Below are 100,094 nucleotides of genomic sequence, written 5' to 3'. Positions count from 1 at the left end.
GCTCCCCTCGGGAGCCGCGCGGCCGCAGTCGTTTTAGCGTTCGGCGATCAGTTCTCGGCGGCCAGCTGACCACAGGCCGCGGCGATCTCCTGGCCGCGGGTGTCGCGGACCGTGCACGAGACGCCCTGCGCGATGACGCGGCGCACGAACTCGCGCTCGACGTCCTTCGGCGCGGCGTCCCACTCGCTACCCGGCGTCGGGTTCAGCGGGATCAGGTTCACGTGCACCAGCGAGCCCAGCGCCTTGTGCAGCTTCTTGCCGAGCATGTCTGCCCGCCACGGCTGGTCGTTGACGTCCTTGATCAGCGCGTACTCGATCGACACCCGGCGACCGGTCTTGTCGGCGTAGTAGCGGGCGGCGTCGAGCACCTCGGCGACCGACCACCGGTTGTTGACCGGCACCAGGGTGTCGCGCAGTTCGTCGTCGGGGGTGTGCAGCGACACCGCGAGCGTGACGGACAGCCCCTCGTCGGCGAGCTTGCGGATCGCCGGCGCGAGGCCGACCGTCGAGACGGTGACCGAACGCTGCGACAGGCCCAGACCCTCGGGCGCCGGGGAGGTGATCCGACGTACCGCCGCGACCACCCGCTTGTAGTTCGCCAGCGGCTCACCCATGCCCATGAAGACCACGTTGGAGAGTCGGCCCTCGCCACCCGCGACCTCGCCGTCCCGCATCGCGGCGGCCGCGGAGCGGACCTGGTCCACGATCTCGGCGGTCGACAGGTTCCGGGTCAGGCCCGCTTGGCCGGTGGCGCAGAACGGGCACGCCATGCCGCAGCCGGCCTGGCTGGAGATGCACAGCGTCGCGCGGTCCGGGTAGCGCATCAGCACGCTCTCGAGCAGCGTGCCGTCGTTCGCCTTCCACAGCGTCTTGCGGGTGGTGCCGTCGTCGCAGGCGACGTGCTTGACCGGGGTGAGCAGCGTCGGGAACAGCGCGTCGCCGACCTTCTCACGCACCGACGCGGGCAGGTCCGTCATCTTGGCCGCGTCCGCCTCCAGCCGGCCGTAGTACTGCCTGGCCAGCTGATCGGCCCGGAACCCGGGCAGGCCGAGCTCCTGGACGGCCGCGCGCCTGCCCTCGGAGTCGAGGTCGGCGAGGTGCGTCGGCGGCATGCCGCGACGCGGGGCGTTGAACACGAGCGGGACTGAAACGGCCATAGTGTCCCCCAGTGTCCCATCGAAGGGCCGTGACGGGCGAATGTGAGCGCGCAATCACACCCTCTGCGCGTGCCGATCGCGCCACGGGCACCCCGCGGTCGTGCGTCCGCGCACATTACTTACGCAAACTAGCTCGGTGTGTCCGGCCCGAGGACGATGGAAACCGTCGTCCCGATCACCGGAGGAGTTGCTGTGACCATTCACGCGGAGCGTCGCGGGGTTGCCACCCCACCCGATCTCGCCCGGTCCTGGCTGCTGGTGCCCGCAACCAAGCCGGAGAGCTTCACCCCGCCCGCCGAATCCGGGGTGGACGCCGTCATCCTCGACCTCGAGGACGCGGTGTCCCCGGCCGCCAAGCCCGCAGCGCGTGCCCGAGTGGCCGACTGGCTCGGCAGCGGCGCCAGGGCCTGGGTCCGCGTCAACGACGCCACCACGCCGTACTGGGCCGACGACCTCGCCGCGCTCGCGGCGGCGCCGGGTCTGACCGGGGTGATGCTCGCCAAGACCGAGAGCCGCAGCCAGCTGGACGCGACCGCGGCCCGGCTGCCCGAGGGCACCCCGATCCTCGCGCTCATCGAGTCGGCGATCGGCCTGGAGTCCGCCCCCGAGATCGCCAGGGCGGACGGAGCCTTCCGGCTCGCGTTCGGCAGCGGCGACTTCCGCCGCGACACCGGGATGAGCGACGATCCGATGGCCATGGCGTACCCGCGGGCCCGCCTCGTCGTCGCCAGCCGCGCCGCCGGGCTCCCCGGCCCGATCGACGGACCGACCCTCAGCACGAACGAGACCGTCCTGCAGCGCGATTCGGATCTGACCGCGTCGATGGGGCTGACCGGCAAGCTCTGCATGCACCCCGACCAGGCCGTCGCGGTCAATCGGGCACTGAGCCCCACCCCGGACGACGTCGCCGGGGCCCGGACCGTGATCGCCGAGCTCGGCGAGAACGGCGAACGGGTCCGCGACGGGAGCGACCTGCCGCGCCTGGCCAAGGCGAAGAAGGTTACGGAGCTCGCCCGGTCGTTCGGCCTGGACTGACGCCGGATCGTCTCAGTACAGCAGCCCGGCGGGCGCACGCCTGGTGTGGATCCGGTACCCGACCTCGAGCGCGAGGCCGGGGGTCTGCTCGTAGGCACGCTGGGCGATCTTGCCGCTGAACTCGATCCCGAGCACGGCGCGCAGGTCCTCTCGGCTGTCGAACTCCCACCGGGTCCGCACCCGCGAGAGCTCGAAACCCTGGGCGTCGAAGAACGCCTCCACGGCCGCCGGGTCGTAGTGCGGCAGGTCGGCGCGCATCCACGCGCCATACCCGCCGACCGTCGCGTCGAGGTCGACGACCGCCAGCACCCCGCCGGGACGCAGCACCCGCATCGACTCGAGGATTCCCGGCCCGCACCCGGCCCCGAAGAAGTACGCGGTGCGCGCGTGCACGAGGTCGACGCTGTCGTCGGGCAGCGGGATCCGCTCGGCCGACCCGGCGAGCACCTCGACCGCCGACCCTGTCGCGCGCATCCGGTCGCGGGCCCGCGCGACGAGCGGCGGGTGCGGTTCGACCCCGATCACGCTGCGGGCGTCGCGCGCGAACAGCGGCAGGTGGAACCCGGTACCGCAGCCCACGTCCAGCACATCGCGCCCGGACCAGTCGGCGACCGCGCGCAGGGTGTCGAAGATCGCTCCGTCGACGTCCTGCGCGCGGTTCTCGGCCTCGTAGATCTCCGGCCAGTGCCAGATGTTCGGGCTCGGGATCGGCCCGGTGCCGCGGCGTTGACGGGTCATGACCTACAGCAGCGCGGTCAGCACCAGCCAGGTCACGAACGCCGACGGCAGCAGCGAGTCGAGCCGGTCCATGATGCCGCCGTGACCGGGCAGCAGGGTGCCCATGTCCTTGATCTCGAGGTCGCGTTTGACCTGCGACTCGACCAGGTCCCCGAGCGTGGCGACCACCACCAGCAGGATGCCGAGCGGCACACCCTTCCACCACGCCGCGTCGAGCAGCAGGGTGACGGTGAGCACCGAGCCGATCACGCAGAACAGCAGCGAGCCGGCCAGGCCCTCCCACGACTTCTTCGGACTGATGGCGGGCGCCATCGGATGCTTGCCGAACAGCACCCCGGCCGCGTACCCGCCGACGTCGGAACAGACCACGCCGATCATCAGCACGAACACCCGGTCGGCGCCCTTGTCCTGCAGCACCATCAGGGTCGCGAACGACGCCAGCAGCGGAATCCAGGCGGCGACGAACACGGTGATCGCCACGTCGCGCAGGTAGTTCTGCGGCGTCGCGTCGAGCCCCTGCTCGACCAGCCGCCACACCAGACACACCAGTACTGTGCCCGCGAACCCGGCGAGCACACCGGTCGTGCCGTACGGCCAGCCGAGCCAGATGATTGCCTGGCCGCCGAGGATCAGCGGGATCCGCGGTACCAGGATGCCGGACTCGCGCAGGCGCTTGGCGACCTCCCAGGTCGCCACCGCCATCGCGGCCGCGACGATCACGAACCAGAATCGCGACGCGAAGATCAGCGTGACGATGAGGAGGACGCCGAGGCCGCCGCCGACCCCGATCGCGGCGGGCAGGTTGCGCCCGGCCTTCGAGGTCGCTGCGGTGGCCGTTGCCGCCGGCGGCGAACCGTCGGGCGCTGAGCCTTCGGTAGGCACCGCCTATACCTCCAGCAATTCGGCTTCCTTGTGCTTGACCAACTCGTCGATGTGCGCGACGTACTTGGCCGTGGTCTTGTCGAGCTCCTTCTCAGCCCGGCCGACCTCGTCCTCACCCGCCTCGCCGTCCTTCTGGATCCGGGACAGCTCGTCCATCGCCTTGCGTCGCACGTTGCGGATCGAGACCTTCGCGTCCTCGCCCTTGCCCTTCGCCTGCTTGACGAACTCGCGGCGACGCTCCTCGGTGAGCTGCGGCACCGAGATGCGGATGATGCTGCCGTCGTTGCTGGGGTTGAGCCCGAGGTCCGAGTTGCGGATCGCGGTCTCGATCGGCCCGAGCTGAGCGGCCTCGTACGGCTTGATGATCACCATGCGCGCCTCGGGCACGTTGATGCTCGCGAGCTGGGTGATCGGGGTGACCGAGCCGTAGTACTCGATGTGGATCCGGTTGAACATGCCCGGGTTCGCCCGGCCCGTGCGGATGCCGCCGAGGTCCTCCTTGGCCACCGCGACGGCCTTCTCCATCTTCTCCTCGGCGTCGAAGAGAGCTTCATCGATCACGGTGTTCCTCCAGGCTCGGCGGGTGCGGTGTGTGGTTCATGACTTGACGAGTGTTCCAATTTTCTCACCGGCCACCGCGCGCGCGATGTTCCCCTCGGTGAGCAGGTTGAACACCATCATCGGCATCTGGTTGTCCATGCACAGGCTGAACGCCGTCGCGTCGGCAACCTGCAGGCCCTGCTCGATGACCTCGCGGTGGCTGATCTCGGTGTACATCGTCGCGGCGGGATCCACGCGGGGATCGGCGCTGTAGACACCGTCGACGGCCTTGGCCATCAGGACCACCTCGGCGCCGATCTCGAGGGCGCGCTGCGCGGCGGTCGTGTCGGTCGAGAAGTACGGCATACCCATGCCGGCACCGAAGATGACCACGCGCCCCTTCTCGAGGTGACGGACGGCGCGCAGCGGCAGGTACGGCTCCGCGACCTGGCCCATGGTGATCGCGGTCTGCACGCGGGTGTCGATGCCTTCCTTCTCCAGGAAGTCTTGCAACGCAAGGCAGTTCATGACGGTGCCGAGCATGCCCATGTAGTCGGAGCGGGCCCGGTCCATGCCGCGCTGCTGCAACTCGGCCCCGCGGAAGAAGTTGCCGCCACCGATCACCACGGCGACCTGCACACCGGTCTCGACGACCTTCGCGATCTGGCGCGCTACGGTCTGCACCACGTCGGGGTCCAGACCGACCTCGCCGCCACCGAACATCTCGCCACCGAGCTTGAGCAGGACGCGCTTGAAGCCGTCTCGTCGCGGTGCGGAATCAGTTGGGGCGGGTTCGGTCATGGCTCTCCTGTTCTCCGGCGGGCCGCGGTGGGCGCCTGCGGCCAGCATGAATCGGCCACCGTGGACCCGTTCGGTCACAGATGACGTCTCCATCCTGCCTTATCCGGCCCCGGGAATGGTGGTCGGGGCCGTAGGCTGCGCGCGGCGCGCCACACTGCCGCGTCGCGACGACGGGAGAGACATGATCCTCGACAGGTTCCTCGTGACCGATCAGGTGGCCGTGGTGACCGGCGCAGGCCGAGGGGTGGGCGCGGCGTCCGCGGTCGCGCTGGCCGAGGCCGGGGCGGATGTGCTGATCGCCGCGCGCAGCCAGGACCAGCTCGAACAGGTCGCGGAGCGGGTACGGGCGACCGGCAGGCGGGCACACGTGGTGGTCGCGGACCTGTCCGATCTCGACGCCGTCGCGGGCCTCGCCGACACCGCCCGCCAGGTCTTCGGCCGGCTCGACATCGTGGTCAACAACGTCGGCGGCGCGATGCCCACTCCCCTGCTGCAGACGAAGCCGAGGCAGCTCGAGGACGCCTTCCACTTCAACGTCTCCACCGCACACGTATTGGTGCGGGCCGCGGTGCCGCACATCCTCGAGACCGCGGGCGCCGGGGCGATCGTCAACGTGTCCTCGGTGGTCGGCCGGGTCGGCGGCCGCGGCTACGCCGCCTACGGCACCGCCAAGGCGGCGGTCGCGCACTACACACGCCTGGCCGCGGCCGACCTGTCTCCGCGGATCCGGGTCAACTGCGTCTCCCTCGGGTCGGTGCTGACCTCGGCGCTCGAGGTGGTCGCCCAGAACGAGACGATCAAGACCACGATGGAGAACGCGACTCCGCTGCACCGGATCGGGGACCCGGAGGACGCGTCCGCGGCGGTGCTGTACCTGTGCTCGCCCGCCGGGTCGTACCTGACCGGCAAGGTGCTCGAGGTGGACGGCGGCCTGCAGACCCCGAACCTCGACTTCGGCCTGCCCGACCTGTGAAACTGCGAGCGGCCCCGCCACCACGAAGGTGACGGGGCCGCTCACGTTACGACTGCCTGCGACTAGCTGGCGCCGACCTCGAACCGCGCGAAGCGGGTGATGGTCACGCCGGCCTCGTCGAGAAGAGCCTTGACGGACTTCTTCGAGTCGGTGACGGAGGACTGCTCGGTCAGCACGACGTCCTTGAAGAAGCCGTTGACGCGACCCTCGACGATCTTGGGGAGCGCGGCCTCGGGCTTGCCCTCCTCCTTGGCCGTCTCCTCGGCGACGCGACGCTCGCCGTCGACGATGTCCGCGGGGACCTCGTCGCGGGTGACGTACTTCGCCTTGAGCGCGGCGACCTGCATGGCGGCGCCGCGGGCGGCCTCCGCAGCAGCGTCACCCTCGCCCGTGTACTCGACCAGCACGCCGACGGCCGGCGGCAGGTCGGCACTGCGCTTGTGCAGGTAGGTCGCGACCGGGCCCTCGAAGGCGACGACGCGACGCAGCTCGAGCTTCTCGCCGATCTTCGCGGAGAGGGCTGCGACGAGCTCCTCCACGGTCTGATCGCCCGCCGAGGCGGCCTTGAGCGACTCGAGGTCGGTGGCCTTGGCCGCGGCGGCCGCGGTGACGACCTTGTCGGCGAGCTCCTGGAACTCGGCGTTCTTCGCGACGAAGTCGGTCTCGCAGTTGAGCTCGACCATGACGCCGTCCTTGGCCACGACCAGGCCCTCGGCCGTGGTGCGCTCGGCGCGCTTGCCCACGTCCTTGGCACCCTTGATGCGCAGCAGCTCGACAGCCTTGTCGAAGTCGCCATCGGTCTCGGCGAGCGCGTTCTTGCAGTCCATCATTCCGGAGCCGGTGAGCTCACGGAGCCGCTTCACGTCAGCGGCGGTGTAGTTCGCCATCGGGGGCGAGCCTCCTCGTAATTGTGGAGCCGGGTATGTCTGTCTGAGCGAAACGGCCCTGACCGTGACGGTCAGGGCCGAGTCGACTAGGCCTGCGGGGCCTCGGGCGCGGCGTCGGCGGCCGGGGCAGCCTCGGCGGCCTCGGCGTCGGCGGCGGGGGCGGCCTGCGAGAGCAGTTCCTGCTCCCACTCGGCGAGCGGCTCGGCGCCGGCCTCGGGCTTCGCGTCACCCTCGGAGCCGCGGCCCGCGCGGGCCTGCAGGCCCTCGGCGACGGCGGAGGCGACAACCTTGGTCAGCAGCGCGGCCGAACGGATCGCGTCGTCGTTGCCCGGGATCGGGTAGTCGACGAGGTCGGGATCGCAGTTGGTGTCCAGGATCGCGATGACCGGGATGTTCAGCTTGCGAGCCTCGGAGACCGCGAGGTGCTCCTTGTTGGTGTCGACGACCCAGATGGCCGACGGAACCTTGCCCATGTCCCGGATACCACCGAGGGTGCGGTCCAGCTTGGTCATCTCACGCGTGAGCATGAGGATTTCCTTCTTGGTGCGACCCTCGAAGCCACCGGTCTGCTCCATGGCCTCGAGATCCTTGAGGCGCAGCAGACGCTTGTGGACGGTGGAGAAGTTGGTGAGCATGCCGCCGAGCCAGCGCTGGTTCACGTACGGCATGCCGACGCGGGTGGCCTCTTCGGCGATGGACTCCTGCGCCTGCTTCTTGGTGCCGACGAAGAGCACGGTGCCGCCGTGGGCGACGGTCTCCTTGACGAACTCGTACGCCTTGTCGATGTACGTCAGGGTCTGCTGCAGGTCGATGATGTAGATGCCGTTGCGGTCCGTGAGGATGAAACGCTTCATCTTCGGGTTCCAGCGACGGGTCTGATGCCCGAAGTGGGTACCACTGTCGAGCATCTGCTTCATGGTGACGACAGCCATGGCTGTGTACCTCTTTCATTGCCGGTTGACGCAGGCGGTCGGGTGACCCCTGCCCTGGCGCCCGCCAGCCCTCGGACCTGCACGGATGCAGGACCAGCCGAAGGCCGAGTGTTCTTGCGCGGACGCGCGAAGTCGGACTGCGCGAACACAGACCGCGTGTCGAGTGTACGGGTTGGGACTGGCAGGTCATAACCGGTGGTCGGGCGCCTGTGGATGGCGCTCCGGTCCGTCCACAGATCGCGGCACCGGGGTTCCCTGGCCAGCGCGCCTGCCGGAGCGTGGAGGAATGCGACTACCGGCCGTCCTCGGGTTGACCGCCCTGGTGCTGGCCTTGGCGGCACCCGGCGTCGCCGCGCCCGCCACCGGGTTCGACTGGCCGCTGCGTCCGCGCCCGGCGATCGGGCGGCCGTTCGACCGACCCGAACACGACTGGCTGCCCGGCCACCGCGGCGTGGACCTCCTCGGCGGCGACGGTCAGCCGGTACACGCCGCGGGCGACGGTCTCGTCGTCTTCGCGGGAACGGTCGCGGGCAAACCGGTCGTCTCGGTCGACCATGCCGGCGGCCTGCGCACCACCTACGAGCCGGTGCTGGCGTCGGTCCGCCCCGGGCAGCGAGTCCGGCGCGGCAGCGTCCTCGGCACCCTCGAACCGGGGCACCCGGACTGCCCCGCCGCGTGCCTGCACTGGGGCGTGCGCCGCGGTCGCGAGTACCTCGACCCGCTCGGCCTGGTCCGGCCGACGCCGGTGCGACTCAAACCCCTGCACCCGGGGGCACCGCACGGGTCGCGGTGATCAGGCGCGCGGGTGGGCCTGGTCGTGCACCGCCCGCAGCCGAGCGACCGAGACATGCGTGTAGAGCTGGGTGGTCGCGAGGCTGGTGTGGCCGAGCAGTTCCTGCACCACCCGCAGGTCGGCGCCGCCCTCGAGCAGGTGGGTGGCGGCGGAGTGCCGCAGCCCGTGCGGCGCCAGGCTCGGCGCACCCGGCACCGCATCGAGCACCTCGTGCACCACCGACCGGGCCTGCCGCTGGTCGAGCCGCCTGCCCCGCTTGCCCAGCAGTAGCGCCGCCCCCGACTCCGCGGTCACCAGGGTGGGGCGGCCGGAGCGCAGCCACGCGTCGAGCGCCTCGGCGGCCGGACCGCCGAACGGGACGCTGCGCTCCTTGTTGCCCTTGCCCAGCACCCGCAGCACCCGGCGGTCGTGGTCGACGTCGGCGAGGTCGAGACCGCACAGCTCGCCGACGCGAATCCCGGTCGCGTACAACAACTCCACGATCAACCGGTCCCGCACGGCGACCGGTTCGAGCTGGGCGGCACCGGATTCGGCGGCGGCCATCGCCTCGGCGGCCTGTCCCTGGCGCAGCACCGCGGGCAGCGCGCGGTGCGACTTCGGCGAGGCGAGCCGGATGCCGGGGTCCCGGCCGATCCTGCGGGTACGGGCCAGCCAGGCGGTGAAGGTCCGCGCGGCCGCGGTCCGCCGGGCCAAGGTGCTGCGCGCCACCCCCGCCGCGGCCTGGGCGGCCAGCCAGGCCCGCATCGCGCGCAGGTCCAGGTCGTCGAGCCCGGCGTCGGGGGTGCCGGCCGCCAGGTGCCCGAGCAGTGACCGGGCGTCGGCGATGTAGGCGCGCACGGTGTGTTCGGAACGGCCGCGTTCGAGCCGCAGGTGCTCGGCGTACGCGTCCAGTTGCTCCGCGAGCCGACGGGGCAACTCGTCGTGCGCCGCTGCCGCCGGGTCCGATGCCATGGGACGAAGATTGTCCCCGGAACTGGAATAAATCAAGCATCCGCGCCGCTGGGTCCCCATGTGACCCGAGCTGTTTCGATTCCCATGCTGTTGGCCCTCGCGCTGCTCTCCGCGATCGCCCCACTCGCCACCGACATGTATCTGCCCGGGCTACCGGCACTCGGCGACGACCTGGGGACCACCACCTCGACGGTCCAGCTGACGCTGACAACCTTCATGGCCGGGCTCGGGATCGGCCAGCTGACGATCGGCCCCCTCTCCGACGGCTGGGGCCGGCGCAGGCTGCTGCTGGGCGGCACGGTCGCGTTCGCGGTCAGCGGCGTCCTGTGCGCGCTCGCCCCGTCGGCGGAGGTGCTGATCGCCGCGCGGCTGCTGCAGGGACTGAGCGGCGGGGCCGCGATCGTGCTGGCGCGCGCGGTGATCGCCGACCGCGCCAAGGGTGACGTCGCCGCGAAGCTGTTCTCGATCATGATGATCATCGGCGGCGTCGCCCCGGTGGTTGCCCCGCTGCTCGGCGGCGCGTTGCTCGGCCCGATCGGCTGGCGCGGCATCTTCTGGGTGCTCACCGGCGCCGGGGTGCTGATGGTCGTCGGCGTGGCGACGCTGATCCCGGAGACCCTGCCGACCGAACGACGGCACGGCGGCGGGCTGACCGCTCTGGCCCGCAACATGCGCTATGTGGTCGGCAACCGGAGCTACCTGGGGTACGCGCTGACCTTCATGTTCGGCTTCGGCGCGCTGTTCTCGTACATCTCCGCCTCGCCCTTCGTCGTGCAGGACGTGCTCGGCTTCACGCCGGGCCAGTTCTCGATCGTGTTCGGGGTGAACTCGATGGGGATCGTCGGCGGCAGCATCGTCAACACCAGACTGATCGGCCGCTTCCACGCCCGGCAGCTACTGACTTTCGGCGTGCTGATGTTGCTGACCGCCGGAACGCTCCTGACGCTCGAGGTGACGGTCGGCGGTGCGCACCGCTGGGTGGTGCTGCCGCTGCTGTTCCTGGTCACCACCGCGATCGGCTTCGTCATGGGCAACGCCACCGGGCTCGGACAGTCGGAGGTTCCGCAGGCGGCCGGCACCGGGTCGGCGCTGATGGGCGCGGGCCAGTTCGGCCTGGCCGCCCTGGTCTCGCCGTTGGTCGGCGGTTCGGCGACGGGAATGGCGACGAGCATCCTGGTGTGCGCGGCGGTCGCGACGACGGCCCTGTTGACACTGACGCGCCCGGCGACGAGCCCACGAGAAGCCACCCCGGAGCCCGCGACCGTCTAGCCAGCACCGGGTCTGGGTGCTTGAGTGGATGACAGGGGCGGATCCCGTGTGAGGAGCCTTGTCATGGCCAAGCCGTTCAGAGGTGTCGTCAACCTGGATATTCGTGACTCGATCCCCGATTGGGGTCCGTACGAGCAGCCGAAGGCACCGCCGGGATCGCCGAACGTGCTGTACATCGTGCTCGACGACGTGGGATTCGGGGCACTCGGCTGTTACGGCGGCCCCATCGACACCCCGAACATCGACAGGATCGCGGCGAACGGTCTGCGTTACGGCCAGTGGCACACCACCGCGCTGTGTTCCCCGACCCGGTCCTGTCTGCTGACGGGCCGCAATCACACCTCCAACGGCATGGCCTGTATCAGCGAGGCGGCAATAGGGTTCCCCGGCGCGAACGGACACATACCGCCGGAGTGCGCCACTCTCGCCGAGATCCTGGTCGAGCGAGGGTTCAGCACCGCGATGGTCGGCAAGTGGCACCTGTGCGCCGCCGACGAGATGAATCTGGCGTCCACCAAGGCGAACTGGCCTGTCGGCCGAGGTTTCGAGCGTTTCTACGGCTTCCTCGGGGCCGAGACGAACCAGTGGTACCCGGACTTGGTGCACGACAACCACCCGGTCGAGCAGCCGGCCACGCCGGATCAGGGTTACCACTTCGGCGTCGACATCACCGACCGGGCCATCGAGTACATCGACGACGTCAAGGCGATTGCACCGGATCGGCCGGTGTTCCTGTACTACGCGCCGGGCTGCGCGCATGCGCCCCATCACGTGCCGCGCGAGTGGGCCGATCGCTACCGGGGCAGGTTCGACGAGGGCTACGAGGCGATGCGCGAGCGGACCCTGGCCCGACAGAAGGAGATGGGCCTCGTCCCGCAGGGCGCCGAACTGCCGCCGCTCAACCCGATCGGCACCCCCGAGAACCGCACCGGACCCGAGGGGCAGCCGTTCCCGCCGCTGGACTTCACCCGACCCTGGGACACCCTGTCCGACAACGAGAAACGGCTCTTCGCCCGGATGGCCGAGGTGTACGCGGGATTCCTGTCGCACTGCGACGACCAGATCGGCCGCCTCCTGGCCTACCTCGAGGACATCGACCAGCTCGACAACACCATCGTCGTCCTGGTCTCCGACAACGGTGCCAGCGGCGAGGGCGGTCCCAACGGCTCGGTGAACGAGAACAAACTCTTCAACGGGGTCGCCGACGATCTGGCGGAGAACATGGCCATGATCGACGAGCTGGGCGGCACGCGGACCTACAACCACTATCCGAACGGGTGGGCGATGGCGTTCAACACCCCGTTCAAGATGTGGAAGCGCTACTCGTTCAACGGCGGAACCTGCGATCCGTGCATCCTGTCCTGGCCGGCCGGAATCGCCGCGCGCGGCGAGACCCGGGACCAGTACCACCACGCCGTCGACATCGTGCCGACGTTGCTGGACTGCCTGGGCGTCGAACTCCCGGACACGGTCAAGGGCTACACGCAGCACCCGATCCAGGGCGTGAGCATGCGCTACAGCTTCGACCACGGCGCCATCCCGACCGCCAAGCACACCCAGTTCTACTCGATGCTCGGCACCCGGGGCATCTGGCACGACGGCTGGAAGGCGGTCACCACCCATCCGGCGATCAGCGGTTGGAGCCACTTCCCCGACGACACCTGGGAGCTCTACCACACCGACACCGATCGCACGGAGCTGCGCGACCTCGCCACCGCCGAACCCGGACGGCTCGCCGAACTGGTCGGACTGTGGTTCCACGAGGCGGGCGCGAACCAGGCCTACCCTCTCGACGACCGCTCCCCGGTCGAGATCCTGACGACCCCGCGCCCGCAACTCGCGCCGCCGCGCAACCGCTACGTCTATCGCCCCGGCCGAGCCGAGGTTCCCGAGACCGTCGCGGTCAGCTTCCGCAACCGGTCGTACTCGATCGGAGCGCTCGTCGACCTGCCCGGCCCCGGTTCGGTCGGTGTGCTCTTCGCGCAGGGCAGCCGGTTCGGCGGCCATGCGCTCTACGTCAAGGACAACCGTCTGCACTACGTCTACAACTTCGTCGGCAGCGAGGAACAACGGATCAGCGCGACCGCGGACCTTCCCGAGGGCGAGAACGTGATCCTGGCCGCTTCCTTCGACAAGGAGGGTGAGGATCCGCCCGGAACGGCCCGCGGCCTGCTCAGCCTGTACTACGGGGACCGGAAGGTCGGCGAGGGCCGAATCCGAACCCAGGCCGGCATGTTCGGGCTTGCAGGCGCAGGCCTCACCGTTGGCAGAAGCGGCGCCGAGGCGATCACCGACGACTACGCCGGCAGCGCCCCGTACGAGTTCACCGGCGGCACGCTGGACCGGGTGGCGGTCGACGTGAGCGGCGAACCCTTCGTCGACCTCGAACGGGAAGCCGCCGCGATGCTCTCCCGCGAGTGACGGCATGGCCACGTCGGATCCGCCTCCGCGACGGAGGGGGCGGAGCCAGCGGCCCGGAGTGAGTGGCAGGGACGACCGGCGCGGTGGGACCGAATTCCGTCGACTACGGACGCCGCGAGCCGCGGCGGTCGCCGGGATCGCCTTCGGGGCGCTCTTCGCGACCAGCATCGTCCTGCTGGGTACCTCGCTACCCGCCGACACGGCCGCCCCGTGGGTTCACGACGACTCCCGAATCGCCGCCGCCCTGACGCTTGCACCGCTCGCCGGGATCGCGTTCCTGTGGTTCCTCGGTGTCCTCCGCGACCGGCTCGGCACCTTCGAGGATCGCTTCTTTGCGACAGTCGCTCTCGGCAGCGGCCTGCTGTTCCTGGCGACGACCTTCACCTCGATGGCACTCGCCGGCGGAATTCTCGCCGTCTCCCGTGACGTGAACCCCGGCCCCGACGAGACCGTAACCTTGGGCCGGATCATGATGCTGCACCTCAACAACGTCTACGGGGTGCGGATGGCGGGCGTGTTCATGATCTCGCTCGGAACGATCTGGTTACGCACCGGACTGATGCCTCGATGGCTGGCTATCGCCACCTACCTGTTCGCGCTGACCCTGCTGGTCGTGGTCAGCTTCAGCTTCTGGGTAACCCTCGTCTTTCCGGTGTGGGCGGTGGTGATCAGCGTGTACGTACTCACCAGCCCGGGGTCCGCGCCGGGAGCCGAGACCGCCTAGCCCCCACTCTCCGATGCGGCGAGGTCGGACTTCCACACCCGGAAGCCCTCCTCGGTACGCCCGCGCCTCCAGTACCCGGAGATCGACGCCCACTCCGCCGTGACCCCGCGCTCCTTGCGAACGTAGCCGCGCAGTCCGTGCATGACGGCGTTCGACTCGCCGTGGATGAACACCTGCGGCTGGCCGGGCAGCCACCGGGCTGCCCGCACCGCGGCGACGATCGGCGCGTTGTCGCCCGCCCGGTCGTCGGCGACCTCGTTGGCGCCGCCGCCGCGATGGATCCAGGTGACCTCGGGATTCGCCGCGCTGCGCAACTGCACCTCGTCGTCCGGACCGGCGACCTCGAGAAACACGAGGGCGACCGCGCCCGCCGGCAGTGCCTCGACTGCGGAAGAGATTGCGGGTAAGGCGGACTCGTCGCCGGCGAGCAGGTGCCAGTCCGCATCGGATCGTGGCGAGTAGGCCCCGCCGGGACCGCGCAGCCGCAGGGTCTCGCCCGGCCGGGCGGTAGCTGCCCACCGAGCTGCGACGCCCTCGTCACCGTGCACCACGAAATCGATGGCGATCTCGCGCGTCGCGTCGTCGACACTGCGGATTGTGTATGTGCGCAGCACCGGCGCGTCGTCGGTACCGAAGAGCAGCTTGACGTAGGCGTCGGCGTACTCGTTGGGGACGAAATCGTCGAATCCGGGATCGCCGAGGTAGACCCGAACCAGGTGCGGAGTCAACAGCTCGGTACGCAGGACGGTCAGGGTGACGATCGGACGAGACATCACGGAACCTCCGTTGTCAGCCTTGCCTCACACTACATCGAGCCGATGGACGTCCACTGGACGGGAGAGCTGACCCCGATCCGCTCCCCGATCGGACCCTGACTGGAATACTCCTGACGCTGTGGTCGTCGACCGCCATTCATCGTCATCGGAGGAAAATGCACCCCGTTCGCCGCGCCTGTTCCGTTTCCCTGCTGGTCGCCGCCGCGGCCACCGCGGTCGTGGGGTGCTCCTCGTCCGCCCAGGCCGACGACTCCGCCGCAGGTGCGCGGAACTGCGTCGACGCCTCACTCCCCAACGCGTCCGCCGAGGAGCTCGTCGACGTGCTCAAGCCTCAACCGTCCGGACAGGGTGGCGCCGACGACACCTACCGTGAGCTGGCCGCGCAGTTCGATCAGGGCCGGGACGCCCAGGTCGCCCGCGTGCGCGAGAGTGCCGTCTTCAAGGCGGTACCGGCGGACGGCGACGCCGCGTTCACGAAGGCGGTGTGCGCGCAGGCCCGCTGGGACGACGTGGTCTCCCCCGACGGCACCGTCCTGGCCTCCGCACGCTCGCAGCGTGGCGCAATCGTCGCGGCCGGTCACAATTACTGCGACACCTACGAGCAGCTGCACACGTCGGCCGCGTCTTCCGGCGCGTGGTCGGACTGGTCCGGCTACGTGGCGATGATGACCAAGGGCGATCCCGAGGCGGCCGAGGCAGGCAGGCAGGTGTACGACGCCGCGCTCGCGAACATCTGCCCGCAGTTCGGCACCTAGTCGAGGCGGCCGGGCGGGCTGGTTCAGGCACGGCGGAACCAGCCCGTCTCGTCCGACCCGACCAGCCCCTCCAGCTCGAGCACCGGCAACGCGCCGCGTACCGCCTCCACCGGCACGCCGGACGCCTCCGAAAGCTGGCGTACACCAACCGATCCCGACGTGGGAAGCGCCTCGTAGACCAGCGCCGCCTTACGGGTGAGTCCGTCGAGCGGCCGCGTGGGACCGTCCTCCTGCTCCCCCGCACGAATCGGCCCCGCCGCGACCGACACGTCGGCAGCCCGCGAGGCCAGTACCGCCTCGCCGTCCCGGATCATCCGGTGACAGCCGACCGACGAGGCCGAGGTCACCGGCCCGGGAACCGCGAGCACCGGCCTGCCGAGCCCGGCGGCCCACACCGCCGTGTTGCGGGCACCGCTGCGGACACCGGCCTCGACCACGAGCACCGCGTCCGACAACCCCGCGACCAGCCGGTTCCTCGCCAGGAACCGATGCCGCGCCGGGGCGGTGCCGGGCGGGTACTCGCTGAGGACCGCACCCTCCCGAGCGATCTCGCGCAGCAGGCGCGTGTGCCCCGCCGGGTACGCGCGATCCACCCCGCAGGCGAGCACCGCGACGGTCGGCACACCCGCGGCCAGCGCCGCCCGATGCGCGGCCCCGTCCACCCCGTACGCGGCGCCGGACACCACGGTCCAGCCCTCTCCGGCGAGGTCGTCGACGAACTGTGTGGTCACGTGCTCGCCGTAGCCGGTCGCCGCGCGGGTCCCGACCACCGCGATCGCGCGCTCGGTCAACTCCGACAGAGATCGACTCCCGAGCACCCACAGCGCCAGCGGCGGCGCGCACTCGCGGTCCCGGCGTTGATCCATCGCGTCGAACGCCAGCAGCTTCCAGGCGGGCCAGTCCTCGTCGTCGGGGGTGAGCAGGCGGCCACCGAGGCGTTCGATCGCGGCGAGGTCGCGTTCGGCGGTGTCCAGGTCGCGGCGGGCGGCGGTGCGCGAGCGCAGCACCTCCGGCAGGTCCGCCTCCCGGACGGCCCGGGCGGCCTCCTCCGGACCGACCGCCCCGACCAGCTCGACCAGTGGCGCGCACGGTCCGAGCGCCGCCTGCGACAGGTAGGCCCAGGCGGCCAGCCGGGGGTTCATTCCCCTCTCCGGTCGCGATACTCGAGCGCGGTGCCGACCTGGTCCTCGCCGGGCCCGGTCAGTCCGGCCAGGTCGGCGAGTGTCCATGCCACGCGGAGCGCTCGGTCGGCCCCGCGGGCGGTGATCTGGCCCTCCCGCAGCGCCCGCTCCAGCGGGGCGAGTGCTGCGCGCGCGAGCCGGAAGCGTTGCCGCAGTACCGGTCCCGGCACCTCGGCGTTGGTGCGCCAGCCGTAGTCGCTCCATCGCTCGACCGCGGTCGCCCGCGCCTGCGCCACCCGGTCCCGGACGGTCGCGGTCGACTCCGCCACCTCGCCGTTGAGTGCGCCGACGGACAGCGCGTGCATCCGCACCCGCAGGTCCACCCGGTCCATCAGCGGTCCCGACAGCTTGCCGAGATATCGGCGCCGGGCGGACGGCGCACAGATACAGTCCACCTCTCGCGGCGGCGCGCACGGGCACGGGTTCGCGGCCAGCACGAGTTGGAAGCGGGCCGGGTAACACGCGACCCCGTCGCGACGGGCGATCCGGACCTCCCCGTCCTCGAGCGGTGTGCGCAGCGCCTCGAGCGCCTTGACCCCCAGTTCCGCGCACTCGTCGAGGAAGAGAACGCCGCGGTGCGCCCTGCTGACCGCGCCGGGCCGAGCCATTCCGGAGCCGCCACCGACCAGCGCACTGATCGAGCAGGAGTGGTGCGGAGCGACGAACGGTGGCTCGGTGATCAGCGGGCGTTCACTGGTCAGCAGGCCGGCGACCGAGTGGATCGCCGTCACCTCCAGCGCCTCCCGCTCGCTCAGCTGTGGCAGCACTCCCGGAAGTCGTTGGGCGAGCATGGTCTTGCCGATCCCGGGCGGGCCGGTGAGCATCAGGTGGTGCGCTCCGGCGGCGGCGACCTCCAGCGCCAGCCTGGCCTCGGCCTGGCCGGCGACCTCGCTCAGGTCCGCCACCACGGGCAACGGGACCTGGTCCATCGGGCCGGGCGCGGTCAGCATCAGTTCCCCGCGGAGCCACTCGATCACCTCCCGCAGGTCGCGGGCGCCGAGGACGTCGATGCCGTCGACCAGACCCGCCTCGGGCAACGCGGCGTAGGGCACCACGACGCACGACCAGCCCGCGTTCTTGGCCGCGAGCACCGCGGGCAGTACTCCGCGGACCGTCCGCAGGCGACCGTCGAGGGCGAGTTCCCCCAGCAGCACCGACTTGTCGAGGTCCCCGATCGGCACCTTGGCGTCCGCCGCCAGTACCGCGCACGCCAGCGCCAGGTCGTAGGCACTGCCGCCCTTGGGCAGCGTCGCGGGCGAGAGCGCCAGGATCACCCGCGAATCCGGCCACTTCTCACCCGAATTGGTCACCGCGGCGCGCACCCGGTCGCGTGACTCCTGCAGCGCGGTGTCCGGCAGCCCGACCAGGTGCACGCCGGGCAGCCCCCGACCGAGGTCCGCCTCGATCTCGACCAGTTGCCCCTCGACCCCGCGTACCGCCACCGAGTGCGCCCGGCCCAGCGTCATCAGAACACCGCCTCGAGATGCACGATCTCCGGCCGTCGGCCCGGTTCGACGACGATGGACACCACGTCGAACCGCACCCGGGTCCAGCCCCGCGACTGCTCGCGAAGCCACAGCCCGGCCAGCCGGCGTATCCGGGACTGCTTGGCGAAGGTGACCGCCTCGGCCGGCGTCCCGTAGCCGCGACCCGAGCGGGTCTTGACCTCCACGAACACCACCGCCTCCCCGTCCCGCGCGATCACGTCCAGTTCGCCGTAGCGGCACCGCCAATTGCGTTCCAGCACGGTCATTCCCCGCCCGACGAGATGCTCGACGGCCAGGTCCTCGCCCCGTGCCCCCAACTCCAGGTTTCGCGCCATGGATCGAGACTGCACCTGCGAACCGTCCCACCCGAGGCCTCAGCTGGGCGTTCGCGGCAGCCTGTGGACCAAAATCGGGGCTGTGGACAACCTCACGACCGCCGTTCACCGACGCGGCGGGAGCCGCACACACCCGCTGTCGAGATCACACGGGCTCCGACAAGCGAGAAGGGGTGTGATGACGCCCACCGGTGTGCACCGGGTCCGCGGACCGAGCACCAGACACCCGACCCGCACCGACTCCCCCTGTCCGACCCGCCGTCTACCCTCGACCGGGTGAGTTCCGAGAAGATGCTGGCGCGGATCGGTGGCCTGCTCCGACAGGCCGAGTCCACCACCAACCCGCACGAGGCGCAGGCGTTCATGGAGGCCGCGCAGCGCATCGCGACCGCGACGTCCATCGACCTCGCCGTGGCCCGCTCGCACACCTCGCAGCGCGAGCGCCGCGCGACGCCGGTCCAGCGCTCGATCCGGATCGGCGAGACCGGCAAGAAGGGCCTGCGCACGTACGTGCACCTGTTCGTCTCGATCGCCGCCGCCAACGACGTGCAGTGCGACGTCGCGCACAATTCCACCCAGGTCTTCGCCTACGGATTCGACACCGACATCGACGCCAGCGAGGCGCTGTACTCGAGCCTGCTGATGCAGATGGTCCGGGCCTCCGACTCGTTCATCCGCTCGGGCGCGCACCGGCCCGTGGCGGGCGTCACCGCCCGGCTCAACTTTCAGCTGGCGTTCGCCGCACGGATCGGCGAGCGGCTGGCCACCGCAAAGCGCGAAGCGGAGGCGGACGCGATCGACGCGGACCGGCCCGGCACCGCGGCGGAGCCCACCGGCACCGCACTCGTGTTGCGCGACAAGCAGATCGAACTGTCCGACTTCTACCGGCAGACCTCACAGGCCCGCGGCACCTGGCGTGGCGCGAAGGCCACGGTTGCGCCGTCGGCCACGGCGCGGCGCGCAGGCGACCGGGCCGGCCGCGACGCGCGCCTGGGGACCTCCCCCGAACTACCCGCCGGCCGCAGACAACTCGCGTGAGCACCCGGGACGGCCAGCGCTCGCGCGTCTACGAGGCGGAGTCGGTCGTGCGTCGGATCTTCGACCGCGCGGACGCGGGCGTCGGCCGCCAGGTCGAGCTGTTCGGTTCCCGGATCACCCTCCCGACCGAGCGCAAGTTCGCCTCCGCCGAGTCGGTGCGGGACTACGCAGACCGGGTGCTCGCGCTGAACTGGGTGCGGGCCCGCTGGCCCGAGGCGGCCAACCCGATCACGGTCCGGGTCCGCGCCGGCACCACCGCCGTGCACTACGAGCCCGACACCGCGACCCTCGCCATCCCCGTGCACCGACGAGACGCCGCATGGGCGCTGCGCGAACTGGTGGTCCTGCACGAGCTTGCACACCACCTCGAACCCGCCGGCGCCGAGCTGGCACCGCACGGTCCGGAGTTCGTCGGGCGCTACCTCACCCTGGTCGAGGAGATCCTCGGCGGCGAGGCCGCGTTCGTGCTGCGCACCACCATGGCCGAGAACGGCGTCCGGTGCGCCTGAGCGTCAGTCGCCGAACGGGCCGTTGTCGGGCAGGCGCAGGTCGGACTTCTCGAGCTCCTCGATGTTCACGTCCTTGAACGTGATCACCCGCACGTGCTTGACGAAGCGGGCCGGGCGGTACATGTCCCACACCCAGGCGTCGGCCATCCGCACCTCGAAGTAGATCTCGCCGTCCGCGTTGTGCGGGACAAGTTCCACCGAATTCGCAAGGTAGAAGCGGCGTTCGGTCTCGACGACGTAGGCGAACTGGCCGACGATGTCCTTGTACTCACGGTAGAGCGAGAGCTCCATCTCCGTTTCGTACTTCTCGAGATCTTCGGCACTCATCGGTTTCGCCGTCCTCCTGCTCTTCGCTGAATCAACACCATCGCTGCACCAGCGTCATCTGTGAACACACATCATCGCGCACCGACCGCCGCGCTGTACATCTCGCCCACCTCAGGCCCGTCGACGAGCGGATCTGCGCGGCCGGCGTCGCGTTGCGCAGCCGCGGCCCGCACGTTCGCGTACGACATCCGGTGCTCACGGCTCGGGCCGAGCGCCGCCATCGCCGCGGTGTGCACGGCCGTGCTGTACCCCTTGTGCCCGGCGAACCCGTAGCCGGGCAGCTGCCGGTCGAGCTCGACCATCGTCCGGTCCCGCGATACCTTCGCCAGCACGCTCGCCGCCGCGATGCACGCGGCGGCCGCGTCACCGCCGATCACCGGGAGCGACGGCGCGGGCAGTCCCGGCACCCGGAACCCGTCCGTGAGAACGTATCCCGGCGCCGAGGAGAGGCCGGCCACCGCCCGCCGCATGCCCTCGATGTTCGCGACGTGCACGCCGAGCGTGTCGACCTCCCACGCCGGGATCTCCACGATGCACCAGGCCCGGGCCAACCGCTGGATGGCGGGGAACAGTTCCTCACGCGCCCGCTCGGTGAGCCGCTTGGAATCGTCGAGTCCTTCCAGCGCCCGGTGCGGTTTCGGCCCGAGCACGCACGCGGCCACCACCAGCGGGCCGGCGCACGCGCCCCGGCCCGCCTCGTCCACCCCGGCGACCGGACCGAGTCCGGTCCGGATCAGTGCAGACTCCATCGTCCGCAGTCCGGCGGCTCTGCGAATGATCGTCCGTGGTGGCCAGGTGCTCACGTTCGTGGTGACGCTCAGTTGCTCTGTGGATTGGGGGACGAGATCGTGCCCCACCGCGACGGCGGCAGGACGATCGCGACGGCCTTACCGATCACGTTGTCGATCGGCACGCTTCCGTTGTACTCGTCCCCGACGTGATAGCGCGAGTCCGCCGAGTTGCTCCGGTTGTCGCCCATCACCCACAGGTTCCCCTCGGGAACGGTGAACGGACCGAAGCACCGTCCGGACTTGGGCATCGTCTCGCAGGTCTGCACGCCGGGGATGAAGGGGAAGTCGTTGACGACGTAGGGCTCCGTGAGCGGCTTGCCGTCGACCAGGATCCGGCCCTGGCTGTCGCAGCACTCGACCTTCTGACCGCCGGTCGCGATGACGCGTTTGACCAGGTCGTTCTCGTCCGGGGGCACCAGGCCGACCAGCGAACCGAACTCCTGCATTCCGCGGACGACGACGTTGGAGGAGCGGGTGGAGTGAAACTCGGTGTTCCAGGAGTCGGGCCCCTTGAAGACCACGACGTCGCCGGGCTCGGGATCCCCGAAGTGATAGCCGATCTTCTCGACCAGGATCCGGTCGCCGGTGCAACCGGCGCAGCCGTGCAGGGTCGGTTCCATCGACTCGGACGGAATCAGGTACACCCGCGCGATGAAGGTCTGGAGCAGAAAGCTCATCAGCAGCGCGACGACTATGAGTATGGGGAGTTCCCGCCAGAACGAGCGGGGTTTCTTCTGGGGCCTCTCCGACTTCGAGTCGGGGCCATCCGCGCCGTCGGCCGGCGTCGTCGATTCCTGCGGGGTATCTACCACCGGATCAGGTTAGCCCGGCCCCGGAACAGATTGACTGTTCCGGGGCCGGGCCGACGCGAAAGCTCAGCGCTTTTCCTTGATCTTGGCCTTCTTGCCACGCAGATCGCGGAGGTAGTACAGCTTGGCGCGACGCACGTCACCGCGGGTAAGGACCTCGATCTCGGCGATGTTCGGGCTGTGCACCGGGAAGGTGCGCTCGACGCCGACGCTGAAGGAGACCTTGCGGACCGTGAAGGTCTCGCGGATGCCGCCGCCCTGGCGACGGATGACGACGCCCTTGAAGACCTGCACGCGCTCCTTCGAGCCCTCGATAACCTTGACGTGCACGTTCAGGGTGTCACCGGGACGGAACTCCGGAATGTCGGTGCGGAGCGACTGGGCGTCCAGGAAGTCCAGTGTGTTCATCGGTTGATCCATCCTTGCGTTTTCGCATGAGCAGAGGACCCGAGCGGCACCGCGTCAGCGGCACTCGGCTGGTTCGTACTCCGATTAGGTAGGTGCGCCCGTGACGGGCAACCCGTCAATTGTGCCAGACGGGCAGGTCCACGGTGAAATCCGGGTCTACGGGAGGGCGTGCTCGTGCTCCGGGACGGGTGGGGCGGCGCGCACGGTCCGCTCGAGCTCGTCCTCCGTGGCCGCCACCGCGTGCTCGACGCTGGGCTTCCCCGCGATCAGGTCCTGCACGTAGATCTTGGCCCGCACGATCGGCCGACGGAACCGTTTCTCCCGTTCGATGGCGCGGCGCATCCGCTTCGGCTTGTTCCCGTAGCGCCACCGCGCCCACGGTGCACCCGGCCGGCTCAGCCGGATGGCCCCGACCAGCAACAACGGGAAGAAGAACATACCGACGAGACCGGTCCAGATCTTGCCCTTCGCGATCACCACGGCCGCGACCAGCAGGCTCAGCAGGGATCCCACGACGAGCACCACCCGCACCCACGGCTCGGGGTTCTCCCGGAAGTCGGACACGTTGACGATGGCGTCCGGTCGGGCGCCGAGCAGCAGCAGTCCGGTCACGGCGAGCGCGACGAACACCGCGTCGACCGATGCGCGGCCCTGCTCCTCCCAGTAGACGTCCTTGAGGTAGAAGATCAGCGCGAACTCGTCGAGGACCAGCGCCGTCCCGACGCCGAAGCAGGCCGCGAGCACCGCACCGGTGATCGGCGAGCCGTCCTCGTAGGTGGCGATCAGCGCCACCCCCGACAACAGCATGGCGACCACCCCGAACACGACGTGGTGCACGTGCTGGCCGCCCGGCGTGACATTGCCCGGCCACCACCGCACCTTCGCGCGGATCATCCGGACGCTGAACCGGATGAAGACGAAGCCGCCGATGAACCCCAGCAGGAAGCACAGCAGCGGCAGTTTGCCGTGCGCGACGATCTCGTCCTGCAGCCAGTTCTTCATCAGTTCGGGCCCGGTCCCCTGACGACGCAGCGGAAGCCGATGTGGCAGGTGGAGGTCTCCTCCGACTCACCCTGACGCGCCGCCGGGCGGTACCGCAGGCAGTAGTTCGGCGCGCACAGGTGGGAGCCGCCCTTGATCACCCGACGCGCGTACGGTTCCCCGTCCACCCTGGTCGCGGCGTCCACCCGCGGATTGCGCGGGATGCAGCACGAGTCGGCGGGGGCGACGTTCTTGCCGGACCGGCCGTGGTCGGATGTGTGGAAGTCGGTCGTCCACTCCCACACGTTGCCGGCCATGTCGACGAGTCCGTACCCGTTGGGCCGGAACGATCCGATCGGCGAGGTGCCGACGAAGCCGTCCTCGGCGAGGTTCTGCCACGGGAACTGCCCCTGCCAGGTGTTGGCCTGATGCCTGCCGCCGGGTGTGAAGTCGTCTCCCCACGTGTACGTCTTGCGGTCGAGCCCCCCGCGCGCGGCGAACTCCCACTCGGCCTCTGTCGCCAACTCCTTGCCCGCCCAGGCCGCGTAGGCCTGCGCGTCGGCGTACGCCACGTGGGTGACCGGATGTCGTTCGCGCCCACCGACATTGCTGCCGGGCCCCTCCGGGTGACGCCAGTCCGCGCCCGGCACCCAGGACCACCACCGGTGGTAGTCGTCGAGGGACACCGGTCCGGGGGGTGGGGTGAACACCAGCGATCCGGGGACCAGCAGCTCCGGGTCCGCGTCCGGGTAGTCGGCGGCATCCGGGGCCGTCTCGGCGACGGTGATGTGGCCGGTGTCCTTCACGAACCGCCGAAACTCGGCGACGGTCACCTGGTGGGTGTCCATCCAGAATCCGTCGACCTGCACCTGATGGACCGGGCGTTCCTCCGGGTAGAAGTCCTCGGAGCCCATCCAGAAGGTTCCGCCGGGGATCCACGCCATCCCCTTCGTCGAAGGGTTGCTCGGCTTTGTCGTGATCGCGACGGTCTGCGGCACCATGTCACGAGCATGTCATCCCGACCGAGGACTCCGCACGCCGACGAATCACCCGTTTCGGGTGGGTCTACGAGGCGCACGAGCTGACAGCATCGGCGGATGGGAACAGCCATCGGTGACATCCTTCCGCTCGCGCTCGGCGTCGCGATCAGTCCGATCCCGATCATCGCCGCGATCCTCATGCTGCTGACACCGAAGGCCGGCAGCACCGCGACCAGCTTCACGGCAGGCTGGGTACTGGGAATCGCGGGCGGCTACGCGGTGCTCGTCGTGGTCGCGAGCGTCGTCGGGCTCGGCACGAGTTCCGGGGGAAGTGCCACCTCCGCGACGATCAAGATCGTGCTGGGCGTGCTGCTCCTCCTTCTCGCGGCGAAGCAGTGGAGGAGCCGTCCGGCTCCGGGCGAACGGCCACAGATGCCGGCCTGGCTCGTGGCGATCGACAAGGTCACTCCCGCCAAGGCGTTCGGCCTCGGCGTGCTGCTGTCCGTCGTGAACCCGAAGAACCTGCTGATGATCGTCGGCGCGGCGGTGGCCGTCGCGCAGCTGGGCGTCAGCGGCGCCACCCTGACCGTCGCCGGTGTCGTGTTCACCGTCCTCGCGGCCAGCACGGTCGCGATCCCGGTGATCGCCTACTTCGCAGCCCGCGACCGGGTCACCGGCTGGCTGAACAATCTGAAGACGTGGCTGACCGCCAACAACGCGGCGGTGATGGCGACACTACTTCTGGTGATCGGTGTGGTGATGATCGGCAAGGGCCTCGGCGGGTACTAGGCGCTGCGCGCCCGTGCGGGGTTGACGAGTCCAGGGACCCGTGAACCGCGCACGGGCGGCGGAGCCGCCTACTGGCCGAAGCCGGCCTTGCGGAGCGCGTCGGCCATCGAGCCGCCCGCGGGCTGCCGCTCGGAGCGGCCGCCGCCCTGTCGCTGACCGCCCTGTCCCTGACCGCCCTGTCCCTGACGCTGCCCGCCGCCGCGCTGGCCGCCCCCGCCCTGCCGCGGGCCGCCCGACTGCTGGCCGGACTGCCGCGGTCCCGACTGCTTGGGGGCGCCGGGCTCGTCGTCGAGGCGCAGACTCAGGCCGATGCGCTGCCGCTGCAGGTCGACCTCCATCACCTTCACCTTGACCACGTCACCGGACTTGACCACCTCGCGCGGGTCGCGGACGAAGTTGTGCGACATCGCCGAGACGTGCACGAGCCCGTCCTGGTGCACGCCCACGTCGACGAACGCGCCGAACGCCGCGACGTTGGTGACGACGCCCTCGAGCGTCATGCCCGGCTTCAGGTCGGCGACCTTCTCCACGCCCGAGGCGAACGTCGCGGTCTTGAACTCCGGGCGCGGGTCCCGGCCCGGCTTCTCGAGCTCCGCGATGATGTCGGTCACGGTCGGCAGGCCGAACTGCTCGTCGGCGAAGTCCTGCGCCCGCAGCGACCGCAGCACCGAGGTGTTGCCGATGATCTCCTTGACACCCGACCCGCTGGCCTCCACGATCCGCCGGACCACCGGGTAGGCCTCGGGGTGCACGGCGGAGGCGTCGAGCGGGTCGTCGCCGTCGGTGATCTTGAGGAAGCCGGCGCACTGCTCGAACGCCTTCGGCCCGAGCCGCGCCACGTCGAGGATCCCCCTGCGGTTGCGGAAGGGTCCGTTGCTGTCCCGGTGCGCGACGATCGACTCGGCGAGCGAGCCGGTGATGCCCGAGACCCGCGAGAGCAGCGGCACCGAGGCCGTGTTGACGTCGACGCCGACCGCGTTCACCGCGTCCTCGACGACGGCCGACAGCGACCGCGCGAGCAGCGTCTCCGACACGTCGTGCTGGTACTGACCGACGCCGATCGACTTCGGGTCGATCTTCACCAGCTCGGCGAGCGGATCCTGCAGACGCCGGGCGATGGACACGGCGCCGCGGATCGACACGTCCAGGTCGGGCAGTTCCGCCGAGGCGTACGCGGACGCCGAGTAGACCGAGGCGCCCGCCTCCGAGACCATCACCTTGGTCAGGCCGGCCTCGGGGAACTTCTTGATCAGGTCCGCCGCCAGCGCATCGGTCTCCCGGGACGCGGTGCCGTTGCCGATCGCGATCAGGTCGACCTTGTGCCTGGCGGCCAGCGCGGCGAGCGTGGCCAGCGACTGGTCCCACTTGTTCGCGGGCTGGTGCGGGTAGATCGTGTCGTGGGCGAGCACCTTGCCCGTGGAGTCGACCACGGCGACCTTGGTGCCGGTGCGGAAGCCCGGGTCCAGGCCCATCGTGGTGCGGGTGCCCGCGGGCGCGGCGAGCAGCAGGTCCTTGAGGTTCATCGCGAACACGTCGACGGCGTCGCGCTCGGCGGCCTGACGCAGCCGCATCCGGGTGTCGATGCCGAGGCTGATCAGCATCTTCGTCTTCCACGCCCAGCGCACGGTGTCGAGCAGCCAGCGGTCGGCCGGCCTGCCCCGATCTGCGACGCCGAAACGCGAGGCGATCCGGCCCTCGTACACGCTGACCTCGCCGACCGGCTGCTCCTCGGTCTCGGGGTCGAGGGAGAGCGAGAGCACCTCCTCCTTCTCGCCGCGGAACATGGCGAGGATGCGGTGGCTGGGCAGCTTGGCGAACGGCTCGGAGAACTCGAAGTAGTCGGAGAACTTGGCGCCGTCGGTCTCCTTGCCCTTGCGGACCGCCGACTTGACCTGGCCGCGGGTCCACATCAGCTCGCGCAGCTCGCCGACCAGGTCCGCGTCCTCGGCGAACTCCTCGACGAGGATGTCGCGGGCGCCGGCGAGCTGCTCGGCGGTGTACTGCGCGGGATCGGTCGTCGGGTCGGCCAGCAGGGTGTCCGCCACCGGCTGGTGCCCGGCCTCACGCGCGATCTGCGCCTTGGTCCGACGCTTCGGCTTGAACGGCAGGTAGATGTCCTCGAGCCGAGCCTTGGTGTCGGCCAACATGATCTGGCCCGCGAGCTCGTCGGTTAGCTTGTCCTGGGAACGGATCGAGTCGAGCACCGCGACGCGACGCTCGTCGAGCTCACGCAGGTAGCGCAGGCGCTCTTCGAGCGTACGCAGCTGGGCGTCGTCGAGGGTGCCGGTGACTTCCTTGCGGTAGCGGGCGATGAACGGGACCGTCGCGCCGCCGTCGAGCAGTTCCACCGCGGCGCGGACCTGCTCCTCCCGGACGTCGAGTTCGGTGGCGATACGTGCGTTGACTGATTTCAGAACGGGTGCGTTCACAGCTGAGGTCACGGCGATCGACCCTACCGCTAGCCTGTGACAGTCGGCGTCGACGATCATGTCGACGCCGGGGGAAGGAATCGAAGTGGTGAAGGGTCGCCGCGCGGAACTGACCGCGCTGTGCCTGGCAGTGGCTGTCGCAGTAGCAGCGGTCGGCGCGCTCGGTGGGTGCGCGGCCGTGACCGCCGACACCGCGACCGGACGACCTTCCGTGGCGGTGCCGACGGACACCCCGCCCGCCACCACCGATCCGCCCGTGCCCATGGACCAGCACACGCTCGACGATCGCCTGGCGCAGGCGGTCTCGGCCGCCGCCGAGCGCAGTTCCGAGATCTCCATCGCACTACTCGATCGCCGCACCGGCCAGTATGCGGGCAGCGCGGACACCGTGCCGGTCACGACCGCCTCGGTGGCGAAGCTGTTCATCGCAGACTCCCTGCTGTACGGCGAATCCAGCACGAGAACCCCACTGTCCCAGGATGACCGGGACCTGATCGAGCGAATGCTGGAGAGTTCCGACGACGACGCCGCGAACGAGTTGTGGAACGAGCACGGCGCCAGCGGCCTGGTGACCGACGTGATCGGGCGCTACCGACTCGCCGCGACGTCCGCGCCGTACGACGACAACTGGTGGAACACCGCGACCACGCCCGCGGACTTGGTCGGCTACTACTCCGGACTCCTCGACGGTCGAGGCGGCCTGGCCCCCGCGCGCCGAGAGGAAATGCTCGGGTACCTCGGTGCTGCGAAGGCGACCGCCGCAGACGGCTACCACCAGCGATTCGGCATCCCCGACGGATTGCCCGGCGAGTCCACCGTCGCAGTCAAGCAGGGCTGGATGTGTTGCATCGCCAACCAGTGGCTGCACCTGTCGACCGGGGTGGTCGGGGCAGGGAACCGCTACGTTCTGGTGGTCGCGTCCCGCGAGGACGTCGACTATCCCGACGGCTGGCCCACCGTCGAGGTGGAAGTCGACGACGACCCGTCCGACGAGCCACGCGACGAGCCTGCCGCTACGGACGAACCCACCGTCGCGAGCACCCCCACCCAGGAGAACACTCCGGTTCCGACCACGACACCGACCACCGTTCCCCGACCACACCACTACGTGCAGGTCCGCCAGTACCCGGACACGACGCTGACCACCGCCGCCGACGATGCCAGCGCCGCCCACGCCCGCGAGACGATGACCGAGGTGGTGCGAATCCTGTTCCCCGAGGGGCGAATCGACTGAGCGAGACCCCGGACGGGCGGACTACTCCGCCGGGCGCTCCGCCTCGGGCAGCAGGTCCGGTCGGCGCTGGGCGGTCCGCTGCAGGGACTGCTCGCGTCGCCAGGCGGCCACCTTGGCGTGGTCGCCCGAGAGCAGCACCGGCGGAACGTCGAGGTCACGCCAACTGACCGGACGGGTGTAACTCGGTCCCTCTAGCAGACCGTCGGAGAACGAATCCTCTTGGTGCGACTGCTGATTGCCGAGCACGCCGGGAAGTAGCCGCACCACGGCCTCGGCCATCACCAGCACCGCGGCCTCGCCGCCGATCAGCACGTAGTCGCCGATGCTGACCTCCTCGACCCGCACCCGCCGCGCGGCGTCGTCGAACACGCGCTGGTCGATGCCCTCGTAGCGGCCGCACGCGAAGACGAGATGCTTCTCTTCCGCCCACCGGTGTGCGGTCTGCTGGGTGAACGGGGTGCCGGCGGGAGTGGGTACCACGAGTAGCGCGTCGTCCGGGCACACCTCGTCGAGGGCCGGACCCCACACCGTCGGCTTCATGACCATGCCGGGACCGCCACCGTACGGCGAGTCGTCGACGGCCTTGTGCACGTCGTGGGTCCAGTCGCGCAGGTCGCGCACACCGACGGAGATCAGGCCCTTGTCGATGGCCTTGCCCAGCAACGCAGTTCGCAGCGGTTCGAGATATTCGGGGAAGATCGTGATGACGTCCAGGCGCACGACTACTCCGGATCCAGTAGACCTTCGGGCGGATCGATCTCGACGTAGCCCTCGGCCACGGAGACGACGGGGACGATTGCGGTGACGAACGGGATCAGGATCTCGCCCGACTCCTGACCTTCCGGGCGCACGGAGAGCAGCTCCCCGGCGGCCGAGTGCAGCACCTCGTTGACGGTGCCGATCGGCGTTCCGTCGGCAAGCCGGACCGCCAGACCCTCGAGTTCGTGGTCGTAGAACGCGTCCGGGTCGTCCGACGGCGGCACGTCCGCGCTGTCGATCACGAAGAGCGTGCCGCGCATGGCGTCGGCGGCGGTGCGGTCGTCGACACCCCGCAGACGCAGCAGAAGCCGCCCGGAATGCTCCCGGGCGGCTTCCACCGTGAAACTGGTGAGAGTGCGCTCGCGAGGCTTGCGACCGTGCAGCACGGAACCAACGGCGAAGCGTTGGTCGGGATCGTCGGTCCGTATCTCTACGGCGAGTTCACCCCTGATGCCGTGCGACTTGGCCACACGCCCGATGACGAGCTCCACGTCGACCGCTACTGGTCCGTGTCGATCACGTCGACGCGGATACCGCGGCCACCGATGCCGGTGACCAGGGTCCGCAGCGCGGTCGCGGTGCGCCCGCCACGCCCGATGACCTTGCCCAGGTCGTCGGGGTGCACGTGCACCTCGACGGTGCGCCCGCGGCGTCCGGTGATCAGCTCCACCCGGACGTCGTCGGGATTGGCGACGATACCGCGAACGAGGTGTTCGACGGCATCGGCGACAACGGCACTCACTTGTCAGCAGCCTCGGAATCCGCGGCGGCCTCGGCGGGGGCCTCGGCGGCCTCCTCGGCGTCGGCCTTCTTGGCGGCCTTCTTCTTCGGGGTGATCGCCTCGGCGACCGGCTCGCTGTCGGCCTGCGCCAGCGCGGCCTGGAAGAGCTCCAGCTTGGACGGCTTGGCTTCCTTGGTCTTCAGGGTGCCCTCGGTGCCCGGCAGGCCCTTGAACTTCTGCCAGTCACCGGTGATCTTGAGCAGGTTCTCGACCGGCTCGGTGGGCTGGGCGCCGACGCCGAGCCAGTACTGCGCGCGCTCCGAGTCGATCTCGATCAGGGAGGGCTCTTCCTTGGGGTGGTACTTGCCGATGGTCTCGATCGCACGGCCGTTGCGGCGGGTGCGAGAGTCGGCGATGACGATGCGGTAGTGCGGGGTGCGGATCTTGCCGAGCCGCATGAGCTTGATCTTGACAGCCATGGTCGAGCCTTTCAGATGGTCACGGCGCAATTCAGCGATACGCACGGAGTGCGTACCCGGTTTTGCGTTGAGGGGTTGTCGTGACCGCCGCGCGGTGCGTAACCGGAGACGGGCGAACAGCGGTCCATTCTGCCAGACGAGCCGCCCGGCCGACGAATCGCCCGACTCGGAGCGGATTGCCCGGCTCCCCGGACGTCGTCCGCCTAAACTCCGGTCAGCCGCAGCCGTCGCACCCGGGGGTCCACGTCGTTGTCGAAGCCAGTGTCCGATCCGAAACCAGTAGCCGGCCCGCCAACGGCGTCCGAGAACAAGGCGGTATCCGAGAAAAGCGCGGTACCCGAGAAAGGCGTGGACTCCGACCAGACCGTCGTGCTCACGCCGGTGCCGACGCCGGCGCCTGCTGCCGTTCCGGTGTCGTATCCGGTGTTCACCGACGGTCCGCCGGCACCGGAGCGGGGCCGCGCCACGGCGCTGGCCGCGGTGGTGCTGGTGCTGGGCCTGACCGGACTGTTGGTCGGATTCGGTCCGTACCTGAGCGTGCACACCTCCGCGGGCGAGGTGAACGTCAGCGGGTTCGTGCTGCCGCAGGGCCTGCTGGTGGTGGTGTGCCTGCTGTTCTCGGCGATGACCGCCGGGTTGTCGACGCTGCCGCGCCTCGGCCAGATTCGCGCGGCGGGCCCGGTCCTGCACGCGATCTCCACTGCCGCCGCGACGGTCGGTGCCCTGCTCGCCCTGTTCCTGCTGATCGTGGTGAGCAACGTGCCGCGACTCGGCGAGGACCTGATCGGCGATTCACGGGACGACCTGACGCTGGTCGTCGGGCTCGGTTGGGCGGGCATCGCGATCCTCGCGCTCGCCGTCGTGCAGGCGCTTGTCGCGTTCGCGGCGCTGGCCTACGACCTGGGGCTGGCGCAGACCCGTCGCGCCCCCGTCCGCGTGGAGTCCGCATGACCGACAGCGCGCCCCCGCCTCCCGCCACTCCCCCTCCCCTCACGCCACCGCCGTACCGGCCGCCGCTGTCGGTGCGCGGCTGGCTGGTGGTCCTGACCTCGGTCGCGGCGGTGGTCGCGCTGCTGGCGGGGGGCGGATACCTGCTGAACCGGACGCTCTCCCAGAACAGTTCGACCGTCGCGGGTAGCGCCGCACCGGACTCCGGCGGCACGGATTTCGGCGGCGGCGCGGACTTCGCGGATCCGAACGACCCAGGCGCCTTCGGCCACGGCGCGACGGTGCCGGTCACCCCCACCGGGGTGACCGGCACGTGCGCGACCTACCCGCCTGCGGTCGACTCGGCCGGGCGACCGCACACCTACGAGGCACCCAATGCCACCGACGGCGACCTCACCACCGCGTGGCGTTGCCAGGGCACCCAGGGTCAGTCACTGTCGATCAGTTTCGTGTGCGCCCAGCAGCTCGCGACCGTCGGCATCGACCCCGGCCACGACAAGACCGACGCGGACGGGTCCGACCGGTTCGCGCAGAACCGCAAGATCACCAAGGTCATCTGGACCTTCGACGACGGCAGCACCGTCGAGCAGCAGCTGAGGCCCGAGCGGGGCATCCAGACCCTCGAGGTCGACAAGACCAGCCGCACGGCAAAGCTGACGGTCGTCTCGACGGTCGACGGTCAGCCGATCACGAATCGGACGGGTGAGCAGTTCGCGCCGTTCAACGACGTCACCTCGGTCAGCGAGGTCCGGTTCACCGCGCGGGGCGGCGACGGGGGCGACGGCTGCGCGAAGTGAGCGGCCGCGTAGGCGGGGACCGCCGTCAGGCGAACCGGCCCCGCGCCGCGACCACCCGACCGCGCAGTACGACGAGGTCCGGTTCGGCGAGCACCTCCGGCCCGGTGCGTGGATCCCGTTCGTAGACAAGCAGATCCGCGGGCGCCCCGGCGTCGAGTCCGGGGTGGCCCAGCCAGGCGCGAGCGTCCCAGCAGGCGGCGCCGAGCGCCGCTGTCGGCCCGAGCCCGACCGCGGCCAGCGCCGCGACCTCGTCCGCGATCCGCCCGTGCCGGATCGACCCGCCCGCGTCGGTGCCCGCGTAGATCGGGATCCCGGCCTCGTGCGCCGCGCCGATCGTCGCGCCGACCCGCGCGTGCAGATCGCGCATGTGCGCGGCGTAGACGGGGAACCGGTCGGCGGAGTCGGCGATCTCCGGGAAGGTCGCGATGTTGATCAGCGTCGGCACCAGCGCGGTACCGCGTTCGACCATCATCTCGATGGTGTCGGCGGTCAGTCCGGTGCCGTGTTCGATGCAGTCGATACCGGCCTCGATCAGTCCGGGCAGCGCGTCCTCGCCGAACACGTGCGCGGTGACCCGGGCGCCGACCCGGTGCGCGGCGTCGATCGCCTCCTTGAGCACCGCGTCGCCCCACAGCGGACGCAGGTCGCCCACCGACCGGTCGATCCAGTCGCCGACGAGCTTGACCCAGCCGTCGCCGCGCAGGGCCTGCTCGGTGACGGCCGCGGGCAGCTGCGACTCGTCCTCGAGGTCGATCGGCAGGCCCCGGATGTACCGCTTCGCCATCGCGATGTGTCGCCCGGCCCGGATGATCCGAGGCAGGTCCGCGCGCTGGTCGAGGGCCCGGGTGTCCACGGGCGAGCCCGCGTCGCGCAGCAGCAGCACCCCGGCGTCGCGTTCGGTCTGCGCCTGGGCGAGCACGCCCGCCTCGTCCTCGTGGCCGCCGCCGTACCGGATGCCGACATGGCAGTGCGCGTCGACGAGTCCGGGCAGGATCCAGCCCGAGTCGCTGACCGTCTCCGCACCGGCGACGGGCTGGGACGAGATCACGCCGTCGTCGATCCAGAGCTCGACGGGCTGCTCGTCGGGCAGCCCGACACCGGCCAGCCGCACCGCCACGACTACTTCTTCGGGAGCTTGAGCTGGGACAGGTCGATGCCCTCGAGGCCCGGCGGCAGCTCGTCGAGGCCCTTGGGCATCTTCGACAGGTCCATGCCGGCGGGCAGACCCGGGAATCCGCCCGGCATTCCGGCGGGCATGCCGGGGAATCCGCCGCGGATCTTCGGCTGGGTCGGGCCCTTGCCGCCCTTCTTGCCCTTCTTGCCCTTCTTGCTGCGCTGACTCGACCGCGCGCCGGGCATGCCCATTCGGCCGGCCATCGCGGCCATCATCTTGCGGGCCTCGAAGAATCGGTCCACCAGCTGGTTGACGTCGGAGACCTTCACGCCCGAGCCGTTCGCGATGCGCAGCCGCCGGGAGGCGTTGATGATCTTGGGGTCCTCGCGTTCGGCGGGGGTCATGCCGCGGATGATCGCCTGCACCCGGTCGAGCTGCTTCTCGTCGACGTTGGCCAACGCGTCCTTCATCTGGCCCGCGCCGGGGAGCATTCCCAGCAGGTTGCCGATCGGACCCATCTTGCGCACGGCCATCATCTGCTCGAGGAAGTCCTCGAGGGTGAGCTGGCCGGAGCCGATCTTGTGCGCGGCGGCCTCGGCCTGCTTCGCGTCGAAGACCTGCTCGGCCTGCTCGATGAGGCTGAGCACGTCGCCCATGCCGAGGATCCGGCTGGCCATCCGGTCCGGGTGGAAGACGTCGAAGTCCTCGAGCTTCTCGCCGGTCGACGCGAACATGATCGGCTGCCCGGTGATCTCGCGGACGCTCAGCGCCGCGCCGCCCCGGGCGTCGCCGTCGAGCTTGGTCAGCACGACACCGTTGAAGCCGACGCCGGACTGGAACGCCTCGGCGGTGTGGACCGCGTCCTGGCCGGTCATCGCGTCGAGGACGAACAGCACCTCGTCGGGCTGCACCGCGTCGCGGATGCCCGAGGCCTGGCCCATCAGTTCCTCGTCGATGCCGAGTCGGCCGGCGGTGTCGACGATCACGACGTCGTGGTGCTTGGCGCGGGCCTCCTCGACACCGCGGCGCGCGACGTCGACCGGGTCGGCCGCCGACACGCCGAGCGCGTTGTCGCCGCCGCCGATCGAGGTGCCCGGGTGCGGGGCGAAGACCGCCGCACCGGCCCGCTCGCCGACGATCTGCAGCTGGCTGACCGCTCCGGGACGCTGCAGGTCGCAGGCCACCAGCAGCGGGGTGTGACCCTGTCCGGCCAGCCACTTGGCGAGCTTGCCCGCGAGGGTCGTCTTACCGGAACCCTGCAGACCGGCCAGCATGATGACGGTCGGCGGGTTCTTCGCGAACTGCAGCCGCCGGGTCTCGCCGCCGAGGATGCCGACGAGTTCCTCGTTGACGATCTTGACGACCTGCTGGGCCGGATTCAGCGCGCCGGACACCTCGGCGCCCTTCGCCCGCTCCTTGATCTTGGCGATGAAGGAGCGGACGACGGGCAGCGCGACGTCGGCCTCGAGCAGCGCGAGCCGGATCTCCCGGCACGTCGCGTCGATGTCGGCACCGGACAACCGGCCCTTGCCACGCAGGTCCTTGAGGGCACCTGTCAACCTGTCGGAAAGGGATTCGAACACCGATCGGGCTCCTGGCTGGTCGAGTTGGCTGGTCTAGTTGCCGCCTGGGGACGTGCAGACTCGGGCCCCAGCCTAGCCGCTGCCGGTGGCGTCTCCGTTCTCACTGTCCTTCTTCGGCGGCGATTGCGGCACCACGGCCAGGATCGCCGCCTCGACGTCCCGCCGCGTCGCCCGCGAATCCGTACCGCCCAGATTCAGTCCGAAGGCGTCGACCACCGACGCACCGAGCGTCGACACTCGCGCCCACTGCACGTCCACGCCCTGTTCCTCGAACGCGGCCGCCAGCCGGCACAGCAGTCCGAGGCGGTCCTCGGCCCGCAGTTCGACCACCGACTGCCCCTCGGCGGCCGCGTCGAACCAGATGATCCGGGGTGGGGCCTGCGCGTACTGCACCGGCACGCCCGCGACGCCCAGTTCGAGCGCCTGCTCGGCCCTGGACTGCTCCTCCTTCTGCTCGAGCATGGCGACCAGGTCGAGTTCACCGGCGATCGCCCGGATCAGCTCTTGCCGGAGGAGTCCCGCCTGCGGCGGAGCACCGAACCGCGGTGACACCGTGAACGAGTTCACCGCCGCACCCTCGTGACTGCCGACCGAGGCGGACAGCACCCGCAGCGAGTGCAGCGCGAGCACGCCCGCCGAGTCCGAAAGCAGTCCCGGGGTGTCCGGCGCGACCACCGTGACGGTGTAGGTGTGCGCCCCCTCCGCCGGTTGCAGCCGCACGTGCACGCCCCCGTCCGCGGCCAGCGCGGCCGCCTCGGCATCGATCCGGTCCGGCTCGGGCAGCCGCTCACCAGCCATCACCAGGCGACAGCGTCGGACCAGTTCACCGAGCAGCGAGGACTTCCAGTCGCCCCACACCCCGGGCCCGGTCGCCAGCGAGTCGGCCTCGGCCAGCGCCGCCAGCAGGTCGAGCAGCACCAGGTCGCCGCCGAGCGCATCGACCACCATCTGCACCGTGGCCGGGTCGTCGAGGTCGCGGCGGGTCGCGGTCGACGGCAGCAGCAGGTGGTGCCGGACGATCGCCGTGAGCAGGGCGACGTCGGACGGCCACATGCCGAGCCGATTGCCGATCTGGGTGGCGAGTTCCGCGCCCACCGCGCTGTGGTCGCCGCCGCGCCCCTTGCCGATGTCGTGCAGCAGCGCACCGAGGACCAACAGGTCCGGTCGCGAGACCCGAGTGGTGAACGCGCTCGCCTGCACGGCCGTCTCCACCAGGTGACGGTCCACGGTCCAGGTGTGTACGGCATCGCGCGGCGGAAGGTCGCGCACCGCACCCCATTCCGGTAGCAGCCGTCCCCACAATCCGGTCCGGTCCAAGGCCTCGACCACCGCGGTGGTGCGACTACCGGAACCGAGCAGCACCAGCAGGTCGCCGAGCGCCTCACTCGGCCACGGTTCGCGAAGTTCCGGCGCACTGTCCGAGAGCCGGCTCAGCGTCGACGCCGAGATCGGCATGCCGGTCTGCGCGGCGGCCGCGGCGACTCGCATGATCAGGCCGGGATCCTTGGTCGGCCTGGCGTCGCGGGCCAGCACGACCTCGCCGGCGTGCTCGACCACCCCCTCGTCGAGCGGCCGGCGGACGGGCATCCGGCGCAGCCGCGAGAGTCCGCGTCGCGGAAGCGAGTTCGCGGCGGTGCGCAGTCCCACATCCACCGAGTAGCTGACCGTCCGCGCCGAGTCGCTGAGCATCCGGGCCAGGTCGAAGCGGTCCCCGATGCGCAGGGCCGCCCCGATCTCGTCTGCGTCCTGGGCGCGCAGCTGGTCCCGGGCACGGCCGGCGACCCGATGCAGCTCGGTACGCACGTCGAGCAGGCGGTCGTGCGCGAAGACCAGTCCGCCACCGGGGGTGTCGGGTCCGAGCCCGGGCAGGGCGTCGGTCAGCTGCGCGATCGCGAGCGCGTCGAGCAGCTGCACGTCCCGCAGCCCGCCGCGGCCGTTCTTGATGTCCGGCTCGGCGCGATGCGCGATCTCGCCGCTGCGCGACCACCGTGCACGGGTCATCTCGATCAGTTCGTCGAAACGCGAACGGATTCCGGTCCGCCACTGCCTGCGCACGCCACCGATGAGCAGGTTGCTCAGCTCCTCGTCGCCCGCGATGTGCCGGGCCTCGAGCAACCCCAGTGCGGCGGTCAGGTCGCTCGATGCCACCTGAATCGCCTGCGGGACCGTCCGAACGCTGTGATCGAGCTTGATGTGCGCGTCCCACAACGGGTACCAGAGCCGGTCCGCGACCTCCGCGACGATCTCGGGTTCGAGGTCGTCGTGCAGCAGGACCAGGTCGAGGTCGGAGTACGGCAGCAGTTCGCGCCGACCGAGCCCGCCCACCGCGACGATCGCGAATCCACTGTCGGGCTTGATCCCGAGTTCGGCCCCCTTGGTGGTCAGCCAGAACTCGTGGAGGTCGACCAGCGCCTGACGCAGTGCGGGCGCGTCGAGCCTGCGCGTGCGGGAACCGCCGTCCAACAACTGTTTCCGGGCCCGGACGAGGTCGTCCGCGGCGACCGCGCCCCGGGACGAGGGCGGCCCCGACCCCGCCGACGATGCGGCGGGATCGGGGCCACCAGATCCGGACCCGTTGGGGTCAGAGCGCATCCGCGCCCCGTTCGCCCGTGCGGACCCGGATGACCGACTCCACCGGGGAGACCCAGACCTTGCCGTCGCCGATCTTCCCCGTGCGCGCGGCCTCGACGATCACCTCGACGACCTTGTCCACGGCCGAGTCGTCCACGACCACCTCGACGCGCACCTTGGGCACGAAGTCCACGGAGTACTCGGCACCGCGGTAGACCTCGGTGTGGCCCTTCTGCCGGCCGTACCCCTGAACCTCGCTGACGGTCATGCCGAGCACCCCTGCCTGCTCGAGGCCGGTCTTGACATCCTCGAGGGTGAACGGCTTGACGATTGCCGTGATCAGCTTCATGTTTCTCATGCCTCCCTGACGGTGACGGTCGCGCGGCTCGGCACCGTGCTCGCTCCGATTGCGACGAAGTCGTATGCGTTCTCAGCGTGCTCCGTGTCGTCCAGTCCCCTGGCCTCGCTCTCTGCACTGGCCCGAAGTCCGATCGTGTACTTCACGATAAGGGCAATGATCGTCGTGGCGACGAGCGAGTACAGCAGAACCGCTCCCGCACCGACCGCCTGACGCCAGAGCTGGTCGAAGCCGCCCCCGTAGAAGAGCCCCTTGACGCCGGCGGGGGCCTCCGTGGTGGCCACCAGTCCGACCAGCAAGGTGCCCACGAGACCGCCGACCAGGTGGACGCCGACCACGTCGAGCGAATCGTCGAAGCCGAAGCGGTACTTGAGGCCGACGGCGAGGGCGCACAGCACGCCTGCGACGACACCGATGACCAGGGCGCCGACCACGTTCACCGACGAGCAGGACGGGGTGATGGCGACCAGGCCCGCGACGATGCCGGACGCGGCGCCGAGGGTGGTGGCGTGACCGTCGCGGATGCGCTCGACCAGCAGCCAGGCCAACATCGCGGCGCAGGTCGCGACCACGGTGGTGACGAAGGTGGCGCCGGCGACGCCGTTGGAACCCACTGCCGAACCCGCGTTGAATCCGAACCAGCCGAACCACAGCAGGGCGGCGCCGAGCATCACGAAGGGCAGGTTGTGCGGCCTGAAGGGAGTGGTCGGCCAACCGCGACGCTTGCCGAGCACGATGGCCAGCACCAGGCCGGCGATACCCGCATTGATGTGGACTGCCGTACCACCGGCGAAGTCGATTGCCTTGAGCTTGTTGGCGATCCAGCCACCGTCGGCGGCGGTGACGCCGTCGAAAGCGAACACCCAGTGCGCGACCGGGAAGTACACGATCGTCGCCCACAGGCCGGCGAAGAGCAGCCAGGGCCCGAAGCGCAGGCGGTCGGCCACCGCACCGGAGATCAGCGCGACCGTGATGATCGCGAACATCGCCTGGAAGGCCACGAACACCGTGGCGGGAATCGTGCCGACGAGCGGAATCGCCACGGCGGCCCCGGTGCTCGCATTGGCGAGGTAGGACCCGCCGAACAGACCCTTGAGCCCGAAGTACTGGAACGGATCGCCGACCAGGTTGCCCTTGTCCTCGCCGAACGCCATCGAGTAGCCGTACAGCACCCAGAGCACCCCGACGACGCCCATCGCGCCGATGCTCATCATGATCATGTTCAGCACGCTCTTCGCACGAACCATGCCGCCGTAGAAGAACGCCAGTCCCGGGGTCATCAGCAACACCAGCGCGGCGCTGATCAGCATCCACGCAGTGTCGCCGGTGTCCGGCACTCCGATAGTGGGAAAGTCCACGTTGAGCTCCTCCTTCTGTCGTCCCGCCGGTGCGGCTGTCGACCTGATGAGAAGGGTGCTCAGCTGGTGTTTCAGCCGTGGCGCTGCGATGTTTCACTCGAGTGAACGCATCCGGGGTCCGTGTTGCTTCTAGGTTTCGTGCCGCGCCGATCGGACCGCCGCCCGACGTGCGGCGACCCGGCGGAGCCCGACCGCCGTGCCGGACCGCGCGTCGCGTCACGCGAGATCTATCGCCGCGTACGGAGTCCGAGCCAGCCCGGCACCGGCCGCGCGGCACCCGGCGAGCAGTACGCATCCGGAACCTGCGCACACGACCCGACGGGCGCGATCCCCGCGTTGATTCCCTGGCCGGCCCAGGTGATTCCGGCGTTCTTGTTCACGATCAGGGCCGAGGATCCACCACCGTCGAGTACGACGGCCCGATCCGAGCCGAGCGCGCGGAACGCGTCCTGCACGTTGCCGATGGTGAATCCGTCCGCCTCGTTGCTCCCGCCCTGGAAGACGTACAGCTCGTCGCGGGCGGTGTTGAAGCCCACCGCCGTGCGGGCGGCTCGGCGGATCGGGTTGTCGACGAACTGGAAGTCCGGTCCCGGGCCGCGGATCTTGAGTCCGCCGAACGCGACGAAGGACCTTCCGCTGTACTCGAGCTGATTGACCAGGTCCTCCGCGGCGCTGTTGCGCGACGCCGACTCCGCGTCCCGGATGTCGAAGTTCGCATCCGTCGGCATGCCCAGGAAACCGTCACCGATGACGAACGTCGAGAGCGGCGACCAGACCTTCCCTGCGCCGTCGCTCAGGCCCTCCTTGCCGACGTAGAAGCGGCTGCCGAGGTCGAAGATGGACGCGGCGCTGTGGGTGTCGGGGTGGGCGTCGTAGTACGCACCGAGCGGGGAGCTGCAGCCGCTCTGCGACCAGTTGGTGCCTGCTCCCTGCGCGCGCACGTCGAAGAAGTTGGCGTTGATCGCAATCGCCGGCGAGCCCATTCGGTGCCACGCATCGACCGGCCCGTACACCTCGGCGTTCTGACGCATGCCGTCTGCGGTGACGGCATTCGGGTTGCCCTCGCAGCGGCCCGACGAGTCGGACAGCAGTTGCGAGACGAGCCCCGAGTGGGAGGCGCGGGCGATCACGATCAGCCGAGCATCGGTCGGCATGTCGTAGGCCTGGCCCGCGGCGGTGATCATGGGGACCGGGAAGTCGCGGCCGAACTGGTAGGCCAGCGGAGCGCCGCCGGCGGCCGCGACGGCGGCGTTCAGCCGGCCCTGCGCGCCGGCGAAGTCGTCGGCCTGCGCGGGAGCCGCGAAGACCGGCGCCAGCACGCCCGCACAGAGCGCTGTCGCTGCGGTGGCGGTGACGATCCTTCGGGTGACTCTCGCGGCGGTAGCGCTGATACGCACGGGCGTCCTCTCGTGTGACCTGGCCCGACTACAACGTTCGATGTGTCATACGTCACGCTCGAACGCGGCAAGTAGACACCGACAGTCACTCCACCGTGACTCAGTGCCTGCGTATCGTTATCGCTTTGTTACTTAATGGGGAACCGTGTGGTCCGGTATCAGCCGAGCAGCGCGTCCACGAACGCTTCCGGCTCGAACGGGGCGAGGTCGTCGGCACCCTCCCCCAGGCCCACCAGCTTCACGGGCACGCCGAGTTCGTGCTGGACCTGGAAGACGATTCCGCCCTTGGCGGTGCCGTCGAGCTTGGTGAGCACGACACCGGTGATGTCGACGACCTCGGCGAACACCCGGGCCTGAACCAGGCCGTTCTGGCCGATCGTCGAGTCGAGCACCAGCAGCACCTCGTCCACCGGGGCCTGCTTCTCGACTACCCGCTTGACCTTGCCCAGTTCGTCCATCAGCCCGGTCTTGGTGTGCAGGCGGCCGGCGGTGTCCACGATGACCACGTCGACGCCGGTCTCGATGCCCTTGCTGACCGAGTCGAAGGCGATCGCGGCCGGGTCGGCGCCCTCCTTGCCCCTCACCACCTCGGCCCCGACGCGTTCGGCCCACGTCTGCAACTGATCCGCCGCGGCCGCACGGAAGGTGTCGGCGGCGCCGAGCAGCACGCGGCGCCCGTCGGCGACGAGCACTCGGGCCAGCTTGCCCGTGCTGGTGGTCTTGCCGGTGCCGTTGACGCCGACGACCAGCAGCACACCGGGGGTGGCGTCGTGCGGCAGCGCCCTGATCGATCGATCCATCTCGGGATGCAGCGCGTCGATGAGTACGGCACGCAGCAGCGCTCGGGCCTGCGCCTCGGTCTTGACGTTGCCGCCCGCGATCTCGGCACGAAGCTTGGTGACGATCTCCTGGGTGACCGCGCTGCCCAGGTCCGCGATCAGCAGCGTGTCCTCGATCTCCTCCCAGGAGTCCTCGTCGAGGTCGCCGCCGCCGAGAAGTCCGAGCAGGGACTTGCCGACCGCCGACTGCGAACGTGAAAGTCGGCCGCGGAGCCGCTCCAGCCGGCCTGCAGTCGGTGCGATTTCCTCGATTGCGGGGGCTACGGGAGCCTCCGGCTCGGCCACCTCCGGCTCGACGACCTCCGGCTCGGCCACCTCCGGCTCGACGACCTCCGGCTCGGCCACCTCCGGCTCGACGACCTCCGGCTCGGCCACCTCCGGCTCGACAACCTCCGGCTCGGCCACCTTCGGTTCCACGATCGGCGGCACGACAATCTTCGGCGCCACCGGCTCCGGCGTCGGCTTGGGCGGCGCGGTGGCCGTCGCACCCTGACTGAAGCTGAAACCGCTCTCGGCCTTGTACCCACCGGAGCGGTCCTTGGCCTCGCCCAACGCTTCCGGCGTCGACTTGTCGGTCGGCGCGAGGCTGATCTGCCGTCGGCGGTACAGCAGCGCCCCGACGACGAGGGCAACGAGAAGAACGGCCACGACGGCCGCGATTGCGATCCAGGCTCCGGTAGTCACCGACCCATACTCTCAGGCCCGGGCGACGAGGGTGCACCGCGGTGAGGTGCGTCTGCGGAACCGGTCAGTCGGAGGAGCCGTCACGCATCGCCGGCGCCGACAGGGCCGGGAACCAGATGTCCGTGAGGACCTCCGCGGCGCGCTCACCCGAGACGTCGATCGTTCCGAGCATCGCCCACCTGGTGAAGAACCGTTCGAGCTGCGTCACCAGAAGCTCGACGCGCAGGCGGGCCTCGTCACGCTCGCTCTCCGGCCAGCGCGCGAGGTAGCCGGTCATCGAGTTCGGGAGGGCGATGATTCCTTCGCGTGCGATAGCTCGGAATTCGGGTTCGAGAGCGGTCGCCTCGTCCCAGGCCTGAAGCATGTCCTTGTACGTCTGGAACCACTCGATGGCGCGGGTGATCCAGTCCGTGAACTCGGCACGCGATCCGGTGTCGAGCACACGGTCGAGGTCTTGGTAGAAGGCCAGCGCGGTCGGCGCCATCCCGTCCTGCGCCAGCGCCAACAGGACGTCCACCTTGCCCGGGAAATGCAGGTAGAACGTCGCCCGACTGCACCCGACCTCGGCGACGATGCCGTCGACCGTCACCGCCGCGTAGCCCCGGGCAGCGAAGAGCCCCCGCGCCGATTCCATGAGCTTGGCACGGGTAGCCCGCTTCTGTTCGTCGCGCAACGTGCCGCGCCGGCCTTTGACCTCACCTGTTGCCATACTCACGTCCCCACCCTGTCCCACGTCCACCGATCGGGCAAATCGACTCGTTACTGAACCAACTTTACGTCATTCACTTGACAGTGCGTCAGTCAACGTGAACTATGGCGCACATCACGTTTCAGGGGTCGTGATGGCGGCAGTCATGTCGCCGTCCGCGCTCTGAACGGACCGGCACACCGCACAGAAAGCGATCGCGAATGAGCTCGAGGAACCTGCCGACCGTCTGCGTCATCGGCGCCGGACCGTCCGGCATCACGACCGCGAAGCGGCTGAAGGACTACGGCATCCCGTTCGACTGCTTCGAGGCCTCCGACGAGGTCGGCGGCAACTGGTACTACAAGAACCCCAACGGGATGTCGGCCTGCTACCAGAGCCTGCACATCGACACCTCCAAGTGGCGCCTGGCGTTCGAGGACTTCCCGGTTCCCGCCGAGTGGCCCGACTTCCCACACCACTCGCAGCTGTTCCAGTACTTCAAGGACTACGTCGCCCACTTCGGCCTGCGGGACAGGATCACCTTCAACACCTCCGTCGAGCACGCCGAGCGGGGAGACGACGGGCTGTGGACCGTCACGTTGTCCACCGGCGAGACGCGCGCCTACGACGCGCTGATCGTGTGCAACGGGCACCACTGGGACCCGCGGACCCCGGACTACCCCGGACAGTTCGACGGCACGCTGATCCACAGTCACGAGTACAACGACCCGTTCGACCCGATCGACATGCGCGGCAAGAACGTCGTGGTGGTCGGGATGGGCAACTCCGGCCTGGACATCGCCTCCGAGCTCTCGCAACGCTTCCTGGCCAAGACGCTGACCGTCTCCGCCCGCCGCGGTGTCTGGGTCCTGCCGAAGTACCTGAAGGGCGTGGCCGGAGACAAGATGTCGATGCCGGCGTGGATGCCCCGCCCGCTGTCCATGGCGCTACAACGGCGCTTCCTGAACAAGAACATCGGCACGATGGAGGGCTACGGCCTCCCCAAGCCCGATCACCTGCCCTTCCAGGCGCACCCGTCCGCGAGCGGCGAGTTCCTCGGCAAAGCGGGCTCGGGCGACATCGCGTTCAAGCCCGCGATCACCGCACTGGAGGGCAAGCAGGTGCGCTTCGCCGACGGCAGCACCCTTGACGTCGACGTGATCGTCTGCGCCACCGGCTACCACATCAGCTTCCCCTTCTTCACCGATCCGAACCTGTTGCCCGACAGCGAGAACCGCTTCCCGTTGTTCAAGCGGATGATGAAGCCCGACATCGACAATCTGTTCTTCATGGGCCTCGCGCAGCCGATGCCGACCCTGGTGAACTTCGCCGAGCAGCAGAGCAAGCTCGTCGCCGCCTACCTTGCGGGCCAGTACCTGCCCCCGGCGCCCAGCGAGATGGGCGCCGTCCTCGCCGCCGACGAGGAGTACTACCTCAAGCCGTACTACAAGTCCCCTCGGCACACCATCCAGTGCGAGTTCGACCCGTACGTGCGCAACCTGAAGAAGGAAATCGTCAGCGGCGGCAAGCGCGCCCAGGCCGCCGGCAACACCCTGCCCGTGCCCGCTCGCGCCCTGCAGAACGCCTGAGGGAGGAGATCCGATGACACTGACACACGGCTTCTGCGCGGAGGGTTTCGAGCCTGTCCGCGAGGCACTCGACCAGCAGCTCGCTTCTGGTGAGGAGCTCGGCGCATCCGTCTGCGTGACCGTGGACGGGCAACCGGTCGTCGACATCTGGGGCGGGCACACCGATCAGGACCGCACCGCGGCCTGGGCCGAGGACACGATCGTCAACGTCTTCTCGATCACCAAGACCATGACCGCGCTGAGCGCGCTGCTGCTCGTCGACCGCGGACTGCTGGACCTTGACGAGAAGGTCGCGCACTACTGGCCCGAGTTCGGCGCGAACGGCAAGGCGGACATCGAGATCCGGCACCTGCTCTCGCACACCTCGGGGGTCTCCGGCTGGGAGCGACCGATCGAACTCGAGGACATCTACGACCACGAGGCCGCCAGCGCGCGGCTCGCGACGCAGGCCCCGTGGTGGGAGCCCGGCACCGCGTCGGGATACCACGCGCTCAACTACGGCCACCTCGTCGGCGAGGTGATCCGGCGGGTCGACGGCCGGACCCTCGGTCGGTTCTTCGCCGAGGAGCTGGCCGGGCCGCTGGACGCCGATTTCCACATCGGTACCGGCCCCGAGCATTTCGGCCGGATCGCCCCGCTCGTTCCGCCGCCGGCCCTCGAGTTCGACATGGCCACGCTGGACCAGGACAGCATCCTGGTCAAGACCCTCACCTGCCCCTTGCTGGACTACGAGCGCACCTCGGACCCGGCGTGGCGGCAGGCCGAGATCGGGGCCGCCAACGGGCACGGCAACGCGCGTTCCATCGCCCGGCTGCAGTCGATCGTCTCCGGCGGCGGCGTGCTGGACGGCAAGACCTGGCTGTCACCGGACACCGTCGAGGCGATCTTCCGTGAGCAGGCGGACGGCCTCGACCTGGGGATCATGACGCCGCTGCGGTTCGGGATCGGATACGGGCTGCCGCACGCCCAGACGGTGCCCACCGTCCCCGACGGCAGGGTGTGCTGGTGGGCCGGTCTCGGCGGGTCGTTCGTCGTCAACGACCTCGACCGAGGAGTCACCTTCGCGTACGCGATGAACAAGATGGCGCCCGGGATCATCGGATCCGACCGCGCCTACGCCTACCTGCACGCCACCAACGAGGCCGTTCGATCGGCGCGAAACGAGGTCTCCCTGTGAGAGCACTACAGCTCACCGATCCGGGCGTCATCGAGATCCGGGACGTCCCCGTACCGGAGATCGGCCCGTCCGACCTGTTGATCCGCGTCGGCGCGGCCGGCATCTGCCACTCAGACCTGCACCTGCTGCACTTCCCGGTGAAGATGCGGGAGGAACCGCTCACCATCGGGCACGAGATCGCCGGCACCGTCGAGGCCGTCGGCAGCGCGGTCGACGGGCGGCAGGTCGGCGAGCGCGGGATCGTCTACCTGTGCTGGTCGTGCGGCGTCTGCCGGGAGTGCGTGAGCGGCAACGAGAACGTCTGCCTGGCCGCGGGCCGGACCGCCATGCCGCCGTGCCCCGGCCTCGGCCCGGACGGCGGCATGGCCGAGTACGTCCGGATCCCCGCCCGCTCGTTCGTCCCCATCGGCGACCTGGACTTCCTGCAGGCGGCCCCGATGGCCGACGCCGCGCTCACCAGCTACCACGCCATTCGAGGTGCCAAGGAACATCTGCGTCCCGGGTCGACGGCCGTGGTGATCGGCGTCGGCGGGCTCGGGCACGTCGCCGTGCAGATCCTGCGCGCGCTCAGCGCGGCCCGGATCGTCGCGGTGGACCTCGGCCAGGACCAGCTGGACCTGGCCGAGCGCTGCGGCGCCGACGTCACCCTCGAATCCGGTCCCGACACCGCACGCCAGATCCTCGAGTTGACCGGCGGCCGCGGCGCGGAGGCGGTGTTCGACTTCGTCGGCGTCGACCCCACCGCCCGGACGGCGGTCGAGTCCGTGGCACCCAACGGCGCGTACCGGATGGTCGGGCTCGGCGGCGGCGTCCCCGGCGTGACGGCCGACCCGGCGGGCGGGCCCGGCTGGCCGTGGGGCGCCTCGGTCCGGAAGTCCTACGGCGGCACCAGAAGTGACCTCGTCGACTCCATCGCCCTGGCCCAGTCCGGGCGACTCACCGTCGAGGTCGACCGGTTCGACCTCGACGACGCCCGAGCGGCGTTCGACCGCCTCGAGGCGGGCAAGATCCGCGGACGAGCGGTGCTGGTTCCGTGACCGGGTACGACACGATCCGAAAGGACATGCAGTGACGAAGTCTGTTGACCCCCAGGCCTACATCGCATCCGTGATGGCCGGACTGACGGGCCCGGGCGGACGCTTCGAGCTCGGCGTCGAGAGCGTGCTCGGGGCCGAGATCCCGGTGATGAAGAACCGCGACCGGGCGCTCGGCGACGTCCTGAGGGCCTCGCTCTCCTACGGTGACCGGGACTACCTGGTCACCGAGGATCGCCGGATGAGCTACGCGGAACACGGGTCCGCCGCCGCCGCGTTCGCGACCGCGCTGCGCGAGCGGTACGGCGTCGGCAAGGGCGACCGCATCGGCATCCTGGCCGCCAACACCCCCGAATGGCTCGTCGCCTTCTGGGCGGCACAGTCACTCGGCGCGATCGCCGTCGGCTTCAATGCCTGGTGGGCGCCGCGTGAGGTCGAGTACGGCATCGACCACACCAAGCCCACCGTCGTGGTCGCCGACGCCAAGCGCGCCGCGCTGCTGGGCGAGCTCGGCGCCGACGTCCCCGTGCTGACGATGGAGGAGGACGTCCCGCGTCTGGTCGCCGAGTTCGCCGGTTCCGACCTGCCGCGCACCGACGTGGACGAGGACGATCCGGCGCTGATCCTCTACACCAGCGGGACCAGCGGCCGACCCAAGGGCGCCGTGCACTCGCACCGAAACGTGCTCGCCACCATCGACTACCACCGGTTCAGCGATGCGCTCGCCGCCGCGTTCACCGGCGGCGACCCGAACTCGGACGCCCCGAGCGACCGGCGTTACCTGCTCACCTCGCCGCTGTTCCACATCGCCAGCCTGCACAACCTGGCCGTGCCCCGGCTGGCCACGGGCGGCGCGGTGGTGATCTACCAGGGCTCGTTCGACGTGGACCGGATGCTCCGACTGGTCGAACGCGAGCGCGTGACCAACTGGGCCGCCGTCCCCACCATGGCGAATCGTCTGCTCGAGCACGAGGACCTGTCGCGTTACGACCTCTCCTCCGTCACCGCGTTCGCGCTGTCGGCGGCGCCGTCGTCGGCGGCGTTCCAGGACCGCCTGCGCGAGAAGGTGCCGTTCGCGCGCAACTCCCTCGTCGACAGCTACGGCCAGACCGAGAGCGCCACCGCGATCTCCGTCGCCACCCCCCTCGATCTGGCGGCGTTCCCCGGCACGCTCGGCCGGCCCATCATCGGGGTCGCGGTGGAGGTCCGGGACCCGTTCGGGGAGAAGGTCCCCGACGGGGTGGAGGGCGAGATCTGCGCGCGCAGCCCCTACGTGATGCTCGGCTACTGGGACAACCCCGAGGCCACCGCCGCGGCGATCACCGAGGACCGCTGGCTGCGCACCGGCGACTTCGGTGTGATCGAGAACGGCATGGTCCGGCTCACCGGGCGACGGTCGGACCTGATCCTGCGCGGTGGCGAGAACGTGTACCCGATGGAGATCGAGCAGTGCCTGGACGAGCACCCCGAGATCCTCGAGTGCGCGGTGATCGGCGTGGACCACCCCGACCTCGGCCAGGAGGTGGCCGCGGTCGTCGTAACGCGGTCGGAGGGCGCCCTGACGGAGGAGGAGCTGCGGGCCTTCGCCGGCGAACGCCTCGCCTACTTCAAGGTCCCGGCTCGATGGCGGATCACCACGGTTCCGTTGCCGCGCAACGCGACCGGCAAGACGATGCGCACCGAGGTCGTGCTCTGATGAACCTCTGCTTGAAAGCCGACAACGTTCGAGAATGGGGTGGACTGCGATGAGCTACGACGTGATCATCAAGAACGGCCGGTGGTTCGACGGCACCGGCGCGAGGTCCGAGACCCGGAACCTCGGCATCCGTGACGGGCGGGTGGCCGCGGTGTCGGTCGAGGCGCTCGACGAGGCGGACTGTCCGCAGGTGGTCGATGCCGCCGGGAAGTGGGTCATCCCGGGCATGGTCGACATCCACACCCACTACGACGTCGAGGTCATCCTGAGCCCGGGCCTGAAAGAGTCGGTGCGGCACGGCGTCACCTCGATCTTCCTGGGGTCGTGCTCGCTGTCGGCGGTCCATGCCGGTCCCTCCGATGCGGGCGACCTGTTCGGCCGGGTCGAGGCCATCCCGCGCAAGCACGTGGTCGACACGCTCGCCGAGTCCCAGACCTGGACCTCGGCGCACGAGTACGTGGAGGCGATCGAGGCGCTGCCGTTGGGCCCGAACGTGGCCTCCTTCATCGGCCATTCGGACATCCGTGCTGCGCAGATGGGGCTGGACCGGGCGACCCGCAAGGACGTCAAGCCCACCCCTGCCGAACTCGACGCGATGGCGGCCAAACTCGAGGAGGCGCTCGACGCGGGCTTCATCGGCATGTCCTCGCAGGAACTGCTGTTCGACAAGCTCGACGGCGAGGTCTGCCGGTCCCGGACCCTGCCGTCGACGTACTCGACGCGGCGCGAACGTCGACGGCTCAGTTCGATCCTGCGACGCCGGGGGCGGGCGTTGCAGGCCGGCCCGGACGTGGGCCGCCCGCAGTCCATGGTCGCGTTGGCGCTGAGCAGCGTGGGACTCTTCCGCCGCCCGTTGAAGGTGAGCCTGCTCTCGGCCGCCGACGTCAAGGCGATACCGGCGGTGGCGCAGGTCTTCCCGGCGATGGCAAAGGCCGTCAACGGGATGCGCGGCGACTTCCGGTGGCAGCACCTGCCCGTGCCCTTCGAGGTGTACTCCGACGGCATCGACCTGCCGGTCTTCGAGGAGTTCGGGTCCGGGGCCGCGGCACTGGACCTGTCCAACCAGCTCGAGGCGCGGAGCGCGCTGCTGGCCGACGAGTCCTACCGCCGGCGATTCCGCAAGGACTACGACAAGAAGTACGGACCGCGGGTCTGGCACCGCGACTTCTTCGACGCCGAGATCGTCGAGTGCCCGGACGAATCGGTGATCGGCAAGACCTTCGGTCAGGTCGGGGTCGACCGGGGTGGGGTGCACCCGGTGGATGCGTTCCTCGACCTCGTCGTCGAGTACGGAACCAAGGTCAGGTGGCGCACCACGATCTCGAACCACCGGCCCGAGGTGCTCAACAAGTTCGCCTCCGATCCCGGTATCCAGCTGGGCTTCTCCGATGCGGGTGCGCACCTGCGCAACATGGCCTTCTACAACTTCGGGCTCCGCCTGCTGCGTCGCGTGCACGACGCCGAGCGAGCGGGGAATCCGTTCATGTCGGTGGAGCAGGCCGTGCACCGGCTCACCGGCGAGCTCGCCGACTGGTACGACCTCGACGCCGGGCACCTGCGCGAGGGTGACCGCGCAGACGTCGTGGTGATCGACCCGGCGCACCTCGACGCCTCACTCGACGCCTACGCCGAGTGCCCGGTGCCCGAGTACGACGGCCTCTCCAGGATGGTGAACCGGAACGACGACGCGGTGTCCGCGGTGTTCGTCGGTGGCGAATGCGTTGTCCGAGAAGGGGAGCCGACGCCCGTACTCGGCACCCGGCGAACAGGACGGTTCCTGCGCGCCGGAGGACACACGACCCGATGACCACAACCATCGACGGAGTGGGACAACCACAGTGTGGGACAAACGAAGTGGAGACGATTCTGTGAGCGATGACAGGTTTTCCGGCCTCACCGCGGTGGTCACCGGCGCGGCATCGGGCATCGGCGAGGCCATCACCGCGCGACTGCTGGCCGAGGGCGCGAACGTCGTCGGCATCGACCTCGCGCGCGACACTCTCGACGGGATGGCGGACGAGTTCGGCCGGTCCTTCCTGCCCGCCCCCGCGGATGTCACCGTTGAGGCGCAGGTCGCGGCCGCAATCGACACGGCCGCCGCAAGGTTCGGCCGGGTGGACCTCGCATTCAACGTCGCGGGCGCCTCCCGGGTCGGGGCGATCGTCGACCTCGACGAGGCCGACTGGAACTTCACGATCGACCTCGTGCAGAAGGGCGTGTTCCTGTGCACCAAGCACGCGGCCCGACACATTCGCGCGTCCGGGCGGGGCGGCGCCATCGTGAACGTGTCGTCGCTCAACGCCCTCGTGCCCATGCCGGCCGGCAGCCCCTATTCGACGGGCAAGGCCGGTGTGGTGATGTTCAGCAAGACGGCCGCAGTCGAGTTGGCGCCCGACCGCATCCGCGTCAACGCGGTGCTGCCCGGCCTGGTCGACACTCCGCTGGTCGCCCCGGTCATGGCCTACGAGCCGGCGCGCGAGATGTTCCTCGAACGCATCCCGGCGGCACGCCCGGCCACACCCGAGGAGATCGCCGGACCGTGCCTGTACCTGGCCAGCGACGACGCGAGCTACATCACCGGCGCGAGCCTGGTCGTGGACGGCGGATGGGAGCTGACCAACTACCCCGACCTGCGCAAGCTCGGGGGGTGAGGGGTCACAGCGGCTGCGCGGCCGGCTCCGCGGTGGCCAGATTCTGCCCGCGCAGCCGCTGTGAGATCACCTGGGTGATGCCGTCGCCGCGCATGCTCACGCCGTAGAGGGCGTCGGCGACCTCCATCGTCGGCTTCTGGTGCGTGATGACGATCAGCTGCGACTTCTCGCGCAACTGCTCGAACAGACCGATCAGGCGACGCAGGTTGGTGTCGTCGAGTGCCGCCTCGACCTCGTCCATCACGTAGAACGGGGACGGTCGCGCGCGGAAGATCGCCACCAGCATCGCCACGGCGGTGAGCGACTTCTCGCCACCGGACAGCAGCGAGAGGCGCTTGACCTTCTTGCCGGGCGGGCGGGCCTCGACCTCGATTCCGGTGGTCAACATGTCGCCGGGGTCGGTGAGCACCAGGCGGCCCTCGCCCCCGGGGAACAGTTTGGCGAACACCCCGACGAACTCGCGCTCGACGTCCGTCCAGGCCTCGGTGAACACCTGCAGGATTCGGGCGTCGACGTCCGCGACGACACCGAGCAGGTCCTTGCGGGCGTTCTTGACGTCTTCGAGTTGGGTGGACAGGAAGTTGTATCGCTCCTCGAGCGCGGCGAACTCCTCGAGCGCGAGCGGATTGACCTTGCCGAGCGTCGCGAGGTCCTTCTCGGCGCGTTTGGCCCGGCGTTCCTGGGTGGCGCGGTCGTAGGGCATCGGGGCGGGCGCGACCACCTGCTCGCCGCGCTCGCGGGCTTCTTCGTACTCGGCCATCTCCAGCGCGGAGGGCGGCAGCGGCACCTCCGGCCCGTACTCGGCGACCAGGTCCTCGAGGCCGATGCCGTGCTGCTCGGAGATGGTCGCCTCGAGCTGCTCGATGCGGGTCGCGGCCTGGGCTCGGGCCACCTCGTCGCGGTGCACGGCGTCGGTCAGTGCGGCGAGGGCGGCGGTGTACTGACGCACCCGCTCCTTGACGGCCTCGAGCTGCTGGGACCGTTCGGTCCGCTGGCGGGTCAGCTCGTCGCGGTGAGCGACGGCCGAGGCGACCACGGTCTCGAGGTGCGCCGCGACGCGCTGTCCGGACTCGGCCACGGCCGCGGCCACCGCGGCCGCGTTCTGCCGGGCCGCCATCGCGCGTTCGGCGCGAGCGCGGGCGTCGCGTTCGGCCTGCGCCGCACGCCGAAGCGAATCCGCCTTTCCGCGAACGGATTCGGCACGTTCCTCCGCGGTGCGCAAGGTCAGCCGCGCCTCGACCTCGACCGCGCGGACCTCGGCGACCGCGGCGGCCGCGGCCTCCCGCTCGCCGCTGCTCGGGTCGCTGTCGGCCGGGTCGCCGTCCGCGGACTGCTCCTGCTGGGCCAGCGCGAGGCGTTCCTCGAGTTCACGCAGCGCCGCGACCGATTCCTCGCGGCCTGCCTCGGCGGTGGCGCGCTGGGCGGCGAGCCGATCCGACTCGGCGTGCGCGGCCCGGGCCACCTGGCCGAGCCGTCCCAACTGCTCGTAGATGGCGGACATCGCGGCGTCGGACTCGTTGAGGGCGGCCAACGCCTGCTCCGCCGTCTCGGCTCGGTCCGCGCGCTCGGCCTCGGCGCCCGCCAACGCGGCGGCCAGTTCTTCGGCGCGACGCTCGGCATCGGCGAGTCCGGCGGTGGAGGTGTCGATGGCGGACTGCACCTCGAGGGTGGAGGGCCTGCGGTCCGAACCGCCGGTCATCCAGCCGGCGCCGGCCAGGTCGCCGTCACGGGTGACCGCACGCAGATGCGGCTGCGCGGCAACGAGTTCCGCGGCGGCATCGAGATCATCGACCACCGCGACGGCGCCGAGCAGGGCGGTCAACGCACCGGCCATGTCGGCAGGGTGGTCGATCAGCTCCAGCGCCCGATACGCCCCCTCGGGCAGCCGGTCGGGGTCGGTGGTTGCGGGCACCGTCGCGGTGCCGCCGATGACGAGCGCCGCACGCCCACCGTCACCGGCCTTGAGCGCGCTCACCGCCGCGCGCGCCGCGTCCACGGAGTGCGCCGCGACGGCGTCGGCGGCGGGTCCGAGGGCCGCAGCGATCGCCACCTCGAAACCCGAACGGATACGCAGCAAACCGGCCAGCGGGCCCACGAGGCCGTCGCCGGTGTGGTGCTCGACGAGCCAGGCGGCACCGTCCTTCTGCTGCAGGCCGATCGAGAGGGCGTCGATGCGGGCGCGCAGCGAGGCAACCTCCTGCCCGGCGGCTCTCTCCGCGTCCTGCAGCTCGCTCACCCGGGCGGTCGCCGACTCGAGCGCGGCGGTGGCACGTTCGTGGTGCGAGTCCAACCCGAGTTCGCCCGCGTCGAGGTCGCCGATCTTCTCCTGGACGGTCTCGAACTCGGACTGCGCGGCGTCACCACGGGCGCGAGCCTCGTCGATGGCCACCGAGAGTCGCGCGACCTCGGAGTCCACGGAATCGGCCCGGCTGCGGAGGGTGTCGACCTGACCCGAGAGGCGGGCGAGGCCCTCGCGGCGGTCCGCGATCGCGCGCACCGCGGCCAGGTGGGCACGCTCGGCGGCGGCGGACGCCTCCTCGTAGTGGGTCAGCTGCTCCTTCGCCGCGTCGAGGGTCGCCCTGGCGATCTCGAGCGCCTCGAGCAGTTCGGCCTCCTCGGCCGCCACCCGCTCGGCCTGCGCCTCGAGCTGGTCGGGATCCTGCCCGCGACCGACGGTGGGCGCGGAGTCGAGGTGCCGGGCACGTTCGGCGGCGATCCGGATGGTCGCGTTGACCCGTTCGGCGAGAGCGGAGAGCTGGAACCAGGTCTGGCCCGCGGCCTCCGCTCCCGGGGTCAGTCGGGCGAGAGCCTGCTCGTGCTGGCCGAGTTCGGTGGATGCGGCCTCGAGTTCGGCCTGCACGTGCTCCTGCTGGGCGCGCGCCATCGCCTCGTCCTGGGCTTGTGAGGCCATCTCGGTACGACGGGTGACGAGGTCGTCGGCGACGAGTCGCAGCCGGGCGTCGCGCAGGTCGGCCTGCACGGTCTGTGCTCGACGCGCCACCTCCGCCTGCCTGGCAAGTGGTTTGAGCTGTCTGCGCAGCTCGGTGGTCAGGTCGGTGAGGCGGGCCAGGTTGGCCTGCATGGCGTCGAGCTTGCGGACCGCTTTTTCCTTGCGCTTGCGGTGCTTGAGGACGCCTGCGGCCTCTTCGATGAACGCCCGCCGGTCCTCGGGGCGGGACTCGAGGATCGCGGCGAGCCGGCCCTGCCCGACGATCACGTGCATCTCACGTCCGATGCCGGAGTCGGACAGCAGTTCCTGCACGTCCATCAACCGGCACGACGAGCCGTTGATCTCGTACTCGCCGGCACCGTCGCGGAACATCCGGCGAGTGATGGAGACCTCGGAGTACTCGATCGGCAGCGCACCGTCGCTGTTGTCGATCGTCAACGTCACCTCGGCTCGGCCGAGCGCGGCCCGGCCGGTGGTACCGGCGAAGATGACGTCCTCCATCTTGCCGCCGCGCAGCGCCTTGGCGCCCTGCTCACCCATCACCCAGGTGAGGGCGTCGAGGATGTTCGACTTCCCGGACCCGTTCGGCCCGACGACACAGGTGATGCCGGGCTCGAATCGCAGAGTCGTCGCGGATGCGAAGGACTTGAAGCCCTTCAGCGTCAGACTCTTGAGATGCATGGCGAAAGACGTTACTGCACCGCACCGACCGAATCGGCCATTGAACCCCCGGGACCGCCCCCCCCGGATTACCCCTGGCCCCCCGGAAGCGGAGCACCCACCGTGAACTTCGCCCCGAACGGATCGGTGACCTCCGCGGTCCGCCCGTACGGCATGTCCGTCGGGTTCAGCGCCGTGCCCCCGTTCGCACGGGCGGCGGCGACGGCCGCATCGGCGTCGGCGACCTGGAACAGCGTGCCCCAGGCCGACGCGGGCGCCGTCGGGTCTCCCAGGATGCCGCCGATCTCGTGCCCGTCGGGTCTGCGCAGGAACGTGAAGTCCATGCCGGGCAGGTCATCGTTTCCGTCCAACGTGAAGTCGAACACCTTGGCGTAGAACTCGCGTGCCGGGCCCGGGTTCGGCGTCACCAGGTCGTTGCGGAGCAGCGTGTTCGGCTCGTTCACCAGTTCACAGCCGACGTGCGCGAACCCCTGCCACAGTCCGAACTGTGCGCCGGACGGGTCCCGCACGATCGCCATCCGTCCCTCGCCCATCACGTCCATCGGCTCCGCCAGCACGATGCCACCCGCGTCGGTGGCCCGCGCAACCGTCTCGTCCACGTCGGCGGTGGCGAGGTAGACGCTCCACCAGAAGTCCGTCGCGCTGGGGTCGGGATTCGGCATCAGGGCGGCGACCTTCTTGCCCCGCAGCAGACACATCGTGTACCGCCCGACCTCCTCGGGGCCGACGTCGAACTCCCACCCGAACACCGAGCCGTAGAACGACATCGCTCGGTCGAGGTCGGGGATGCCCAGGTCAATCCAGGTGGGGGTGCCCAGAGGTTGGTTCGTCGTGACGGCGCTCATCGCTACTCCTGAAATGTCGGGACTCGCTCGTGAACTGTCGACTGCGCTCTCGACGCTAGCCGCCCGCACCGACAAGGACGAGGTGAAGCGCACCTCGCGGGTGCACTAATCTGCCCCGAGTGATCGACGACTCGGCGGGAACCGCCAAAGGACTGCGGACCGGCGCACTGAGCCTGACTTCGAGCGTGGTGATCGGCGTCGCCTCCGCCGGTCCCGCCTACAGCATCGCGGCGACACTGGGTCTCGTCGTCGCGGCCGTGGGCCTGCAGGCGCCGATCGTGGCCCTGCTCGCGTTCGTGCCGATCCTGTTCGCCGCCCTCGGCTACAAGGAACTCAACGCCGCCGATCCGGACTGCGGGACCACCTTCGTCTGGGCGACCCGCGCCTTCGGTCCGGCCTGGGGCTGGATGTCGGGTTGGGCGATCGTGGTGGCGGACGTGCTGGTGATGGCGAGCCTGGCGCAGGTCGCGGGCCAGTACACCTTCCTCATGTTCGGCGCCGAGGGCATCGGGCACGACCCGACCAACGTCTGGGTCCTGACGCTGGGCGTCGTGTTCATGGTGGCCATGACGCTCCTGTGCTTTCGCGGCATCGACATTTCCGCGCGATTCCAGTCCGTCCTGCTCACGGTCGAGTTCGTCGCGCTGGTCCTGTTCGCGGCGGTGGCGCTGGTCCGGGTGTGGCTGGGCAACGCGGGGGCGGGCGCGCTGTCACCGCAGTGGAGTTGGTTCAACCCCCTGGAGATCGGTTCGTTCTCCACGTTCGTCAACGCGATTCTGCTGATGGTGTTCATCTACTGGGGTTGGGACTCGGTGGTCTCGGTCAACGAGGAGACGGTCGACGCCCGGCGCACCCCCGGCCGGTCCGCGGTGATCTCGACCGTGATTCTCGTCGCGCTCTACGTTCTGGTCACCGTCGCCGCCCAGTCCTTCGCGGGCGTCGGAGAGGAGGGCACCGGGCTGGCGAACCCGGAGCACTTCGACGACTTCTTCGCCGCTCTGGGCACCGCGGTGTTCGGTGAGGGTCTGCTCGGGCAGGTGCTGATGCATGTCCTGCTGCTGATGATCCTGACGTCCGCGATCGCGTCCACCCAGACCACGATCCTGCCGACCGCGCGCACGACGTTGTCGATGGGCGTGTTCAAGGCGCTGCCCGACAGTTTCGCCCGGGTGCATCCCCGTTTCCTCACCCCGACCGTGTCCACGCTGGCGATGGGTGCGGTCTCCGCCGTGCTGTACGTCGCCTTCAACTTCGTCTCGGAGGGCGGCCTGGTCTTCGACGCGGTGTCGGCGGTCGGCATCTCGGTGGGGTTCTACTACGGCATGACCGGGCTCGCCTGTGCGTGGCTGTACCGCGACACTCTGCGACGCAGCACACGGGACCTGTTGATGCGCGGGATCTTTCCGCTACTCGGTGGCGCGATGCTGCTGTTCGCCGCCGGCTGGACAGCAGTGACCTCGTTCTCGGGGACGTCGGGCGAAACCAGCCTGGCGATGCCGTTCGCGCCGCATTGGCACGTGGGCGGCGTGTTCATCCTCGGAGTCGGTTCGATGGTGCTCGGCCTGCCCTTGATGTGGTGGTGGCGCAGCCGGGAGCGGGCGTTCTTCGACGGCGCGACCATCGAGCGCGGGTTGCCCCCGAAGACCCTGGTGCAGACGGCCCATACGGCGTAACATAGAACACATGTTCGACTCGACGGACGCGCCGACATCACCTCTGGGACTGCTCGACGCCGTCCCGGGCACCGAGTGGGCAGACGTACTGATCGAGCAACACGCGACGATCGCCCGACATCAGTTTCTCCAAATCGAAGCCGTCACCACCCTGTACCTCGCCCGCTGCGAAGAGGACGCCCGACGCGGCAAGAACGAAGCCGTCCAAGGCGAATTCGCGAACATCGAGGTCGCAGGTATGCTCCACGTCACCGAAGGCACCGCTCTGGCGATGATCGACCTCGGCTGCACCCTGCGTTGGCGCCTACACCGCGTTCGCGCACTGTTCGCCGCCGGGCGAATCGACCTCGCCCAGACCACCGCCATCGCCGACGCCCTCGCCAACGTCCCCGACGACAAACTCGACGAGATCGAACGGCTCCTGGTCGAAGGTGCCGAACGGATGACGGGTCCGAATCTGCGCACCAAGGCGCGGCGCCTGATCGCCCGGCACGATCCCGACGGCGCCCGCCGACGCCGCGAACTCGCCGAAGCCGACCGCGACATCCGTATGCACGCCACCGACGACGGCATGACCCGGGTCGACGGACTTCTGCCCGCCGCCGGAGCCCAAATCCTCGCTATGCGACTACGCCGAATGACCTTCGACGTCTGTTGCCACGACCCGCGAACCTTCGCCCAACGCCGCGCCGACGCACTCGTCGCCCTCGGCGCCGGAGCGACCACCCTCGCGTGTCGCTGCGGGCACGACGACTGCACCGGACGTGTCGACTCCACCGAAAACGCAGAACCCTGTTCGACCGAGATGGCTGCTGAGCACGGCGCGGACGCGAAGAAGGGACCAACTCCGCCATCACTGCCAAAGGCCACCATCACCGTCGGCGTCAACGCCATGACCCTGCTCGGCCTCGACGACCTCCCCGGCTATCTCGCAGGGCACGGCCCGATCGATGCCGAGCTCGCCCGCGATATCGCTACTGACGGAACCTGGCGAAAGGTCCTCACCCTCACCGAAAGCGACCGCGAACTACTCCTCGACGCCCTCGCCGCCACCGATCACGACCCCGACACCGCGTCGCTCATGGGCATGCGCACAGGCACCCCCTCCCCCGGCCACATCCTCGGCATCAGCCGCGCCCTCACGGCGGCAGGCATCACCCCCACCGCCATCCGAGAACGCACCAAGTCACGACGCGAGGCCCTCACCTACCGACCGTCCGCACGTCTCGCCGAGATCATCCGCACCAGGGACGGGACCTGCCGGTTTCCCGGATGCACAGCCCGCGCAAGCAACTGCGACATCGACCACACCGTCCCCTTCGACCACCACAACCCACGACACGGTGGCCCCACCGTCGAACACAACCTCGCCTGTCTCTGCCGCACCCACCACCGGCTCAAGACCGAAGGACGCTGGAAGGTAAGACAACTCGGCGCCGGACTACTCGAGTGGACCGACCCCCACGGCACCACCACCATCACCACACCCGACGGCGCCTTCAGCACAGCCGAGGCGAACCCCACCGACACCCCGTTCGGACCGCTCACCGACGAGGCAACCCTCGATCGCCTCTTCGGACCACACCGCGGCCGTGGCGCCGAGGACGACCTCGAATACCTCCTCGACGCCCACGTACCGAACTGGCGCACCACACGCGACGAGCGACAACCCCGCGCCGTCCACTACACCGGCTCCACCTGTCGAATACCCCAGCCCGCACCGTTCTGAGCAGGGGGTGACCGACGCGTCAGTTCTCTCGCATCCGACGCAACAGGTCCGCCGCCGGCCGTTCTTTCAACCCTGCCGAGTCCTGCAGGACGACGATCGCCGCGCCGTGCGCGCGGTCGAGCATGACAATGCCCGAGAATCCGCCGGTACCACCGGAATGCATGGTGTAGTCCACACCGTCGATCGTCGCGATCGCCCACGCGTAGCCTCGTCGCAGAGTCGGCGTATCCGACCACCGCGGTCGCAACGCGGCCATCCCCGGCGCCTCCTCGCGCAGCAGTGCCCGCGCGTACGAGACCATGTCGCCGACCGTCGACCGCGCACCGCCGCACGGCGCGTATGCCCCGATCGTCCACGGCGCCTGGGCACGACCGTTCTCGTCGACCCCGGTGCTCGCACCGGCCGGCAGGTCGCCACGAGTCAGCGGCACCCACGTCCGCTCCAACCCGAGCGGTTCGAGGACCCGCGCCTTCAGCAGTGTCACGAAGTCGGTGTTCGCGGCCGATGCCAGCGCTTGGCCGAGCAGCGCATACCCGAAGGACGAGTACCGAAATGTGCCCCTGAAGATCAGCGGCGCCAGCCTGGCCTGCGCAAGCAGCTGCTCGCGGTCGAACGGGAACGGATTGCCGCCGTTGAGCTTCCAGTCGATTCCGCCCGCGATCATGTCGGGAGTGGTCGCGAACTCGAGCAATCCCGACCGGTGTCCGGCCAACTCCTCGAGCGTGACGTCGGCCACGGCCGAGCCTTGGACCGGCAGCAACGCGCCGAGTCGCGTGTCGGCACGGACCTCCCCACGATCCAGCGCGACCGCGAGGAGCTCCCCGGTGAACGTCTTGGTGATCGACCCGATCTCGTACTCGCCCGCATCGCGCGACCCCAGGTGCGCACGCGTACTGCCCGACGCGTCCACATACGCGACGTCGACCGAGCGGTCGGCGGCGGGAGAGAGCAACTCCCGTGCGAGCTGCTCGAGCCGCGACTGGCGCTCCTCCACGTCACCGATCGACGCCGTCGCGGTGCCGGCGCCTCCAACCAGCACCGACACCGCCACGAGTGCAGCGGCGGACAAGCCGCGCAGACGACGCGTGACCCGCTCGGACAGTCCAGATCTCAGATGACGCATGTACGTCACGCCTCCCCCATCGGGAACGCCAGGTTCGCAGGTTCCACGCCTCGCCCCCCGGGCAAGACACCACGCGACACAGTCGCTCATATGCACGAATACCGATACCTCCAGGAGGTATCGGTGTTGCCGTGCAGGACGTTACGCCTGCCTCGACACGAGGTGCAGGACCTACAGGATCGCGACCGCCACCACGAGTCCGAGCGCGAGATGGGCGGCGGCGACCACCAACACCTCCGGGGTGAACCTCTCCCGGGCAAGAACCTCACCGATGTCGATGCCGGTCACCAACTCGACGAAGCGGACCGAGAACACCTGTGCGGCAATACCGACCAGGCCGAACACGAAGCTGTAGATCAGGCCCTCGACCAACCTGCCGGACGAGGCGTAGATCGCGAGCACGATGATCAGCGCCATGCTCACCATCCCCGATGCGGTGACGATCGCGGCGTTCGGCCGGCCGGCACGGACCAGGTCCCGGAGCTTGCCGGGGGTGGTCCAGTCGATGGCGAAGAATCCGAGCACCATCAGCGCCAGCCCGAGGATCGCGTACAACACGATCGCCGACACGCCCCGTCCGAGAGTCGACCAGTAGTCGCTACCCAGTGCCACCACTGTTGTGGTCATGTCGGGCTCCGTTTCGTCCGCGTTCGGCGTGACAGTGCTGTCACTGCTTGGGAATTCGATGTGGCACGAAGGCTGCGCCGTCGTCGGTCACCAGGCCGGCGGTCTCCCGGATCCCCAGGCCCGCGGCCTCGTCGCCGACGATCCACGCACCGAGTGCCGGTCGCATGCCGTCGAACTCGGGCAGGGGGTCGAGCAGTTGGTACACGAAGCCCTCCTCGCCGTAGATCCCGCCGGTGCTGGTGTCCATCCCGGCGCCGACGATCGAGACGTTCGCACCCTCACGCCCGAGCTTGGGTTTGCGCACGTACTCGGTGAGCTCATTCGGGTCGTCCAGGTAGGCCGGCAACAGGTTCGGGTGGCCGGGGTACATGCCCCACAACACCGCGAGGATCGCCTTGTTGCTCAGCAGCGTCTTCCACAGCGGCTCGATCCACATCGTCTCGGGCAGCAGTTCGAGTGCCCGCTTGCCGAATTCGTCGTCGAGGACCCATTCCCACGGGTAGAGCTTGAACAGCGATGAGATCGGCGCCTCCTCGAGATCGACGAAGCGATGCAGTTCGCTGTCGAACCCGATCTCCTCGATGGGCAGTGCCACCGTGTCGAGACCTGCCTCCGCCGCACACTCCTGCATGTATGCCACCGTGACGTTGTCCTCGCCGCTGGCGTCGGCACTCGACCACGCGAAATGCAGGTCCGCACTGGGCAACTGCTGACGGATCTCCGTCCACCGCTCGACGAGCCGCTCGTGCAGCGAGTTCCACTGGTCGTCGCCGGGATGCGCATCGGTCAGCCAGTGCCATTGCAGGATCGACGCTTCCAGCAAGGTCGTCGGAGTGTCGGCGTTGTACTCGAGCAGTTTCGCGGGCCGCCGCCCGTCGTAGCGCAGGTCGAACCGCCCGTAGACGTGCGGATCGCCGCGACGCCAGGACTCGGCGATCGGCTCCCAGGTCCACTCGGGCAGGCCGAAGTCCCGGTACCGCTCGGTGAGGATGACCTGCTCGACCGCGTTGAGGCACATCGAGTGCAGCAGTTCGACATCCGCCTCGAGGGCGAGGATCTCGTCCATCTCGAAGGCGTAGTGGACCGACTCGTCCCAGTACGGGCGCTCCGAACCGTCCGCCATGCGCGCTGGACTGCCGTACACCATGCCCTGTGCGGCCACGGTCTCTTGCCACCCCGGCCGAGGGGTGCCCCGAAGTCTGCGCACGTCAGGTCCCGCTGCTGCCGGAGATCTTGCTGCCGAAGCCGCCCCGTTGAATCGTGGTGCCGGACTTGGTCTTGATGGTCGCTCCCTTGGGTGTGACGACGGTGCCGCCGGTCATCTTGGTTCCGACGCCGCCGCCGTGGCCGCCGTAGTAGTAGCGGTACTGCGAGCCCGCGAAGATGAACATGCCTGCGGTGGCGCCGGAGCCGGGAGTGCCCTGCGCACAGTAGGAGTCGTCGACCACGACCTCGGTGTTCGGGTCGATGCAGGTGGCCTCGACGGTGTCCGAGGACAGCACCGAATAGCCGAGTGCAACCAGGCCGACCACTCCTACGACCGCGACGCCACCGATCATGGCCTTGCGACGTTTCCGCTTCTTGGCGGCCTCGTTCGCGGCGGCCTCCGCGGCCAGCCGCTCCTCCTCGGCGCGCTGCTTGCGCGCCTTGTCGCGTGCCCTCGCCTCGCCGACAGTCGGCGGGCGGGGCTTGGTGGTGCCGGGTTCCTGGCGACGGATCCGTCCCGCAGGCGTCGCCGGCTCCGCGGCATCGGGCTCGGCCGGCAACTCGGCGTCCCGAGCCTCGGCATCCCGACTGTCCGACTCCTGCGCGCCCGGGTTGTCCCCCTCGGGTCCCACCGCGTCCTCCCCACCGTGTGACGTCATCGCCCCGAGCCTAGCGTTCGACGAATCCGACGAGTCCGCCCGCCGCGTCCGACCAGCTCTCGACGACGAGATCGACGGACCCCGGGGTCGATCCCGAGCGCAGCAGATCGAGCAGCCGCTCGCAGGACGACCTCGGGCCCTCGGCGATCACCAGGACTCGGCCGTCGGGCCGATTCGTCGCGTGCCCGACCAGACCCAGTTCGAGCGCCCTCGAACGGGTCCACCAGCGGAAGCCCACTCCCTGGACCGCGCCGTGCACCCAGGCGGTGAGCCGAACCCGATGCTCGGTCATCGGGCACCCGTCAGTTCGCCGGCGGGACGAGCTTGTGGACGGTTCCCTCGAAGCTGGTGGCGTACAACGCGGTCGCGTCCCAGCCGGGACCCGCACCGAACCGGACCGACGAGGTCAGCGGAAGACCCGTTGCGATCTCGCACGTGTCGCCGCTCGCGGGATCGACACGAACGACCTTGCCCGCCCCGTTGAGTGCCTCGTAGAGGTTGCCGTCGGCACCCACCGTGAGGTCGTCACCCGCGTTCGCGGGGCCGGCACCGGGCAGCGAGAGGACCCGGACCGGGCCGGTGAGGTCCTTCGCGTCGAGCACGCGGATCTGGGTCGTCTCTTCGAGGGTGTTGCCCACGTAGACGGTCTTTCCGTCCGGGGACGCGAAAATGCCGTTCGCGGAGCCGATGTCGGTGCGGACCGTGACCGGCTCGTGCGGATCGGTCGCGGGGATTCGGACGATGCCGGGCTTGCCGCCGAGCACATTGGTGACCAACAGGTCACCGTTCTCGAGCTTGGCCAGCCCGTTGGGCATGGTCAGCCCGTGCGCCAGGGTCGACCGCTTGCCGCCGTCGAGGTCGACCGACTCGACGGTGCCGTTGGTGCTGCCGTACAGCCCCGCCATCACGTTGTCACCGGTGTTGAACAGCACCCTGCCGCCGTCGACGACGATTCCGCCGGGCGAGTTCACCGAGGAGACGAGGGTTCCCTTGTCCCCGCCAGGGGTGAGGGTCCGGATGGCACCGTCGCCGAGCACCGTGCTCTCCGACAACAGCATCTTGCCGCGACCGTCGAAGCCGAGGTTCTCGAGGGTTCCGAATCCGCTCGCGACCGTGCTCACGGTCCACGGCTTGCATGCTGCCGGCGCGGCCGCCACCGAAGTCGCGGCCGGCGTGGTCGTGGCAGGGGTCGACGTCGGCGGAACGGCCGGCGTGGTCGTGGCCTGAGCGGCCGGCGTGGTCGTGGCCTGAGCGGCCGGCGTGGTCGTGGCCTGAGCGGCCGGCGTGGCCGACACGACCGGGGTCGACGTGGCCGGGGACGATGTCGCCGGAACGGCCGGAACCGGCAGCGGCAGAGACGGAATCTGCGGGAGCTCGGGGCCGGGGGTCGGAAGGGGCTGGGCGCCGGCCAGTGGCGCACCGGCGAACACGCCGGCGACCACCGCGCCGACCATCGCAACGCGGGACAGAGTCATGGCGCCTATTCGATCACGAATCAGTCTCGACTGAAAGGTTCACCACGGTGCCATTTTTCAGCGTCCTGCCCACGGTGCAGACCTTGTCCACAGACTTGACCACCACTGTCAGCAGCCGTTCCTGCGCTTCGGCGTCCAGCTCGCTCAGATCGACCTCGAGCACCTCGTCGAGTCGCGGGTAGATCTCGTTCTCGCGGTCGGCCGCTCCCGAGACCCGCACGGTGGCGTCGTAGTTGTCGCCGAGCCGACGCGAGAGCGGCAGATCGGAGCTCATCCCGGTGCACGCGGCGAGCGCAATCTTGAGGAGCTCGCCCGGCGTGAACACCCCGTCCACGGTCTCCGACCCGATGAGCACCTCGGCGCCTCGCGAGCTGCGTCCGGTGTACCGGCGAGTTCCGGTCCGCTCGACCCACAGCTCGGTTCCGGCGGGAGTGGTATCGGGAGTCTGTTCAGCCATGGCGCAAGTCTGCCATCCCGGTGTGATCCGCTCGCCGCTCGGCCAGCACGATCGGGCCGGTGGGGATAGTTTCGAGAAACAGGGCGCCTCAGCGCTGCGGTCAATCCGGGGAAAGGCCTGACGCATGCTGCACAACGACGTTCCGAGCCAGAACGAACTCGCGACCCTCGCGGCGGTCGAAGGGCGCACCTGCCTGTCGATCTACACCCCGATGGACGCGGCCCTCGACGACCCCGAGGCGAACCGAATCGCCTTCGCCAACCAGGCGAAGTCGGCACTCGAGGCCGTCCAGGACAAGTCCGAGCGCGAAACGTTCGAGGAGGCACTCGGCGACCTGGCCGACGATGACGACTTCTGGCGCTACCAGTCCCGCACCCTGGTGGTACTCGCCGAGGGCGAGCACGTACACGTCCACCGCATACCGAACCGTCTCGAGGCAGTCGAGCGCGTCGGGGACCGTTACTTCCTCAAGCCGCTGCTGCGGGCGGTGACCTTCCCCCAGACCGCGTTCGTGCTCGCTCTCGCCGAGGGGTCGGTGCGACTGGTGGAGATCTCCGCCGAGTACCCGGCCGAGACTGTACGGGTGCCGGACCTGCCGACCAGCGCGGCAGACCACGCCGGCAAGGCCTCGCTCAGCGGCCGGGCACCGAAGGGGCGACTGCAGGGAACCGAAGGCCGCAAGCTGCGCGTGCGACAGTACTGCCGGGCCGCAGACCAGGCGCTACGCCCCGTTCTCACCGGTCGCGACGTCCCACTGATCCTCGCCGCGACCGAGCCCGTTTCGTCGATCTACCGTTCCGTCAACAGCTATCCGGCCTTGCTCGCCGAGGGCCTCGACGGTAATCCCGAGGAGCGCAGCGACGAGGAACTGGCAACCCTCGCCCGGGGCGTGCTGGACCGCCATCACGCCGCAGAACTCGCGCGCACCCGCGAACTGTTCGAAACCCGGCGATCCCAGGGTCGGGCACAGACCGACCTGACGGACATCGGCCGCTCCGCCACCTTCGGACTGGTCGACACTCTCTTCGTCGACGTCGACAGCTTCGTGCCCGGCACGATCGATCCCGAATCCGGGGTGGTCGAACTCACCGGTGACGACACGGGGTTCGGCTACGGCGTCATCGACGAGATGGCCCGCCGGACGCTGTTGCAGGGCGGCCGCATCCTGGCCGTGCGCGCCGAGGACGTCCCCGAGGGTGCGCAGGCCGCCGCGATCCTGCGCTACGCCGGCTGAGCCGGCCCGGTACCGACCACGGACTGCAACGACTCCCGAGGAGGTTCGCATGACCGATCACCACCCCGTCGTCGTCGGTGTCGACGGGTCGGACTCGTCGAAGGCCGCGGTGGCATGGGCCGCCGACGCCGCGGCGGCCCGCAAGTCCACCCTGCATCTGGTCTCCGCTGCGCTGGCACCCGTACCGTTCGCCGGCATGGCGGCGGTCGGGCAGGACTTCTACGACGACCTCGCCGCGGAGAGCCGCAGACTCCTCGAAGAAGCGCGGACCCTGGCGGTCGAACGCGCACCCGACCTCGCGATCGAGGCGACTCTGCATGCTGGACAACCGGTTCCGGTGCTGCTCGACTGGTCCGAACGAGCCGCGATGGTGGTTCTGGGATCGAGCGGGCGCGGCGAGTTCACCGGCGCCGTCCTCGGCTCGGTCGCGGATGCCCTCGCCACCCACGCCTCCTGCCCGGTGGTGGTGACTCGTGGCACGGTCACCGAGCCGGTGGAGGGTCCGGTCGTGGTCGGCGTGGACGGCTCCGCGAACAGCGAACCAGCGATCGCGGCGGCATTCACCGAGGCGTCGCTGCGGGGCACGAAACTGGTCGCGGCCTACGCGGCGAGCGACCTCACAGTGGACCGCTTCCTCGATGTGGTGGACGAACCTACCGCTGCTCTCGACGGTGCGCGGGAGCTGCTCGCCGCGGGGATGGCCGGGTGGCAGGAGCGGTTCCCCGAGGTCGAGGTGGAGCGAGTGGTCGCCAAGGACCGCCCCGTCCGATTGCTGCTGGACCAGGCCGCCACCGCACAGCTGGTCGTGGTCGGCAGTCGTGGACGCGGCGGATTCCGTGGGATGCTGCTCGGATCCACCAGCCGGGCCCTGCTGCACAGCATCGAGTGCCCGCTGATGGTCGTGCGCGACCGCCGCTGAGCCCCGGCCCCGGCTCACTCCTGGAAGCGGTACCCCATCCCCGCCTCGGTGATCAGGTGGCGGGGACGGGACGGGTCGTCCTCGAGTTTCCGCCGCAGCTGCGCCAGGTAGACGCGCAGGTAGTGCGTCTCGGTCGCGTAGGCAGGACCCCACACCTCGCGCAGCAGTTCCTTCTGCCCGACCAGCTTCCCCTTGTTGCGCACCAGCATCTCGAGCATCCCCCACTCGGTCGGTGTCAGGTGCACCTCCCGGTCCCCCTTGGTCACCTTCTTCATCGCCAGGTCGACGGTGAACGAGTCTGTCACCACGACCGGCTCGGCGGCGTCTGCAGCCGCGGAGTTCCGGCGCACCGCCGCGCGGAGCCGCGCGAGGAACTCGTCCATCCCGAACGGTTTGGTCACGTAGTCGTCCGCACCCGCGTCGAGGGCCGCGACCTTGTCCGCGGAGTCGGTGCGCGCCGACAGCACGATGACGGGCGCGGTGGACCACCCCCGCAGGCCGGCCAGCACTTCGATGCCGTCCATGTCCGGCAGACCCAGATCGAGGACGATCACCTCGGGGTGACGCTCGGCCGCCGCCCGCAGTGCGGCGGCGCCGTTCGCCGCCGTGCTCACCTCGTAACCCCGCACGCTCAGGTTGATCCGGAGCGCCCGGAGGATCTGCGGCTCGTCGTCGACCACCAGTACTCGTGTCACACAGTCACCTCGGTCATGCCGTCACCTTCCCGATTCCAGCCAAGTCCACCACCATCGTCAGTCCGCCGCCGGGAGTGTCGGTGGCACTGACCGTTCCACCCATCGCCTCCACGAACCCCCGCACGACCGACAACCCCAGTCCGACACCCGTCGAGTTGTCGCGGTCGCCCAGACGCTGGAAGGAGTCGAAGATCTGGTCCTCCGCGCCCCGCGCCACCCCGGGGCCGGTGTCCGCCACCGTGATCAGCACCCGGTCCCCCACCTCCGCTGCCGCGATGCGGACCGGGGAGTCCGGCGCGTACCTCAACGCGTTGTCCACGAGATTCGCGATCACCCGCTCGAGCAGCCCGCTGTCCGCCGCGACCGCGTGCCCGCCGACGTCGACCTGCACGCGCTCACGTCCCGCCCGGCCGAGAACCGGGGCGCCGACACCCACCCCGACCAGTGCGCGGTGCACCACCTCCTCGAGGTACACGGGGCGCAGGGAGGGCCGCACCACGCCCGCCGCGAGACGCGAGGAGTCGAGGAGGTTGCCGACCAGGTTGGTCAGCTGGTCCGTCGACTCCTCCACCGTCGCAAGCAGTTCCGCGGTGTCCTCCGGGGAGAACTCCACGTCGTCGCTGCGCAGGCTCGACACCGCGGCCTTGACCGCGGCGAGCGGCGTACGCAGGTCGTGACTCACCGCCGAGAGCAGCGAGCGGCGGAGCCGGTCGGCCTCCGCCAGGGCCTGCGCGGCGCTGGCCTCCTCGGCGAGCTGGGCCTGCCGGATCAGCCCCACCGCCTGGTTCGCGACGGCCGCCAGCACCCGACGGTCCCTGGCCCGCAGTTCGCTGCCCCGCAGCGCCAGCGCGTACTCGCCCTCGCCCACCTCGCAGGCGGTGTCGGCCTCCTCGACCGACGCGGGCGGCGCGTCGCCCACCGAGCTCACGACCCCGACACCCCGGTGGATCACGCTGACGGACTGCTGACCGTAGGTCTCGCGGACCTTCTCGAGCAGCGCGGGCAGGTCGGCGCCGCGCAGCACCGAGCCGGCGAACAGTGCCAGCAGCTCGGCCTCCTGCGAGGCCAGGCGCGACTCCCTGGCCCGCTTCGCCGCCGCGTCCACCAGGACGGCGACGGCCACCGCGATCACCAGCAACACCACCGTGGTGATGAAGTTGTCGGGCTCGGCGATCGTGAAACTGTGCAGCGGCGGGGTGAAGAAGTAGTTCAGCAGCAGTCCGGACATCAAGGCGGACAACGCCGCCGGGCCGACACCGCCGAGCAGCGCGACCAACAGCACCACGATGAAGAACAGCGCACTCTCGCCGCCGACGCCGAAGTGGTGGTCGGTCAAACCCATCACCGAGGATGCCACGGCCGGCACCAGCACCGCCGCCACCCAGGCCAGGACCTTGCGCGATCGCGATCCGGGCGGGGACAGCCGGCGCCGGGTGTTCGTCTCGCCGTGGGTCACCATGTGGACGTCGATGCTGCCGGAGCGCTGCACCACGCTCGCACCGATCCCCTCGTCGAAGATCCGCGCCCAGCGCGATCGCCGCGAGGTGCCCAGCACCAGCTGGGTCGCATTCGCCGACCGCGCGAAATCGAGCAGTGTCGCGGGGACGTCGTCGCCGACGACGCTGTGCAGGCTCGCGCCGATGCTCGAGCACAGCGCACGGACCTTGCCCATCTCGGGCGCGGACACCCCGGCCAGGCCGTCGCCGCGCACCACGTGCACGACCATCAGTTCGGCACTGGCCTTCGACGCGATCCGGCTGGCGCGGCGCACCAGCGTCTCCGACTCCGGTCCGCCGGTCACGGCCACGACGACCCGTTCGCGCGCCTCCCAGGTGTCGGTGATCGCGTTCTCGGCCCGGTACTTCGCGAGCGCGGCGTCGACCTGGTCTGCCACCCACAGCAGCGCGATCTCCCGCAGTGCGGTGAGGTTCCCGCGACGGAAGTAGTTGCTCAGCGCGGCGTCCACCTTCTCCGCGGCGTAGATGTTGCCGTGGGAGAGCCTGCGCCGCAGCGCTTCCGGGGTGATGTCGACGAGTTCGACCTGAGTGGCGGCGCGCACGACGGCGTCCGGAACAGTCTCCTGCTGGACGACACCGGTGATCTGGTGGACCACGTCACCGAGGCTCTCGAGATGCTGCACGTTCAGAGTTGTCAGCACGTCGACGCCGGCAACGAGGAGTTCTTCCACGTCCTGCCAACGCTTCTGGTTGCGACTGCCCGGGGTGTTGGTGTGGGCGAGCTCGTCGACGAGCACGAGCGACGGCCTGCGCCGCAGCACCGCGTCAACGTCCAGCTCACCCATCGTGGTGCCGCGGTACTCCACGAGCTTCGGCGGAATCACCTCGAGGTCCCCGAGTTGGGCCGCGGTGCGGGCGCGGCCGTGGGTCTCCACCACGGCCGCGACCACGTCGGTCCCCCGTTCGCGACGCCGGTGTGCCTCACCGAGCATCGCGAACGTCTTGCCGACACCCGGCGCCGCGCCCAGGTAGATCCGAAGTTCTCCGCGCCTGCGCTCGTCGGGGATGTCGGTACCGCTCACCTGGCCATCATCCACCAGTCGACGGGGTGCCGCACGAAGGCGCGGTCAGGCCGAGTGCGAGGTTGAGCTCCTGCACGTTGACGCGCTCCGCGCCGAGAATCCCCAGCTGACGCCCCTCCGTGTGCTCGTCGACCAACTCACGCACCCGTCCCTCGCCGAGACCCGTGACCTCCGCGACCCGGCGCACCTGCAACTGTGCGTACGCGGGGCTGATGTGCGGGTCGATTCCCGAGCCGGACCCGGTGACCGCATCCAGCGGAACCTCGGAAGCAGGCACCCCCTCGCGGGCGGCGATCGTCTCGCGGCGCTGTTGGACGAAACCGGCCAGGAGCTCGCTACTCGGGCCGAGGTTGGTCGGCAGGGCCGTGGCCGGATCGCCGGGGGCGAAGGCGTTCCCCTCGGACACCGAGCCGGTGACCCTGTTGTGGAAGAACGGGTCCGGCGCTCCGGCGGGCACCTGCGGGTCCACGCCGACCCACCGGCTCCCCACGACGCAACCGTTCGCGTCGCGGACCGGCGAGCCCTCTGCGGAACCCGCACTGATCCGGCCGATACCCCACACCGCGGCCGGATACAGCACACCGAGGATCACCGTGAGCGCCAGCAGGACGAGCAGTCCCGCCCAGACCTGCCGCATCAAACCGATAGTGAATCGCATTCGAGCTCACCCAATTCCAGGAACGAGACGGACCACGAGGTCGATCAGCCAGATCCCGACGAACGGGGTGATCACTCCTCCGAGGCCGTAGATCAACAGGTTTCGGCCCAGCAACTGCGACGCGGTCGAGGGCCGGTACCGGACACCCTTGAGCGCCAACGGGATCAGCGCAACGATGACCAGCGCGTTGAACACCACCGCCGAGACGATCGCCGACTGCGGCGTGGCCAGGTGCATGATGTTCAGCGCGTCGAGCTGCGGGTAGATCCCGCTGAACAGCGCCGGCAGGATCGCGAAGTACTTCGCCAGGTCGTTGGCCAGGGAGAAGGTGGTCAGCGCGCCTCGGGTGATCAGCAACTGTTTGCCGATCTCGACCACCTCGATGAGCTTGGTCGGGTCCGAGTCGAGATCCACCATGTTGCCGGCCTCCTTGGCCGCGGAGGTCCCGGTGTTCATCGCGACGCCCACGTCCGCCTGGGCGAGCGCGGGGGCGTCGTTGGTGCCGTCGCCGGTCATCGCGACCAGTCGACCGCCGGCCTGCTCCTTGCGGATCAACGCCAGCTTGTCCTCCGGGGTGGCCTCGGCCATGAAGTCGTCCACCCCGGCCTCGGCGGCGATCGCCTTGGCCGTGAGCGGGTTGTCTCCGGTGACCATCACGGTCCTGATACCCATGGCCCGCAGTTCAGCGAATCGCAAGGCGATGCCCGGCTTGACCACGTCCGAGAGTTGGACCACGCCGAGGACTCGGGTCTCGCCGTCCCGGGACTGCGCGACCACCAGGGGTGTGCCGCCGCCGAGCGCGATCTCGTTGACGGTGTCGGTCACCGCCGGCTCGGCGGTGCCGCCGAGGGACGCGACCCAGCCGAGGACCGCGTCACCCGCACCCTTCCGGATCGCCGCGCCCGACTGATCGAGCCCGCTCATCCGGGTCTGCGCGGTGAACGGCACGAACTCTGCCTCGAGTTCGCCGTCCATGGGGTCCGGGGACAGTCCGAACTCGACGGCACACAGCTCGACGATGCTGCGGCCCTCGGGGGTGCCGTCGGCCAGGCTGGACAGCCGCGCGGCCGCCGCGAGTTCGGCGGCCCCGACGCCCGGCGCCGGGTGCAGTGCGGTCGCACGCCGGTTGCCGAACGTGATGGTGCCCGTCTTGTCCATCAGCAGGGTGTCGATGTCGCCGGCCGCCTCGACCGCGCGTCCGGACATTGCCAGGACGTTGCGCTGCACCAGCCGGTCCATGCCCGCGATACCGATCGCGGAGAGGAGGGCACCGATCGTCGTCGGAATCAGGCACACCAACAGGGCGATCAGCTTCACCGGATCCTGCTCGTGCCCGGCGTACAGCCCCATCGGCCCGATCGCCACCACGGCGAGCACGAAGACGACGGTGAGCGAGGCGAGCAGGATGTTCAGCGCGATCTCGTTGGGCGTCTTCTGCCGTGCCGCGCCCTCGACCAGCGCGATCATCCGGTCGACGAACGAATGCCCCGGCGCGGCGGTGATCTGCACGACGATCCGGTCCGAGAGCACGATGGTGCCGCCGGTGACCGCACAACGGTCGCCGCCGGACTCGCGGACCACCGGCGCGGACTCTCCGGTGATGGCGGACTCGTCCACGGTGGCGATGCCCTCGACCACGTCCCCGTCGCCGGGAATCACCTCGCCGGTCGTCACCACCACACGGTCGCCGACCCTCAATTCGGTCCCGGGCACGGCCTCGGTGGCGCCGCCGGCGAGGAGTCGATGGGCCGTGGTGTCCTGCTTGACCTTTCGCAGGCTCGCGGCCTGTGCCTTGCCACGGCCCTCGGCCACCGACTCGGCGAGGTTGGCGAACAGCACCGTGAACCACAGCCAGGCAGCCACCACCCACGAGAACACGGACGGGTCGACGAAGGCCATCAGCGTCGTCACCACGGATCCGACGAACACGATGAACATCACCGGGTTGCGGGCGAGATGCCGGGGGTCGAGCTTGCGGACGGCCCCCGGCAGCGCAGTGAGCATCTGGCGAGGACTGAAGATTCCGGCCCGGACCGGCGTCGATCCGTGCGGGTCCGCCGGGGACGCCCCGAGAACCTCGGGCAGCTCCTCGACTTTTGTCTGCACACTCATTGCAAAGCCTCCGCAATCGGGCCCAGCGCGAGGGCCGGGAAGAAGGTCAGCGCCGCCACCAGGACGACGGTGCCGGTGAGCAGCCCGGCGAACATCGGCCCGGCGGTGGGCAGGGTGCCGGCCGTCGGAGCCGTCTTGCGTTGCGAGGCAAGCGCTCCGGCGAGGGCCAGCACGAAGATGATCGGCAGGAACCGTCCCAGCAGCATGCACACGCCGAGTGAGGACTGGAACCAGTCGCTGGTGACGGTGAGGCCGCCGAACGCGCTGCCGTTGTTGTTCGAGGCCGACGCGAACGCGTAGAGCACCTCGCTGAATCCGTGAATCGATCCGGGTGTACCCGGATCACCGCTGTTGCCCTGGAAGCCGGTGGTCGACGAGAGGATCACGGTGATTCCCGTGCCGATCAGGACCAGCGCCGGCATGACCAGGACCGACAGTGCGGCCAGGGTGATCTCGCGCTTGCCGAGCTTCTTGCCGAGGTACTCGGGGGTGCGGCCGACCAGGAGGCCGCCGACGAACACCGCGATCAGGGCGAAGATCAGGATCGAGTAGAGCCCGGTTCCCACCCCGCCGGGAGCGATCTCGCCGAGCAGCATGTTCAGCAGCACCGCGCCGCCGCCGAGCGGCGACATGCTGTCGTGTGCCGAATTGACCGCGCCGGTGGAGGTACCCGTCGTGCTGACGGCGAACAGGGCGCTGCCGGGAATGCCGAACCGGACCTCCTTGCCCTCCATCATGCCGCCGGCCGCGGTGGCGGCGACGCCACGGTGGCCCGACTCCGCGGCCAGAGTGACGGCGAGCAGCCCGCCCCACAGCAGACCCATCACCGAGAGCAGGGTCAGGCCTTGGCGGTGCCCAGACACCTCGCTCGCTCGGTCGTGGGGGTCCCCGACCATGGTGCCGAAGGTGCGGGTCAGCGCCACCGGGATGAGCAGGATCGCGATGATCTCCACGACGTTGGTCAGTGGGGTCGGATTCTCGAAGGGGTGCGCGGAGTTCGCCGCGAGGATGCCGCCGCCGTTGGTTCCCAGTTCCTTGATGGCCTCCTGTGAGGCGACCGGCGCCAGGGCATTGGTGGCCGCGTTCCCGTCCAGCCCGGTGGATCCGAATCCGGTGTGGAACGACTGGATCACGCCCTGGCTCAACAGGATCAGCGCGATGACGAACGAGATCGGCAGCAGGATTCGCAGGCTGCCGCGGGTCAGGTCGACCCAGAAGTTGCCGATCTCACCTCCGCGCGAGACCCGGACGAATCCGCGGATCAACGCGACCGCGACGGCCATGCCGACGGCGGCGGAGACGAAGTTCTGCACGGCGAGCCCCAGCGGCTGGGTGAGGTTGCTCATCGTCGTCTCGGGTGCGTACGACTGCCAGTTCGTGTTCGCCACGAACGAGGCCGCGGTGTTGAACGCGACGGCCGGGCTGACCCCGGACAGTCCCCCGCTGAGCGGCAGCACCCCCTGGATCCGTTGCAGGAAGTACAGGAACAGCACGCCGGCCGCGGAGAACCCGAGCAGCGAACCGGCGTAGCCGTACCACGTCTGCTCGACGCGAGGATCGATGCGGCACAGGCGATACAGCGTCGACTCGACGCGCAGGTCGCCGGACCGCAGGTCGGAGTCGGTGGTGTACACCTTCGCCATGTAGTCGCCGACGGGAACGTACAGAATGGCCAGCACCGCGATGACCAGTGCTGTCTGCAGTCCCGCGGCAAGAGCGGGATTCACTTGGCTAGAACCTTTCGGGATCGACGAGCGCGACCAGCAGGTAGATCACGAGCGCGGCCGCGAGCGCGACGAGGGCGACGCTCAGCAGGCCTGCCGCCGTCACCGGTCGCCCCTCCCGCGAGCGGTGACCGCGGAACGACCGGAGTTGCTCTGCAGTGCGCGCAGCACCAGCGCGCAGGCACCGAAAGACCCGATGATCAGCAGAACGTAGGCCAGATCAGCCATGACGCTTCCTCTTCGACTGTGCACGGTCGCCGGCCATCGGCGAACCGGGCCCGGTGTGCGGGCCACAGTGCAGAGTGCTCCCCGAAATCGCCCTTTTCGACGTTCCTTACGGGTCACTGACACGGTGACCTGGCGCGTTGACGCGTTCTTTACACCCGCACGTCGGCGGCACCCGCTTCCCCCCGCGCGGTCAGGTCCCCCGATCCTGGTTCCGCTCGACCACCCAGGCGGCGATCTGGGCGCGGGAGGTGAACCCGAGCTTGGCCAGGACGTGCTCGACGTGCCCCTGAGCGGTGCGCTGCGAGATCACCAGCCTCGCGGCGATCGCCTTGTTGGTGAGCCCCTCGGCGACGAGTTCGGAAACCTGCTGTTCTCGTTTCGTCAGGTGGACGCCGGGCGCGGCCAGATTGCGGCTGGGCCGGATCGTCGAGGGGGTCGCCGCCGGCAGCCGGTGCTCGCCGAGGGCATAGGCCACAGCATCGTCGACGGAGAGTTCGCGGCCTTCCTGAAGCGCAGCCTCGTAGCGCGGCGCCCCGAGTGCGGCGCGGGCCTGCTTCCGTCGCCGCTTCTGGTAGCTGAGCAGCCCGGGAATGATGACCGCCTTGATGCCCGACGCCTGCCCTACCGACTCCGACGCACCCATCAGCACCGCGGCACGCTCGGACTCGTGCCGCTCGGCCGCGATCCAGGCCAGGGCCTCGAGACTCGTCGCGGCAGTGAGCGGATCGTCCATCAACCGCGTCAGCCGCAGCCCTTCCTCGAGCAACCGCGTCCCCCGGACCGGGTCGCCTTCCTGCCACACCGCCAGGCCGAGCATGCACAGCGAGTAGGCCCGGAACATCGACTCACCGCGAGACTCGGTGAGCTCGAGGACCTCCTCGTGGCAGGCGATCGCCCGTCGAGTGTCCCCGCGCAGCCCGGAGGCAAGGGCGACGCCGAGCAGACTCGACACCCGCCGCAGCGGGTCGTTCTCGGCGCGGAACACCTCGAGCGCCGCTTCGAGGGACAACACCGCACGAGGCAGGTCACCCGAGAAGATGTCCAGGTATCCGCTGGCGGAGTCGACGAGCGCCCTCGTCACGTCGCTGCCGAGCTGCTCGGCGAGGGCCCGCGCCTCGTATGTCTGTGCCGTTCCCGCCCGGAGGTCGCCCTGCATCACCGCCAGCACCGTGTCGTCGCACAATGCCGCGACTCGCTTCGGATTCGGTTGCCCGCCCGAGCAGGCGAGCACCCGATCCAACCAGTGCCTGCCCTCGCTCAACTGACCACGGGAGAGCCAGAACGGGTACAGCGCGTCGGCGATCCGCACCCCACTGTCCCCCTCACCGGGCTCTGTGAGGCAGAACGTCAATGCGTCGCGCAGGTTCGACTGCTCCCGATCGAGGCGGGCGATCCACTCCAGTTGCCGCGCGCCGATCCACTCGGCCTCCGCACGCAGCGCCAGTTGCTCGTACCAGTCCCGATGCCGCCGCCGCCGAACGGTGTAATCGCCGGTCTCCCGCAGTTTCTCGCGACCGTAGTCGCGGAGGGTCTCCAGGAGTCGGTACCGCACCACGGCCCCGGACTCTTCGCGAATCAGGATCGACTTGTCGACCAGCGACATCACCACGTCCAGTAGATCGTCCGGCGCCAGGTCCCCGGCGCAGATGCCCTCCGCGGCATCCAACTCGAAGCTGCCGGCGAACACCGTCAGACGGGACCACAGCTGCCGCTCCTCCTCGGTGCACAGTTCGTAGCTCCAGTCGATGGACAGCCGCAGTGTCTGCTGCCGCTCGGGCGCACCCCGGCTGCCCCTGGTCAACAGCCGCAATCGATCGGTGAGCCGCTGCAGAATCTGCTGCACGGACATCGCCCGCAACCGTGCCGCCGCAAGTTCGATCGGCAATGGCAGGCCGTCGAGCCGCTGACATATCCGGGTCACGGCGACCTGATTGTCCGCGGTGAGGCCGAACCCGGGCACCACGGCGCCCGCCCGTTCGGCGAACAGACTGACCGCGTCGTATCGCGGTAACGCCTCCAACGAAGACGGCCTGTCCGGATCCGGCACCCCCAGTGGTGGCACCCGCAGCGTGGCCTCACCGCCGATGCCCAGCGGCTCCCGGCTGGTCGCCAGAATCGTCAACTTCGGGCAGGCCTTCAACAGCCCTTCCGTCAGCGCCGCGACCGCCCCGATCAGGTGCTCGCAGTTGTCGAGCACCAGCAGCAGGTGCCGGCTGACGAGATAGTCCTCGAGGAGCGCTCGCGGCGGGTGGGCGGACTGCTCGCGTAGCCCGAGGGCGGACACCACGGTCTCCGCCAACAGTTCCGGGTCGTGCAATTCACCGAGTTCGACGAGCCATGCCCCGTCCTCGAACGCACGGCGGGAATCCTCGGCCACTCGTAATGCGAGCCGGGTCTTGCCGACGCCACCGATCCCGCTCAGCGTCACCAACCGCGAGCCGGACAACAGCCGCTTCGCTTCGGCCACCTCGCGGCGGCGGCCGACGAAACTGGTCAGATCGAGCGGCAGATTCCCGACAGTGCCCCGAACGGCGGACGACATCCGATCGCCACCCTCATCTCACCGCCCCCAGGATTTAGGGTACGCCGGGACCGACCGTGGGCGGCAGGTCAACGAGGCCGTTGCGCCACTCTCGGCCTCGGCTGACACCGCGGGCAGCTGTACGAGGACCGGTTCATGAACTTCTCCCGACGGATCGGCGCCCCACAACGTGGGCAGGGCCTGTCCTCGCGGCCGTAGGCGGCCAGCGACCGGTCGAAGTACCCTGACTGCCCGTTGACGTTGACGTACAGCGCGTCGAAGGAGGTGCCGCCCTGCTCGAGCGCCTCCCCCATCACGTCCGTCACCGACGCGATCAGCTCTCGCACCTGTGCGCGAGTCAACCGATCCGCGGGCCGGTTGCCGTGAATTCGACTGCGCCACAACGCCTCGTCCGCGTAGATGTTGCCTACCCCGGAGAGCACCGTCTGGTCGAGCAGCACGCGTTTGATCTCGCTGCGCTTCGCGCGGATCGCCCCGGTGACCACCTCCGCATCGAACGCGGGATCCAGCGGGTCGCGGGCGATGTGCGCGACCGGCTCCGGCAACGCCGTCCCGTCGACCTCGACGATCGGCGCGAGCGCCCAGCCCCCGAAGGTTCGCTGGTCCACGAAGCGCAACTGGGTGCCCGTGTCGAGATCGGCGAGGATTCGCAGGTGCTTCTCCCGTACCGCCTCCGGCGGCTGGACCAGCATCTGGCCGCTCATCCCGAGGTGCACGACAACGGCCAGGTCGCCGGGCGCGAGTTCGAGCCACAGGTACTTTCCGCGCCTGCGGGCACCGGTCACGGACAGCCCGGCGAGCTGTGCGGCCAGATCGGCGCCGCCCGGCAGGTGCCGACGCACCGCGCGCGGGTGCAGCACCTCGACGGACTCGATGCGTGCACCCACGACGTGTGCATCGAGCCCACGCCGGACCACCTCGACTTCGGGTAGTTCGGGCACGACCAGCGCTCCCCTAGTCCGCCGCGGCGGAATCGCCTGCGGAGAGCGCCTTCCAGGCGGTGCTGGCGGCCTTCTGCTCGGCTTCCTTCTTCGACCTTCCGACGCCGACGCCCAGGGGGTTCCCCGCGACGACCACGGTCGCGGTGAACTCCTTGTCGTGGTCGGGGCCGGTCGCACTGATCTCGTACGAGGGCACACCGTCGCCGCGTTCGGCGGTCAGCTCCTGCAGGCTGGTCTTCCAGTCGAGACCCGCACCGAGTTTGGGGGCCCGCTCGAGCAGCCCGGCGAACAGGGTCAGCACCACGGTTCGCGCGGTGTCGATGCCGTGCTGCAGGTGGACCGCGCCGAGCAGTGACTCCATGCCGTCCGCGAGGATGCTCGGCTTGTCGCGCCCGCCGGTCATCTCCTCGCCCTTGCCCAGGAGCAGATGGGCACCGAGGCCGCCTTCGCCGAGCTCGCGCGCCACCTCGGCGAGGGCGTGCATGTTGACGATGCTGGCCCGGATCTTCGCGAGCTCACCCTCGGACTTGTCCGGGTGCGTGACGTAAAGCTTCTCGGTGATGGTCAGGCCCAGGACGGAGTCACCGAGGAACTCCAGTCGCTCGTTGGTCGGCAGCCCACCGTTCTCGTATGCGTACGAGCGATGAGTAAGTGCCAACGTCAGGAGCGGTTCGTCCAGAACAACGCCAAGAGCGGCGAGGAGGGAACCATGAGTACCCTCCTCGCCGCCGGCGGGAGCTGTGTTGCTCGTACTGCTCGTCACTGCGCGACTAGACCGCAGCGGTGACCTGACGACCCTTGTAGGTGCCGCAGGACGGGCACGCGATGTGGGGCAGCGTCTTCTCGCCGCAGCCACGGTTCGGGCAGGTGATGAGGGTGGGCGCAGTGGTCTTCCACTGGCTGCGACGCGACCGGGTGTTGGACCGCGACATTCTGCGCTTGGGGACAGCCACTTCTACTTCTCCTCGGCTTCGGTGTTCACACGACTCTTGCTGGACTGGGATGCTGCAGTATCGACGTCGAGACCGGCGTCCAATTTCCCCGCGAGGGCAGCCCAACGAGGATCCAGTATCTCATGTCCATGCCCTGATTCTGCAATCGCCAGGCGAACCCCACATTCGGGGCACAGTCCCTGGCAGTCTTCGCTGCACAACGGCTGCAGCGGAAGTTCAAGTCCGGCGGCGTCGACGATCACCGGCTCGAGGTCGATCAGGTCGTCCTCGACACGGTAGACCTCGTCCTCCTCGGTGGTCTCCTCGGTGACGCTGTCCGGGTAGGCGAACAGTTCGGTGAGGTACAGATCGAACTCACCCTCGAACGGTTCGAGGCATCGCGAACACTCGCCCTTGGTGGCCGCGTGGACGGTGCCGGTGACCAGCACGCCCTCGGAGACGGACTCCAGGCGCAGGTCCAGGTCGACGTCGGCGCCCTCGGGAACCCAGATCAGGTCGAGACCGATGCGCGACGGAGACTGCACGGTGCGGGAGACGGTTGCCATCGATCCGGGCCGACGGCCGAGACTGCGGGTGTCCAGCACGAAGCCACCGACCTTCGGACGGTGCGAGGTGGAACTGTGGGAGGACACGCGAATACTCTTTCGTCAGGTAACCAAGCGGAATGGGCAACCACCCCAGGGTACGCGATGTCCAGTCGCACGCGAAACCGACCCCCCGCGACGGTGCGGTTCGGCTGCGCGGCCCCGCGACCGCGAGGATGATGACACTGGTCGATTCATCCGTGCCGATGAGATCGAGGGGTGTTCCGTGGGAAAGAAGCACGGCAACAACAAGCACAGTGGCAACAAAGCGCGTGGCGGGCGGTCCGGGCACACCCCGGTCCCCTCCGGAGACGAACTCCTCGCACCGGGCGCGGAGCAGCAGCCGGCGGGCCGGATGAAGTACAAGGAGTATCGCCACCTGCTCGCGCCGCTCCAGGCCGAACTCGTCGCGATGCAGGAATGGGTCAAGTCGTCCGGTGCCAAGATCTGCATCGTGTTCGAGGGCCGCGACACCGCGGGCAAGGGTGGGGTGATCAAGGCCATCACCGAGCGCGTCAGCCCCCGCGTGTTTCGAGTCGTCGCACTTCCCGCACCCACCGAACGCGAGAAGTCGCAGATGTACATCCAGCGGTACGTGCCGCACCTGCCCGCGGCCGGCGAGGTGATCATCTTCGATCGCAGCTGGTACAACCGCGCCGGTGTGGAGCGCGTGATGGGCTTCTGCACCGAAGACCAGGCACTGCAGTTCATCGAGGCCATCCCCGCGGTCGAGCGCACCATCGTCGAATCCGGCGTCATCCTGCTCAAGTACTGGCTCGAGATCAGCGAGGAGGAACAGACCCTTCGACTGCAGAGTCGCATCGACGACCCCCGCAAGATCTGGAAGCTCTCCGATCTCGACCTCGAGTCGTACAGCCGCTGGTACGACTACTCCCGGGCCCGCGACGACATGCTCAAACTCACCGACACAGGTTGGGCGCCATGGTTCCTCGTCAACACGGACGACAAGAAGCGGGGCCGGCTCAACGTCATCAGCCACCTGCTCGGCCAGGTGCCCTACGAACCGCCGGAGCACCACGACGTCGAACTGCCTCCCCGGCAGTCCGCACACGGCTACCGGCCCACCCACCAGCCACTGCACTGGATTCCCAGCCCGTACTAAGGAGTCCCGGCCATGCCCGCCACCGAGCACCCTTCTGCAGACCCGGCCGTCGTCGACACTCCCCCGGTGGCGTCGTGGCACTCACAGGACGCCGCGGCGGTCGTCGCGACGCTCACGTCCAACCCACGGACGGGCCTGACGAGCGCGGAAGCTGAGGTACGCACCCGCCGCTACGGCGTGAACGAGATCGCCGCCGAACCCTCGCCCTCGATCCTGTCCACCGCATTGCGGCAGCTCCGGGACCCGATGAACCTGATGCTGGTGGCGGTGGCCGTCGTCAGTCTTGTCATCGCTGAGATTCCGACGGCGATCGTCGTCGCCGCACTGGTGCTCCTCAACGTGGTCCTCGGCGCCCAACAGGAACTGAAGGCACGCGCCAGCGTGGACGCGTTGGCGCGGATGCAGACACCGCAGGCACGGGTGATCCGCGACGGGACACTGGTCGAACTCGACGCGACCGCGCTCGTGCCCGGCGACATCGTCGAACTCGAGGCCGGCGACATCGTCCCCGCGGACGGGCGACTGCTCAGGTCGGCGACCCTCGAAACCCAGGAGGCGGCGCTGACCGGCGAGAGTGCCCCGATCGGGAAGGATCCCGCGCCACTGCCCGACACCGACGTGCCCCTCGGCGACCGCAGCAACATGGTCTTCCAGAACACCTCGGTCACCCGCGGCACCGCCACCATGGTCGTCACCGAGACCGGCATGCACACCGAGATGGGGCTCATCGCGTCGATGCTCTCGGCGGTCGCGCCGAGCAAGTCACCGTTGCAGCGCGAACTGGACTCGCTGACCAAGGTGCTCGGCATCATCGCCTGGGCCGCGGTGGCGATCATCGTGGTCATCGGCGCGATCCGCGGACAGGACGTCACGACCCTCCTGCTGCTGGGCATCTCGATGGGCGTCTCGGCGATCCCGACGGGCCTGCCCACCTTCGTGCAGGCGATGCTCGCCTACGGGGCGCGTCAGCTGGCCGACGCGAAGGCGGTCGTGAAGAACCTCACCGACGTCGAGACACTCGGGGCGACCAGCGCGATCAACTCCGACAAGACCGGCACCCTCACCATGAACCAGATGACGGTGCGGTCGCTGTACTTCCACACCCGCTGGTACACCGTCGACGGCGAGGGCTACAGCAAATCGGGGAAGATCAGCCAGGCCGCCGGCGAGCAGGTTCCCGACTTCACGATCCTCGCCTACGGGCTGTGCCTGGACAGCGACGCCACCGTATCGGACACCGGCGAGGTGGTCGGCGATCCGACGGAGGCCGCACTGGTGGTGCTGGCGGCGAAGATCGGCGTCGATGCCCCGCTCACCAGGCAGAAGTATCCACGGGTCGCCGAGGTGCCGTTCGACTCCGCGTACAAGTTCATGGCGACCTTCCACCACCTCGAGCTCGACGGCGCCACCCGATTCCTGGAGGTGGTCAAGGGCGGTCCGGACGTCGTCCTCGACCGGTGCACCCACGCGTTCCGGCCGGGCCGGGTCGCGGTGCCGCTGGACGAGGTCCGCGACGAGTTGACGGCGGCGAACCGGGCCATGTCCGAAAAGGGCCTTCGCGTACTCGCATTCGCGGCCCGCGACGTCGCCGGGCAGGAGGACGGCGTCCGGGCAGACCCCATGTCGTTCGTCGAGAACCTGACGTTCATCGGGATGGTCGGCATCATCGACCCGCTCCGGCCGGAGGCCGTCGACTCGGTGCGCACCGCCCACGCGGCCGGCATCGACGTCCGCATGATCACCGGCGACCACGCGATCACCGCCTCGGCGATCGGCGCCGAACTGGGGCTCGGCCCGGGCGCGATCGGGGGTGCGGAACTCCAGGCCATGACCGACGACGAGCTGGCGGCGGCGCTGCCGAATCTGCACGTGTTCGGCCGCGTCACGCCACAGGACAAGCTGCGTCTGGCCGACATCATGCAGCGCAGCGGCGCGGTGGTGGCGATGACCGGCGACGCCGTCAACGACGCCGCCGCGCTGAAGAAGGCCGACATCGGCGTGGCGATGGGCTCGGGCAGCGAGGTCACCAAGCAGGCGGGCAAGATGGTGCTCACCGACGACAACTTCGGGACGCTGATCACCGCGATCCGGCTGGGCCGCAGCATCTACGAGAAGATCGTGTCGTACATCCGATACCAGATGGCCAAACTGTTCTCGCTGGTTCTACTGTTCCTCGTCGCGAGCATCTTCAACATCAACGAGGGGGTCGCGCTGACCCCGCTGATGGTCTTGTTCCAGCACTTCTTCATCACACTGTTCCCGGTCGCGGTCATCATGGTCGACCCGGCCCCGCCGAACCTCATGAACAAGCCTCCCCGTGACCCGGGACTGCCCATCGCCAACCGCCCGGCGTTCGTGCAATGGCTGGCCTACGGAATCCTGCAGTTCGCCGTCACGCTCGCTGCGATGCTCCTGGCCCCCGGCGAGATGAGCACGACCGAGGCGAACGTCCCGATGACGATGGCATTCGTGGTGCTCTCGCTCGGGTCGATCCTGGCCGGACTCGTCATGCGCCGCGATCCGGAGTCGGGCCTGACGGCACCGGTGCTCGGGGCACTGAAGATCCTGTCCGTACCCGTCGTCGTCACAGTGTTCGCGGTGGAACTCGGCTTCCTCCAGGACCTGCTGATGACGACCTCGCTGACCGGCCGCCAGTGGCTCGCCTGCCTGGGGTGGTCGCTGATCGTCCCGGTCGTCGTCGAGGCGGAGAAGGCCGTGCGCCGCCGACGTCGCGCGCACCTGCCCGCTGCGATGGCCACACTGGACGTCGTGACGCCCCGTCGCGCGCGAGTACTCTGACGCCGTTCGTGGCGCCCGTCACCGACGCCGCTCGGAGCGTCGATCCTCCGGTTCGTCGTAGGTCGGCACGCCCGAACCGGTCCGCAACTGCTGACGCCCGCGGCCCACCGACCGGATGGTCCCGGTGAGGAACTCCTCGAACTCCGCCAGCTTGTTGTCGACGTAGAGGTCGCACTCGCCGCGCAACCGATCCGACTCCGCGTGCGCGGCGTCGATGACCCGCGAGGACTCCGCGTGCGCGGCCTGCACGACCTCCGTCTGCGAGACCAGGCGATCCTGCTCCGCCTGCCCCTCGGCGATCGACCGCTCTTGCGCGGCGCGCCCGGACTCGATCATGCGGTCGGCCTCGGCGGCCGCCCGGGCGGTGACGTCGTCGTACTGATTGCGCGCGTCCGTCACGGTGCGCTCCGCCTCGTCCTGCGCGTCGGCGACGAGTTGCTCCGCGTGCGCCTGGGCCTCCGCGACCATGCGGTCCGCCTTGTCCTTGGCGTCGGCGAGGATCCGGTCCGCGTCGGCGCGTGACCCGGAAAGCGTCGCGTCTGCCTCCGCATTGGCGCTCGACACCGTCTGGTCGGCCTGGGCACGGGCGTCGCCGACGAGCTTGTCACGATGGTCGAGCACGTCCTGCGCGTCGTCGAGTTCACCCGGGATTGCGTCGCGGACGTCGTCGAGCAGCTCGAGCACGTCGCCGCGCGGTACCACGCAGCCGGCGGTCATCGGCACACCGCGAGCCTCTTCCACGATCGCGACGAGCTCGTCGAGCGCCTCGAATACCCGGTACACGCCACACCCCATTCGTCGTCGACGGCTTGCCCCACCAGTCTGCCTGCCGACGCGCCCGCGGACGCCTCGCCACGCCCGGTGTGTCGAGGATCTACTGTGCGCGTCGCTCCTCGATGCGGGCGAGCAACTGCGCGTGCACCTTCGCGGGCAGCATGTCGGCCACGTCGCCACCGAAGGTCGCGACCTCCTTGACCAACGAACTCGACAGGTAGCTGTACCGCGGGTTGGTCGCGACGAACAGCGTGTCGACCCCGGTCAGCTTGTGGTTCATCTGAGCCATCTGCAGTTCGTAGTCGAAGTCGTTGGCGCCGCGCAGACCCTTCACGATCGCGGTGGCGCCGTTGGCCTTCGCGTAGTCGACCAGCAGGCCGTGCCAGGAGTCGACGCGCACGTTCGACAGGTCGGCGGTGGCCTCCCGCATCATCGCGATGCGCTCGTCGATGGTGAACATGCCCTGCTTGCTCTTGTTGATCATCACCGTGACGATGACCTCGTCGAATTGTGCCGCGACACGGCCGATCACGTCGAGATGACCGTTGGTGACGGGATCGAAGGAACCGGGGCAGACCGCACTGCTCATGACTGCAGACCGTAACAGGCGATCTCGACGCGGGTGTCGCCGTACTTGCGGACCCGCTCGACCTCGAGTCCGGCGGGCCAGACAGTGTCCGCGGACCGTGCAGCCCGCTCGACGACCACCATCGAGCCTTCCCCGATCCAACCGCCCGCCGCGAGGGAGACGAGCACCGATCCGAGCTCGTCCTCCCCCAGCGCGTACGGGGGATCGAGGAAGACGATGTCGTACTCGCGGTCGGGCGCACCGGCCACGACGGCGGCCACCGGCGCGGTCCGCACGAGCGCGCCCTGCAGCCCGACCGCGGCAACGTTCTCGCGCACCACCGCCGCCGCCTTGGCATTCGACTCGACCAGCACGACGTGCTCGGCACCGCGCGAAAGCGCCTCCAGCCCAAGGGCTCCCGATCCCGCGTAGAGATCGAGCACGGCCGCACCGTCGAGTTCGACGCGCGCGTCCAACGCGCTGAACAACGCCTCCCGCACCCGCTCGGAGGTGGGCCGGGTGCCCGCGGTGGGCACCCGGAGCCGGCGCCCACCCGCGGCGCCGGCGACGATCCGGGTCACTGCGGGCCGTCCTCCTCGGCTGCGACGACGGAGATCACCCCCAGTAGGTCACCACCCTCGACCTGCTGGACCGGCGCGATTGCCAGCCGGGTGACGATGCCACCGCGGCTCGCGGTGATCGCGGCCTCCATCTTCATCGCCTCGATCGTCGCGATCGTGTCCCCTGCGCTGACCTTCTGGCCCTCCGCGACGACGAGCGTCACGACACCGGCGAACGGGGCAGGCACGTGGCCCGGGTTGCCTCGGTCCGCCTTCTCCGCGACCGGGACCTCGCTGGAGATCGAACGGTCCCGCACCGACACCGGCCGCAGTTGGCCGTTGAGAATGCACATCACGGTGCGCATGCCGCGCTCGTCCGCCTCGGAGATCGCCTCCAGCCCGATCAGCAGTTCGACGCCGGGCGCGAGCTCGACCCGATGCTCCTCACCACGGCGCAGGCCGTAGAAGAACTGGTTGGCCGACAACCTCGAGGTGTCGCCGTACGTGTCTCGATGCTCGAGGAATTCCTTTGTGGGACCAGGGAACAGCAGTCGGTTGAGGGTGGCCTGCCGCTCCTTCGAACCGCCGGCGAGACCGGCTTCGTCGGCCGGCGTCAACGTCACCTCCGGCTTCGCCTCGCCGCGACCTTCCAGCGCCTTGCTCCGGAAGGGTTCGGGCCAGCCGCCGGGCGGGGTACCGAGTTCACCACGCAGGAAGCCGATCACGGATTCGGGGAGATCGAAGCGGGACGGGTCCGCGGCGAACTCGTCGGTCGAGACTCCGGCACCGACCAGGTGCAGCGCCAGGTCGCCGACCACCTTCGAGGAAGGCGTGACCTTCACCAGGCGCCCGAGCATCCGGTCGGCGGCGGCGTACTTGGCCTCGACCTCCTCGAACTGGTCGCCGAGGCCGAGCGCGATGGCCTGCTGGCGCAGGTTCGACAGCTGGCCACCGGGGATCTCGTGGGTGTAGACCCGGCCGGTCGGGGCGGGCAGCCCGGACTCGAACGGCGCGTACACCTTTCGCAGCGCCTCCCAGTAGGGCTCGAGATCGCACACGGCCTGCAGGTCCAGTCCGGTGTCCCGCGGCGAGTGCGCCGCGGCGGCGACGATCGCCGACAACGACGGCTGGCTGGTGGTCCCCGCCATCGCGGCGCTAGCGCCGTCCACGGCGTCCGCGCCGGCGTGCCAGGCGGCCAGGTAGGTGGCCAACTGGCCGCCCGGGGTGTCGTGGGTGTGCACGTGCACGGGCAGGTCGAAGTTCTTGCGCAGCGCGGTCACCAGCGTCGCGGCCGCGGGCGCCCGCAGCAGTCCCGCCATGTCCTTGATCGCGAGCACGTGGGCGCCCGCGTCGACGATCTGCTCCGCCAGCTTCAGGTAGTAGTCGAGGGTGTAGAGGTCCTCGTTCGGATTCGACAGGTCGCCGGTGTAGCTCATGGCAACCTCTGCAACTGCGGTCCCGGTCTCGCGCACCGCGTCGATCGCGGGGCGCATCTGGTCGACGTTGTTGAGCGCGTCGAAGATTCGGAAGATGTCCACACCGGTCGCGGTCGCCTCGTGCACGAACGCGCGCGTGACCGACTCCGGGTACGGCGTGTAACCGACGGTGTTGCGGCCCCGCAGCAGCATCTGCAGGCAGATGTTCGGCACCGCGGCCCGCAGCGCGGCGAGGCGCTCCCACGGATCCTCGTGCAGGAACCGGAGCGCCACGTCGTAGGTCGCCCCGCCCCAGGCCTCGATGGAGAGCAACTCGGGGGTCATGCGGGCGACGTGGCCCGCGACGTCGAGCAGTCCGCCGGTGCGCACCCGGGTCGCGAGCAGTGACTGGTGCGCATCGCGGAAGGTGGTGTCGGTGACGCCGAGCGCGTCCTGCGCGCGCAGCGCGGCCGCGAATCCGTCGGGGCCCAGTTCCACCAGGCGCTGCTTGGACCCGGCGGGCGGCGGGGTGGTGAGGTCGATCCGCGGCAGCTTGTCCCGCGCGTAGACGGTCGTGGGTCGCTCGCCGTGCGGCTTGTTCACCGTGACGTCGGCGAGGTAGCTGAGGATCTTCGTGCCACGGTCCGCGGAGGCCCGCGACGTGAGCAGCTGCGGACGCTCCTCGATGAACGAGGTGGTCACCCTCCCCGCGCGGAAGTCCGGATCGTCGAGCACGGCCTGCAGGAACGGGATGTTCGTCGCGACACCGCGAATGCGGAACTCGGTGACGGCGCGGCGAGCGCGCGCCACGGCGGCGGGCAGGTCCCGGCCGCGACAGGTGAGCTTGACGAGCATGGAGTCGAAGTAGGCGCCGACCTCGGCACCCAGGTTCGCTCCACCGTCGAGTCGTACGCCCGCGCCGCCCGGAGTGCGGTAGGCGGTGATCCGTCCCGTGTCCGGGCGGAAGCCGTTCGCCGGGTCCTCGGTGGTGATGCGCAACTGCAGGGCGGCCCCGCGAAGCTTGATCGAATCCTGGCTCAGGCCAAGCTCCTCCAGCGACTCACCCGATGCGATTCGGAGCTGCGCCTGCACGAGGTCGACGTCGGTGACCTCCTCGGTGACCGTGTGTTCGACCTGGATGCGCGGGTTCATCTCGATGAACACGTGGTTGCCGCGGGTGTCGAGCAGGAACTCGACCGTGCCGGCGCAGGAGTAGTTGATCTGCTTGGCGAACGCGACGGCGTCCGCGCAGATCCGGGCCCGCAGCTCCTCGGGAAGGTTCGGAGCGGGCGCGAGCTCGATCACCTTCTGGTGGCGGCGCTGCACGCTGCAGTCCCGCTCGAACAGGTGGATGACGTTGCCCTGGCCGTCGGCGAGGATCTGCACCTCGATGTGGCGTGGGTCGATCACGGCCTGCTCGAGGAAGACGGTGGGGTCACCGAAGGCCGACTCGGCCTCGCGCGCGGCGGCCTCGATCGCCTCGCGCAGCTGCGAGCGCTCCGCCACCCGACGCATGCCGCGCCCGCCACCGCCCGCGACGGCCTTGACGAAGATCGGGAACTCCATGGTCTCGGCCGCCGCCAGCAGCTCGTCCACGTCGGCGGAGGGCTCGGAGGACGCCAGCACCGGCAGTCCCGCGGCCTTGGCCGCGGCGATCGCGCGGGCCTTGTTCCCCGTGAGCTCCAGGATCTCCGCGGACGGACCGACGAAGGTGATGCCCTCCGCCGCGCACGCCGCGGCGAGGTCCGGATTCTCGGAGAGGAAGCCGTAGCCGGGGTAGACGGCGTCCGCGCCGGCCTTCTTCGCGGCCGCGACGATCTCGGCGATCGAGAGGTAGGCGCGCACGGGATGACCCTGCTCGCCGATCTGGTAACTCTCGTCTGCCTTCAGACGGTGGACCGAGTTGCGGTCCTCGTACGGAAAGACCGCAACGGTGCCCGCACCCAGCTCGTAGGAGGCGCGGAATGCCCGGATCGCGATTTCCCCGCGATTGGCAACCAAGACTTTTGAGAACATCGCTGAAAATTACCCCTGCGTTCCTGACGCTCGCGGTGTGGCGTTCCAGCATTCGGGAAATTCCCGCACATTCGGCCACCTGTAACGATGCAGTACGCTACCGGGCGCCACCTCACTGCACCACGGCACCCTTTGTGAGCTGCGATTTCAGCGCTTTCCGGCGGTCGATCAGACGGTCGGATCCGGCCCGGCCGCGCGGCGGCCAGGGCCCAACGGACAGATCGTCGGTCAGGTCAGGACTTCTCCAGGTACTCGATCCGGTCGGCGTCGAGCGCGGCGGTCACCATCGACGCGAGTCCGGGATGTTCGGTCAGGTCGGGGTCGGCGGCGACCACGTGCTGGGCGAATTCGCGAGCGGACTCGATCACGTCCTCGTGGTCGAGCAGGGAGAGCAGCCGCAGCGTCGTCACGCTGCCGGACTGCGCCGACCCCAGCACGTCACCCTCCCGTCGTTGCGCGAGGTCCAGCTGAGCGAGCTCGAAGCCGTCGTTGGTGCCCGCGACCGCGCTCAACCGTTGGAACGGCGTCGAGCCGGACCTCATGCCGGTGACCAGGATGCACAGGCCCTGATGCTTGCCACGACCGACACGACCGCGGAGCTGGTGCAGCTGACTGACGCCGAAACGGTCCGCGTCCACGATCACCATGACCGTCGCGTTGGGCACGTCGACGCCGACCTCGACCACGGTCGTGCACACCAGCACGTCGATCCGGCCCGCCGTGAAGTCGCGCATCACAGCGTCCTTCTCGTCGGACGGCAGTCGACCGTGCAACAGTCCGGTGCGGACGGTCGCGAGCGGACCGAGGCGCAACTCCTCGAAGAGCGCCAGGGCCGCGACCGTCGGCTGCTGCTTCGCGTCCGGCTTGTCGGGCACAGCGTCGGGGTCGTCACCCTCCCCGATCCGCGAGCACACGACGTACGCCTGACGCCCGTCGGCAACCTCCTCGAGGATCCGTTGCCAGGCCCGGTCCACCCAGGCGGGCTTCTCCGTGGCAGGCACCACGTTGCTCACGATCGGGGATCGGCCTCGCGGAAGCTCCCGCAGGGTGGAGGTCTCGAGGTCGCCGAGCACGGTCATCGCGATGGTCCGCGGGATCGGAGTCGCGGTCATCACCAGCAGGTGCGGGCTCAGCCCCTCCTTGGCTCGGCCCCGCAACGCGTCGCGTTGTTCGACGCCGAAGCGGTGCTGCTCGTCGACCACCACCATGCCGAGGTTGAAGAACTCGACCTTGTCCTGGATGAGGGCGTGGGTGCCGATCACGATGCCGGCGTTCCCGTTGACGACCTCGAGCATCGCGGCCCGGCGGGCGGCGACCGGCATCGACCCGGTCAGCAGGGTGACCCGCGTCGCGTGCTCGTGGGCACCGAGTTCGCCCGCGGTACCGAGGGATCCGAGCATCTGCCGCAACGACCGGGCATGCTGGGCAGCCAGCACCTCGGTGGGCGCGAGCAGCGCGCACTGGTACTTGCCGTCGATCACCTGGAGCATCGCACGCAACGCCACGACGGTCTTGCCCGATCCGACCTCACCCTGCAGCAGCCGGTTCATCGGGTGCGGCCTGGCCAGGTCCGCGGAGATCTCCTCCGCCACGGCGTGCTGTCCGTCGGTGAGGGTGAACGGCAACTGCTTCTCGAACTCCGCGGCCAGACCGTCGGTCCGCGGCGGGCACTGCGGCCCGACCCGGGCCTCGATGGCGTGCTTGCGCTGAGCCAGGACCAGCTGCAGCGACGCCGCCTCGTCGAAGCGAAGCCGATCGCGAGCGCGGGACACCTCGTCCTTGGTCTCCGGCAGGTGCACCAGCCTCAGCGCCTCGTCCAGCCCGATCAGGCCGTGGTCGTCCCGAACCGATTGCGGCAGTGGATCGTCCACCTCGTCGAGCTGGTCGAGCACCTGTCGCACGCAGCGGGCGAGCGTCCAGCTCTCCACCTCGCGCGTGGACGGGTACACGGGGATGAGTGGCCGATCGAAGATCGACATGTCCACGGCTGCACCAGAGTCCTGACTACTGCGGGCCATGTCGGCGAGTGACCCGGCCCCGCGTACCACCGCGGGCGCGTCGGACCCGTCACGGGACGGCAGGATCAGGTAGCTGGGGTGGGTCAGTCCGAGCCTTTCCCGGAAGTACTTGACGTTGCCCGAGAACATCGCCCGCACACCAGGTTTGATCGCGTGCGCGACCTTCTGCGGGTTGAAGAAGGTTGCGTCGATGTCCTGCCTGTCGCTCGAGAGCACGACTTTGAGGAACTTGCCCGAACGCGACTTCATCGCGATGACCTTCGCGCTGGTCACGGTCGCGACGAGGGTGATGTGCGAGCCCTCCTCCGGCTTCGCCTCACCCAACTCCGCACCCTGGGTTGCATAGCGGTGCGGGTAGTGCCGCAGCAGGTCCTGCACGGTGTGGATGTCGAAGGCCTCGGCCAGCGCGTCGGCCGTCTTGCGCCCGAGCAGGTGGTCGAGCCGGTCCGTGAGTGTCGCCATCAGTGCTGTCCGCCTATTCGACGCCGAGTTGCAGGAGGTCGCCGTCCTGTCCGCCGGGGTAGACCAGGACCTCGACACCGGGGTGATGCTTGGCGACGTGGTCGGTGAGCAGGTCCGCGAGACCGGCCGGGACCTCGGCGCCGAGCAGCAGGGTGACCAGCTCGCCACCCACCCCGAGGACGTTGTCGAGCAGCCGCCGGCCCGCCTCGGCGGCGTCGGGAGCGATGACCACCACCTCGCGGCCGAGCAGGCCGAGGCCGTCACCGCGCTCGCAGGTCCCGACCAGGGTGAGTGCCCGCTCCTCGGCCACCCGAAGCGAACCCCAGCGCGTGGTCGCCGCGGCCTCCGACATCGCGAAGGCGTCGTCCACGGCAACCCGTTCGGGGTCGTGCACGGCCAGCGCTGCCAGGCCCTGCACCATCGAGGAGCTGGGCAACAGCTGCACCGAATGGTTCTCGTCCCGGGCCGCGACACCGACGGTCACCAGTTCCTGCGCAGGCAGCGCACCGTTGGGCAGCACCAGCACCTCGCCGTAGCCGAGGTTCCGGATCGCTGCGAGCAGATGTTGGGGTGTGACCGGTTCGTCGCAGCGCAGCACTGCGGCGCCCTCGGCGGCGAACAGTTCCGCCGCGCCGTCCCCCGCGACCACCGCGAGGATGGCGCGAGAGGTCGACTTCGCCGGGACCGGCGGACGTTCGCGGGCGGCGTCGAGCGCGAAGCACGAGATCCGGATCTGACGCGGCAGGCCGGCGTCGAGACCGGCCTCCACGGCCGCGCCCGGGTCCGAGCAGTGCACGTGTACCGACCAGGAACCGGCCCCGTCACCGACAATGACCACCGAGTCGCCCAGGTCGTCGAGGCGGGCGCGGAGACCGTCGACCCGACCGTCGTCGGACCCGCCGAGCAGGTACATCACCTCGAAGTCCTGCCCCACCGCGTCGTAGCCGCACTCGGCGGAAGGCTCGACGGACACCTCGACCTGCCCGGGCGACTCGGCCGCCGGGGCGACCACGGTGAGATCGGACCGCTCCGGGGTGACTCCGGTGACCACCGCGACCAAGGCATCGAGGATCACCACCAGACCGAGACCGCCCGCGTCGACCACCCCCGCCTTGCCGAGCACAGCGAGCTGCGACGGCGTCTTGCCCAGCGCAGCTGCCGCGGCGGAGGCCGCCACCGTCACCACGCCGCCGAGGTCGGTGCCGCGCGGGCAGGCGCTGGCCGCGGCCGCGGCGTGACGCAGCACCGTCACGATCGTCCCTTCGACCGGGATGCTGATCGCCTCCGTCGCCAACACCGCCGCCTCGTTGAGAGCGCCGCGCACGCTGTCTGCGTCCAGTCTGCCGACCGCGACCGCCTCGGCGATGCCGCGCAGCACCTGGGACAGGATGACGCCGGAATTGCCGCGAGCGCCGGCGACCGCGCCACGCGCCAGGGCCGCGGCGACCTCGCCCACCGGGGCGTCCTCGGCCGCGGTCCCTGCCTCGTCGGCGGCCGCACGCATGGTGAACAACAGATTCGTACCGGTGTCCGAATCGGGCACCGGGAAGACGTTCAGCCGGTTGATCTCCTCGCGGCGACTCGCGAGGCCGTCCACACAGACCCGGGCCCAGCGGCGCAGTGCCGCTCCGTCAACGCTCTGCAGGGCCTCGAGCACCTCTGTTCTGTCCCTCCGACCGTGTGGGTATTCTCGGTCCCGCAAGACTAGCGGTCAGGTACGTCGATGCACTCGGCTCGATGCGCGGGGCCGGGCCGGTTTGGCCAATCGATCCCGTTGCAGCTAGTCTTGCAGGGTTGCCTCGCAAGGGTTACTTCGGTCTCCCCTGTTTGCAGGCGAGCATCACAGCAGTACAGATTGACCCGCTCCACCGCACGACCCATAAGTATCCATCACCACATCAAGGAGTTCGCGACTATGGCTGCCGTCTGCGACGTATGCGCCAAGGGACCCGGCTTCGGTAAGTCGGTCTCGCACTCGCACCGGCGTACCAACCGTCGCTGGAACCCGAACATTCAGACTGTCCGGGCCCAGGTTGGACCCGGTAACCGTCAGAAGCTCAACGTGTGCACCTCCTGCCTGAAGGCGGGCAAGGTCGTTCGCGGCTGATCTTCCCCAGCACTCGACTGTGCCCCCGACGCCTCACGGTGTCGGGGGCACAGTCGTTTTCGGGCAATTCGACACCCACCCGACATGAGATCCTCGGTCGATGCGACGGATCACCGGCGAGGCGCGGGCGCTCGTTCTCACGTGCACGCTGCTGGGCGCACTGGCCGGCATCCTCGGACTGGTCGCGTGGCGCTACGCGACGCCGTTCGGGGCGACGATCCACGAGGGCATCGCTCCGCCGCCACCCCCACTGGCTCCGCACGGCGAGACGGGATACATGTATGTCATCGACGGCTACCCCTGTCCGGACGGGCCGGACTGGTTCCCCGCCGCCCTGCTGTTCCCACTGATCGGCGCGGCCGTCGGGCTGATCGGGTCGACGCTCCTCGTGACGGCGGGCTGGGTACTGGTTCGCGGTCCACACGCTCGGACCGCACCGGTTGTCCTCGGATTGTCCGTGGTCGGTGGATTCCTCGGGCTGGTCACGGCTCTGATCGGCAGCATCGTGCCACCGAAGATCCACTCGGTCGTGCGGGCACAGCCGCGCGATCCAGGAGATCCCTACCCGACACCTCGCGTGCCCCATCTCGATCTCGACCCGACGTGGGCAACGTTCGCCGCAATCGGTACGTCCGCCGGATTCGTCACGGCGGTGCTGCTGACGCTTGCCGGATTCGGCACGGCGCGCGGCGACGATATGGTTCAACGGTGACTTCACTCGACGGCCTCAGCCGCGTCAGCCTCGAAGGCGACGTCCTCCGCATCGTTATCGCCACCGCCGACAACGGCACCTCGCTCGACTTCGACGGCGTCGACCAGGGCATCAAGGCCCTGCACGCCCTGTCCGACGGCACCCTGGCGGCCCGCAGTGTCCTGCTGATCGGCGAGGGCGCCAACTTCTGCGCGGGCGGTAACGTCCGAGCGTTCGCCGGCGCCGAGAACCGCGCGGAGTTCGTCGGCGCCGTCGCAGGCACCTTGCACGAGTTCGTGCGCGCGATCGAGGCCACCGAGGTTCCGATCGTCGCTGCGGTGCAGGGCTGGGCGGCAGGCGCCGGTATGAGCCTGGTGTGCACGGCGGACATCGCGATCGGCGGACCGTCGACCAAGCTCCGGCCTGCCTACCCGTCGATCGGCTACACGCCCGATGGCGGCATGTCCTGGACGCTGCCGCGGATCGTCGGCGTGGCCCGCGCCCGCGAGATCCTGCTCACCGACGCGGTGCTCGGCGCCGACGAAGCCGTGCGCCTCGGCGTGCTGAGCCGGCTCGTCGGGGACGACGAGGTCAAGGACGAGGCGCTGCGCGTCGCCCGAACCCTCGCCGCAGGCCCGACCAGCGCGTACGCCGGGATCAAGCGACTGCTGGCCGGATCCGGTGCGGCCACCCTCTCCGAGCAACTCGACGCCGAGACCGCGTCGATCTCCGCCGCCGCCGTCAGCGTTGCGGGCCGTGAGGGCGTCGACGCGTTCGTCGGGAAGCGCCGCGCGGACTTCGCGACCAACCGCTGAGCCAGAGCGAGCGAAGAAACCGGAAATACCAATACGCGCTGAACTCTCAATCTGTACAGATCACACGTTCTGTACAGATTGAGAATTCGCGACGAACACACGTTGTCGGACCCGGCGAGTGCGACCAGCGTCGATTGACAGTCCCTGACGCACGCGAGGACTTCATCAGGGCAGTCGCCAGTCGACCGGCTTCGCACCCAACTCGTCGAGCAGCCGATTCGCGCGACTGAACGGTCGCGAGCCGAAGAAGCCACGCGAGGCCGACAGCGGCGACGGGTGCACGGATTCGACGACCGGCACGTCCCCGAGCATCGGCTTGAGGGTGGCGGCGTCGCGACCCCACAGGATCGCGACGAGCGGTCGTGGCGAACCGGTGGGATCGGTCCGGTCGACGAGCGCCCGAATTGCCTGCTCGGTCACCTGTTCCCACCCCTTGCGTCGATGTGACGCCGCCTGGCCGGGCTGCACGGTGAGCACCCTGTTCAGCAGCAGCACGCCCTGCTGCGCCCACGGCGTGAGATCACCGTTGGCCGGCGTCGGGTACCCGAGATCGGCGCTGTACTCGGTGAAGATGTTGACGAGGCTGCGCGGTACCGGACGGACGTCCGGGGCAACCGAAAAGCTCAGTCCCACTGCGTGACCGGGCGTCGGGTAGGGGTCCTGCCCGACGATCAGCACGCGGACGTCGTCGAGCGGCTGCCCGAACGCGCGCAGCACGTTCTCCCCCGCAGGCAGGTAGCCACGACCCGCCGACGTCTCCGCGCGCAGGAACTCGCCCATCGCCGTGATTCGGTCGGCGACGGGCGCCAGGGCGGCCGCCCAGCCGGGGTCGACGAGTTCGGCCAGTGGACGCGGCGGCATCAGTCGACCCTGCGCAGGGACTCGCGGTAGAACGCGGCGTTCGCGGCGTACGTCTTGACGTTCGTGTCGAGATGCCCGACCGGCACCTCGTAGCCCTCACGGATCTTCGCCGGGACGCCGAGCGCCATACGCCGCTCGGGGACCTCGAACTTGAACGGGATCACCGCGCCGGCACCGACGATCGCGCCCGCACCGATCCTCGATCCGTTCAGCACGACCGAACCGGAGGCGATCAGGCAGTCGTTCCCGATCGTCGCACCCTCGATGTGGGCGCTGTGCCCGACCACGCAGCCCGACCCGATCACCGTCGGGTCCATCGGTGTGCAGTGGATGACCGTGCCGTCCTGGATGTTCGTGTTCGCACCGATGCTGATGGTCCCGTAGTCGCCGCGCAGAACGGCCTGCGGCCACACCGAGGCGCCCGCCGCGATGGTCACTGCGCCGATGACCACCGCATCGGGGTGGACGTAGGCGTCCGGATGGATGTCGGGCTCGCGGTCACCGAGTGCATAGACAGTCATGACTGCAACCTATCTAGTCGAAGCTCTGCCAGCCGCCGGCACCCGTCCACGACCGCCCGTCGACGGTGACGCCCGAACCCTCGCGAACCGTGCCGATCGTGCGCCAGCCGTCGGGCAGCGTGGTACCGGCGGGGAAGGTGGCGGCCAGGGCGTGATCCTCACCACCCGTCAGCACCCAGTGCAGCGGGTCGGCATCGAGCGTCGCGGCGGCGGCCGTCAGCTGCGGCGCGGGTTCGAGGCGGGCGGATTCGAGCTCGACGGCCACCCCCGAGGCCGTGCACATGTGACCGAGATCGGCGACGAGGCCGTCCGAGACATCCGTCATGGCGGTGGCGCCGGCTCGGGCAGCGGCCGGCCCCGCGCCGTACGGAGGCGCCGGAACCTGATGCGCGACAACCAGTTCGGGAAACTCGACAGATTCCGCCAGCAGGGCCGCGAGTCCCGCCGCCGACCAGCCCAGTCGGCCCGCCACCGCCACCTGATCGCCCGGACGCGCACCGGACCGCAGTACCGCGTCCGCGCCGCCCAGGTCTCCGAGCACCGTGATCGACAGCACCACCTGCGCCGACTGCACGGTGTCGCCGCCGACCACGCCCGCACCGAGCGACTGCGCCTCGGCCCAGATGCCGTCCGTGAGTGCATCGGTCAGTGCGACCGGCGTCTCCGGCGGGCACCCGAGCGACACCAGGAACGCGGTGGGCCAGGCACCCATCGACACGATGTCGGCGCCGTTCTGCGCCACCGCCTTACGGCCCACCTGCTCCGGGGTCGACCAGTCGAAGCGAAAGTGCCTGCCCTGCACCAGCATGTCCGACGACACCACGACCCGGCCGTCGGGCGCCCGCACCACTGCCGCGTCGTCGCCGGGCCCGAGCAGGGTGGTGTCGGGCTGCCGCCGACCGGCGACCGCCCGCTCGATCACCGCGAACTCCCCGATGTCGGCGACCGTGCGTCCCGCGTCGGGATCGGTCGAACTGATGGCGCACCTCCGTCGAAAGTGACCGCGGTACCCTTGAGAGCGGCCGGGGATCGACCCGGTCGAGCACGGAGCAAGCCAGGTCACCGCGACTCTACCGAGGTCGCGGGGGCACTGCGCTGGGAAGGGGCCCACCTGTGGTGCAGGCTTTCATCTTGATACAGACCGAGGTGGGCAAGGCCACGTTGATCGCGCAGCAAGTCGCGGGGCTGCCCGACGTACTGAGCTCCGAGGACGTACTCGGACCCTACGACGTGGTCGCTCGCATCGAGGCGGCCGACGCTGCCGAGCTGCCCGCGGTGGTGCGGCGGATCCAGCAGGTCGCCGGAATCACCCGGACCCTGACGTGTCAGGTGGCGGCGCACGCGTGACCGAGACAACTCCCACCCCCGAACCCGAGAAGACCCCCGACCACGAGTCCGACGACGCCACCACACGCCGCAACCCCGGATTGATCGCGGCGGCGGTCGCGCTGCCCGTCGCCCTGGTGGTCGGCGTCCTGGTCGCCGCCTTCATGGCCGGACGCAACCCCACCCTCGAACCCGTCGCCCTCGGCTCGGTACCCGCCCCGGCATCGGGCTCCGCCGAGTGCACGGCACTGACCGGCGCACTGCCCGACAAGCTCGGCGACTTCACCCGCGCCGAACTGGTCGACCCAGCACCGGAAGCCGCCGCGGCCTGGCAGTCTGCGGACGCCCAGGAGATCGTGCTTCGCTGCGGACTGGACCGGCCAACCGAGTTCAACGCGGCCAGCGCGCTGCAGGTGGTGAACGGCGTGCAGTGGTTCGAGGTTCCCGGTGGCGAGGGTGTCGACGCGAGTACCTGGTTCGCCGTCGACCGCGGCGTGTACGCGGCGGTGACGATCCCGCACGGCCTCGGCCCGACCCCCCTGCAGGATGCCTCGGACGCGGTCGCGAAAGCGATCACGCCGAAGCCACTCGACCCAGCGCCGGTGCCGAACCCCTGATCAACCGCAGGGGTCGGCGCCGGCCGAGGTCAGCGGAGGCCGGTGCCGCGAGCGAGCGCGGTGTCGACCAACGTCGAGACCAGGGTCCGGTAGTCGATCCCGGCCGCATCCCACATCCGCGGGAACATCGAGATCGACGTGAAGCCTGGCATGGTGTTGATCTCGTTGATCACCGGGCCGTTCTCGGTGACGAAGAAGTCCACCCGAGCCAGTCCCTGGCAGTCCAGAGCCGCGAACGCGCGGACCGCGATCGCGCGGATCTCCTCGCTCACCTCGTCCTCCAACTTGGCCGGGACGTCGAACTCGCAGATGTCGTCGAGGTACTTGGTGTCGAAGTCGTAGAAGGCGCCGTCGTCCTCAGCGAACTCGGGCATGCGAATCTCCGCCACCACACTCGAACGCACTGCGCCGTCGGGGAATTCGAGCACACCGCACTCGACCTCGCGGCCGTGAATCGCGGCCTCCACGATCACCTTCGGGTCGTGACTGCGTGCCTCCGCGATGGCGTCGTCGAGATGGTCCCAGGAGGTGACCCGACTGATGCCGATCGAAGACCCACCGCGCGCCGGCTTCACGAACACCGGCAGCCCGAGTTCGGCGCGGTCGGCCTCCGACAGGGTGTCGGTACCCGGCCGCAGCACCACCTGGGTGCCGACGGGCAGGCCCTCGGCCGCGAGAAGCTTCTTGGTGAACTCCTTGTCCATTCCCGCCGCGCTGGCGAGCACGCCCGGACCCACATACGGCAGTCCGGCGAGCTCGAGCAGCCCCTGGATGGTGCCGTCCTCGCCGTAGGCGCCGTGCAGGACGGGAAAGACCACGTCGACCGACGCCAGGACCGCACCCGCCGCCTCGCTGCCGAGGGCGACCAGTGCGCCGGATCGCGTCGGGTCGGCGGTCAGCGTCAGGGCCGTCCCGCTCGCGTCCACCGAGGGCATCGAACGGCCGTCGATGGCCAGCGTCGCCGGGTCTGCCGGACCGAGCACCCAGGCGCCGTCCGGGGTGATCCCGATCGGGACCACCTCGTAACGCTCCGGGTCGAGGTTGCGCAGCACACTACCGGCAGAAACACAGGACACCGAGTGCTCACTGCTGCGGCCACCGAAGACCACAGCCACCCTCGTACGCGGAATACTCACCTGCAAACAGTACCGTTCAACACCCGGTGCGACCTCATTCGGGTTTGATGCGCCTGCCGAGCAACAGCCCGACCGCCTCCGGCACCGACAGCCCCTCGTGGCACACCTTGTGCACGGCCTCGGTCAGCGGCATCTCCACACCACTGCGCTGCGCGAGCGCTCGGACCGACGTGCACGACTTGACGCCCTCGGCAACCTGTCCCTTGGTCGCCGCCTGCGCGCTGGCCAGGGTGCCACCCTGCGCGAGATGCGTACCGAAGGTCCGGTTGCGCGACAGCGGCGAGGAGCAGGTGGCCACCAGGTCGCCGACGCCCGCCAGGCCGGCCAGGGTGGCCGGGTTCGCACCGAGCGCCACC

92 protein-coding genes and 1 pseudogene (1 of these 93 cut by a window edge) are annotated in these 100,094 nt (G+C 69.7%); 30 read left to right on the top strand and 63 right to left on the bottom strand.

Annotated elements, in window-relative coordinates; all coding sequences use genetic code 11:
- Positions 1 to 47: 47 nt before the first annotated feature.
- Positions 48 to 1,157 carry a 23S rRNA (adenine(2503)-C(2))-methyltransferase RlmN gene (rlmN, locus tag ACFVH2_RS05735; RefSeq protein WP_378423118.1) on the bottom strand — a complete coding sequence of 370 codons (1,110 nt, stop codon included), beginning with the start codon at positions 1,155 to 1,157 and terminating at the stop codon, positions 48 to 50.
- A 156-nt stretch (positions 1,158 to 1,313) separates the two neighbouring features.
- On the opposite strand from rlmN, the gene ACFVH2_RS05730 reads away from it, so the two are divergent.
- The gene (locus tag ACFVH2_RS05730) at positions 1,314 to 2,192 is read left to right on the top strand and encodes an HpcH/HpaI aldolase/citrate lyase family protein (RefSeq protein ID WP_378423202.1); all 879 of its coding nucleotides are present in this window, start codon (positions 1,314 to 1,316) and stop codon (positions 2,190 to 2,192) included.
- Between the two features lie 12 nt (positions 2,193 to 2,204).
- On the opposite strand, the gene ACFVH2_RS05725 is transcribed toward ACFVH2_RS05730, so the two are convergent.
- The 4 genes from ACFVH2_RS05725 to pyrH are packed head-to-tail and all read right to left on the bottom strand — an operon-like array spanning position 2,205 to position 5,153.
- Positions 2,205 to 2,930, bottom strand: a complete 726-nt coding sequence (locus ACFVH2_RS05725; protein ID WP_378423116.1) for a class I SAM-dependent methyltransferase — start codon at positions 2,928 to 2,930, stop codon at positions 2,205 to 2,207.
- A 3-nt stretch (positions 2,931 to 2,933) separates the two neighbouring features.
- Positions 2,934 to 3,812, bottom strand: coding sequence for a phosphatidate cytidylyltransferase (locus tag ACFVH2_RS05720; RefSeq protein WP_378423114.1), 879 nt, complete (start codon positions 3,810 to 3,812; stop codon positions 2,934 to 2,936).
- Positions 3,813 to 3,815: 3 nt separating this feature from the next.
- Positions 3,816 to 4,373: a ribosome recycling factor gene (gene frr / locus ACFVH2_RS05715; RefSeq protein WP_378423113.1), complete on the bottom strand. Its 558-nt coding sequence runs from the start codon at positions 4,371 to 4,373 to the stop codon at positions 3,816 to 3,818.
- Between the two features lie 36 nt (positions 4,374 to 4,409).
- Entirely contained in the window at positions 4,410 to 5,153 is a 744-nt protein-coding gene (pyrH, locus tag ACFVH2_RS05710; RefSeq protein WP_378423111.1) for a UMP kinase, read from the bottom strand.
- Positions 5,154 to 5,334: 181 nt separating this feature from the next.
- Between pyrH and ACFVH2_RS05705 the strand changes: the two genes are divergently transcribed.
- Positions 5,335 to 6,126: an SDR family oxidoreductase gene (locus ACFVH2_RS05705; RefSeq protein ID WP_378423109.1), complete on the top strand. Its 792-nt coding sequence runs from the start codon at positions 5,335 to 5,337 to the stop codon at positions 6,124 to 6,126.
- A gap of 62 nt (positions 6,127 to 6,188) precedes the next feature.
- Here ACFVH2_RS05705 and tsf read toward each other — a convergent pair whose 3' ends face one another.
- Together tsf and rpsB are read right to left on the bottom strand one after the other, a co-directional pair.
- Positions 6,189 to 7,013 (bottom strand): translation elongation factor Ts, encoded by an 825-nt coding sequence (tsf, locus tag ACFVH2_RS05700; protein WP_378423107.1) that lies wholly within the window; start codon positions 7,011 to 7,013, stop codon positions 6,189 to 6,191.
- An 86-nt stretch (positions 7,014 to 7,099) separates the two neighbouring features.
- A complete protein-coding gene (rpsB, locus tag ACFVH2_RS05695) occupies positions 7,100 to 7,945 on the bottom strand; it encodes a 30S ribosomal protein S2 (protein WP_378423105.1) in 846 nt (281 codons plus the stop codon).
- Between the two features lie 286 nt (positions 7,946 to 8,231).
- Here rpsB and ACFVH2_RS05690 point away from each other — a divergent pair, with 286 nt between their 5' ends.
- A complete protein-coding gene (locus ACFVH2_RS05690) occupies positions 8,232 to 8,738 on the top strand; it encodes a M23 family metallopeptidase (protein ID WP_378423104.1) in 507 nt (168 codons plus the stop codon).
- On the opposite strand, the gene ACFVH2_RS05685 is transcribed toward ACFVH2_RS05690, so the two are convergent.
- Positions 8,739 to 9,689 (bottom strand): tyrosine recombinase XerC, encoded by a 951-nt coding sequence (locus ACFVH2_RS05685; RefSeq protein ID WP_378423102.1) that lies wholly within the window; start codon positions 9,687 to 9,689, stop codon positions 8,739 to 8,741.
- A gap of 84 nt (positions 9,690 to 9,773) precedes the next feature.
- Here ACFVH2_RS05685 and ACFVH2_RS05680 point away from each other — a divergent pair, with 84 nt between their 5' ends.
- The 3 genes from ACFVH2_RS05680 to ACFVH2_RS05670 all read left to right on the top strand — a co-directional run bounded on the left by ACFVH2_RS05680 (position 9,774) and on the right by ACFVH2_RS05670 (position 14,103).
- Positions 9,774 to 10,958, top strand: coding sequence for a multidrug effflux MFS transporter (locus ACFVH2_RS05680; RefSeq protein WP_378423100.1), 1,185 nt, complete (start codon positions 9,774 to 9,776; stop codon positions 10,956 to 10,958).
- Positions 10,959 to 11,021: 63 nt separating this feature from the next.
- Positions 11,022 to 13,379, top strand: coding sequence for an arylsulfatase (locus ACFVH2_RS05675; protein WP_378423098.1), 2,358 nt, complete (start codon positions 11,022 to 11,024; stop codon positions 13,377 to 13,379).
- 58 nt (positions 13,380 to 13,437) lie between these two features.
- Entirely contained in the window at positions 13,438 to 14,103 is a 666-nt protein-coding gene (locus tag ACFVH2_RS05670) for a hypothetical protein (protein ID WP_378423096.1), read from the top strand.
- Here the strand turns inward: ACFVH2_RS05670 and ACFVH2_RS05665 are convergent.
- Positions 14,100 to 14,876, bottom strand: a complete 777-nt coding sequence (locus ACFVH2_RS05665; protein ID WP_378423094.1) for a siderophore-interacting protein — start codon at positions 14,874 to 14,876, stop codon at positions 14,100 to 14,102. The genes ACFVH2_RS05670 and ACFVH2_RS05665 overlap by 4 nt on opposite strands.
- 158 nt (positions 14,877 to 15,034) lie before the next feature.
- Between ACFVH2_RS05665 and ACFVH2_RS05660 the strand changes: the two genes are divergently transcribed.
- Positions 15,035 to 15,634: a hypothetical protein gene (locus ACFVH2_RS05660; RefSeq protein ID WP_378423092.1), complete on the top strand. Its 600-nt coding sequence runs from the start codon at positions 15,035 to 15,037 to the stop codon at positions 15,632 to 15,634.
- A gap of 23 nt (positions 15,635 to 15,657) precedes the next feature.
- Here ACFVH2_RS05660 and dprA read toward each other — a convergent pair whose 3' ends face one another.
- Genes dprA through ACFVH2_RS05645 form a run of 3 tightly spaced genes read right to left on the bottom strand, consistent with a single transcriptional unit; the run spans position 15,658 to position 18,637 of the window.
- A complete protein-coding gene (gene dprA, locus ACFVH2_RS05655) occupies positions 15,658 to 16,776 on the bottom strand; it encodes a DNA-processing protein DprA (protein WP_378423090.1) in 1,119 nt (372 codons plus the stop codon).
- The gene (locus ACFVH2_RS05650) at positions 16,773 to 18,281 is read right to left on the bottom strand and encodes a YifB family Mg chelatase-like AAA ATPase (protein ID WP_378423088.1); all 1,509 of its coding nucleotides are present in this window, start codon (positions 18,279 to 18,281) and stop codon (positions 16,773 to 16,775) included. Before ACFVH2_RS05650 ends, dprA begins: the two co-directional genes overlap by 4 nt.
- Positions 18,281 to 18,637 (bottom strand): YraN family protein, encoded by a 357-nt coding sequence (locus ACFVH2_RS05645; RefSeq protein WP_378423086.1) that lies wholly within the window; start codon positions 18,635 to 18,637, stop codon positions 18,281 to 18,283. Before ACFVH2_RS05645 ends, ACFVH2_RS05650 begins: the two co-directional genes overlap by 1 nt.
- Positions 18,638 to 18,913: 276 nt before the next feature.
- Between ACFVH2_RS05645 and ACFVH2_RS05640 the strand changes: the two genes are divergently transcribed.
- Complete coding sequence (locus tag ACFVH2_RS05640; RefSeq protein WP_378423084.1) at positions 18,914 to 19,675, top strand: DUF2786 domain-containing protein; 762 nt, start codon at positions 18,914 to 18,916, stop codon at positions 19,673 to 19,675.
- Positions 19,672 to 20,184 (top strand): TIGR04338 family metallohydrolase, encoded by a 513-nt coding sequence (locus tag ACFVH2_RS05635; RefSeq protein WP_378423082.1) that lies wholly within the window; start codon positions 19,672 to 19,674, stop codon positions 20,182 to 20,184. Before ACFVH2_RS05640 ends, ACFVH2_RS05635 begins: the two co-directional genes overlap by 4 nt.
- 3 nt (positions 20,185 to 20,187) lie before the next feature.
- Here the strand turns inward: ACFVH2_RS05635 and ACFVH2_RS05630 are convergent, their stop codons facing one another.
- The 6 genes and pseudogenes from ACFVH2_RS05630 to ACFVH2_RS05605 form a co-directional block, all read right to left on the bottom strand.
- Complete coding sequence (locus ACFVH2_RS05630) at positions 20,188 to 20,511, bottom strand: DUF2469 domain-containing protein (protein ID WP_142101108.1); 324 nt, start codon at positions 20,509 to 20,511, stop codon at positions 20,188 to 20,190.
- A gap of 71 nt (positions 20,512 to 20,582) precedes the next feature.
- Entirely contained in the window at positions 20,583 to 21,314 is a 732-nt protein-coding gene (locus tag ACFVH2_RS05625; RefSeq protein ID WP_378423080.1) for a ribonuclease HII, read from the bottom strand.
- A gap of 14 nt (positions 21,315 to 21,328) precedes the next feature.
- A complete protein-coding gene (gene lepB / locus ACFVH2_RS05620; RefSeq protein ID WP_378423078.1) occupies positions 21,329 to 22,114 on the bottom strand; it encodes a signal peptidase I in 786 nt (261 codons plus the stop codon).
- 63 nt (positions 22,115 to 22,177) lie between these two features.
- Positions 22,178 to 22,519: a 50S ribosomal protein L19 gene (gene rplS, locus ACFVH2_RS05615; RefSeq protein WP_142101113.1), complete on the bottom strand. Its 342-nt coding sequence runs from the start codon at positions 22,517 to 22,519 to the stop codon at positions 22,178 to 22,180.
- A gap of 84 nt (positions 22,520 to 22,603) precedes the next feature.
- Positions 22,604 to 23,521: pseudogene (locus ACFVH2_RS05610) on the bottom strand (hypothetical protein).
- Positions 23,521 to 24,444, bottom strand: a complete 924-nt coding sequence (locus ACFVH2_RS05605) for a formylglycine-generating enzyme family protein (protein ID WP_378423201.1) — start codon at positions 24,442 to 24,444, stop codon at positions 23,521 to 23,523. The pseudogene ACFVH2_RS05610 and the gene ACFVH2_RS05605 overlap by 1 nt, the downstream one beginning before the upstream one ends.
- 153 nt (positions 24,445 to 24,597) lie before the next feature.
- Between ACFVH2_RS05605 and ACFVH2_RS05600 the strand changes: the two genes are divergently transcribed.
- Positions 24,598 to 25,269, top strand: coding sequence for a GAP family protein (locus ACFVH2_RS05600; protein WP_378423075.1), 672 nt, complete (start codon positions 24,598 to 24,600; stop codon positions 25,267 to 25,269).
- A 68-nt stretch (positions 25,270 to 25,337) separates the two neighbouring features.
- Here the strand turns inward: ACFVH2_RS05600 and ACFVH2_RS05595 are convergent, their stop codons facing one another.
- Positions 25,338 to 27,758 (bottom strand): Tex family protein, encoded by a 2,421-nt coding sequence (locus tag ACFVH2_RS05595; RefSeq protein WP_378423073.1) that lies wholly within the window; start codon positions 27,756 to 27,758, stop codon positions 25,338 to 25,340.
- A gap of 25 nt (positions 27,759 to 27,783) precedes the next feature.
- Between ACFVH2_RS05595 and ACFVH2_RS05590 the strand changes: the two genes are divergently transcribed.
- Entirely contained in the window at positions 27,784 to 28,932 is a 1,149-nt protein-coding gene (locus ACFVH2_RS05590) for a serine hydrolase (protein WP_378423071.1), read from the top strand.
- Positions 28,933 to 28,953: 21 nt separating this feature from the next.
- On the opposite strand, the gene trmD is transcribed toward ACFVH2_RS05590, so the two are convergent.
- From trmD to rpsP, 4 genes are read right to left on the bottom strand one after another with little or no spacing between them, the layout of a single operon-like run.
- Positions 28,954 to 29,652, bottom strand: a complete 699-nt coding sequence (gene trmD, locus ACFVH2_RS05585; protein ID WP_378423069.1) for a tRNA (guanosine(37)-N1)-methyltransferase TrmD — start codon at positions 29,650 to 29,652, stop codon at positions 28,954 to 28,956.
- 2 nt (positions 29,653 to 29,654) lie between these two features.
- Complete coding sequence (gene rimM, locus ACFVH2_RS05580; protein ID WP_378423067.1) at positions 29,655 to 30,182, bottom strand: ribosome maturation factor RimM; 528 nt, start codon at positions 30,180 to 30,182, stop codon at positions 29,655 to 29,657.
- An 8-nt stretch (positions 30,183 to 30,190) separates the two neighbouring features.
- Positions 30,191 to 30,433: an RNA-binding protein gene (locus ACFVH2_RS05575; protein ID WP_378423065.1), complete on the bottom strand. Its 243-nt coding sequence runs from the start codon at positions 30,431 to 30,433 to the stop codon at positions 30,191 to 30,193.
- Positions 30,430 to 30,891 carry a 30S ribosomal protein S16 gene (gene rpsP, locus ACFVH2_RS05570; RefSeq protein ID WP_142101122.1) on the bottom strand — a complete coding sequence of 154 codons (462 nt, stop codon included), beginning with the start codon at positions 30,889 to 30,891 and terminating at the stop codon, positions 30,430 to 30,432. Before rpsP ends, ACFVH2_RS05575 begins: the two co-directional genes overlap by 4 nt.
- Before the next feature lie 348 nt (positions 30,892 to 31,239).
- On the opposite strand from rpsP, the gene ACFVH2_RS05565 reads away from it, so the two are divergent.
- Both ACFVH2_RS05565 and ACFVH2_RS05560 read left to right on the top strand, forming a co-directional pair.
- The gene (locus ACFVH2_RS05565; protein WP_378423063.1) at positions 31,240 to 31,842 is read left to right on the top strand and encodes a DUF5336 domain-containing protein; all 603 of its coding nucleotides are present in this window, start codon (positions 31,240 to 31,242) and stop codon (positions 31,840 to 31,842) included.
- Positions 31,839 to 32,636 (top strand): NADase-type glycan-binding domain-containing protein, encoded by a 798-nt coding sequence (locus ACFVH2_RS05560; protein WP_378423061.1) that lies wholly within the window; start codon positions 31,839 to 31,841, stop codon positions 32,634 to 32,636. Before ACFVH2_RS05565 ends, ACFVH2_RS05560 begins: the two co-directional genes overlap by 4 nt.
- Before the next feature lie 25 nt (positions 32,637 to 32,661).
- Here the strand turns inward: ACFVH2_RS05560 and ACFVH2_RS05555 are convergent, their stop codons facing one another.
- The 8 genes from ACFVH2_RS05555 to ACFVH2_RS05520 all read right to left on the bottom strand — a co-directional run bounded on the left by ACFVH2_RS05555 (position 32,662) and on the right by ACFVH2_RS05520 (position 43,249).
- The gene (locus ACFVH2_RS05555) at positions 32,662 to 33,753 is read right to left on the bottom strand and encodes an amidohydrolase family protein (protein ID WP_378423059.1); all 1,092 of its coding nucleotides are present in this window, start codon (positions 33,751 to 33,753) and stop codon (positions 32,662 to 32,664) included.
- 2 nt (positions 33,754 to 33,755) lie between these two features.
- Complete coding sequence (gene ffh, locus ACFVH2_RS05550) at positions 33,756 to 35,333, bottom strand: signal recognition particle protein (protein ID WP_378423057.1); 1,578 nt, start codon at positions 35,331 to 35,333, stop codon at positions 33,756 to 33,758.
- A 72-nt stretch (positions 35,334 to 35,405) separates the two neighbouring features.
- Positions 35,406 to 37,925 carry a [protein-PII] uridylyltransferase gene (locus ACFVH2_RS05545; RefSeq protein WP_378423055.1) on the bottom strand — a complete coding sequence of 840 codons (2,520 nt, stop codon included), beginning with the start codon at positions 37,923 to 37,925 and terminating at the stop codon, positions 35,406 to 35,408.
- Entirely contained in the window at positions 37,915 to 38,253 is a 339-nt protein-coding gene (locus ACFVH2_RS05540) for a P-II family nitrogen regulator (RefSeq protein WP_378423199.1), read from the bottom strand. Before ACFVH2_RS05540 ends, ACFVH2_RS05545 begins: the two co-directional genes overlap by 11 nt.
- A gap of 5 nt (positions 38,254 to 38,258) precedes the next feature.
- Positions 38,259 to 39,572, bottom strand: a complete 1,314-nt coding sequence (locus tag ACFVH2_RS05535; protein ID WP_378423197.1) for an ammonium transporter — start codon at positions 39,570 to 39,572, stop codon at positions 38,259 to 38,261.
- 275 nt (positions 39,573 to 39,847) lie between these two features.
- Complete coding sequence (locus ACFVH2_RS05530) at positions 39,848 to 41,017, bottom strand: phosphodiester glycosidase family protein (RefSeq protein ID WP_378423053.1); 1,170 nt, start codon at positions 41,015 to 41,017, stop codon at positions 39,848 to 39,850.
- Between the two features lie 158 nt (positions 41,018 to 41,175).
- A complete protein-coding gene (ftsY, locus tag ACFVH2_RS05525; protein WP_378423051.1) occupies positions 41,176 to 42,540 on the bottom strand; it encodes a signal recognition particle-docking protein FtsY in 1,365 nt (454 codons plus the stop codon).
- Between the two features lie 64 nt (positions 42,541 to 42,604).
- Positions 42,605 to 43,249 carry a TetR/AcrR family transcriptional regulator gene (locus ACFVH2_RS05520; RefSeq protein WP_378423196.1) on the bottom strand — a complete coding sequence of 215 codons (645 nt, stop codon included), beginning with the start codon at positions 43,247 to 43,249 and terminating at the stop codon, positions 42,605 to 42,607.
- A 200-nt stretch (positions 43,250 to 43,449) separates the two neighbouring features.
- Here ACFVH2_RS05520 and ACFVH2_RS05515 point away from each other — a divergent pair, with 200 nt between their 5' ends.
- The 6 genes from ACFVH2_RS05515 to ACFVH2_RS05490 all read left to right on the top strand — a co-directional run bounded on the left by ACFVH2_RS05515 (position 43,450) and on the right by ACFVH2_RS05490 (position 51,375).
- Complete coding sequence (locus tag ACFVH2_RS05515; protein WP_378423049.1) at positions 43,450 to 44,817, top strand: flavin-containing monooxygenase; 1,368 nt, start codon at positions 43,450 to 43,452, stop codon at positions 44,815 to 44,817.
- Positions 44,818 to 44,830: 13 nt separating this feature from the next.
- Positions 44,831 to 45,994: a serine hydrolase domain-containing protein gene (locus ACFVH2_RS05510; protein ID WP_378423047.1), complete on the top strand. Its 1,164-nt coding sequence runs from the start codon at positions 44,831 to 44,833 to the stop codon at positions 45,992 to 45,994.
- Positions 45,991 to 47,031: an NAD(P)-dependent alcohol dehydrogenase gene (locus ACFVH2_RS05505; RefSeq protein WP_378423045.1), complete on the top strand. Its 1,041-nt coding sequence runs from the start codon at positions 45,991 to 45,993 to the stop codon at positions 47,029 to 47,031. The genes ACFVH2_RS05510 and ACFVH2_RS05505 overlap by 4 nt, the downstream gene beginning before the upstream one ends.
- A 31-nt stretch (positions 47,032 to 47,062) precedes the next feature.
- Entirely contained in the window at positions 47,063 to 48,724 is a 1,662-nt protein-coding gene (locus tag ACFVH2_RS05500) for a class I adenylate-forming enzyme family protein (protein ID WP_378423043.1), read from the top strand.
- Between the two features lie 49 nt (positions 48,725 to 48,773).
- Positions 48,774 to 50,531: an amidohydrolase family protein gene (locus tag ACFVH2_RS05495; RefSeq protein WP_378423041.1), complete on the top strand. Its 1,758-nt coding sequence runs from the start codon at positions 48,774 to 48,776 to the stop codon at positions 50,529 to 50,531.
- A 61-nt stretch (positions 50,532 to 50,592) separates the two neighbouring features.
- Complete coding sequence (locus tag ACFVH2_RS05490) at positions 50,593 to 51,375, top strand: SDR family NAD(P)-dependent oxidoreductase (protein ID WP_378423039.1); 783 nt, start codon at positions 50,593 to 50,595, stop codon at positions 51,373 to 51,375.
- 4 nt (positions 51,376 to 51,379) lie between these two features.
- On the opposite strand, the gene smc is transcribed toward ACFVH2_RS05490, so the two are convergent.
- The gene (gene smc, locus ACFVH2_RS05485) at positions 51,380 to 55,006 is read right to left on the bottom strand and encodes a chromosome segregation protein SMC (protein WP_378423037.1); all 3,627 of its coding nucleotides are present in this window, start codon (positions 55,004 to 55,006) and stop codon (positions 51,380 to 51,382) included.
- A 68-nt stretch (positions 55,007 to 55,074) separates the two neighbouring features.
- Positions 55,075 to 55,851 (bottom strand): VOC family protein, encoded by a 777-nt coding sequence (locus ACFVH2_RS05480; RefSeq protein WP_378423036.1) that lies wholly within the window; start codon positions 55,849 to 55,851, stop codon positions 55,075 to 55,077.
- A gap of 119 nt (positions 55,852 to 55,970) precedes the next feature.
- Between ACFVH2_RS05480 and ACFVH2_RS05475 the strand changes: the two genes are divergently transcribed.
- Together ACFVH2_RS05475 and ACFVH2_RS05470 are read left to right on the top strand one after the other, a co-directional pair.
- Positions 55,971 to 57,524, top strand: a complete 1,554-nt coding sequence (locus tag ACFVH2_RS05475; RefSeq protein WP_378423034.1) for an APC family permease — start codon at positions 55,971 to 55,973, stop codon at positions 57,522 to 57,524.
- Positions 57,525 to 57,534: 10 nt separating this feature from the next.
- Positions 57,535 to 59,253: a DUF222 domain-containing protein gene (locus ACFVH2_RS05470; RefSeq protein WP_378423032.1), complete on the top strand. Its 1,719-nt coding sequence runs from the start codon at positions 57,535 to 57,537 to the stop codon at positions 59,251 to 59,253.
- Between the two features lie 19 nt (positions 59,254 to 59,272).
- On the opposite strand, the gene ACFVH2_RS05465 is transcribed toward ACFVH2_RS05470, so the two are convergent.
- The 7 genes from ACFVH2_RS05465 to ACFVH2_RS05435 all read right to left on the bottom strand — a co-directional run bounded on the left by ACFVH2_RS05465 (position 59,273) and on the right by ACFVH2_RS05435 (position 64,800).
- A complete protein-coding gene (locus tag ACFVH2_RS05465; RefSeq protein ID WP_378423194.1) occupies positions 59,273 to 60,376 on the bottom strand; it encodes a serine hydrolase domain-containing protein in 1,104 nt (367 codons plus the stop codon).
- Between the two features lie 171 nt (positions 60,377 to 60,547).
- On the bottom strand, positions 60,548 to 61,003 hold the full coding sequence (locus ACFVH2_RS05460) for a DUF350 domain-containing protein (RefSeq protein ID WP_378423030.1): 456 nt from the start codon (positions 61,001 to 61,003) through the stop codon (positions 60,548 to 60,550).
- A gap of 40 nt (positions 61,004 to 61,043) precedes the next feature.
- The gene (locus ACFVH2_RS05455; RefSeq protein WP_378423028.1) at positions 61,044 to 62,210 is read right to left on the bottom strand and encodes a glutathionylspermidine synthase family protein; all 1,167 of its coding nucleotides are present in this window, start codon (positions 62,208 to 62,210) and stop codon (positions 61,044 to 61,046) included.
- A 1-nt stretch (position 62,211) separates the two neighbouring features.
- Positions 62,212 to 62,721, bottom strand: coding sequence for a hypothetical protein (locus ACFVH2_RS05450; RefSeq protein WP_378423192.1), 510 nt, complete (start codon positions 62,719 to 62,721; stop codon positions 62,212 to 62,214).
- 157 nt (positions 62,722 to 62,878) lie between these two features.
- Positions 62,879 to 63,160, bottom strand: coding sequence for an acylphosphatase (locus ACFVH2_RS05445; RefSeq protein WP_378423026.1), 282 nt, complete (start codon positions 63,158 to 63,160; stop codon positions 62,879 to 62,881).
- 10 nt (positions 63,161 to 63,170) lie between these two features.
- The gene (locus tag ACFVH2_RS05440) at positions 63,171 to 64,343 is read right to left on the bottom strand and encodes an SMP-30/gluconolactonase/LRE family protein (RefSeq protein ID WP_378423025.1); all 1,173 of its coding nucleotides are present in this window, start codon (positions 64,341 to 64,343) and stop codon (positions 63,171 to 63,173) included.
- 13 nt (positions 64,344 to 64,356) lie between these two features.
- The gene (locus ACFVH2_RS05435; RefSeq protein ID WP_378423022.1) at positions 64,357 to 64,800 is read right to left on the bottom strand and encodes an OsmC family protein; all 444 of its coding nucleotides are present in this window, start codon (positions 64,798 to 64,800) and stop codon (positions 64,357 to 64,359) included.
- Positions 64,801 to 64,924: 124 nt separating this feature from the next.
- On the opposite strand from ACFVH2_RS05435, the gene ACFVH2_RS05430 reads away from it, so the two are divergent.
- Positions 64,925 to 66,034, top strand: coding sequence for a hypothetical protein (locus ACFVH2_RS05430; protein WP_378423021.1), 1,110 nt, complete (start codon positions 64,925 to 64,927; stop codon positions 66,032 to 66,034).
- A gap of 49 nt (positions 66,035 to 66,083) precedes the next feature.
- On the top strand, positions 66,084 to 66,953 hold the full coding sequence (locus tag ACFVH2_RS05425) for a universal stress protein (protein ID WP_378423019.1): 870 nt from the start codon (positions 66,084 to 66,086) through the stop codon (positions 66,951 to 66,953).
- Positions 66,954 to 66,967: 14 nt separating this feature from the next.
- On the opposite strand, the gene ACFVH2_RS05420 is transcribed toward ACFVH2_RS05425, so the two are convergent.
- From ACFVH2_RS05420 to ACFVH2_RS05365, 12 genes are all read right to left on the bottom strand, one after another.
- On the bottom strand, positions 66,968 to 67,648 hold the full coding sequence (locus ACFVH2_RS05420; RefSeq protein WP_378423017.1) for a response regulator: 681 nt from the start codon (positions 67,646 to 67,648) through the stop codon (positions 66,968 to 66,970).
- A 13-nt stretch (positions 67,649 to 67,661) separates the two neighbouring features.
- Positions 67,662 to 70,187, bottom strand: a complete 2,526-nt coding sequence (locus ACFVH2_RS05415) for a DUF4118 domain-containing protein (RefSeq protein ID WP_378423015.1) — start codon at positions 70,185 to 70,187, stop codon at positions 67,662 to 67,664.
- A 7-nt stretch (positions 70,188 to 70,194) separates the two neighbouring features.
- A complete protein-coding gene (locus ACFVH2_RS05410; protein ID WP_378423013.1) occupies positions 70,195 to 70,845 on the bottom strand; it encodes a potassium-transporting ATPase subunit C in 651 nt (216 codons plus the stop codon).
- 6 nt (positions 70,846 to 70,851) lie between these two features.
- A complete protein-coding gene (gene kdpB, locus ACFVH2_RS05405; RefSeq protein ID WP_378423011.1) occupies positions 70,852 to 72,957 on the bottom strand; it encodes a potassium-transporting ATPase subunit KdpB in 2,106 nt (701 codons plus the stop codon).
- Positions 72,954 to 74,684: a potassium-transporting ATPase subunit KdpA gene (gene kdpA / locus ACFVH2_RS05400; protein WP_378423009.1), complete on the bottom strand. Its 1,731-nt coding sequence runs from the start codon at positions 74,682 to 74,684 to the stop codon at positions 72,954 to 72,956. Before kdpA ends, kdpB begins: the two co-directional genes overlap by 4 nt.
- Before the next feature lie 4 nt (positions 74,685 to 74,688).
- Positions 74,689 to 74,787: a K(+)-transporting ATPase subunit F gene (gene kdpF, locus ACFVH2_RS05395; RefSeq protein WP_378423007.1), complete on the bottom strand. Its 99-nt coding sequence runs from the start codon at positions 74,785 to 74,787 to the stop codon at positions 74,689 to 74,691.
- Positions 74,784 to 74,909, bottom strand: a complete 126-nt coding sequence (locus ACFVH2_RS05390; protein WP_378423006.1) for a hypothetical protein — start codon at positions 74,907 to 74,909, stop codon at positions 74,784 to 74,786. Before ACFVH2_RS05390 ends, kdpF begins: the two co-directional genes overlap by 4 nt.
- A gap of 190 nt (positions 74,910 to 75,099) precedes the next feature.
- Positions 75,100 to 77,451: an ATP-binding protein gene (locus tag ACFVH2_RS05385; RefSeq protein WP_378423004.1), complete on the bottom strand. Its 2,352-nt coding sequence runs from the start codon at positions 77,449 to 77,451 to the stop codon at positions 75,100 to 75,102.
- A gap of 68 nt (positions 77,452 to 77,519) precedes the next feature.
- Positions 77,520 to 78,392, bottom strand: a complete 873-nt coding sequence (gene mutM, locus ACFVH2_RS05380; protein ID WP_378423002.1) for a bifunctional DNA-formamidopyrimidine glycosylase/DNA-(apurinic or apyrimidinic site) lyase — start codon at positions 78,390 to 78,392, stop codon at positions 77,520 to 77,522.
- Between the two features lie 13 nt (positions 78,393 to 78,405).
- Entirely contained in the window at positions 78,406 to 79,155 is a 750-nt protein-coding gene (gene rnc, locus ACFVH2_RS05375; RefSeq protein WP_378423000.1) for a ribonuclease III, read from the bottom strand.
- Positions 79,156 to 79,162: 7 nt separating this feature from the next.
- Entirely contained in the window at positions 79,163 to 79,345 is a 183-nt protein-coding gene (rpmF, locus tag ACFVH2_RS05370; RefSeq protein WP_137799096.1) for a 50S ribosomal protein L32, read from the bottom strand.
- Positions 79,346 to 79,347: 2 nt separating this feature from the next.
- Positions 79,348 to 79,929, bottom strand: a complete 582-nt coding sequence (locus tag ACFVH2_RS05365) for a YceD family protein (RefSeq protein WP_378423190.1) — start codon at positions 79,927 to 79,929, stop codon at positions 79,348 to 79,350.
- A gap of 226 nt (positions 79,930 to 80,155) precedes the next feature.
- On the opposite strand from ACFVH2_RS05365, the gene ppk2 reads away from it, so the two are divergent.
- Positions 80,156 to 81,052 (top strand): polyphosphate kinase 2, encoded by an 897-nt coding sequence (ppk2, locus tag ACFVH2_RS05360; RefSeq protein ID WP_378422998.1) that lies wholly within the window; start codon positions 80,156 to 80,158, stop codon positions 81,050 to 81,052.
- Between the two features lie 12 nt (positions 81,053 to 81,064).
- On the top strand, positions 81,065 to 83,851 hold the full coding sequence (locus tag ACFVH2_RS05355; protein ID WP_378422996.1) for a cation-translocating P-type ATPase: 2,787 nt from the start codon (positions 81,065 to 81,067) through the stop codon (positions 83,849 to 83,851).
- An 18-nt stretch (positions 83,852 to 83,869) separates the two neighbouring features.
- On the opposite strand, the gene ACFVH2_RS05350 is transcribed toward ACFVH2_RS05355, so the two are convergent.
- The 6 genes from ACFVH2_RS05350 to ACFVH2_RS05325 all read right to left on the bottom strand — a co-directional run bounded on the left by ACFVH2_RS05350 (position 83,870) and on the right by ACFVH2_RS05325 (position 93,321).
- Positions 83,870 to 84,634, bottom strand: a complete 765-nt coding sequence (locus ACFVH2_RS05350) for a DivIVA domain-containing protein (protein WP_378422994.1) — start codon at positions 84,632 to 84,634, stop codon at positions 83,870 to 83,872.
- 91 nt (positions 84,635 to 84,725) lie between these two features.
- Positions 84,726 to 85,214 carry a pantetheine-phosphate adenylyltransferase gene (gene coaD, locus ACFVH2_RS05345; RefSeq protein ID WP_378422992.1) on the bottom strand — a complete coding sequence of 163 codons (489 nt, stop codon included), beginning with the start codon at positions 85,212 to 85,214 and terminating at the stop codon, positions 84,726 to 84,728.
- Positions 85,211 to 85,774: a 16S rRNA (guanine(966)-N(2))-methyltransferase RsmD gene (gene rsmD / locus ACFVH2_RS05340; RefSeq protein ID WP_378422990.1), complete on the bottom strand. Its 564-nt coding sequence runs from the start codon at positions 85,772 to 85,774 to the stop codon at positions 85,211 to 85,213. Before rsmD ends, coaD begins: the two co-directional genes overlap by 4 nt.
- Entirely contained in the window at positions 85,771 to 89,184 is a 3,414-nt protein-coding gene (locus tag ACFVH2_RS05335) for a pyruvate carboxylase (RefSeq protein ID WP_378422988.1), read from the bottom strand. Before ACFVH2_RS05335 ends, rsmD begins: the two co-directional genes overlap by 4 nt.
- Before the next feature lie 233 nt (positions 89,185 to 89,417).
- Complete coding sequence (recG, locus tag ACFVH2_RS05330; RefSeq protein ID WP_378422986.1) at positions 89,418 to 91,664, bottom strand: ATP-dependent DNA helicase RecG; 2,247 nt, start codon at positions 91,662 to 91,664, stop codon at positions 89,418 to 89,420.
- Between the two features lie 13 nt (positions 91,665 to 91,677).
- A complete protein-coding gene (locus ACFVH2_RS05325; protein WP_378422984.1) occupies positions 91,678 to 93,321 on the bottom strand; it encodes a DAK2 domain-containing protein in 1,644 nt (547 codons plus the stop codon).
- Positions 93,322 to 93,579: 258 nt separating this feature from the next.
- On the opposite strand from ACFVH2_RS05325, the gene rpmB reads away from it, so the two are divergent.
- The 3 genes from rpmB (at position 93,580) to ACFVH2_RS05310 (ending at position 95,277) form a co-directional block, all read left to right on the top strand.
- A complete protein-coding gene (rpmB, locus tag ACFVH2_RS05320) occupies positions 93,580 to 93,771 on the top strand; it encodes a 50S ribosomal protein L28 (RefSeq protein ID WP_378422983.1) in 192 nt (63 codons plus the stop codon).
- A 100-nt stretch (positions 93,772 to 93,871) separates the two neighbouring features.
- Positions 93,872 to 94,483 carry a hypothetical protein gene (locus ACFVH2_RS05315; protein ID WP_378422981.1) on the top strand — a complete coding sequence of 204 codons (612 nt, stop codon included), beginning with the start codon at positions 93,872 to 93,874 and terminating at the stop codon, positions 94,481 to 94,483.
- Positions 94,480 to 95,277 (top strand): enoyl-CoA hydratase/isomerase family protein, encoded by a 798-nt coding sequence (locus tag ACFVH2_RS05310; protein WP_378422979.1) that lies wholly within the window; start codon positions 94,480 to 94,482, stop codon positions 95,275 to 95,277. Before ACFVH2_RS05315 ends, ACFVH2_RS05310 begins: the two co-directional genes overlap by 4 nt.
- A 165-nt stretch (positions 95,278 to 95,442) precedes the next feature.
- Here the strand turns inward: ACFVH2_RS05310 and ACFVH2_RS05305 are convergent, their stop codons facing one another.
- The 3 genes from ACFVH2_RS05305 to ACFVH2_RS05295 are packed head-to-tail and all read right to left on the bottom strand — an operon-like array spanning position 95,443 to position 97,638.
- Complete coding sequence (locus ACFVH2_RS05305; RefSeq protein WP_378422977.1) at positions 95,443 to 96,138, bottom strand: uracil-DNA glycosylase; 696 nt, start codon at positions 96,136 to 96,138, stop codon at positions 95,443 to 95,445.
- Entirely contained in the window at positions 96,138 to 96,659 is a 522-nt protein-coding gene (locus tag ACFVH2_RS05300) for a gamma carbonic anhydrase family protein (protein ID WP_378422975.1), read from the bottom strand. The genes ACFVH2_RS05305 and ACFVH2_RS05300 overlap by 1 nt, the downstream gene beginning before the upstream one ends.
- Before the next feature lie 13 nt (positions 96,660 to 96,672).
- Entirely contained in the window at positions 96,673 to 97,638 is a 966-nt protein-coding gene (locus ACFVH2_RS05295; protein ID WP_378423188.1) for a thiamine-phosphate kinase, read from the bottom strand.
- 134 nt (positions 97,639 to 97,772) lie between these two features.
- Here ACFVH2_RS05295 and ACFVH2_RS05290 point away from each other — a divergent pair, with 134 nt between their 5' ends.
- Entirely contained in the window at positions 97,773 to 98,006 is a 234-nt protein-coding gene (locus ACFVH2_RS05290; RefSeq protein WP_378422973.1) for an Lrp/AsnC ligand binding domain-containing protein, read from the top strand.
- Positions 98,003 to 98,602, top strand: coding sequence for a DUF3515 domain-containing protein (locus tag ACFVH2_RS05285; RefSeq protein ID WP_378422971.1), 600 nt, complete (start codon positions 98,003 to 98,005; stop codon positions 98,600 to 98,602). The genes ACFVH2_RS05290 and ACFVH2_RS05285 overlap by 4 nt, the downstream gene beginning before the upstream one ends.
- Before the next feature lie 29 nt (positions 98,603 to 98,631).
- On the opposite strand, the gene ACFVH2_RS05280 is transcribed toward ACFVH2_RS05285, so the two are convergent.
- Together ACFVH2_RS05280 and ACFVH2_RS05275 are read right to left on the bottom strand one after the other, a co-directional pair.
- Positions 98,632 to 99,738 (bottom strand): D-alanine--D-alanine ligase family protein, encoded by a 1,107-nt coding sequence (locus ACFVH2_RS05280; protein WP_378422970.1) that lies wholly within the window; start codon positions 99,736 to 99,738, stop codon positions 98,632 to 98,634.
- Positions 99,739 to 99,772: 34 nt separating this feature from the next.
- Positions 99,773 to 100,094: the final stretch of an NAD(P)H-dependent glycerol-3-phosphate dehydrogenase gene (locus ACFVH2_RS05275; RefSeq protein WP_378422968.1), read on the bottom strand. The gene runs 677 nt beyond the window's last position; 322 of the gene's 999 nt are visible here — the last part of the coding sequence; its start codon lies beyond the right edge, outside the window — the gene reads right to left on this strand; its stop codon occupies positions 99,773 to 99,775.

Origin of the sequence: Rhodococcus sp. NPDC127527 (genome assembly GCF_042672245.1) — a bacterium.
Taxonomy (GTDB): Bacteria; Actinomycetota; Actinomycetes; order Mycobacteriales; family Mycobacteriaceae; genus Rhodococcus_G.
This window is presented reverse-complemented; position numbering and strand designations above follow the sequence as displayed.

What these genes read in the sequence shown, in the direction of transcription:
- ACFVH2_RS05470 (WP_378423032.1), top strand. Translation starts at nt 57,535, where the DNA reads ATGTTCGACTCGACGGACGCGCCGACATCACCTCTGGGACTGCTCGAC.
- ACFVH2_RS05465 (WP_378423194.1), bottom strand. Translation starts at nt 60,376, where the DNA reads ATGCGTCATCTGAGATCTGGACTGTCCGAGCGGGTCACGCGTCGTCTG.
- ACFVH2_RS05645 (WP_378423086.1), bottom strand. Translation starts at nt 18,637, where the DNA reads ATGGCGCGAAACCTGGAGTTGGGGGCACGGGGCGAGGACCTGGCCGTC.
- coaD (WP_378422992.1), bottom strand. Translation starts at nt 85,214, where the DNA reads ATGAGCAGTGCGGTCTGCCCCGGTTCCTTCGATCCCGTCACCAACGGT.
- ACFVH2_RS05560 (WP_378423061.1), top strand. Translation starts at nt 31,839, where the DNA reads ATGACCGACAGCGCGCCCCCGCCTCCCGCCACTCCCCCTCCCCTCACG.
- ACFVH2_RS05440 (WP_378423025.1), bottom strand. Translation starts at nt 64,343, where the DNA reads ATGACTCTGTCCCGCGTTGCGATGGTCGGCGCGGTGGTCGCCGGCGTG.
- ACFVH2_RS05435 (WP_378423022.1), bottom strand. Translation starts at nt 64,800, where the DNA reads ATGGCTGAACAGACTCCCGATACCACTCCCGCCGGAACCGAGCTGTGG.
- ACFVH2_RS05410 (WP_378423013.1), bottom strand. Translation starts at nt 70,845, where the DNA reads ATGCGATTCACTATCGGTTTGATGCGGCAGGTCTGGGCGGGACTGCTC.
- ACFVH2_RS05510 (WP_378423047.1), top strand. Translation starts at nt 44,831, where the DNA reads ATGACACTGACACACGGCTTCTGCGCGGAGGGTTTCGAGCCTGTCCGC.
- rplS (WP_142101113.1), bottom strand. Translation starts at nt 22,519, where the DNA reads ATGAACACACTGGACTTCCTGGACGCCCAGTCGCTCCGCACCGACATT.
- ACFVH2_RS05540 (WP_378423199.1), bottom strand. Translation starts at nt 38,253, where the DNA reads ATGAAGCTGATCACGGCAATCGTCAAGCCGTTCACCCTCGAGGATGTC.
- rpsP (WP_142101122.1), bottom strand. Translation starts at nt 30,891, where the DNA reads ATGGCTGTCAAGATCAAGCTCATGCGGCTCGGCAAGATCCGCACCCCG.
- ACFVH2_RS05315 (WP_378422981.1), top strand. Translation starts at nt 93,872, where the DNA reads ATGCGACGGATCACCGGCGAGGCGCGGGCGCTCGTTCTCACGTGCACG.
- ACFVH2_RS05630 (WP_142101108.1), bottom strand. Translation starts at nt 20,511, where the DNA reads ATGAGTGCCGAAGATCTCGAGAAGTACGAAACGGAGATGGAGCTCTCG.
- tsf (WP_378423107.1), bottom strand. Translation starts at nt 7,013, where the DNA reads ATGGCGAACTACACCGCCGCTGACGTGAAGCGGCTCCGTGAGCTCACC.
- ACFVH2_RS05300 (WP_378422975.1), bottom strand. Translation starts at nt 96,659, where the DNA reads ATGACTGTCTATGCACTCGGTGACCGCGAGCCCGACATCCATCCGGAC.
- ACFVH2_RS05665 (WP_378423094.1), bottom strand. Translation starts at nt 14,876, where the DNA reads ATGTCTCGTCCGATCGTCACCCTGACCGTCCTGCGTACCGAGCTGTTG.
- ACFVH2_RS05460 (WP_378423030.1), bottom strand. Translation starts at nt 61,003, where the DNA reads ATGACCACAACAGTGGTGGCACTGGGTAGCGACTACTGGTCGACTCTC.
- rpsB (WP_378423105.1), bottom strand. Translation starts at nt 7,945, where the DNA reads ATGGCTGTCGTCACCATGAAGCAGATGCTCGACAGTGGTACCCACTTC.
- ACFVH2_RS05690 (WP_378423104.1), top strand. Translation starts at nt 8,232, where the DNA reads ATGCGACTACCGGCCGTCCTCGGGTTGACCGCCCTGGTGCTGGCCTTG.
- ACFVH2_RS05445 (WP_378423026.1), bottom strand. Translation starts at nt 63,160, where the DNA reads ATGACCGAGCATCGGGTTCGGCTCACCGCCTGGGTGCACGGCGCGGTC.
- ACFVH2_RS05685 (WP_378423102.1), bottom strand. Translation starts at nt 9,689, where the DNA reads ATGGCATCGGACCCGGCGGCAGCGGCGCACGACGAGTTGCCCCGTCGG.
- ACFVH2_RS05600 (WP_378423075.1), top strand. Translation starts at nt 24,598, where the DNA reads ATGGGAACAGCCATCGGTGACATCCTTCCGCTCGCGCTCGGCGTCGCG.
- rlmN (WP_378423118.1), bottom strand. Translation starts at nt 1,157, where the DNA reads ATGGCCGTTTCAGTCCCGCTCGTGTTCAACGCCCCGCGTCGCGGCATG.
- ACFVH2_RS05355 (WP_378422996.1), top strand. Translation starts at nt 81,065, where the DNA reads ATGCCCGCCACCGAGCACCCTTCTGCAGACCCGGCCGTCGTCGACACT.
- ACFVH2_RS05430 (WP_378423021.1), top strand. Translation starts at nt 64,925, where the DNA reads ATGCTGCACAACGACGTTCCGAGCCAGAACGAACTCGCGACCCTCGCG.
- ACFVH2_RS05725 (WP_378423116.1), bottom strand. Translation starts at nt 2,930, where the DNA reads ATGACCCGTCAACGCCGCGGCACCGGGCCGATCCCGAGCCCGAACATC.
- ACFVH2_RS05385 (WP_378423004.1), bottom strand. Translation starts at nt 77,451, where the DNA reads ATGTCGTCCGCCGTTCGGGGCACTGTCGGGAATCTGCCGCTCGATCTG.
- dprA (WP_378423090.1), bottom strand. Translation starts at nt 16,776, where the DNA reads ATGAACCCCCGGCTGGCCGCCTGGGCCTACCTGTCGCAGGCGGCGCTC.
- ACFVH2_RS05730 (WP_378423202.1), top strand. Translation starts at nt 1,314, where the DNA reads ATGGAAACCGTCGTCCCGATCACCGGAGGAGTTGCTGTGACCATTCAC.
- ACFVH2_RS05545 (WP_378423055.1), bottom strand. Translation starts at nt 37,925, where the DNA reads ATGCGCTCTGACCCCAACGGGTCCGGATCTGGTGGCCCCGATCCCGCC.
- rpmB (WP_378422983.1), top strand. Translation starts at nt 93,580, where the DNA reads ATGGCTGCCGTCTGCGACGTATGCGCCAAGGGACCCGGCTTCGGTAAG.
- ACFVH2_RS05305 (WP_378422977.1), bottom strand. Translation starts at nt 96,138, where the DNA reads ATGCCGCCGCGTCCACTGGCCGAACTCGTCGACCCCGGCTGGGCGGCC.
- recG (WP_378422986.1), bottom strand. Translation starts at nt 91,664, where the DNA reads ATGGCGACACTCACGGACCGGCTCGACCACCTGCTCGGGCGCAAGACG.
- ACFVH2_RS05335 (WP_378422988.1), bottom strand. Translation starts at nt 89,184, where the DNA reads ATGTTCTCAAAAGTCTTGGTTGCCAATCGCGGGGAAATCGCGATCCGG.
- ACFVH2_RS05515 (WP_378423049.1), top strand. Translation starts at nt 43,450, where the DNA reads ATGAGCTCGAGGAACCTGCCGACCGTCTGCGTCATCGGCGCCGGACCG.
- ACFVH2_RS05595 (WP_378423073.1), bottom strand. Translation starts at nt 27,758, where the DNA reads ATGATCGTCGACGCCGACTGTCACAGGCTAGCGGTAGGGTCGATCGCC.
- smc (WP_378423037.1), bottom strand. Translation starts at nt 55,006, where the DNA reads ATGCATCTCAAGAGTCTGACGCTGAAGGGCTTCAAGTCCTTCGCATCC.
- kdpB (WP_378423011.1), bottom strand. Translation starts at nt 72,957, where the DNA reads ATGAGTGTGCAGACAAAAGTCGAGGAGCTGCCCGAGGTTCTCGGGGCG.
- ACFVH2_RS05535 (WP_378423197.1), bottom strand. Translation starts at nt 39,572, where the DNA reads ATGCTGATCAGCGCCGCGCTGGTGTTGCTGATGACCCCGGGACTGGCG.
- ACFVH2_RS05520 (WP_378423196.1), bottom strand. Translation starts at nt 43,249, where the DNA reads ATGGCAACAGGTGAGGTCAAAGGCCGGCGCGGCACGTTGCGCGACGAA.
- ACFVH2_RS05660 (WP_378423092.1), top strand. Translation starts at nt 15,035, where the DNA reads ATGCACCCCGTTCGCCGCGCCTGTTCCGTTTCCCTGCTGGTCGCCGCC.
- ACFVH2_RS05605 (WP_378423201.1), bottom strand. Translation starts at nt 24,444, where the DNA reads ATGGCGTGGATCCCCGGCGGAACCTTCTGGATGGGCTCCGAGGACTTC.
- ACFVH2_RS05390 (WP_378423006.1), bottom strand. Translation starts at nt 74,909, where the DNA reads ATGGCTGATCTGGCCTACGTTCTGCTGATCATCGGGTCTTTCGGTGCC.
- pyrH (WP_378423111.1), bottom strand. Translation starts at nt 5,153, where the DNA reads ATGACCGAACCCGCCCCAACTGATTCCGCACCGCGACGAGACGGCTTC.
- ACFVH2_RS05705 (WP_378423109.1), top strand. Translation starts at nt 5,335, where the DNA reads ATGATCCTCGACAGGTTCCTCGTGACCGATCAGGTGGCCGTGGTGACC.
- ACFVH2_RS05425 (WP_378423019.1), top strand. Translation starts at nt 66,084, where the DNA reads ATGACCGATCACCACCCCGTCGTCGTCGGTGTCGACGGGTCGGACTCG.
- ACFVH2_RS05680 (WP_378423100.1), top strand. Translation starts at nt 9,774, where the DNA reads ATGCTGTTGGCCCTCGCGCTGCTCTCCGCGATCGCCCCACTCGCCACC.
- ACFVH2_RS05480 (WP_378423036.1), bottom strand. Translation starts at nt 55,851, where the DNA reads ATGAGCGCCGTCACGACGAACCAACCTCTGGGCACCCCCACCTGGATT.
- ACFVH2_RS05495 (WP_378423041.1), top strand. Translation starts at nt 48,774, where the DNA reads ATGAGCTACGACGTGATCATCAAGAACGGCCGGTGGTTCGACGGCACC.
- ACFVH2_RS05675 (WP_378423098.1), top strand. Translation starts at nt 11,022, where the DNA reads ATGGCCAAGCCGTTCAGAGGTGTCGTCAACCTGGATATTCGTGACTCG.
- ACFVH2_RS05650 (WP_378423088.1), bottom strand. Translation starts at nt 18,281, where the DNA reads ATGACGCTGGGCCGGGCGCACTCGGTGGCGGTACGCGGGGTCGAGGGG.